This window comes from Kitasatospora sp. NPDC018619 (genome assembly GCF_044391605.1).
Lineage (GTDB): Bacteria > Actinomycetota > Actinomycetes > Streptomycetales > Streptomycetaceae > Kitasatospora.
Window position 1 is genome coordinate 1 of record NZ_JBISAI010000018.1, and the last position, 115,343, is coordinate 115,343.

Consider the following 115,343-nt stretch of genomic DNA (forward strand, 5'->3'; position numbering starts at 1 on the left):
CGGGCCCCGTACCGGCGCCCCGGCGCGGCTCCCGCCCGGGCTCGCCCCGCTGCTCGGGCCCCGGCACCGCCGCCGTACCGCCCGGCCGGACCGCGAGGACGGCCGCGACCAGCTCCCGCAGCAGCGCCTCGGCCCGGCGGGGCTGCGGCGCCGCCGACTGGTAGGAGAGCCCCGCGCAGGCCGAGAGCGCCGACCAGCAGAGCAACTCGGCATCCGCCTGCGTGAGTTCGGGCCTCTCCGCGCGCAGCACCGCGACCATCAGGGCCACGTCGGCGCGCAGCTCGCGGCGCAGCGCCGCCCGCCGCGCCGGTGGCAGCAGCCGGGCGTCGCGCTGCACCAGGGTGCCGAGCGGCCGGTGGCCGACCGCGACGGCGGCCAGCGCCGCACCGAGGTCGGCGGTGGTCCGGGCCGGGCGCAGCCCCTCGGCGAGCGCTTCCAGGCCCGCGCGGACGGCACGGTCGAGGAGTTCGGGCTTGCCGCGGAAGTGCCGGTAGAGCGCGGGTGCGGTGATGCCGACGCCGGCGGCAACCTCGGTCATCGAGACCTGGTGGTAGCCGCTGCGGTGGAAGCGCTCGGCGGCCACGGCCAGGATCTGGGCGCGCCGCCCCGGCGGCCGTCGGACCCCCACGGCGCACCTCCCCGGGACGGCGGCACCCCTGTCGGCGCCGATGCCGACGGAAGGCTAGCAAGGATTCACTTCACCCCTCGCCGAGCCCGCTCCCGGCAGCCGTTCAGCGCCCCGTCGACTCTGGACAGCCGAAGCTACCGCGGATTAACTTGTGGGGCCACCACCAGGCCCGTTCCGCTCCGGCCGGCAGCCCCGGCCGGTGCCGTCGAAGGGAGCGCCGCCGTGCGCCGCACCGTGTTCACCGAGGACCACGAGGCCTTCCGGGAGACCATCCGGGACTTCATCGCCAACGAGGTCGTCCCGGTCTACGAGAGCTGGGAGGCCGAGGGCCACCCGCCGCGCGACTTCTACCGGCAGCTCGGCGCGCTCGGCGTCTACGGCATCGAGGTGCCGGAGGAGTACGGCGGGGCGGGCGAGAGCGGGTTCAAGTACCAGGCGGTGGTCGCCGAGGAGACCGCCCGGGCGGGCGTCAGCTTCGGCTCCTCCGGCGTGCACACCGGGCTGGTGCTGCCGTACCTGCTGGAGTACGCCACCGAGGAGCAGAAGCGGCGCTGGCTGCCCGGCTTCGTCTCCGGCGACATCATGACCGCCATCGCGATGACCGAGCCGGGCGCGGGCTCCGACCTCGCGGGCATCACCACCACCGCGCGGCTCTCCGAGGACGGCACCCACTACGTCCTGAACGGCGCCAAGACCTTCATCACCGGCGGCGTGCTGGCCGACCTCGTCCTGGTGGTCTGCCGCACCTCCCCGTACGACCCGGAGAACCGCCGGGCCGGGCTGTCCATCCTCTGCGTGGACACCTCCTCCGAGGGCTACACCGTCGGCCGCAAGCTCCAGAAGATCGGCCTGCGCACCTCGGACACCGCCGAGCTGGCGTTCGACGACGTCCGGGTGCCGGTGGAGAACCTGCTGGGCGAGGAGGGCCGGGCCTTCTCCTACCTGACCCACAACCTCGTCCAGGAGCGGCTGGCGATCGCCGTCAGCGCGTACGCGGCGGCCGCCGCGGCGGTGCGGTTCGCGGTGCAGTACGTCAAGGACCGCAAGGTGTTCGGCAAGGCGGTGGCCGAGTTCCAGAACACCAAGTTCACCCTGGCCGACTGCGAGGCCCAGGTGATGGCCCAGCAGTCGATGGTGGACCGCGCGCTGGAGCTGTACCAGAACGGCGAGCTGACCGTCGCGGACGCGGCGGCGGCGAAGCTGTTCTGCACCGAGTCGGCCTCCACCGTGATCGACAAGTGCCTCCAGCTGCACGGCGGTTACGGCTACATCCTGGAGTACCCGATCGCCCGGCTCTACACCGACAACCGGGTGTTCCGGATCTACGGCGGCACCAGTGAGGTCATGCGCAGCATCATCGCCAAGTCGCTGGGGCTGTAGAGCCGTTCGGGCCTTCCGGGAGGGCCCGGCGCACGGGCCCGCCCGCAAGGCCCCGCCGTCCGGCTCAGTTGGGCGAGCCGTGCTCGCTGCGCCAGGCCTCCCAGCCCGCCGTGGACGCCACCCGCGCCTCGTGCAGGGCCCGTTGGGCGAGCGCGGTGGGCGGGGTCTCCAGGCCGCGCACCCAGCTGCGGCCCGCCGTGACCAGCGCCACGCAGACCATCGTCGCCCCGGCCGCACTGAGCACCGTGCCGATCGCGGTGAGCACCGCGCCGCCGGTCAGCACCGTGCGGTTGACCTGGAACCCGCTGAAGAGTCTCTGGTTGGTCGCCATGCCTCCACGATGCGGGCTGTCGGCGGGGGCTGCACCTCGGACTGCTCGCCTCGGGCGGCTTCCCGCCCGCACCCGGACGACGCCGGCCGCCTCCGGGTGCGGGGCGCCCGGGCGTCCGCGACCCTGGGCACACGGAGTGCGCCCGGAGCGAGGAGGAGGCGCGATGCCCGATCTCGAACAGCTCGCCGTGGAGCACGCCGCCCTGGCGGCCGAGAGCCCGCACGGACGCAGCGCCCACCTCGTCCTGCACGACGGGGTCCTGCGGCAGACCGTGATCGCGCTGACCGCGGGCACCGCGCTGGACGAGCACAACCCGCCCACCGCGGGCAGCGTCCAGGTGCTGCGCGGCCGGGTCTCGCTGACCATCGCCGGCCGGCGGCTGGAACTGGCGGCCGGCCGCCTGGAGCCCGTCCCGCAGGAACGGCACGGGCTGCTGGCGCACGTCGACTCGGTGGTGCTGCTGACCGCCGTCACCGCGTAGCGGCCGGCGGCCGCTACGCGCCGGCGGGCGGGGCGAACACGCTGTCGCTGACCAGCCGCAGGCCGCGCAGGAAGTCCTGCCCTCCGGGCGCGAGTTCGGGTGCGGCGAGCCACTGGGCGCAGTACCCGGCCAGCAGGGTCTGGTAGAAGCCGCCGAGCGCGACCTCCTCCTCGGTGTCCGGCACCTCGGGCACCCCCCGGAAGACGGCGGCGAGGCCGAGCCGGCCCTCCTTCTGCGCCGCCGCGAAGGCCTGTGCCAGCTCGGGGGCGTGCCCGGCCTGGGCGAGCGCCTCGAACTGGGCCGCCCAGAGCCCCCGGTGCTCGACGAAGACGTCCCGCAGGCCGTCCCAGACGGCCGCGAAGCGCACCTGCGGGTCGTCCGACACCCGGTTGGCGGCGGCCACCACCGCGCCCAGGGCCTCCCCCATCTCCCCGATCGCCTCGATCATCGCCGTGTTGAGCAGCGCGTCCTTCGAGCCGAAGTGGTAGCCGATCGCGGCCAGGCTGACACCGGAGGCGGTCGCGATGTCACGGGCCGTGGTGCGCCCGTAGCCCTTCTCGTACAGGCAGCGCTTGGCGCCGGCCATCAGGTCTTCGCGGTTTCCCATGCGCCGATCCTACGGAATCTCTGGACGATCGTCTTGTACATCCGTACTAGACAAGCGTCTGACACGTCCGTACCGTCTTCCCCATGACCGCACCCACCGGCCGCGCAGGCCGTCGCGAATGGATCGGCCTGGCCGTCCTCCTGCTGCCGACGCTCGTCCTCACCATGGACATGGGCGTGCTCTTCTTCGCCGTCCCCTACATCTCCACCACGCTGGCGCCGAGCGGCACCCAACAGCTGTGGATCATGGACATCTACTCGTTCCTGCTGGCCGGGCTGCTCATCACGATGGGCGCGCTGGGAGACCGGATCGGCCGCCGCCGGCTGCTGGTGGTCGGCGCGGCCGCCTTCGCGGGGGCCTCGCTGCTGGCCGCCTGGTCGCACGGCGCCGACCAGCTGATCGCGGCGCGCGCGGTGCTCGGCGCCGCCGGGGCCACCGTGATGCCCTCGACCCTCGCGCTGATCCGCACCATGTTCCACGACCCCCGGCAGCGGCAGATCGCGCTCGGTGCCTGGGGCGGCGTCCTCACCGCCGGGGCCACCCTCGGGCCGGTCGCCGGCGGCCTGCTGCTGGAGCACTTCTGGTGGGGCGCGGCCTTCCTGCCCGCCGTCCCGGTGATGGCCCTGGTGCTGCTGACCGCGCCCGTCCTGCTCCCCGAACACCGCTCCACCGGCCGCGCCGGCCGCTTCGACCTGCTCGGCGCCGCGCTCTCGCTGGCCGCGATCCTGCCGCTGGTCTACGGCGTCAAGACGCTCGCCGTCGAGGGCTGGAGCCCGCTGCCCGGGCTGGCCCTCGCCGCCGGGCTGCTGCTGGCCGACGCCTTCGTGCGGCGCCAGCGCACCGCCGCGGCCCCGCTGCTCGACCTCGGGCTGTTCCGGATCCGCGCCTTCAGCGGCGCGATCAGCGTCAACAGCGTCGCGATGTTCGCGATGATGGGCTTCGCCCTCTTCACCTCGCAGTACCTCCAGCTGGTCAAGGGCATGAGCCCGCTGACCGCCTCGCTCTGGTCGCTGGTGCCCAGCCTGGGCGTCGGCGCGGCGGTCGGGGCCAGCGCGGCGCTGGCCGGGAAGGTCCGCCCGGCGGTGCTGATGGGCGGCGGCTTCGTGGTCGGCGCGGCCGGCTTCGCGACGATGACCCAGGTCGGCCCGCACTCCCCGCCGGCGCTCATCCTGTCCGCGGCCGGCGTGCTGGCCGCCGGAACGGTCGGCACCATGACGATGACCGCCGAGATGGTCGTCTCCGCCGCCCCCGTCGAGCAGGCCGGCGCCGCCTCCGCCACCTCCGAGACCGCCGTCGAGCTCGGCAGCTCCCTCGGCATCGCCCTGCTCGGCGCGGCCGGCGCCGCGGTCTACCGCCACCGGCTGGACGGCGCCCTCCCGGGCGGCCTCGCCGACGAGGCCGCCCGGACCGCCCAGGACACCCTCGGCGGCGCGGTCGCCGTCGCCGCCCAACTGCCCGGCAGGGCCGGCGCGGACCTGCTGGAGACCGCCCGCACCGCCTTCACCGCCGGCCTGCACGTCGCGGCCGTGGTCGGGCTGCTCTTCGCCCTGGGCGCCGCGGCGCTGGCCTACCGGCTGATGCGCCACCTCCCGGCCACCGCCCCCGCCCCCGCTCCGGAGCCCGCCGCGGAGCCCGCCACCGCCTGACACCCCGGCCGGTCGACCCGGCCCGGCCCACGCGAGTCATCGGGAGCCCCCGTCCACCCGGGCGGGGGCTCCGGGCCGTCCGGGGCCGTGCCGGCCGGGCTCCACCCGGGGGTGGACGTCCGGCGGTCCACCCCCGGGTGCGTGCCCGGGCCGGCTGCCGGGAGGAGCGTGGAAGCACACCTCGGACCCGACCTCCGGGAGCCCCGCATGTCCCTCCCCGCCCTCCTCTCCCTCCTCGGCCTGCTCTGCTGGGCCGCCTACGAGCTGCTGCTGCGCCGGCGCGGGGACCGCGCCGTCGGCACCTGGCAGGCCGACCGCCGCGACCGCGGGTCGACCCGGCTGCTGCTCGGCTGCTACCTCCTGTCGGTACCGGCCGTGGTGCTGCTCGACCGCGCCGCCGTCGGCGAACTGCCCGACGGGGCTCGCTGGTTCGGGGTCGCCCTGGTGGCCGCCGGGCTGGCGCTGCGCGCCTGGGGCATGCGCACCCTGGGCCGCTTCTACACCCGCACGCTGCGCACCGTGGACGCCCAGTGCCTGGTGCGCACCGGCCCGTACCGGCTGATCCGGCACCCCGGCTACGCCGGCAGCCTGCTGGTCTGGGCCGGCTACGCGGCGGGCACCGGCAGCTGGGCAGCCGCCCTGGTGGTCGCGGCCCTGCTGCTCGCCGCGTACGGCTGGCGGATCGCCGCCGAGGAGCGGCTGCTGCTGGACGCCTTCGGGAGCGAGTACGCGCGCTACCGCCGGGTGTCGAAGCGCCTGGTGCCGTTCGTCTACTGATCGCACCGACGCGGTCGGCGGGTGTGAGCTTCCGCACCCGCGTCGGCCCGGACGGGCGCCGGAGCACTCGCGATCCGCTCGAGCGGCACCCGGTTTTTGGCCAGCGTTTCCCAACCGGTGTATCCGTTCGCCGTCAGGGCCAGGCATACTGGCCAGCACGGGCGCTAGCGCCCGCCATGACTCCAAACAAGAAGGGACCGGTGGCCAGGGATGCTGCGGAACGGTCTTGAGCCCTGGCACATTCTCGTGGTGCTGGCGGTCGTCATCCTGCTGTTCGGATCGAAGAAGCTGCCCGAGATGGCCCGTGGCCTGGGCAAGTCCATGCGCATCCTGAAGGCCGAGACCAAGGCCATGCGCGAGGACGACACCCCCGCGGACGCCGCCGGCACCGCGCAGAGCACCGCCGCTCCCCAGCAGAGCGCCGACCGCCCGGCCGTCACGCCGACCAACGTGACCAAGGGCACCGAGGCCAAGCGGCCCGAGACGACCGCCTGAGCCTCCTCCTCGTCCTGCGCAGAGCCCCCGGTGATCCCACCGGGGGCTCTGCGCCGTTCCGGGGCCGTCGAGCGGGCCGTTCCGGCGCCGCTCCCGGACGGCTCCGACCCCGGCGCTTCCCGACTGGCCGTCCGATCTGATCCGTTGTCTCCTGGTATGCACCCACGGAGGAACGGAGCCCGGCATGCCGACCGACGAGCCCGCCGGCGCTGCCGACGGCGTTCCCGGCGCCTCCGGCGACGAGCCGGCCGCGCCGCGGGCCCGGCTGGACGCCGTCGAGGCCCGGGAGGCGCGGCTCGCCGGGCGGCTGGCCGCCGGACCGGCACGGCGCCCGCCCCGGCACCGGGTGCGCTCCTCCTTCGCCGTCCTGCTGGTCGTGCTGGCCTGCGCGCTCACCCCGCTCGCCGCCCTCGCGCTCTGGGCGAGGTCCGAGATCAGCGACACCGACCGCTACCTCGCAACGGTCGCCCCGCTGGCCCGGGACCCCCGGGTCCAGGCGGCCGTCACCGACCGGGTGACCGACGAGATCGTGAAGAAGCTCCCGCTGGACTCGCTGCTCGACGGCGTCGCCCCGGAGGACCGGCCCGGGCTCGGCGCCCTGCTGGGCGGCATCGGCCAGGCCCTCGGCAACGGGCTGGACGACCTGATCCGCACCCAGGTCGAGCGGGTCGTGGACAGCGACGCCTTCGTGGCCCTGTGGACGGACGTCAACCGGGACGCGCACGCCGCCGTCGTGAAGATGGTGACCGGACAGGGCGGCGGCGCCGTCGAGGTGCGCGACGACACCGTGCTGCTCGACCTCGCCCCGGTGGTCGCCAGGGTGAAGGCCGACCTGGTCGAGCAGGGGATCCCGCTGGCCTCCCGGATCCCGGAGATCCACACCTCCTATCCGCTGGTGCGCTCCGACGCCCTGCCCACGGTCCGCACCGCCCTGCGGGCGCTGGACCTGGCCGGACTCCGGGTGCCGGTGCTGGCCGGTGCCTGCGCGCTCGGCGGGGTGCTGCTCGCCGCCCGGCGGCGCCGGGCGGTGGTGGCCACGGCCCTCGGCATGGCGGGCGGGGCACTGCTGCTGGGCATCGGGCTGAGCGTCTTCCGCGCCGTCTACCTGGACCGGCTCCCGGCCGACGTCGACCAGGCCGCCGCCCAGGCGGTGTACGACACCCTGGTGCGCTACCTGCGATCGGCCGTCCGGGTGGTGGTGACGCTCGGCCTGCTGGTGGCGCTCGGCGCCTGGGTCGTCGGCCCGGGACGGTGGGCCCGCACCGTCCGGGGCGGCTGGCGGGCCGGGCTGGGCGCGGTGCGCGCGGTGGCCGGACGGGCCGGGCTGCGGCTCGGGCCGGTCGGCCGGTTCGTCCACCGCCGCAAGGTGCCGCTGGGCTGGCTGGCGGTCGCGCTCGCCGCGCTGGCCTTCGTGCTCTGGAGCCGCCCGACGGTGCTGGTGACGCTCTGCCTCGCGCTCGGGCTGGTCGCCGTCCTCGCGGTACTGGAGCTGCTGGACGAACCGGGGCACCCGCGGCCGGCCGGGGCGACCAGGCTCCGCTGATCGCAGCGGGCGGACGGGAGCGGGGGGCGGCGAGGCTGAACGGCAGGTCCGGGAACCCGCCAGCGTCCGTCGACCCGAGGGCCTGCTGCCGGCTGCTGGGCGCGTCCGCGCTGCTGACGGCCGGGTGCTTCACGCTGCCGCCGGAGCGGCTCGGCGGGCGGCGGCCGGTGGTCAGCCGACTGCTGTTCGCAGCGGCGCTGGTCGGGCTGACCCGGCTGCGGCCGGCCAAGATCGTCGGCTTGCTGCGGGGAACGGCCAGGCGGCCGGTGGTCCGGCCGACCTTCCTGGTCCTCCCGGTGCCGACCGCCTTGGCCACGACGTACGGCGTGCTGGGCGCGCGTGGGTGGTGCTCCGGATCGGATACGGCGTCGTCTTCCTCGCGGCCGCCGCCGGGACGGCGCCCCGGGCGGCGCGGGGGACCGTGGAGCGCAGGCTCCGGGGGAACGGCTGAGCCCGGCGGGCCCGCGCCCGGCCGACAGCTGACGGGCCGTCACCCCTCCCGACGGGAGACGCCGACCGCACGCGGGCGGCGTGCGATCCGTCGGTGCGCGGCCTTGATCCGGGACCGTGCGGTACCCGTAGAGTGGCTCACGAAATTCTCATGTGTTCGGTCGATCGGACGGTGCGTTCCGCCACGGCCAGGGAGACGAAGAGTCTGGGAGGGCCCGTGGAAGGCCACGAGGTACGCAAGCTCGCCGAGCTCGAGGACCGGCACTGGTGGTACAAGGAGCGCCGGGCGCTGCTGGCGCGGGAGCTCGCCAAGTTCAGCAGGGCCGGCGTCGCGCTCGACATCGGAGCCGCGGGCGGCGGCAACACCCGGGTCCTGCGGGCGCACGGCTGGCAGCCGGTCGCCGTCGAGTACGGGGAGGAGGGCGCCCGGGTGGCCCGCGACCGCGGGCTCGCCGTGCTGCGGGCCGACGCCCGCCGGCTGCCCGTCGCCGACGGCGCCGTCGACCTGGTGGTCGCCTTCGACGTGCTGGAGCACATCGAGGAGGACGGCGAGGCGATGGCCGAGATCCACCGGGTGCTGCGCCCCGGCGGGGTGGCGCTCATCGCGGTGCCGAGCGACATGCGGCTCTGGTCGGCGCACGACGTCGCGGTCGGCCACGTCCGCCGCTACACCCGCGACACCCTGCGCGAGGTGATACTCGACAGCGGCTTCACCATGGAGACCCTGGACAGCTGGAACGTGCTGCTGCGCCCGGCCGCCGCCTGGCGCCGGAAGAAGAGCACCGGCAGCGACCTGGACGACGTGCCGCCGCTGCTCAACACGGCGCTCGGCGCGGTGATCGCCGCCGAGCGCTACCTGCCGGTCCAGGGCCTGCCCGGCGTCTCCCTGCTGACCCGGGCCCGCAAGCCCGTCACCGCGGCCAGGTAGCCGCGCCGATCGCCGCCGCGCCGACCGCCGCCACCGACGGCCCGGCCCGGGCGGCCCCGCACCCCGGACGGCCCCGCGTGCACACCCGCGCGCGGGGCCGTCGGCGTCCCACCGCCCGGAAGCCGGCACCGCGCGGCCCGACCCGGCACGACCCGGCACGGCATGCACAGCGTCGTCCACAGCCTGTGGACGGACAGCGCCGCACTCAGGAGCGGTCGGCGTCGATCACGCTGAAGCGGTTGCCCTCGACCTCGGCGAGCTGCTCCGCCGCGTCCGCCGCGGAGAGGTCCGGGTGGACGCGGGGCTCTCGCTGGACGGGGGACTCGCTGAGGCCGAGGGCGAGTTGCACACCGCCGCCCGGGCGGGGGCGAGGACCGTCCGGTCCTCCTCCACCAGCCCGCCGCGCGGGACGTAGCCGAGGGCGGCCGTCCGGAACGCCACGGCGCGGGACATGTCGCGGACACCGAGGAGGAGGGAACCGATCGTCAGCACCGGCCTGTCCCGGCAGCCCGTCAGTCGTCCTGGAGGTCCGCCGCGGTGTGCAGGGTGGCGTACAGCGCGGCGAGGCGGGCGTTCCAGTTGGCGTAGGTCGGGCCGTCGACGGCGTGCTTCCGGCCCATGTCCCTGACCACCTTCTGGGCGTCCTTGAGCTCCTGGGCGGCCCCGTCCGGGTTGTTCTCGTTGAGGCGCGCGGCGGTGGTGTCGAGGACCCTCAACAGGTCGGCCTGCTTGTCCCGCTCCTTGCCGACCTGGGCCTGGGCGACGGCCTGCCGGAAGGACTGGAGCTGCAGCGCGGCGGGCTGGTTGCGCGGGACGGCCTGGGTCGGGGCCGCGGTGGTCGGGAGCGCCGAGGGGGTACCGGGGGCCGCCGAGGCCGTCGGGCCCTTCGGGGCGGCCGTGGTCGCGGAGGCCTTCGGGACGGGCGGGGCCGCGGTGGCGGGGGTGGCGGAGGGCGCGGTGGCCGCGGCCGGCGCGGCGGCGGCGGCGTTGCCGGCCGGCTCGTCGAGGGCGGTGAGGGCCAGCGCGGCGGCACCGGCCAGGCCCGCCACGCCCAACGCCCCGATCACCAGCGGCTTCCGGCGGCCGGCGCGGGCCGGCGGAGCCGCGGGCCCGGCCGCCCGCGCCGGGGCGGGGATCGGCGCCATCACCGAGGTGGCGGCCGGCGGCCGGGGCGGCAGCACGGTGGTGTGCTGCTGGTCCGCCGCCGGGAACCGGGGCACCGGCGGCAGCAGCTGGGTGGCGGCCCCCGCGGCCCCGGCGGCGCCCGCGAGCAGCTCCGCGGTCGGGTCCCCGACCACCAGCCCCGGTACGGTGCGCAGGAGTTCGGCCCGGGCGGCGGTCGCGTCGGCGGGGCGGCTGGCCGGGTCCTTGGCCAGCAGCCGCAGCACTGCCGCGTCCAGCGCGGGCGGCAGGCCGGGGCGCCGGGCGGAGGGCGGCAGGGGCTGCTCGCTGACGTGCTTGAAGGCGATCGCCACCGGGGTCTCGGCGGTGAACGGGGTCGCGCCGGTGAGCATCTCGGTCAGGACGCAGCCGACCGCGTACAGGTCGGTGCGGCCGTCCAACGGCGAGGCGGTGGCCTGTTCGGGCGAGAGGTAGGCGGCCGTGCCGAGCACGCTCGCGGTCTGGGTGAGGTTGCCGGAGGAGCCGGCCCGGGCGATGCCGAAGTCGACGACCTTCACCCCGCCGTCGTCGGTGATCATGATGTTCCCGGGCTTGATGTCCCGGTGCACCAGCCCGGCCGCGTGGGCGACCGCCAGCGCCTCGCAGACCGCGGCCGCGATGCCCACGGCACGCTCCACCGGCAGGCCCGGCCGCTCCGCCAGCAGCGCGGCCAGCGAACGGCCGCTGACCAGCTCCATGACGATGAACGGGGTGCCCTGGTCCACCCCCGAGTCGAAGACCATGACGATCCTCGGGTGCGCCAGCATGGCCGCGTGCTGGGCCTCGCGGCTGAAGCGCTCGGCGAAGCGCGGGTCGTCGGCGAGGCCGCCGTTGAGGACCTTGACGGCCACCTGACGGGCCAGCACCCGGTCCACCCCGCGCCAGACGGTGGCCATCCCGCCGACGCCGAGCAACTCGACGAGTTCGTAACGCCCGTTCAGCGCCCGTCCGATCACCTGGAGCTCCCCTCACGTGCCCTGCCCGGGGTCCCGGGCCGCCTCGTGCACCTGTGCACGATAGCCGCACCTGCGAACGGGCCGTCCGGGGGCGGAGGGTGGCGGTCGGGGGACCGGGCAGCGGTCCCCCGGCCGCCGGCACGAGGGGTGCGGCCCGCCCTGACTGCGGGCGGGCGGGCCGCACGTTTCCGGGCCGGCCGGACCGGGCGGCGCGTCCGGGGTGCGCCTACCGGTCCGGCCGGGGCCGGGCCGGGCGGCCGGTGGGCACGGGGGAGCCGACCGGCCACCCGGGGTCTTCGGGTGGTACTGCCTCCTGCTGGTCCTGCGGTGGTGCTGTTCCGGGCGGGCGGCGAGCCCGGGGGGAGTCGCTCGCCGCCCACCCGGAGTTCCGGGGGCCTCGCGGCCTACTGTTCGTCCTGTCCGCTCCCGTTCCGCTCGGGCCTGGTCGGGCGGACGTCCTGGCCGGCGGGTACGGAGGGGACGGCCGGGACGGTCACGCCGGGCTTGCCCGGCCTGCTCCCGGCGCCGCCGGCGTCCTGACCGTTGCCACCGTTGCCGTGGCCGTTCCCACTGCCGCCGGTCCGGCCGCCGTCACCGCTCCCCCGGCCCGGCCCGCCGTTCGCCCCGCCGTTCGCCCCGGTGCCGGCGGCGGAGCCGGAGCGGCCCGGGTCCCGCGTCGGGGTGGGGGCGCCCTGGTGGTCGCCGTCCTGGTCCTCGACCGCGGCCCCGCAGTAGCCCGCCACCCGGTCCGCACCGCCGGCCGCCGCGACCAGCGGGCCGTACAGCGGGTCGGCGGCCAGGCCGCTCGGGCGGTCGCCCCTGGCCGTGCGGTCGGCGAAGCCGGCGCACAGGCCGAGCAGCGCGGGCGGGACGGCCGAGCGGCCGCCACGGCCGGTGGCGGAGGCGGTGCCGGGCGTCGCGGGGTCGGACGGGACGACCGCCTGCGGCCCGGCGGAGGCAGTGCCGGACGGACGGGCGGAGCCGGACGCCGCGGCACCGAACGGGGCCACGCCCGCGGACGGGCCGGCGGAGGAGGGGCCCGCCCCGAGGGCGGTCGCCGCGTCCCGGCCGGCGGGCCCGTGCTCCGGCACGGACGGGCCGCCGCCCAGCGCGGACGGCAGGTTGCCGGTGCCGGCGGCGACGGCGACCCCGCACAGCGCGGTGGTGCCCAGCACGACGGCCGTGGCCTTCGTGCTGAAGGCCCGGGCCAGCGCGGCGGTTGCCATCGATCGTCTCCGGACGGGGGTCGCTATCGGGTCGGGCGTACGAGCGGCCTCCCGGAACGCGGCCAGGGCCGCCTCCTCCCCGGCCAGTTCGCCGGCCGTCGCGGGAGCGGCGGCCGCGGCGAGCACCCGGGCGAGCTGCCCGGGACCGCCGTCCGGTCCGGTGAGCGAGGCGTCCTGTCCGGCCGACGGGCCGCCCACGGCACCACCGAGCAGCTGCTCGGCGGCATCACGGTCGATCCGACGGGATCGGTTGGTGCTCATCTCATGTCCTTCAGCGTCGCGGCCCGGCGTTCTGTCACACCCTGCGGAGAACTTTTTTCCGCAGGTTTCCCCGCCGGGTGCCCGGGGGCCTCCCCGGCGCCCGCTCCGGCCGCCCCCGCGGCGGTCCGGGCCGCCGGGATGCCGCCGCCGGGGGCGAGCGGCTCGACCAGTTTGGCCAGTCGCCGCAGCCCCCGGTGGGCGGCCATCCGGACGCTGCCGGCCCGCTTGCCGAGCACCCGGGCGGCGCTCTCCGCGTCCAGCTCCATGACCACCCGCAGCAGCACGGCCTCGGCCTGGTCGCGCGGCAACCGGGAGATCAGGGCCAGCGCGTCGGCGGTGCCGACCGTGGTCAGCGCCGCCCGCGCGGTGTCGTCCCCCGCCGCCAGCTCGACCAGCTGCTCGAAGGGCAGGTCGGTGACCGGCCGGCGGCGCCGCGCCCGCAGGTGGTCGAGGGCGCGGTGGCGGGCGATGGTGGCGGCCCAGCCGCGGAAGCCGTCCCCGTCGCCGGAGAAGCCGCGCAGGTCGCGGGCGATCTGCAGCCAGGCCTCGGAGGCGATGTCCTCGGCGTCCTGCGCGTCCTCCGGCCGGCCGCCGACCAGCACCCGCAGGTAGCGCAGCAGGCCCGGCTGGACCGTCCGGAACAGCAGCCGGAACGCCTCCTCGCTCCCCTCCTGCGCGGCCCGTACCGCCTCGGTCAGGTCGGGGGGAGCGGCGGCCGCCGGGCCCGGTGGCGGCTCGGCGGGTGGTACTGGGCCGGACCGGCCGACGGGGCCGTCGGTGCCCGCTCCGGGGCGCTCTGCACTCTGCACCCGCCACATGATGCGCCATTCGGGCGAACACGTCGGCTCCGGCCGAAGGACCGGCCCGGCCGGGGCCAAGGTCCCGGGGACTGCTGCCGTTCGCCCACGGCCCGGCCGGGCCCGCCCGGCCTACGTTGTCGGTAGGCGAAGCAGTCCGGGCCGACGACGCACCCGGGCGCCGGCCCGCCGACGCGCCCGGGACGCCACCGTGGCGCCGCCGCCTCCGAGGGCGCACGCACGACCCGTGCGGGCCCCGGTCGCACGCCCCCGGGACGAGCCGTCCCGCCGAAGCCGCCACCGCCGACGGGGACCGCCGCCGGAAGCGGTGCCGGACGCACGACCAGCAGGGAAAGACCGCGATGACGACCGCCCACGAGCCCCGCGGGCTCCACGCCCGGGGCCTGCGCGAGCACCTCGCCCCCGCGCTGCGCGCCCTGGGCCTCACCGGGTGGCGCCGGACCTTCAGCCTCCCGGACGGGACCCACTGGCTGCTGCTCGGCCTGGTCGAGCGCCCCGCCGGCGACCGGGTGCCCTTCACCTTCGACCTCAGCGTGGTCCGCCGCACCGACTGGTCCCTCGCACAGCTCCCCGGCCACCGGCCCGACCCGCGCGTCCGGTACGGCATCGAGGCCTGGCGGGCCCGGATCGGCGAGGTGCTGCCGGTCGGCGAGGACGTCTGGTGGGAGGTGCTGCCCGGGCCGCGCTGGCAGCTCCCGCTGGACGACGCCGTCGCCGCCGTGCGCCACTACGGCCTGCCCGAGCTGCGCCGCCGCGCCGCGGCGGACCGCGCCCCCACCGGGGAGGAGTACCTCCTGCCCGCCGAGCTGGCGGCCGTCAACGCCGCACTGCTGACCGCCGCGGTGGCCCGGGTGCAGCGCGCCGAACTGGCCGACAAGGCGCTGGTGCTGACCGGCGCCTGGACCCGGGGCGACGGCGTCGCCCGGACCGTCCTGGCGGGCGTCGCCGAGGGCTTCCTCTCCGCCGGGGACGAGCGCTTCCGCACCGTCCGCTGCCTGGACACCCTCGGCCGCGAACTGTGGGCGTTCCCCGCCGACGGGTAGCGCAGCCGCAGGCGGGAGGCGGTGTCACGGCGCGCACCATGACAACTGTCATGCGGAGGAGGCAACGGACGGCACTGCTCTGACGGCGGGTCGGACGGCGAGACTGGCGGCACGACGCGGGCAGCGGCCCGCGGCCACCAGCCGGGGAGGAACCCACCGTGAGCCAGACCCTCAGCGCCGCCGTCGCCCCCACCGCCGTCCCGGTCGCCGCCCCGGCGCAGGCCGCCCCCGCCGGCGCCGCCCACGCCAAGGCGCCCAACCCGCTGGTCTCCGGGCTCCGCCCGCTCGCCCTCGACGTGGCCGCGCCGCTGGCCGGCTACTACCTGCTGCACTCCGCCCTCGGCCTGAGCGAGTTCGCCGCCCTCGCCTGGAGCGGCGCCTTCCCGGCCGCCCGGACCGTCCTCGGCCTGCTGGGCGAGCGCAGGCTCAACCTGTGGGCCGCCCTGATGCTGGCCGTCAACCTGGCGGGCCTGGCGCTGACCTTCGTCACCGGCGACGCCCGGCTGATGATCGCCAAGGACGGCGGGCTGAGCGGCACCGTGGCGCTGGCGATCCTGGTCTCCGCGCTGGTCGGCCGGCCGGTGATGACCCCGATGCTGATGCCCTTCGTCACCAGGGGCCGGCGGGAGCGCGCCGCCGCCTGGCAGCGGCTGGTCGAGGGCCGGGCGGCCGGGTCGCGGGCCTTCCGCCGCCACGAGCGCGTGTTCGCGGGCATCTGGGGCGCCGCGCTGCTGACCGAGTGCGCGGCCCGGGTGGTCGGCGCCTTCACCCTGCCGGTGTCGACCATGGCCTGGCTGTCCACCGTCCTGCTGATCGGCGCGATCGTGGCCGGTTCGGTGCTCGGCCAGAGCGCGGTCGAGCCGATGGAGCGGCTGGTCCGGGCCGAGGCCGAGGCCCCGACCGCCGCCTGAGCACCCGGCCCACCCGCCTGAACGGCCGGTTCCCAGGGATCGAACAGCGAGGAACCATCCGGATCCCCCGGGAGTCGTTCATAACGAGGGGGTAACGGACCCCCGCCAGGAAACGGGGAGCCCATGAGCCGGACGACGCACGCGCCGCACCGCACCGAGGACCGCACGCTCGCCTGGGACGGCTGCCTGAACGTCCGCGACCTGGGCGGCCTGCCCACCGCCTCCGGCCGGCCCACCGCCCGCGGCGCGATCGTCCGGGCGGACAACCTGGACCGCCTCACCGCCGAGGGCTGGGAGGCCCTGCTCGACCACGGCGTGCGCACCGTCGTCGACCTGCGCGACGCCGGGGAGTACAAGCCGCTCCTCCCGCTCCCCGAGGACGTCGAGCTGGTCCGCGTCCCGCTGGACGAACTGGCCGGCCCCGCCTGGTGGCAGGCCCACGGGCGGCTGGACGGCACCCCGCTCGCGCTCCGCCCGTACCTGGAGCACTGCCCGCACGCCGCCGCCGCCCTGGTCCGCGCGATCGCCGGCGCGCGGCCCGGCGGCGTGGTCGTGCACTGCGGCGCCGGCCGCGACCGCACCGGCCTGGCCGCCCTGCTGCTGCTCGCCCTGGCCGGCGTCGACCGGGCCGCGATCGCCGAGGACTACCTGCTGAGCACCCCCCACATCCGGCCGCTGTACGGGATGCTCGGCCTGCCGGACCCGTACCGCCGGATCGACGCGGTGCTCGCCGAGGCCGGGACCACCGCGGAGGCCGCCCTGGCGGCCGTGCTCGACGGGTTCGACCCGACCGGCTACCTGCTCGCGGCCGGCGTCGAGCCCGAGCTGATCGCCGCCGTCCGGGAGCGGCTGCTGCCCGCCGCCTGACCCGGGCGCCCGCCCGCACCCGGAAGAGACCCGGAAGAAACCTGAAAACCATCGTCAACCGATGGTTGACGATCGCCGAATCGACAACCTACGGTTGACGCATGGAGAATCCCGTTGTTCCCAACACCACTCCGCTGCGCCTCGACGACCTGATCGCCGCGATCAAGAAGGTCCACACCGACGCGCTCGACCAGCTCTCCGACGCGGTGATCGCCGCCGACCACCTCGGAGACCTCGCCGACCACCTCATCGGCCACTTCGTCGACCAGGCCCGCCGCTCCGGCGCGTCCTGGACCGACATCGGCCGCAGCATGGGCGTCAGCAAGCAGGCCGCCCAGAAGCGCTTCGTCCCCAAGGACCCGGGCGCCCCCGACGACCTCGACCCCAGCCAGGGCTTCAGCCGGTTCACGCCCCGGGCCCGCAAGGTCGTGGTGGCCTCGCAGGAAGAGGCCCGCACGGCGGGCAACACCGAGATCACCACGGCGCACCTGCTGCTCGGCCTGCTCTCCGAGCCCGAGGGCATCGGCGCGAAGGCGCTCGCCGCCCAGGGCGTCACCCCGGAGGCCCTGCGGGCGGTGGCCACCGCCACCCTGCCCGCCCCCGCCGAGACGGTGCCCGCGCTGATCCCGTTCGACGCCGAGAGCAAGAAGGCGCTGGAACTGACCTTCCGGGAGGCGCTCAAGCTCGGGCACAACTACGTGGGCACCGAGCACCTCCTGCTCGCGCTGCTGGAACTGGAGAACGGCCGGGGCGTGCTGGCCGGCCTGAAGGTGGACCAGGCCGAGGCGCAGACCTTCGTCGCGGAGGCGATCGCCGCCCTCACCGCCGCCCGGGCCCGGGAGTCCGAGCAGCAGCAGTGAACCGGCGCCGCCCTGCCCCGGGCACGGCTCCCGCCCGGGGCAGGGCGCCCGCCCGGGCGGGGCCCCGGTGTGCCGGGGCCCGTGCGCTCAGAAGCCGGACACGCGGGTGGTGACGATCCGCACCCGGCCGTCGGCCGCCGCCTCCAGCGCCGCCCGCAGTCGGGCCGAACGGGCCGGGCCGAGCAGGTCCAGCGCCTCCTCGACCGGGGCCCAGCGGTAGTCGTCCAGCTCGTCGGCGGGGACGGTCACGGGGGTGCCGTCCGCGACGGTTCCGAGGTCGAACAGGAAGTGCTGGGCGGGATGGTCGAGTTCGGCCGAGGGGTGGGTCCAGGAGATGGCCAGCAGCTCCCCCGCCTCCAGGACCAGGCCGGTCTCCTCCGCCAACTCCCGTACGGCGCACTCGACCGGGCCCTCGCCGAGGTCGATGGTGCCGCCCGGGAACTGCCAGTGCTCGCGGTACCCGGCCTTCACGATCAGGATCCGGCCGGACTCGTCCCGCAGCAGACAGCCCGCCGCCGCGTAGATCCGGGGCAGCGAAGCCAGCCACTCCTCGCGGGACTTCAAGGGCTCAGCCGTCACGGTGCTCCTCCTCGGGCGGTCGGGTACGACGCCCCCCACTCTGCCACCCGACCGATGAGTCGCGGCCGCCGCGCCGGTCCTACCCGTATGGACACCGTGGAGACACCGGGCAGCCCCGTGCTGACCTGCGACCTGGGCGCCCTCACCGCCCCCGACCTGGCCGTCGTCGACGCGCTCGCCCGGCTGCGGCTGGCCTGCGCCCGGCGCGGGGTGGCCGTGCTGCTGCTGAACGCCGGCGGCCCGCTGCGCGAACTGCTGGCGTTCAGCGGCCTGTCGGCGCTGCTGCCCGGCGCGACCCGGCCCCCGGACCTCGCCCGGCTACCCGGCGACGGGCCGGTCGACGGACTCCCCCGGCCCGGCCGGGAGCCGGGGCGGCAGGCCGAAGAGCGGGAAGAGCACGTCGGTGTCCAGGAAGTTGGTGAAGCCGGTGATCCGCCCCTCTGACACCTCCAACACGACCAGCGCCCACGGCTCGTGCCCGCCCCCGGGGCCCGGCCGGTACTGGCCGAAGGCCCGGCCGCCGTTGGCCGCCACCGGGACCAGCCGGGAGCCGCGGCACCCGTGCCCGGGGCCCAGCATCCAGCTCCGGATCTCGCCCCGCCCGCGCAGCCACATCGCGAACGGCGGCATGTTGAGCGTGACGTCCTCGTGCAGCAGCTCGGCGAGGCCGTCCATGTCGTACGCCTCGAAGGCGCGGACGTAGCGGTCCAGCAGCGCCCGGTGCGCCTCGTCCAGCGCCGGGGCCGGACGGGCCGCCGAGGCGTCGGCGGCGAGCACCGCGCGGGCGCGCTGGAGCGCGCTGTTGACCGACGCCACCGTGACGCCGAGCAGCTCCGCCACCTCGGCGGCCTTCCAGCCGAGCACCTCGCGCAGGATCAGCACCGCCCGCTGCCGGGGCGCGAGGCGCTGGAGCGCGGCGACGAAGGCCAGCTTCACCGACTCGCGCTGGGCGGCCACCTCGGCCGGGTCCCCCGTCTCGGGCAGCACCCGGCCGTCCGGCGCCGGGCCGATCCACGTCACCTCGGGCAGCCGGGTGCCGTGCGCCTCGGCCACGGTGACCGGCCCGGCCAGGTCCATCGGCCGGGCCCGGCCGTTGCGGCCGTTCAGCGCGTCCACGCAGACGTTGGTGGCGATGCGGTACAGCCAGGAGCGCAGCGCGGCCCGCCCCTCGAAGCCGTGGTAGCCGCGCCAGGCCCGGACCATCGTCTCCTGCACCGCGTCCTCGGCCTCGAAGACCGAGCCGAGCATGCGGTAGCAGTAGCCCGTCAGCTCGGTGCGGTACCGCTCCAGCCGGACCTCGACCGGCTCCTGTGTGATCACGTCGGCCATGCTGCGCCCGCCCCCGTCGTCCTGCCGTGTGCCGCCCTGGTGAACGCGACGAACGTAGCGCACGGCACCGACAACCGCCCCCGGACCGCCGGGCGCCGCGCCTCAGTGGGCGGAGTGCTTCTCCGCGCCGCGGTGCCGGTGCCCCTTGAGCTCGACGTGCGTCGCCGGGGCCCCGTGCACCGTCGCGGCCGGCGCCTCCCGGCCGCCGTGCCGGAAGGCCCCGCCGGCACCGGACCCGGTGGCCGCCGGGGACGGCGCACCGGTGCCGCGCGTCGGCGCGAGCCGGACGGGCGGGCTCGCCATGCCGCGGCGCTCCAGCAGCTCCTGGGTGCCCTGACGGAGCCTGGCGGCACCGCCGGGCGTTCGCTCGGCCATCGTCGGCCTCCCTTCCCCGGCCTCCGACCGGACGGGCGCCGGCCGGAGGGACGGACCGCGGGACGGACCGGGGACGGCCTGTGGGGGCGTCCCCTCAGCCCATGACCTCGTGGACGAAGCACCAGCGCCAGTCCTCCCCCGGCTCGTACGAACGGATCACCGGGTGGGAGGAGTCGTGGAAGTGCGCGGTCGCGTGCCGCTGCGGGGAGAAGTCGCAGCAGCCGACGTGCCCGCAGTCCAGGCAGATCCGCAGGTGCACCCAGTCCCGACGGCCCTGCGCCAGGCAGTCGGCGCAGCCGTCGGCGGGCGGCCGGGGCTCGATGTCCCGAGGAGCCAGCGCGAGGTCTTCGCAGGCGCTCATGACTGCAAGGCTATGCCGCCCCCGCGCGCAGCGCCCGCTCAGCGGCGCGGGGCCGGGGTGCGTCCCGGCCCCGTCCGGAGGGCACTGCGCAATCCCCGCGCCGCGCCCGGGGGCGGCATGGGAGCATGCCATCCGTGGCGATCGTGACGGGGAGAACGAACGGCGGCACCGGCGGGGGCGACCCCGGGGAGGCGCCCGAGCAACGGGACCGCGACGCGGGGACGCGGGGCGACGAGCCCGACGGCGCCGGGGCGGCCCCCGCCCGGATACCCGGGCAGAGCGGCCCCGGCCGGTTCCGGGCCCGCCCGCTGCCCGCCACCGACCGGGTCCGGCAGCCCGTCGCCCTGATCCGGCTGCTCGGCGGCCTGTTCGCGGTCGCCCTCACCCTGCTGCTCGCCGACTACGCCCGGGCCACCACCGGCGGCATCGCCGCCGACGTCGCCGAGGCGGCCGCCCTGGTGCCCCGCCCGCTGGCGAGCCTGGCCGGCGGGCTCACCACCGCCGCCGTCCTGCTGCTCCCGGTCGGCCTCGCCGTGCGCCGGCTGCTCGGCCCCGACCGGCGGCGCGCCGTCCAACAGGTCTCCGACGGCCTGCTCGCCGCCGTCCTCGCGTACGGCGCCACCCTCGGCCTGGACCTGTGGGCCGACGGCCTCGCCCCGCTCTCGCTGCTCACCGCGCTGACCCAGCCGCTGCCCGGCGGCGGGCTGGGCCACACCGAGCCCGTCTACGGCTACCTCGCGCCGGCCCTCGCCTTCATGACCGCCTCCGGCAGCCGGGAGCGCCGCCTGCCCTGGAGCGTCCTCGCCCTCTCCGGCCTCGCCGGGCTGGCCGGCGGGTACGCCACCCCGACCGCGCTGCTGCTCGGGCTGCTGATCGGCTGGACCGGCGCCCACGGCACCCTGTACGCCGTCGGCACCCCCGACCCGTGCCCCCGGCCCGGCGAGGTGCTGCGCGCCCTGCGCGACAGCGGCCTGCGCCCGGTCGAGGCCCAGCCGGCCGGCCCCGACCGCTACCTGGTCCGGCAGGCCGACGGCCGCCCCGCCCTCGACGTCCAGCTCCTGGACCGGCAGGCCGTCACCGCGGCCGCCGTCCAGCGCGCCTGGCGCCGGCTGCGGCTGCGCACCGCCCCCGACCCGCGCGCGCTGCGCTCCCCCCGCACCGGGCTGGAGCACGAGGCCCTGGTCGCCTACGCGGCCCTGGCCGCCGGGGTCCGCACCCGCAGCATCGCCGCCACCGCCGGGATCGGCCAGGACACCGCCCTCATCGCGTACGAGCGGCTGGCCGGGCGCACCCTGGACGAGCTCGCCGACGAGGAGGTCACCGACGAGCTGCTCACCGACGCCTGGCGGCAGCTCGCCCTGCTCCAGCGCCGCGAGATCGCCCACCGCGCCCTCGTCCCCTCCTCCCTGCTGGTCGACGACGCGGGCGCGGTGCACCTGGTCGGCTTCGCCGACGGGGACATCGCCGCCACCGAGCTCGTCCTGCTCTGCGACCTCGCCCAGCTCCTCACCACCCTCGCGCTGCGCGCCGGGGCCGCCCGCTCCGTGCGCACCGCCACCGCCGTCCTCGGCCCGGACCGGGTCGGCGCCGCCCTGCCGCTGCTCCAGCCGATCGCCCTCACCCACACCACCCGGCGCGCCCTCAGGCAGCACGCGAAGGCCGCCGGCGCGGCCGCCCCCGCGCCGGAGCCGGCTCCGGACCCCGGGCCCGACGCCCCCGGCCCCGCCCCCGGCCCGCACGGGCTGCTCGACGAGATCCGCGCCGAGGTGCTGCGCACCCGCCCGCAGGTGGCGGGCCGGCCGGTGCGGCTGGAGCGGCTGCGGCCGCGGACCCTGCTGGTCGTGGGGGGCGGGGTGGTGGCCGGCTGGCTGCTGATCCCGCAGCTGTTCGCGGCGGAGGACAACCCGGTCGCCGCGCTGGCGGACGCCGACCCCTGGTGGCTGCTGTCGGCGCTGGCGGCGGCGGCCGCCAGCCACGTCGCGGCGGCGATGGGCTTCGTCGGCTTCGTGCCGGAGCGGCTGGACTTCCGCAACGCGGTACTGGCCCAGGTGGCCGGGTCCTTCGTGAAGCTGGTGTCGCCCGGCGGCGTCGGCGGGATCGCGCTGAACACCCGGCTGTTGCAGCGGGCCGGCATCCCGACCGCGCAGGCGCTGTCCAGCGTCGGCGTCGGGAACCTGATCGGGCTGGTGCTGCACCTGTTGCAGCTGGGCGCCTTCGTCTACCTGCTGGACTTCGTGCCGGGCAGCTCCGAGCTGGACGCGCTGCCCCTGGTGGCCGGCGGGCTGGCGGGCGCGGCGGTACTGCTCGGCGTGGTGTGGGCCGTCCCGGCGGCCCGGCGGTGGCTCGCGACCAGGCTGCGGCCGCTGACCGCCGAGGTGCTGCCGCGGCTGCTGGACCTGCTGCGCAGCCCGTCCCGGCTGGCGGTGGGGGTGGCCGGGCAGCTGCTGGTGTCGCTCTGCCTGATCGCCTGCCTGTACTGCTGCGTGCGGGCGATCGGCCGGGAGCCGTCCTTCGCCGCCATCGCCGTGGTGTTCCTGGTCGGCAACGCGGTGGGCAGCGCCGCGCCGACCCCGGGCGGGGCCGGCGCGGTGGACGGGATGCTGATCGGGCTGCTCCAGCAGACCGCGTCGATGGAGCAGGGCGGGGCGGTGGCCGCCGTCACGCTGTACCGCCTGCTGACGCTGATCCTGCCGGTGCTGCCGGGCTGGGCGGCGATGGCCTGGCTGCAACGCCGCCGGGCCCTGTAGCGCTGCCCCCGGCACCCCTACTCCCGGTACTCCTCCTCGTCGTGCCGGACCGGCCGGGTCTGTTCCACGACGTCCGCGACGTCGGTCGCCGGGTCCCCGCCGAGGGCCCGGCGTTCGGCCACCTCGTCGTAGGTGTCGCCCTCGGGGGCCTTCTCGTCCGGCTCGACGGTCTCGGTGGTCTCCTCGATGAGGTATTCCTCGTGCTGTTCCTGCGGCATGGCATCCGTCCTCGACTGTTCGGAGGCCTTCACGGGCCCGGCTGGCGTACTGGCAGTATCCGCCGCCCGGTGCCGGGACGCGACGTGCCGGGGGCGCCCCGGCGTGTCGCCCGGACGGCGGACGGCTCCCGCCAGAGGAGCGGATTGACCCGGGAAACAGACCGCTGAATGACCCAGGGGGATGGTGCATTCCGGTCCTAGGGTCGTAGCCATGACGACGAACGAGACCACCGCCGCCCCCGCCCGCCTCGACTACGCCCGCACCGCCCCCAAGGTGTTCCGCGCGATGATCGCCCTGGACGCCGCCGCCCGCGAGGGCCTCGACCCGGCCCTGGTCGAACTCGTCCAGATGCGCACCTCGCAGCTCAACGGCTGCGCGTACTGCCTGGACATGCACGCCAAGGACGCCCGCAAGGCCGGCGAGACCGACGAGCGGATCTACCTGCTGCCGGTCTGGCCGGAGGCCCCGGCCGGCGTGTACACCGAGCGCGAGCGGGCCGCCCTGGCCCTGGCCGAGGCGATCGCCCGGATCGACGGCGGCGTCCCGGACGCGGTGTACGCCCGGGCCGCCGCGCACTTCGCGGAGGCCGAGCTGGCGCAGCTGGTCTCGGTCTGCTTCACCATCAACGCCTGGAACCGCATCAACGTGGCCACCCGCAAGACCCCCGGCACCGCCTGACCGGCTCCGCCCCCGGGCGCCGTCCGCACCCCGCGGCCCGGCGCCCGCGGCCCGGACGGCGGCCGGAACGCCGTCCGGGCGGCCGGGGGTACGATCGGTGCCGTACGAAGGGCTAACCCACACCCACCCGGTGGCCCCGACGCCCACACGAACGACGGGGAAATCATGTCCGGCTCGCACTACTTCACCGGTGCACCCGAGGTCGCCAGCGACCGCCGGCCGATCACGGTCTCCCTGCCGGACCTCACCCTGGAACTGACCACCGACACCGGGGTCTTCTCCCGCAGCCGGCTCGACCCGTGCACCCGGATCCTGCTCGAACACGCCCCGCAGCCGCGGGTGCGCGGCCCGATCCTGGACATCGGCTGCGGCTACGGCCCGATCGCGCTGACCTGGGCGAGCCGCCGCAAGCGCCTCCCGGTGTGGGCGGTGGACGTCAACGAGCGCGCCCTGGAGCTGGTCCGGCTGAACGCCGAGGCCCTGGGGCTCGGCAACGTGCGGGCCGCCCTGCCCGACGACGTCCCGGAGGACGTCCGCTTCGCCACCATCTACTCCAACCCGCCGATCCGGATCGGCAAGGCCGCGCTGCGCCGCCTGCTCACGCACTGGCTCGACCGGCTGACCCCGGACGGCTCGGCGTTCCTGGTGGTGCAGAAGCACCTGGGCTCGGACTCGCTGCAGAAGTGGCTGAACGAGCAGGGCTACCCGACCTCCCGGGTCACGTCGGTCAACGGGGTGCGGATTCTGGAAGCGCGGCCCCGCCCCGAGACGGGCGAGGGCTCCGAGAGTGGACGAGGGACGACGACGTGAAGCAGCTGCGCGGGACCGAACTGAAGCGACTGCACCGCTCGTGGCGGCGCAGCAACGAGTTCCGGCTCGCGATCATCCTGGAGAACCTCCAGTCGCCGTTCAACGTCGGCTCGGTGGTCCGCACCGGGGCGGCGATGGGCGCGGAGAAGCTCTACCTGACCGGGGACACCCCGTCGGTGCGCTCCTCCGGCGCCCAGAAGGCCGCGATGGGCACCGACAAGTACCTGAAGGTGGAGCACTTCCCGACCGTCGCCGAGGCGGTCGCGGCCGCCAGGGCGGACGGCTTCAAGGTCGTCGGCCTGGAGCTGGCGGACGAGGCGGTGCCGATGTTCGCCGCCGAGCTGACCCCGGCGGTGGCCTTCGTGCTCGGCCACGAGGACCGCGGGATCACGCCCGAGGCGCTGGCCCTGTGCGACCAGGTGGTGTTCGTGCCGCAGCTGGGCCGGGTCGGCTCGCTGAACGTCTCGGCGGCCGCCACGGTGGCCTGCTACGAGGCGCGCCGGCAGGGCTACGCGATCAGCGGCACCCCGGACGGTGCGCTCGCGGGCGACCTCGGCGACGCGGGCGACCTCGGCGACGAGGACTGAGCCCCGGCGGCGCCCGCCCCCGGCACCGGCCCGTCGGGGGCCGGCTCAGCCGTGGCGGGCGCCCGAGTCCCAGACCCAGGCCGCGATGCCGACCCGGTTGTTGACCTTCAGCTTCCGCTGCACGTGGGTGATGTGGGTCTTCACCGTGCCGGCCGAGATGAACAGCGCCTCCGCGATGTCGGCGTTGGTCAGGCCGTCCGCGACCAGCCGCGCGACCTCCAGCTCACGCGGCGTCAGCTTCTCGGCCCTGGGCGCCTTCTTCTGCTTCGGGCCGGCCAGGCTGCGCAGCAGCCGGGTGGTGATCTGCGGGCTGATCAGCGAGTCGCCGTCGACCGCGGCGCGCACCGCCTCGATGAGCAGCGGCGCGCCGGAACGCTTCAGCAGGAAGCCGTACGCGCCCGCCTTCAGCGCCGAGTGGACGTACTCGTCGAGATCGAAGGTGGTGACGATGACGACCCGGACGCCCGGGCTCTCCTCGGCCAGCCGGCGGGTCAGTTCGAGCCCGTCCATGCGCGGCATCCGGATGTCGGCGAGCAGGACGTCCGGCCGCAGCGTCCGTGCGATCTCCAGCGCCTCGTCGCCGTCGCCCGCGACCGCGAGCACCTCCATGTCCGGTTGCAGGTCGAGGATGTGCCGAAAGCCTTCCCGCACGGTTGCCTGGTCGTCAGCGATCACGATGCGCGTCGTCATGGCCCGATCCTCGCACGGGGTAGCATCCGAGCACATGACAAATCAACTGGCCAGGATCGGACGCCCGGTCGGCGCGGCGTTACTCGCGACGGTCGCCGTCTCGACCGCGGTGTGGGTGGGTTCACCGGTTTCGACACTGATCCGGGGCTCGACGACGGTCGCGGTGCTGGCCGTCGCGGTCCTGTTGCTGTGGCAGCCCGGCACGCCGCGGGACCGCACCCTGGCGACCGTCCCGCTGGCGTGCGCGGTCTCGCTGTACGCGACCTTCCGCTACGAGGGCCCCGCCGACAACACCTCGGGGCTCTGGATCCTGGTCGAGTCGGTCGCCCTGCTGGTGACCGTGATGCCCGCCGTGCGCGGGCCCGCCCCGGCCGTCGCCGCCGTGCTGGGGCTGTTCCTGCTGGCGACCGTCACCCTGCTGCCGCTGCGGATCGCGCTGACCCTCGACCCGCCTGCCGGGCCGCGCGAGACCATCGGGCTCTGCGTGGTCTGGGGGCTGGCCGCGGTGGCCGCGGTGGGGGCCTCCTGCTACCTGCGCTCGCTGGACAGCCGCCGCAAGCTCGCCGTCGCGCAGGAGCGGCGCGCCCAACGGCTGCACGTCGCCCGGGACCTGCACGACTTCGCCGCGCACGACGTGACCGGGGTGATGGTGCTGGCGCAGGCGGCGCAGCTACTGGCGAAGGAGTCGCCGGAGAAGGCGCTGGCCCTGCTCCCGCAGATCGAGAGCGCCGGGATCCAGGCCCTGAAGTCGATGGACCGGACGATCCGGATCCTCAGCGAGCTGGAGGAGAACCGCCGACCGGGCCGGGACGGGCCCACCGCGCCGGCCGACGACCCCGAGGAGCGGGCGGCGGCCAGGCCCCACTCGCTGGACGAACTGCCCGCCCTGATGGACCGGTTCGAGCGCACCGGGATGATCCCGGCCCGGCTCGAACTCTCCCCCGGCGCCCTGGACGGCCTGCCGGAGCAGGTCGGCGCGGTCGGCTACCGGGTGGTGATGGAGGCGCTCACCAACGTCCGCCGGCACGCCCCCGCCTCGCCCAGGGTGACGGTCACCGCCGAGCGGGTGGCCGACGGCACGGCCCTGCGCCTCCTGGTCGACAACGAGCCGGTCCCGGCGGGCGCCCGGGCGCCCGCCCCGGCGGTCGAGCGCGAGGGCGGCGGGACCGGCATCCGGGAGCTGCGCCGACGGGTCGCCGGGCTGGGCGGTGAGCTGACCGCCGGGGCCGGTGCGAACGGCGGCTGGCGGATGGCCGTCGTGCTGCCGCTGGACGGCGCCCCGGCCTCCCGTGACGGCGGCACCGGCAGCGGCGTCGGCGGCGGCAGCGGCGAAAGCGACCCCGGCGGCGGCAGCAGGTCAGGTGCCGCCCACGCGCCGGAGCCCACCGCCTGAGCCGGCGCCGGTCCGGGGCAGGCTCCGGGGGCGCGGGCTCCGGCGCGTGGGCTCCGGGGCGTGCGGGCGGGCGCGCGGGCTCCTGGCCCGCTCACCCGTTCAGGCGATCAGTCCTTCTCGGGTTGACCACCCTCCTTCGCCTGATCGAGTGAGGGCAGCCGCAGCGAGCCCGCCGCCGCCCCGGCCAGCCCGAGCAGCGCCAGGCCGACGGCGCAGCCGAGCATCGCCTGGGTGCCGGTCAGCCACTGCGAGAGCAGACCGCCCAGCGCCGCGCCGCCGGCCTGTGCGCCGCCGTTGAACAGGTTGCTCGCCGAGCTCAGCCGACCGCGCATGCCGTCCGGGGTGAGCAGGATCTGCTGCGTGCCGACGACGGTGTACGCGGTCGGCGCGAGGAAGGCCATGGCGGCCAGGAACCCGCCCCAGACCAGCGCGTCGCCGGTGAAGGACATCAGCGGGACGAGCACCGCGAGCAGCCAGATGATCCCCACCACCGCCTGGTAGGGCGTGATCGAGCGGGAGATCCGCGGCGCCGCGAGCGCGCCGACCAGTCCGCCGACGCCGAACATCGCCGCCATCGTGCCGACCTTCCCCGGCGCGGCCCCGTTCTGCTCCGCGGCCACGATGACCACCAGGTAGAGCGCCTGGAACAGCAGGTTGAGGCCGAGCAGCAGCAGGGTGGTCGAGCGCAGGAACGGCTGGCGCACCAGGAAGGCGAACCCGGCCACGATGTCCCGCGGGATGGTCGAGAGCGGCGAGGGCCTGCGCTCCTGCTTCGGCAGCCGGACGAACAGCAGCGTCACGAAGGCCAGCAGGTGGGCGGCGGCGTCGGCGACGAACGGGACGGCCCGCCCGAGGCCGAACAGGAACCCGCCGCCCGAGGTGCCGGCCAGCTGCCCCAGGTGCATCCGCGCGGTGTTCACCGAGAGCGCCGTGGGCAGTTGCCCGCGGGTCACCACCAGCGGCAGCGAGGCCCGCTCGGCCGGGTCGAACAGGCTGGTGGCCGCCCCGGCCACGGCCGCGGTGAGCAGCAGCAGCCAGGTGGTGACGTGCCCGGTGGCGGCGGCGAGCGCGAGCAGGCCGAGCGCCACCGCCCGGACCAGCACGCAGGCCACCATGATCTTCTTGCGGTCCCAGCGGTCCACCAGCGCACCGGCCGGCAGCCCGACGACCACCTGGGCCACCGCGTTGACCGCGCTCACCGCGCCGGCCACCCCGGGCGAGCCGGTCGTGGCGAGGGCGAGCAGCGGGAAGGCGATGGTGGAGACGTTGAGGCCGGTCTCGGAGGCCGTGGTGCCGATCCACAGCAGGTGGTAGACCCGGTTGCGGCGCAGCGGCAGCTCGGGCTCCGGCTCGACCGCGACCGGGCGGTCCGCGGCGGGTGCCAGCTCGCTCATCCCCGCACCTCCCGGCACTCGGCGGCGATCGCGCGCAGCACGTCGGCGAACTCCGCGGCCAGCCGTTCCACCGTGCCGGGGAGGTGCACGGCCGGGGAGTAGTACCAGGTGAACTCCAACCGTCCGTCGCGGATCCCGCCGACGATCTCCAACACGTGCTCCATCCGGTCGTCCGGGCCGAGGTCCTGGCCGATCGCGCCGTGCACGGTGTGCACGAGGCCGCTGCCGGGCCCGCCGTCGCTGCGGTGCCGGCCGAGGAAGTTGAACACCACGTCCGGGTCCGGCCCGGTGAGCGGGGCGTCCGGGTGCAGGTGGCGCAGCGGGCCGTGGCCCAGTCCCTTGCCGGGGACGGCGCGCAGCTGCCGCCGCACGGTGCGGGTCAGGGCCCGCCAGTCGTCGCCCCCGGGGACGGTGAGGCGCACGGGGTGCACCGCGGTGAACCAGCCGACCGTCCGGGACAGGTCGACGCCGTCCAGCAGCCGGTCCCGGCCGTGGCCCTCCAGGTCGACGGTGACCTCGTCCTCGCCGGTCCAGCGGGCCAGCACCCGGGCGAGCGCGGCGAGCGCGATCTCCTCGACCCTGGTGCGGTAGACCGTCGGCGCGTGCTCGGCCAGCTGGGCCGAGTCCTCGGCGCCGAGCCGCACCCGCACCTCCCGGCCGCTGCCCACGGTGGCCACGCCGTCGAGGTCGCGGGGCACCGGCCGGGCGGCGCCGACCTCCTGCCAGTACGCGAGCTCGTGGTCCAGCGCGCCGGAGCGCACGTGCTCGACCAGGCGCGTGGACCACTCCTGGAAGGTGGTGCCGCGCGGGCCGAGGTCGACCGGCTGCCCGGCCGCCGCCCGGGCGTGGGCCGCGTCCAGGTCGTCCAGCAGGATGTTCCAGGAGACGGTGTCGACCACCAGGTGGTGGACCGTCAGGAACAGCCGGGCGCGGCGGCGCTCGCCGGAGTCGAAGAGGACGGCGGCGAGCAGCGGGCCGCGCTCCAGGTCGAACCCGGCCTGGGTGGCGCGGGCCTCGCGGTCCAGCAGGGCGTCCAGCTCGCCGTCCGGGGTGGCGGAGGCGTCCACCACCCGCAGCAGCGGCTCGCCGGGCCGGTAGGGCGGGTTCTCCTGGGCCCAGCCGTCGGCGGTGCGGGTGTAGCGCATCCGCAGCGCGTCGTGGTGCTCGACCAGGGCCTCCAGCGCGGCGGTGAGCGCCGTGCGGTCGGCCGGGGCGCCGAGCTCCAGCAGCACCGACTGGTTGAAGTGGTGCGGGTGGTCGTGGGTGTCGAAGAACCAGCGCTGCACCGGGGTCAGCGGGACGGGCCCGACGGCCGGCGGCCGCCCCCCGGCCGCGCCCTGGCCGATCTCGGTGGCGGCGGCGGCGAGTTCGGCCACCGTCTGGTGCAGGAAGACGTCCTGGGCGTCCAGCCGCAGCCCGGCCCGGCGGGCCCGGGCGACCACCTGGATGCTGAGGATGGAGTCGCCGCCGAGGTCGAAGAAGCTGTCCTCGACGCCGACCCGCTCGACGCCGAGCGTCTGCGCCCAGATCGCGGCGAGCAGTTCCTCCTTCCGGTCGCGCGGCGCCACCCGGGCCGCCTCGGCGGTGTCCGGTGCGGTCGGCGCCGGGAGCCGGCGCCGGTCCACCTTGCCGTTGGTGCCGACCGGGAGCTGGTCCAGCACCTGGACGGCGCCCGGCACCATGTAGCCGGGCAGGGCGCGGGCCACCGCCTCCCGCAGCGCCGCGGGCGAGAGCTCGGCGGCGCTCGACCGGGCGCCGGGGGCCACGTACGCGGCCAGCAGCTCGCGGCCGCCCTCCGGCTTGAGGACCACCACGGCGGCGTCCCCGACGCCGGGCTCGCGCAGCAGCACGGCCTCGATCTCGGCGGGCTCGACCCGGTGTCCGCGGACCTTGAACTGGTTGTCGGTGCGGCTGACGAACTCCAGCTCGCCGCCGGCCACCCGGCGGACCAGGTCACCGGTGCGGTACATCCGGCTCCCGGGGGCGCCGAAGGGGTTGGCGACGAACCGGCCGGCGGTCAGCGCGGGCTGCCCCGCGTAACCGCGGCCGAGCCCGGGGCCGTCGATGTAGAGCTCGCCGGGCACGCCGTCCGGCACCGGCCGCAGGTGGCGGTCGAGGATGTGCAGGCCGACGCCGTTGAGCTCGGTGCCGACCGGCACGGGGGCTCCCTCGCGCAGCTCGCCCGGGCTCCACAGGGTGGACACCAGGGTGGCCTCGCTCGGCCCGTACACGTTGAAGAACTCCCGGCCCTTCGACCAGGTGCGCACCAGGTCGGGCGGGCAGACGTCGCCGGCCGCGGCCACGGTGGGCAGCAGCCCGCGCAGCCGGTCGGCGTCCATCACCGCGAGCAGCGCCGGGGGCAGCACCGCGACGGTGGCGCCGTGCCGGATGATCTCCCCGGCCGGGTCCGGCGCGGGGCGCGGGGAGGTGAGGCAGAGCGTGCCGCCCGCGGTGAGGGTGCAGAACAGGTCGCACACCCCGCCGTCGAAGCTGGCCGGCGCGTACTGCAGCACCCGGCTGTCCGCGGTGATGTTCCAGGCCTCGCGCAGCACCCGGGCGGTCCGGGCGATCGCGCCGTGGCTGATCACCACGGCCTTGGGGCGGCCGGTGGAGCCGGAGGTGTGCACCACGTAGGCGACGTGGTCGGGCTCCACCCGGTGCGGGGAGCCCGGCTCGCCGGGCAGCGCGGCGCCGGCCGGGACCGGCCCGCCGGACGGGCCGTCCGGCCCGTCCAGCCGCAGGACCTCGAACGGCCCCTCGGGCAGCCGCTCGGCCAGGTGCCCCTGGGTGAGCAGCAGCGGGACGGCGGTGCCCGCGATCATCGCGCCGATCCGGTCGGCCGGGTACTGCGGGTCCAGCGGCACGTAGCCGCCGCCGGCCTTGAGGACCGCGAGCGCCGCCACCACCATCTCCACCCCGCGGTCGGCGAACACGCCGACCAGGGTGTCCGGGACGACCCCCCGGGCGACCAGGCGGCGGGCCAACCCGTCGGCCCGGGCGTTGAGTTCGGCGTACGTGACCTCGGTGCCGTCGTCCGCGACCACGGCCGGCGCGTGCGGGCGCTCGGCGGCCCGGCGGCGCACCAGCTCGTGGGCGGGCACGCCGCCCTCCTCGTCCGGGGCCCGGTGCCAGCGCCGGGGCTCCAGCACCCGCTCCCCGGCCGGGACGTACGGGAGTTCGCGCAGCCGGTCGCCCGGGCGCTCGGCGACGGCGCCGAGCAGCAGGACCAGGGCGTCCGCCATCCGCCGGGCGGTGCCGGCGTCGAACAGGCCGACGCTGTACTGGAGGGCGGCGTCCAGGCCGCGGTCGGTCTCCTGGAACTGGAAGGTGAGGTCGAACGCGGCGCCGCCGGTGGGCAGGCCGAACTCCTCCAGGCGGGCGCCGTCCAGGCGCACCGGGGCGCCCGGGGCGTCCTGGAGGACCACCATGGCCTGGAACAGCGGGGTGCGGCTCGGGTCGCGCTCCGGCCGCAGCGCCTCGACCAGCCGGTCGAAGGGCACGTCGGCGTGGGCGAAGGCACCGTTGACGGACTCCCGCACCCGGCCGAGGAAGCCGTCGAAGTCCTCCTCCCAGTCCACCTCGGAGCGCAGCACCAGGGTGTCCACGAAGAAGCCGACCAGCTGCTCCAGTTCGGGCCGGTCGCGACCGGCCGACACGGTTCCCACCGCGATGTCGTCCTGGCCCGACCAGTGCGCGAGCAGCAGCTGGGTCGCCGCGACCAGCGCGGTGAACAGCGTCGCGCCGCGGTCCTGGGCGATCCGCTTGAGCCGCTTGGCGGTCTCCGCGTCCACGGAGAACTCCAGCTGCGCCCCCTCGCGGCCGCGCACCGGCGGCCGGGGCCGGTCGGTGGGCAGCTCCAGCGGCTCCAGGCCGGCCAGCCGCTCCCGCCACCAGTCCAGCCGGGCGCTGCCCGTGGCCTCCCAGCGGGCGCGCTGCCAGGCCGCGAAGTCGGCGTACTGGACGGGGAGTTCCGGCAGGTCGGCGGTGCCGCCGTGGCGTCGGACGCGGTACAGCTCGGCGAGGTCGCGGAGCAGCACGCCGGCCGAGCGGCCGTCGGTGACGATGTGGTGCAGGACCAGGGTCAGCACGTGCTCGTCCTCGGCCAGCCGGACGAGGTGGGCCCGGAACAGCGGGCCGGTGCGCAGGTCGAACGGGGTGGCGCCGTCGGCGCCGACGGCCTCCCACAGCCGTTCCTCGCGCTGGTGCGCGGGGTGGCCGGACAGGTCGGTGCGGGCCAGGGCGAAGGGCCGCCCGGGCGGGGCGATCAGCTGCCGCCCCTCGCCGTCGACCTCGCCGAAGACGGTGCGCAGCGACTCGTGGCGGTCCACCAGGTCGGCCAGCGCCCCTTCGAGCGCGTCGGCGTCCAGCGGGCCGTGCACCCGCAGGCCGAGCGGGGAGTTGTACTCGGCGCCGGTGTCGCCGAACTGGCCGAGGAACCACAGCCGCTGCTGGCCGAAGGAGAGCGGCGGGGCGCTCTCCCGGCCGACCGGCACCGGCGCGTCGGCGGGCTCCTGGCGCTCGGCGTCGAGCAGGGCCGCCAGCGAGCGGACGGTCGGCGCCCCGAAGAGGGCGCGCGGGGAGATCCCGGAGTCGACGTGCTGCCGCAGCCGGGAGACCACCCGGATGCTCAGCAGCGAGTCGCCGCCCAGCTCGAAGAAGTTGTCCTCGGCGCCGATCCGCTCGACGCCCAGCACCTCCGCCCAGATCCCGGCCAGCAGGGTCTCGGTCGCCCCCTCGGGGGCCAGGTACTCGCCGCCGAGGCCGAGGTCCTCGGGCGGCTCGGGCAGCGCCCGGCGGTCGGTCTTGCCGTTGGGCAGCAGCGGCACGCGCTCCAGGGCGACGAAGGCCGAGGGCACCATCGCCTCGGTCAGGCCGGCGGCGAGGCGGGCCCGCAGCCCGGCCGGGTCGATCCCGGCGCCGGGCACGGCGGGCACCACGTACGCCACAAGCCGGTCCCGGCCGCGGTCGCGGCGGGCCACCACGACCGCCTCGGCGACGTCGTCCAGCGCGGTGAGCGCCGCCTCGACCTCGGCGAGCTCGATCCGGAAGCCGCGGATCTTGACCTGGTGGTCGGCCCGGCCGAGGAACTCCAGGACGCCGTCGGCCGTCCAGCGGGCCAGGTCGCCCGGCCGGTAGAGCCGGCCGCCCGGGGTGAACGGGTCGGGCAGGAAGTGCTCGGCGGTCAGCTCGGGGCGCCGCCAGTAGCCGGCGCTCACGCCGTCCCCGCCGATGTGGATGTGGCCGGGCACGCCGACCGGCACCGGCTCGCCCCGCTCGTCGAGGACGTACACCCGGGTGTTGGCGATCGGGCTGCCGACCGGCACGTAGGCGGCGAGGCGGGCCAGCCGCTCGGGGGTGGGCACGAACACCGTGGAGTCGACGGTGGCCTCGGTGGCCCCGTAGGCGTTGACCACCATGGTGTCCGGGTGGGCGTGCTCCAGCAGCTCGCGGCAGTCGTCGACCCGCCAGCCCTCCGAGCCGACCGACATCACCCGGAAGGCCGGCAGCCTCCCGCCGCGGCCCCGGACCTCCTCGACCAGCGCCTTGGCCAGCGAGGGGACCAGCTCGATCGCGGTGCCGCCGACCCGCTCGACCAGCGCGAGCAGCCGGGCCGGGTCGGTGACCAGGTCGGTCGGCACGACGAGCATCGAACCGCCGAAGAAGACCGAGCGGAGCAGGTCGGCCAGGAAGAGGTCCACCGAGAGGCTGGTGATGGAGACGAAGCGCAGCCGGTGCTCCGCCAGGCCGTACAGCTCGTCCCAGGCACCGGCGATGTACAGCAGGTTGCGGTGGGTGACCACCACGCCCTTGGGCCGACCGGTGGAGCCGGAGGTGTACACCACGTACACCGGGTCGTCGGGGCCGGCGGCGACCTCCGGCGGGGTGTCCGGGCCGCTCGCGGCGGCGGACTCGACGGTGACCAGGGCGCCGCCGTGGCCGGGCAGCCGGTCGGCGATCGCCGCGTGGCTGAGCACCACGGCCGGTTCGGCGTCCGCGAGCATGAACTCCAGCCGCTCGCGCGGGTAGGCCGGGTCCAGCGGCACGTAGGCGGCACCGGACCGCAGTACGGCGAGCACCGCGACCACCATGTCGCTGGAGCGCTCCAGGTGCAGGGCAACCCGCTCGCCCGGCCGGGCGCCGGCGGCGACCAGCCGGTGGGCGAGCCGGTTGGCCCGGCGGTCCAGCTCCCGGAAGGTCAGCGCGGCGCCGCCGTCCGCCGCCAGCACGGCCGGCTCGTCCGGGCGGGCGGCGACCTGGGCGTCGAACAGCTCCTGGACCAGCGTCTCGGTGCGGCGCGGGCGGTCGGTGGCGTTCCACTCGACGAGCAGGGTGTGCCGCTCCTGCTCGGTGAGCCAGGGCAGCGCGGCCGGCCCGCGGTGCGGGTCCGCGGCCACGCCCTCCAGCAGGGTGCGCAGCCGGCCGCCGATCCGCTCCACCGTGGCGGCGTCGAACAGTTCGGGGTCGTAGGTGAGTTCGATCCGCAGCGCGGTGTCGGCGTGGCTGCTGACGGTGAGCGGCACGGTGCTGCTGTCGGAGGCGCGCAGCACCCGGACGGCCACCTCGTCGCGGCCGGTGGCGCCCTCCGCGACCGGGTAGTTCTCGAAGACCACCACGCTGTCGAACAGCCTGTCACCGGAGGCCAGTTCGGCGCAGCGCCGGATGTCCGACAGGGCCAGGTAGTCGTGCGCGGTGCTCTCCGCCTGGGCCGCCTGGAGGGCGCGCAGCCAGGCCCCGAGGTCGTGGTCCGCCTCCGGCCCGGCCAGCCGGGCGCGGACCGGGACGGTGTTGACGAACATGCCGATGCCGGTCTCGATCCCCGGCACCTCGGGGGTGCGCCCGGAGACGACGGCGCCGAAGACCACGTCCGGCTCGCCTGCGTGCCGCGACAGCAGGATCGCCCAGGCGCCCTGCATCAGGGTGTTGAGGGTGATCCGGTTCTCCCGGCACCAGTCGGCCAGCACCCGGGTGACCGCCGGGTCCAGGGCGAGCCGGTACGAGCCGGTGGCCCGGGTGCGGTGGTCGGCGGCGGGCTGGCGGTCCACCGGCAGCGCGGTGGGCTCGGCGAAGCCGGCCAGCGCCCGCCGCCAGTGCGCCAGGGCGGCCTCGCGGTCCTGTCCGGCCAGCCACTCCAGGTACTCGCGGAACGGCGGGCGGCTGGCCGGCAGGGCGGCCCGCCCCTCCACCGCGGCGACGTAGTGCTCCAGCACCTCCTCGAAGAGCTGGGCGGTGCTCCAGCCGTCCAGCAGCAGGTGGCTGAACGTCCAGAGCTGGTGGACGGTCCGGTCGTCGACCCGGGCCAGGACGATCCGCATCAGCGGCCCGGCGGCCAGGTCGATGCCGCGCTCGCGCTCGGCCCGGCTGAGCTCCTTCAGGCGGCGCTCCTGGTCCGGGTCGCCGCGCCAGTCGAGCACCTCGACCGGCAGCTCCAGGTCCGAGCGGATCAGCTGCACCGGCTCGGGCACGCCCTCCCAGCGGACGGTGGCGCGCAGCACGTCGGTGCGCCGGAACACGGCGCGCCAGGCCTCGGCGAGCGCACCGGCGTCGGTCAGTCCCTCCAGCCGCAGGGCCAGCTGGTCGACGTAGGCGCCGCCGTCCGGGTCGGTCAGGGTGTGGAAGAGCATGCCGCCCTGCAGCGGGGTGAGCGGCAGGACGTCGTCCACCGCCCGGCCGTCGCCGACCAGCCGGTCGAGGGCCGCCTGGTCGAGCCGGGCCAGCGGGTGGTCGGACGGCGTGCGGCCGCCGGCGCCGGGCTCCGCGCAGTGCGCGATGACGGCCCGCAGGTGCGCCAGCAGCGACTCGCCGAGCCGCCGGACGGTCTGCGGCCGGTGCAGCGCCCGGGAGGTGAACCAGGACAGCGTGAGCACCCCGTCGGAGACGGCGCCGACCACCTCGATCTGCGCGCTCCGCTCGTGGTCGCCGTCCCACTGCGGCCCGCCGTCGCCCAGGTGGGCGCGGTAGAGGGAGCGGGCGGCGAACGCGCCGTCCAGCTGCCCGTGGTAGTTGAAGGTCACGGCCGGGGCGGGGGCCGGGGTGAAGCCCTCCCGGTGGGCGGCCAGCGCGCCGTGGCCGAAGCCCTTGGCGGGGACGGCCCGCAGCTGCTCCTTGACGGACTTCAGCCGGGCGGCGACGCCCTCGCCGGCCGCCACGGTCAGCGCGACGGGGTGGACGGCGGTGAACCAGCCGACCGTGCGGGAGAGGTCGGTGCCGGGCAGGACGTCCTCGCGCCCGTGCCCCTCCAGGCCGACCAGCACCCGCTCGCGGCCGGTCCACTCGGCGAGCGCGCCGGCCAGCGCGGTGAGCAGCACGTCGTCCACCCTGGTCCGGTAGACCGGCGGGACGTCGCGCAGCAGCGCCGCGGTCTCCTCGGCAGTGAGGGCGAAGTCGGTGCGCTCCAGCGTGGCCGCCGTGTTGGGCCCCTCGCCGTCCGCGGGCAGCTCGAAGGCCTCCTCGGCGATCCGCCGCCAGTACGGGAGTTCGGCGTCCAGGCCGCCCTCGCGGACGTACTCGGCGAGCCGGGCGGACCAGGCCGCGAACGGGGTGGTCGGGGCGCCGAGGTCGACCGGGCGGCCGGCCAGGGCCTGCTCGTAGCCGGTCGCGAGGTCGTCCAGCAGGATGCGCCAGGAGACGCCGTCCACCACCAGGTGGTGCGCCGTCAGCAGCAGCCGGGGAGCGGCCCCGGCGCCGTCGTCGAACAGCACGGCGCGCAGCACCTCGCCGTGCTCCGGGTCCAGCGCGCGGCGGGCCGCCGCCGCCTCCTCGCGCAGCGCGGCCGCGCGCTCGGGCTCGCCCAGGCCGGCGGTGTCCCGGCGGCTCAGCAGCGGGCCGTCCGGGCGCGCGGCGGCCTCCTGGAGCCAGCCGCCGTCCGTGCGGCGCAGCCGGGTGCGCAGCGCCGGGTGGTGGGCGACCAGGGCGTCCAGGGCCCGCTCCAGGGCCGCCCGGTCGGTGCCGGGGGCGAGCTCCAGCAGCAGCGACATGGTGAACAGCGGGACCTCGGCCGCGCCGGCCAGCAGCCGGTGCTGCATCGGCGCCAGCGGGGCCGGCCCCCGGTGCTCGGCCGGCCGGGCGGTGTCCGCCCCGGTGGTGACGCCGGGGGCGATCCGGGCGATGGTCTGCTTGACCAGGATGTCCCTGGACTGGAGCCGCAGGCCGGCGGCCCGGGCCCGGGAGACGGCCTGGATGCTGAGGATGGAGTCGCCGCCGAGGGCGAAGAAGTTGTCCTCGGTGCCGACCAGGTCGGTGCCGAGCAGCTCGGCCCAGATCCCGGCCAGGACGCGTTCGACCTCGGTGCGCGGCGGCACGTAGCCGGCCGCCGGCTCCGGCTCGACGGCGCTCTCCGGCAGGGCCCGGCGGTCGGTCTTGCCGCCGGCGGTGCGCGGCAGCGCGGCCAGGAAGGAGAAGGCGGCGGGAACGAGGTAGTCCGGTAGCAGGCCGTGCAGGTGGGCGCGGAGCGCGGCCGCGTCCGGCACCCCGGCGCTGGGCACCACGAAGGCGACGAGCCGCTGGACGCCGGCCCGGCCGGCCCGCGGCACCACGGCGCAGTCCTCCACCGCGGGGTGGGTGCGCAGCGCCGCCTCGATCTCGCCCGGCTCCACCCGGACGCCGTTGATCTTGACCTGGTCGTCGCCGCGGCCGGCGAACTCCAGCCGTCCGTCGGCGGTGCGCCGGACCAGGTCGCCGGTGCGGTACATCCGGGTGCCGGCGGGGCCGAACGGGTCGGCCACGAAGCGCTCGGCGGTCAGGGCCGCCCGGTGCAGGTAGCCGCGCCCGACCGGCAGGCCGGCCAGGTAGAGCTCGCCGCGCACGCCGGGCGGGACGGGCCGCAGGTGCGCGTCCAGCACGTAGGCCCGGGTGCCGCGCACCGGCAGGCCGAGCTCCGGCGCGCGGGCGGCGTCCACCCGGGCGGCGAGGGTGTCGACGGTGCACTCGGCCGGGCCGTAGAAGTTGTGGGCGGTCAGCCCCGGGGTGGCGGCCAGCTCACGCCACAGGGCCTCGCCGACCGCCTCGCCGCCGAGCACCAGCACCGCGGGCCGGTGCGGCGCGGCGGGGTCGAGCAGGCCGGCGTCGAGCACCGGGCGGGCGAAGGACGGCGTGAGCTGGAACAGGTCCACCCGCTCGCGCCGGGCGTAGGCCACCAGGTCGTCGGCGTTCAGCCGGGTCTCGCTGTCCACCAGGTGCAGGGTGTGGCCGTCGGCCACCGCCATCAGCGGGTTCCAGGAGGCGTCGAAGGTCGGCACCGTGGTCAGGGCGACCCTCAGCGGGCGGCCGAGCAGGGCCGCCGCGGGGCGGAACAGCTCGTCCCGCTGGCGGGCGAACAGGTTGGCCAGCGACCGGTGTTCGACCACCACGCCCTTGGGCCGGCCGGTGGAGCCGGAGGTGTGGATGACGTACGCGGCGTCGCCGGGGGCCGGGGCGGCGGCGGGCTCGTCCCGGTCGTCCAGCGCGGCGACGGCGGCGGCCACGGCGGGGTCGTCCAGCAGCAGCCGGGGCAGCTCGGCGGGCACCGCGCCGGCCAGCCCGGTGGTGCCGAGCACCAGCGCGGGGCGGATGCCGCGCAGCAGGTCGGCGATCCGCTCGGCGGGCTCCTCGGCGTTCATCGGCACGTACACCGCACCGGCCTTGAGCACCGCCCAGAGCGCGACCACGAACTCGGTCGAGCGCGGCAGCACCAGGGCCACCGGGCTCTCCGCGCCGATCCCGAGGGCCCGCAGCCGGCGCGCCAGGCGGTTGGCCCGGGCGTTGAGGCCGGCGAAGTCGAGCCGCTCGTCCCGGAACACCAGGGCGGGCGCGCCGGGGGTGGCGGCGGCCTGCCGCTCGAAGGCCCGGACCAGCGTGTCGGGCGCGTCGTCGGCGGCGGCCTCGGCGGCGGCGGCGGCCGAGGCGTCCCAGCCGCGGCGCAGCGCGGCCTCCTCCTCGGCGGAGACCAGCGGCAGCGCCCGCAGCGGGGTGTCCGGCCGCTCGGCGACGGCGTCCAGCAGGGCGAGCAGCCGCTCGCCGAGGGCCCGGACGGTCCCCTCGTCGAACAGCGCGGTGCTGTACGACAGGCCGAAGTCCAGCCCGCCGTCGCGCTCCTCGAACTCCAGCCCGAGGTCGACGGTGGCCTCCCAGCGCGGCAGCTCCAGCTGCTCGACGGCCACCCCGGGCAGCGCGAGCGGGGCGCCGAAGGCGTTCTGCAGCACCAGCATGGTCTGGAACACCGGGGTCCGGCTCGGGTCCCGGACCGGCTCCAGCAGCTCGACCAGCCTCTCGAACGGCACCCGGTCGTGCTCGAAGCCGTCCAGGACGCCGTCGCGCACCCGGGCGAGCAGCGCCGCGAAGGACTCCTCCTCGTCCACCGCGGTGCGCAGCGCGACGGTGTTGGCGTAGAAGCCGACGGCGCGCTCCAGTTCGGGGCGGCCGCGGCCGGTGGTGACGGTGCCGACGGTGACGTCCGGCTGCCCGGAGAGCCGGGCCAGCAGCAGCTGGTAGCCGGCCAGCAGCACCGGGAACAGCGTGGTGCCCTCGCGCCGGGCGAGGTCCTTGAGCCGGGCGGTCGAGGCCGCGGGCACGGCCAGCCGCAGCACGGCGCCGGCCGTGTCGCGCACCGCCGGGCGGGGGCGGTCGGTGGGCAGGTCGAGCGGCTCGGCGCCGCGCAGCCTGCTCTCCCAGTAGTCGAGCCCGGCCTTCACCTCGGGCCCGTCCAGCCACTCGCGCTGCCAGAGCGCGTAGTCGGCGTACTGGACCGCGACCGGCTCCGGGCGCGGCGTCCGGCCGGCCGCGAACTGCGCGTACGCCGAGCCGATCTCGTCGAACAGCACGCCCGAGGACCAGCCGTCCACGACGCTGTGGTGGGCGGTGACCAGCAGCACGTGCCGCTCCGGCGCGGACCGCAGCAGCAGGGCGCGCAGCAGCGGGCCGTCCGCGAGGTCGAAGGGCGTCGCCAGCTCGGCCCGCACGGCGGCCTCGACGGCGGCCTCGTCGGCGGGTCCGCCGGCCGAAGGCTCCGCGAAGCACAGCACCCCGGGCGCCGCCGGGTGGACGACCTGGCGCACCCGGTCGTCCACGACCCGGTAGCTGGTGCGCAGCACCTCATGCCGCTCCACCACCAGGTCGACCGCCCGGGCCAGCGCGTCGCGGTCGAGCGGCCCGGTCAGCCGCAGGCCGAAGGCGCTGGTGTACTCGCTGCCCTCGGGGTCGAGGCTGCTGAGGAACCACAGCCGCTGCTGGCCGGAGGAGAGCGGGACCTCCTCCGGGCGGGGCCCGGCGCCGATCGCGGCGTCCGCCGCACCGGCGGGCCCGGCGGGCGCGTCCGGGGCCGCGCCCTGGCCGGCCAGCCGCTTCAGCAGCTTCTCGCGCAGCTCGGGCGGCAGCGCCGACAGCCGGTCGGACGTGGGACCGTTCATGCTCATGCTCCTCATGCCTCGCTGCTCGTGCCGGTGTCCGCCAGTCCCTCGGCGGCCAGGAGGTCCGCCAGGACCTTGTCCTCGATGAGTGCCGCCAGCTCGGCGACCGTCCGCGTGGTCATGACCTCCCGCGGCGACAGGGAGACCCCGAAGGCCCTGCGGACGCTCGCCATCACGCCCAGGCTCCGGATGGAGTCCCCGCCGAGGGCGATGAAGTCGTCGTCCCGGCCGACCCGGGCCGCCCCCAGGACGTCCGCCCAGATGCCCGCCAGGGCCTGCTCGGTGGGGCTCAGCGGCTCCTGCGGCTGGGCCGCGGGCTCGGCGGGCCCCGCCGCGGGCCGGCCGAGCGCCGCCCGGTCGACCTTGCCGTTGGGCGTGAGCGGCAGTTCCGGGACGAAGGCGAAGGCCGCCGGGACCATGTGCTCGGGCAGCAGCCCGGCCAGGAAGCGGCGCAGTTCGGCCGCGTCCGGCGCGTCCGGGCCCCCGGTGGTCACCACGTGTCCGCCGAGCACCCCGTCCAGCACCGTGGCCGCGGCCGCGGCGACGCCCGGGTGGCGGGTCAACGCGCTCTCGACCTCGCCGAGTTCGATCCGGAAGCCGCGCACCTTCACCTGGTCGTCGACCCGGCCCAGGTACTCGATCACGCCGTCGGCGCGGCGCCGGGCCAGGTCGCCGGTGCGGTAGAGCCGCTCGCCGGGCGCCCCGAACGGGGCGGCGACGAACCGCTCGGCGGTCAGCGCCGGCCGGCCGCGGTAGCCGCGGGCCAGCCCGTCGCCCCCGAGGTACAGCTCGCCGGTGACGCCGTCGGGCACCGGGCGCAGCGTGCCGTCGAGCAGGTAGACCCGGGTGTTGCGGATCGGCCGGCCGATCGGGACGGCTCCCGGGGCGAGCGGCTGCCCGGGCTCGGCCCGGTGCACGATGCAGCCGACGGTCGCCTCGGTCGGGCCGTACTCGTTGACCACCGCGCTGCCGGGGTGGCGGGCCCGCCAGTCGGCGAGGGTCTCGCCGAGCAACTGCTCGCCGCCGACCACCAGGTCGGCCGAGCCGGCCGCCACGTCGGGCAGGCGCTCCAGCAGCGGGAGGTGGCTGGGCGTCGCCTTGACGAAGCCCACCGCGGTGCCGGCCCCGGCCAGCGCGGCGAGCGCGTCCGGCTCCAGCGGGCAGACCACCACCGTGCCGCCGAGGGTGAGCGGGGTCCACAGCGCCGTGACGGTGAGGTCGAAGGCGATCGAGGAGTGCAGCAGGGCCGAGGTGCCCAGGCCCGGGTACGCCTCGGCGGCGTGCGCCAGGTAGTGCGCCAGCGAGGCGTGCTCGACGACCACGCCCTTGGGGGTGCCGGTCGAACCGGAGGTGTAGAGCACGTACGCGGTGTCCGCCGGGGCGGGCCGCACGGCCTCGGTGCGGTCGTACGGGCCGGCCGTGGCCGCGAGGTCCACCACGTCGACGGGGCAGCCGGCCGGCACCTCGCCGGCCAGGGCGGCCGCCCCCTCGGCGTCCGCCAGCAGCCGCACCGGGCCGCACTCGGCGAGCAGGGCGCCGAGCCGCCGGGCCGGGTGCTGGAGGTCCAGCGGCACGTACGCGGCGCCGGCCTTCCAGACCGCGAGCAGCGCCACCACCAGCAGCACGGAGGGCCGCATGGCGACGGCCACCACGTCCTCGGTGCCGACCCCGGCGGCGCGCAGCCGGGCGGCCAGCGCGTCCGAGCGCTCCACCAGGCCGGCGTAGTCGAGGCGGCCGTCGGGGCCGGTCACCGCGGGCGCCGCGGGGGTGCGCCGGGCCTGGGCGGCGATCCGCTCCGGCACGGTGGTGCGGTCCACGGCGACCGCGGTGTCGTTGTGGTCGGTGAGCTGCCGCCGCAGTTCGTCCTCGGACAGCCAGGGCAGGTCCGCCAGCCTGGTCGGCGCGTCCCGCTCCGGCCGGGCCATGCCGTCCAGCAGCAGGCCGAGCCGGTCGGCGAAGGACCGCACCGTCCGCTCGTCGAACAGGCCGGGGTCGTAGGCGAACGAGAAGGTCAGCCGCTCGGTCGGGTAGACGCCCACCGACACCGGGTAGTTGGTGGTCTCGGCGTCGGCGCTGACGTCGCGCAGGGCGAGGCCGCCGACGGTGAGCGCCGCGTCGTCCACCGGGTAGTTCTCGAAGACCAGCACGCTGTCGAAGAGCCGGGCCGGGGCGGCGATCCCGCTGCCGGCCTGGATCGTGGTGAGCGGCAGGTGCTCGTGGGCGCGGGCCCGCACCTGCTCCTGCTGGAGCTCGCGCAGCCAGGGCCCGAGCTCGGCCCGCGGGTCCGCGAGGGTGCGCACCGGCAGGGTGCCGATGAACAGCCCGACCATCTCCGCCGCGCCGTCGAGATCGTTGGGGCGGCCGGAGACGGTCGCGCCGAAGCAGACGTCCTCCTGCCCGGAGAGCCGGGACAGCAGCAGCGCCCAGGCGCCCTGGACGACCGTGTTCACGGTGACCTGCCGCTCCCGCGCGGCCCGGTAGACCCGGGCGGACAGCTCGGCCGGCAGTTCCACCCGCAGCCGCGCGGAGGACCTGACCCGGTGCTCGGCGGACGGCCTGCGGTCGAAGGGCAGCGGGGTGGCGGCGGTCAGGCTCGCCAGCCGCTCGGTGAAGTACCGGCGGGCCTCGTCGGCGTCCTGGGCGAGCTGCCAGGCCACGTAGTCGCGGAACGGCGGCCGCTCGACGGCGGCGGACGGCCGGCCGGCGCGCAGCGCCGCGTACTCGGCGAACAGGTCGGAGAGCACCTGGTAGAGGCTCCAGCCGTCCAGCAGCACGTGGTGGAAGGTCCACAGCAGGTGGAGCGCGCCGCCGTCCAGCCGGGCCGCGGTGAGCCGGGTGAGCGGGCCCTCGGCCAGGTCCACGCCGAGCTCGCGGTCGGCGGCGAAGAGCCGCTCCAGCGCCTCGGCCCGGCCGGCCCCGTCCAGTCCGCGCCAGTCCAGCACGGTCAGCGGGGCGGGGACGGTGCGCAGCACCCGCTGGACGAACCCGCCGGCCCCGGTGTCGGCGACGGTGGTGCGCAGCACCGGGGTGCGGTCGACGGTGGCCTGCCAGGCCCGCTCCAGCAGGTCGACGCGGTCCACGCCGTCCAGCACGAAGGCGAACTGGGCGAAGTAGGCGTCCTGGCCGCCGGTCTCGGCGGCGGCCTCCAGCGAGTGGAAGAGCATGCCGGCCTGCATCGCGGTGAGCGGGTAGAGGTCCGCCACCGCGCGGCCGTCACCGGCCAGCCGGTCCACCGCGGCCTGGTCCAGCCGCAGCAGCGGGAAGTCCGACGGGGTCCGGCCGCCGGCGCCGGGCTCGCCCGCGTGGGCGGCCAGCGCGCGCAGCGCGTCGGCGGTGGCCTCGGCGAGGCGCCGTACGGTCTCCTCCCGGTGCACCTGGTCGGAGTACTGCCAGAGCAGCTCCAGGGCGCCGCCGTCGCCGAGGACGGCGATGACGTCGAGCAGGTGCGGGCGGACCGACTCCGGGGACTGCCGCAGCCACATCCGCGGCCGGGTGCCGGGGGCGAACGGGCCGCCCTCGGGCAGCTCCTCGAAGCGGCCGAGGTAGTTGAAGGCCACCTCGGGCGCGCGGTCGCGCTCGGCGCGGTGGGCGGCCGCGTCGCGCAGCGCGCCGTGGCCGAGGCCGTCGCCGGGGACGTCCCGCAGCCGCTGCTTGACGGACTTGAGCACGGCCGGCCAGCCGGCGGCCGGATCGGGCAGGGTCAGGGCGACGGGGTAGACGGCGGTGAACCAGCCGACGGTGCGGGACAGGTCGGTGCCGTCCCGCTCGGCCCGGCCGTGGCCCTCCAGGTCGACGAGCACCTCGGGCCGGCCGGTCCAGGCGGCCAGCGCGGTGCCGAGCGCGCTCAGCAGGACGTCGTCCGGGCCGCCCTGGTAGCGGGCCGGGAGCTCCCGGAGCACCGCGTCGGTCTCGGCGGCGGTCAGCCGGACGGTCAGGGTGCGGGTCGAGCCGGCGGTGTTGGCGCCGGCCAGGTCGCGCGGCAGCCGGGGCAGCGCCCGGTCCGCCACGCCCTCCCAGTACGCCCGCTCGGGCTCGAACTCGCCCGCCTCGGTGCGGGCCTGGAGGTCGAGCGCCCAGGCCCGGAACGAGGTGGTCTTGGCGCCGAGCCGCACCTGCGGGCCGGCCACGGCCTGCCGGTAGGCGTCGGCGAGGTCCTCCAGCAGGATGCGCCAGGAGACGCCGTCGACCACCAGGTGGTGGGCGGCCAGCACCAGCACGTCCGGTCGGCCGGGGCCGCGGCGCAGCAGGGTGGCGCCGAACAGCGGTCCCTCGGCGAGGTCGAACTCCTCGGCCTGTTCGGCGAGTTCGTCGATCCGGCGGTCCTGCTCGGCGGCCGGCCGGCCGGCCAGGTCCTCGACCTTCAGCAGCGGGCCGGCCGGGCCGGCCGCGTGGTGGGCGGCGGCGCCGGTGAAGCGCAGCCGCAGCGCGTCGTGCTGGGCGAGCAGCGCGCCCAGCGCCCGCTCCAGGGCCGGCTCGTCGACCCCGGCGGCCAGTTCGATCCGGACGGTCTGGTCGAAGTGCCCCGGCCGGGCCGGGTCGGTGCCCTGGAACCAGCGCATGACCGGGGTGAGCGGCAGCTCGCCCTCGACCTGCCCCTGCTCGGCGGCGGGCGCCTCGTCCCGGGCCCACGTCGCCACCGCGGCGAGCGCGGCGACGGTCTGGTGCCGCATCACGTCGCCGGAGCGCAGCGCGAGCCCCTCGGCCCGGGCCCGGGCGGCGACCCGCATGGTGAGGATGGAGTCCCCGCCCAGCTCGAAGAAGTTGTCCTCGACACCGACCCGCTCGACCCCGAGCAGCCGGGCCCAGGTCCGCGCGAGCAGCCGCTCCTTGTCGTCGCGCGGCGCCAGGAAGGCCCGCCCGGTGTCGGCCCCGGGCGCCGGCAGCGCGGCCCGGTCGAGCTTCCCGGCGGCGTTGCGCGGCAGCGCGGGCAGGGTGACGAAGGCGGACGGCACCATGTACGAGGGCAGTTGCTCGGCCAGGGCGGCGCGCACCGCGGCGGTGTCCGGGCGCCGCGCGGCGTCCCGGGGCACCAGGTAGCCGACCAGGCGCTTGGAGCCCGCGCCGTCCGGCAGGGCCAGGACGGCGGCGTCGGCCAGCTCCGGCTGCTTCAGCAGGGCGGCGACGACCTCGCCGGGCTCGATCCGGAAGCCGCGCACCTTGACCTGGTCGTCGGCCCGGCCGAGGAACTCCAGCACGCCCTCGGGCAGCATCCGGGCCAGGTCGCCGGTGCGGTAGAGCCGCTCGGCCGGGTCGAAGGCCGCCGGGCCGAACCGCTCGGCGGTCAGCTCGGGCCGGCCGAGGTAGCCGATCGCCAGGCCGTCGCCGGCCAGGTACAGCTCGCCGGGCACCCCGTCGGCGACCGGCAGGCCGTCCTCGTCCAGCAGGTGGACCCGGGTGTTGGCCATCGGGCGGCCGATCGGCACCGATGCCCGCGCCAGGTCCCGCTCGGTGATCCGGTGGGTGGTGGCGAAGACCATCGACTCCACCGGCCCGTAGCCGTTGACCAGGCGCAGGTCGGGGTGGCGGCGCAGCACCCGGCCGACGTGCTCGACCGAGACGGCCTCGCCGCCGGTGAGCACCTGGCGGAGCGTGCCGAAGATGCCCGGGTACTCCTCGACCATCACGTTGAACAGGCTGGAGGACAGCCACAGGGTGGTGACGCCGTGCCGCTCGACGAGCTCGGCGATCTCCTCCGGCTCGGGCGTGGGGGCCGGCTGGAGGATGCAGCGGGCGCCGTGCAGCAGCGCGCCGAACAGCTCCAGGGAGAACGCGTCCCAGGAGATCGGCGCCGACTGGAGGACCACCTCGTCCGGCCCGAACCGGGCGTACCCGGTGCCGACGAAGGTGCGCACGGTGGCGCGGTGGGGCGCCAGCACGCCCTTGGGCCGGCCGGTGGAGCCGGAGGTGAACATCACCGTCGCCGGGTCCTCGGCGCTGCCCGGGACGGCCGGGTCGGAGTCGTCCTCGGCCTCGGTGGCCGGGTCGGTGAGCGACAGCAGGACGGGGTCGCCCCCGGCGGGCCAGGCCGCCCGGACGGTCTCCTCGGCCTCGGCCGCGACGAGCGCGACCGGCGCGGCCAGGTCCTCGATCATCATCCGCAGCCGCTCGACCGGCAGGCCGGTGTCCAGCAGCGCGTAGGCGCCGCCGGCCTTGAGCACCGCCAGCAGCCCGACGACCATGGCGGGCGAGCGCCGGGCGCAGACCGGGACGAGCGTGCCGCGCCCGACCCCGGCGGCGACCAGCCGCCGGGCCAGCCGGTTGGCCCGGGCGTTGAGTTCGCCGTAGCGGACGGCTGTCTCCCCGTGCACCAGGGCCACGGACTCCGGGCGGAGCCGGGCGACGTACTCGAACAGCTCGTGGACCCGGGCCTCGCGCGGGTAGGTGGTCTCGGTGTCGTGCCAGTCGGCCCGGGCCCGCCGGGCCGCGGCGTCCTGCGGCCCGACCAGGGCGAGCCGCCCGGCGGGCGCGCCGGCGTCGGCGACGGCCGACCGCAGCAGCCCGAGCAGGTGGTCCGCCAGCCGGGCGACCGTGGCGGCGGTGAACAGGTCGGTGCTGTACTCGATGCCGCCGCCGAGCGTGTCGCCGTGGTTCCAGAACTCGAAGAGCAGGTCGAACCGCGAGGAGGAGCGCGGCAGTTCGGCCTCGGCCAGCCGGAGCCCGGCGGCCGTCGCCCCGGGGCGCAGCAGCGGCTCCTGGTAGGTGACGGCGGTCTGCACCAGCGGCATCCGGCCCGGCTCGCGGACCGGGCGCAGCGCCTCCACCAGCCGGTCGAACGGCACCTCGCCGTGCTCGACCGCGGCCAGTGTGGACTCCCGTACGGCCTCGACGAGTTCGCCGAAGGGCAGGGCCGGGTCCAGCTCGGTGCGCAGCGGCACCAGGTTGGCGAAGAAGCCCTGGGTGTCGTCGTCCACGCCGTCGCGGCGGCCGGCCGTGGCGATGCCGAGGGCGAAGTCGCGCTGGCCGCTGTGCCGGGCCAGCAGGACGTGCACGGCGGCGGTGAGGGTCATGAAGACGGAGGCCCGCCGGGCCCGGGACAGCGCGCGCAGTCCGGCGGCCAGCTCGGCCGGGACGTGGAAGCGGTGCAGGGCGCCGGCGCCGGTGCGGGCGGCCGAGCGCGGCCGGTCGGCGGGCAGGTCGAGCGGCGGCAGGTCGGCGAGCCGCTCGCGCCAGTACGCGATGTCGGCGTCCCAGGCGCCGGCCCGGGCCCGGTCGCGCTGGTCGGCGGCGTGGCGGGCGAACTGCGCGGGCGCCGGCGCCACCGGGCCGAGCGGCCCGCGCACGGCCCGGTCGTAGAGCTCGAAGAGCTCCCGGAGCAGGGCGCGGGTGGACCAGCCGTCGGTGACGATGTGGTGCTGGTCCAGCACCAGGACGTGCCGCCGCCCGGGCAGGTGGACCAGCAGGGCGCGCAGCAGCGGCCCGGCCTCCAGGTCGAACGGGCGGGCCGTCGCCTCGGCGAGCAGCCGCTCGCGCTCCTGCTCCGCCTTCGCGTCGGACAGCGCGGTGAGGTCGACCACGTCGAGCGCGGGCCGGCCGGGCGCGTGCACCACCTGCTCGCCGCCGTGCTCGCCGGCCCGGAAGGTGGTGCGGAGCACCTCGTGCCGGGCGATCACCGCGCCCAGCGCGGTGCGCAGCGCCTCGTCGTCCATCTCGCCGGTCAGCTCGATGCCCACGGCGGCGCCGTAGCCGGCCAGGGCCGGGGCGGCGTCGTGGAGGAACCAGAGGCTCTCCTGGGCGAAGGACATCGGCGCGGTGGCGCCCTCGCCACGGTGGTCGGCGGGGGCCGCCGGGGCGGCCCCGGCCGCGCCGGGGGTGTGCCCGGCCCGGCCGAGCAGGGCGGCCACGGCGCCCGCGGTGGGCGCGGCGAACAGCTCGCGCAGGCTCGGCGCGGTGCCGAACTCGGCCTTCAGCCGGGCCAGGACGCGGGCTCCCAGCAGCGAGTCGCCACCGAGGTCGAAGAAGTCGTCGGTGGTCCCGACGCCGGTGGTGCCGAGGGCCTCCTCCCAGATCCGGACCACGGCCTCCTCGACCGGGCCGTCGGCCGGCACGTGGGCGACCCCGCGGCCGGTCCAGTCCGGCGCGGGCAGCCTGGAGCGGTCCACCTTCCCGGAGGGGTTGAGCGGGAACCGCTCGACCGGGACGACCGCGGAGGGCAGCAGGTGCTCGGGCAGGGTGCGGCGCAGGTGGGCGGCGAGCTCGGCCCGGGTGGGCGCGGCCAGGCCCGGTACGGCGCGGACGTGGACGACGAGGCGGCGGTGGCCGCGCTCGTCCTCGGGCGCGCCGGCGGCCGCCTCGGCGACGGCCGGGTGGGTCAGCACGGCGGCCTCGACCTCGCCCAGCTCGACCCGGAAGCCGCGGATCTTGACCTGGTCGTCGGTCCGGCCGCGGTAGCGCAGCACGCCGTCCGCCGTCCACTCGGCGAGGTCGCCGGTGCGGTAGAGCCGGGCGCCGGCCGGGCCGTACGGGTCGGCGACGAAGCGCTCGGCGGTGAGGCCGGGGCGGCCCAGGTAGCCGAGCGCCAGTCCGTCGCCGGCCACGTACAGCTCGCCGACGGTGCCGGGGGCGACCGGCCGCAGCCGCTCGTCGAGGACGTGCACCCGGGTGCCGGTCACCGGGCGGCCGATGTCGGGGGCGGTGCCGTCCCCGGGGATCGGGTCGCTCATGGTGGCGCAGACGGTGGCCTCGGTCGGCCCGTAGCCGTTGACCATCAGCCGGCCGGGCGCCCAGCGGGCCGCGACCGCGGCGGAGCAGGCCTCGCCGGCCGTGACGACGGTGACGCCGTCCGGGACGCCGCCGTCCGCCAGGGTGGCGAGCACCGCCGGCGGCAGGGTGACGTGGGTGATGCGCTGTTCGACCAGCAGGTCGGTGAAGGCCGGCCCGGGCACCAGGCGCGCGGCGTCGGCCAGGACCAGCGTGCCGCCGGTGAGCAGCGCCATGGAGAGCTCGAACACCGAGGCGTCGAAGCTCGGGCTGGCGAACTGGAGCACCCGGGAGCCGGGGCCGGCCGCCAGCTTGGCGACGTGCTGGGCGGTGAGGGCGGCGAGGCCGTGGTGGGGCACGGCCACGCCCTTGGGGCGCCCGGTGGAGCCGGAGGTGTAGATGACGTACGCGGCGTCCAGCGGGTGCCCCGGCGCGGCCTTCCCGGCCGCGACCGGGTCGGTGTCCGGGCAGCCGGCCAGTGCCTCGGCGACGGCCGGGTCGGCGAGGTCCAACACGGGCGTCGGGCCGTCCGCGGTCCGGACGGACCCGGCGCCGTGGGTGAGCAGCAGCCGCGGCGCGGCGTCGGCGAGCACGTAGGCCACCCGCTCGGCCGGGTAGGCCGGGTCGACCGGCAGGTAGGCGGCGCCCGCCTTGGTGGTGGCGATGGCCGCGAGCACCAGGTGCGCGCCCCGGGCCATGCCGAGCGCCACGATGCTGCCGGGGCCGACGCCCCGGTCGATCAGGAGGTGCGCCAGCCGGTTGGTCCGGCGCTCCAGCTCGGCGTACGAGAGGACGCCGGCCCCGGACACCAGGGCGGGCTCCTGCGGGCCCCGCTCGACCTGCCGGCGCAGCAGCTCGGGCAGCGTCGCGGCGGCGGGCGCCGGCGGCCCCGCGTGCCACCCTGCCGCCTGAGCCGACGCCGGGTCGGTGCCAGTGGTGAGCCGTGCGTCCGAGGAAGCCGCCTCGTGCGACATGGTTGCGTCTCCTGCCCTTCGGTCTGCTCTGCCTGCTCTGCCTGCTCAGCCTGCTCAGCCGTCCGGCCGTCGGCCGTCCGGTCCGACACGGCTTCGGACTCCCGCCGGTCGCGGGAGTCCGGAACACGCTGTTACTGCCGTTCGCCGCCGCTCACCGGCGGACCGCCAGGCGTCCGCCGATCTGCAGGCGGTCGATCCGCCCGTCGGCCGCGTCCCGGTGGAAGCGGCCGGTGTAGCCGGTCCGCTCGGTCGTCAGCTCGACGACCGAGAAGGCCAGGTCGGTCCGGACGGCGAGCCGGGCGAACGGCCGGCCGCCCTGGTCGAGCCGCAGCCCGTCCGGGTCGTGCACGAGGCGGTACTCGGTGGCGCCGTTGCGGTAGGTCCCCGCGCAGTCGGCGAGGAGGTGGTCGGGGGCCGGCGGCGCGTCGCCGCGCAGCCGGGTGAAGGGGTGGCTGCCGACCTGGACGCCGGCCGCGTCCAGCTCGGCCAGCAGGTCGTCCCAGAGCGCGAGCCCGGTGCCCGCGTTGGTGGTCAGGGCGACGACCGTGCCGTCCTGCGGGTCGACCCGCAGGTGGCAGGAGGTGCCGTCGCCGGTGCCGTCGTGGCCGACCCAGGTGCGGCCGTCCGGGGCCAGGTAGTGGGCGATGCCGAGGCCCCAGGCGTCGGCCAGGCCGAACGCGTCGGTGTTCGGCTCGATCCGGCGCATCGCCTCGGTGACCCGGGCCGGCGGCAGCAGCGGCCCGCGGGGGCGCACCGGTCCGTCCGCGAGCAGGGTGCCGAACCGCAGCAGGTCGGCGGCCGAGAGCGCGAGCGCGCCGGCCGGCGCCTCCACCGCGGGCAGCAGCTGGGCCACCGGACGGGCGGTGCCGTACGCCGGCTGGGCGGCGTGCCCGGGGACGTGCCCGGCGGCGGCGCCCGGGCCGGTGACGAAGGCCGCGCGGATGCCGAGCGGACGCAGCAGGACCGTGGTGACGGCCTCCTCCCAGGGCATGCCGAGGGCCAGCTCGGCGACCCTCCCGGCCGCGACCAGCCCCACGTTGGAGTAGGAGAAGGCCGTTCCCGGCGGGCAGACCACCGCCCGCGCGGCCTCCCCGAGGTACTGGTCGCGGTCGGCCGGCGGCTGCTCGGCGGGGTGGCTGCCGGGCAGCCCGGCGGTGTGGGTGAGCAGCCGGCGCAGCGTCAGTTCGCTCCCGAGCTCCCCGGGCAGCCCCGCGAACTCGCGGAACTGTCCGTCGAGCGGGGCGTCCGGGTCCGCCTCGCCCTCGTCCGCCAGGGTCGTCAGCAGCGCGGCGGTGAACGGCTTGGTGAGCGAGCCGACCGGGAACCGGGACTCCGCGGTGACCGGCCGGCCGCTGCCGTGGAGCTCCTCGCCGACCGCCGTCACCGAGGTCACGCCCCGGTGCAGCAGGGCGAGTTGGGCTCCGGGGACGGCGTACCGGCGGACCAGCCGGTGCAGCAGCCGGCCGAGCCCTTCGGCGTCGGCCGGGTCGACGCTCCTGGTGGGGGGTGCCGAGGTGGTCGTCATGGTGTCCGGGTCACTCCAGCTCGAAGACGACGGAGGCGGCGGGCGACGCGATCCGCTGCTCGCCGGCCAGCTTCCAGCCGGTCTCCTCGAAGACGCCGTGCCACTCGTCCAGGGTGGGCAGGTACTGGCCCATCAGGTCGTGGGCGGACTCGAAGCCGAGGTTGAACAGCGGGATCTCGCGGTCCGGGTAGCCGACCGTGCGGGTGGTGTCGCCCAGCAGGAAGCGGCGCACGTTGGGGAACCGCTCGCGCAGGGTGCGCATCGACCTGACGGCGTTCTCGCGGGGCCAGAAGTCGTGGCCCATCATGAAGCAGGTGAGCAGCTCGACCTCCTCGAAGGCCGGGTGCGGGGCCAGGTCCCGGGCGTCCGCCTGGAGGGCGGTGATGCGGTCGGACAGACCGGCCCTGGCCACCTCGCGGGTGGTCATCTCGACGGCCGGCCGGCCGATGTCGAGGCCCAGGCCCCGGGTGCCCGGGTAGCGGTTGGCGATCTGGATGAGCCGCTCGCCGCTGCCGCAGCCGAGGTCGGCGGCGACCTTGAAGTCGAACGGCAGCCGGTCCATCGCGGCCCAGAACGCCGGGTCGAACGAGAACGTGGACAGCTCGCGGCAGGCGTAGCCGATGGCCGCGCCGTCGCGGTGGTAGAAGGAGCCGACCCGGTTCTCCTTGCGGAGCACCGAGGGCATTTCGGTGTAAAGGCCGGAGCAGCCGCGGCTGAGCCAGTGGAAGTACGAGCGGTAGGTGTTCACCTCCGCGAAGAGCGGGCCGGGGCTGACGGTGGTGCCGTCGCGGGTGACGACCCCGACCGAGGCCAGCGCCTGGAACATCCCGCGGGACGCGACCGGGTCCAGCCCGAGCTTTTCCGCCAGTTCCTCCGCGTCCAGAGCGGCGGCTCCGTCCAGCTCGTCGAGCGCGCCCACCTCCCAGGCGGCGGCAATAGCCCAGGACGCCACCGCCGAGTTGTAGATGTCGGCCGAGGTCAGTTGTGCTCCGGGTGCCGCCACTTCAGTGATCGACATGGATGCCTCCTGTTCGATTTCCGGCAGGTGCCCTCAGTTTCGAACGGGACCGACGGAAGGCTCCAGCTCCTTAAGCAGGGCACGATAACCGCAGGTCAGCGCGGTGCGAGGGATCACGGCAGGCATTCGGCGAAGCGAAATCAAAGGGTCCGTTTTTCGATTTAAGGCCTGGCTTAACGAGCTTGCCCGCGCGCCGGGACGCTTCCCAGCATGAGCGGTGCCACCCCCGCACCAGCTCAGGGAGACACGCATGGGCAACCCGTTCGAGAACGCCGACGGCACGTTCCGGGTACTGGTCAACCAGGCGAACCAGCACAGCCTCTGGCCGGATTTCCTCGACATTCCGGACGGCTGGTCGTCCACGTACGGCCCGGATTCCCGCGAGGAGTGCCTGACGTACATCGAGAACAACTGGACCGACCTCCGCCCCCGCTCCATCGCGTCCTGAGCGGAAATTCCCAGGGCGCACCGACGCGAATGAAAGGAAAGCGGTGTCCACGCTGCGGTTGCACGATGAAGAGCGCGACGAGATCGCGGTTCTCGCCGATGAATTCCTGGCGTCGCTGAACGGCGACCAGGACCCCTCGCGGATGTCCTCGGCGGCCGCCGTCGCCGCCCAGCGGCTGCCGGAGCGGCTGCGGACCTTCCTCGCCGCGACCCGCACCGGCGGGGAGGCCATCACGGTGGTCTCCAACCTGCCGGTCCGGGCCGACCTCGAACCCACCCCGCTCGGCTGGGAGCAGTCCGCCAAGCTCGGCGCGGGCTGGCACGAGGAGGGCGTGCTGGCCCTGGTCGGCGCCGGGCTCGCCGAGCCGTTCGGCTGGACCAGCCAGCAGGCCGGCCGGCTGGTCCACGACGTCTGCCCCACCCCCGAGGACGACAACTCGCTGACCAGCGCCAGCAGCACCCGGGCGCTCAACTTCCACACCGAGGACGTCTTCCACCCCTGCCGCAGCGACTACGTGGCCCTGCTGTGCCTGCGCAACCCCACCCGGGTGGGCACCACCTACGTCCGCGCCGAGGCGCTGGACCTCCCGCAGGACGTCCGCGAGGTGCTGTTCCAGGAGCGCTTCCAGTTCCTCCCCGACGACTCCCACGACCTCGGCTCGCTGCCCGACAGCGCGGGCGACGGCTCGCAGCTCGGCGCCGTGCTGTTCGGCCCCTCGGACCGCCCCTACCTGCGCTTCGACATCGACTTCATGCGCCCGCTGCCCGGCGACGAGCAGGCCGCCGCGGCCGTCGCGACCGTCCAGGCCGCGCTCGCCGAGCACGTGGAGCGGATCTCGCTCGCCCCGGGCGACCTGGTCTTCGTCGACAACTTCCGGGTCGTGCACGGCCGGGAGTCCTTCCAGTGCCGCTTCGACGGCACCGACCGCTGGCTCAAGCGGGTCAATCTCACCCGCGACGCCCGGCGAATCAGCGCCGTCACCGGAAAGCGGACCGTCCTGATCTGATATCGGTCCCGACGGCCCGCGACGGCCGCTTCCCGCCCCCGTTCCCCGCCCGCCCGGCACGGCCTTCACCGGCCCGTGCCGGGCGGGCTCTCTTTCCCCCGGGAATTCGTATAGTGAACCCGCGACCCGCATCCGTCCGTTCGCCCCGGCGGCCCCGGCCGAAAGGACGAGAGCCGCTCCTCGGCCGAAGGAACGAGGCGCCCCGCCGATCTCTCCCGAAAGGCGGATGTGGCCGCCCGGGCCGCGCCGGGAGCATGACGGGTATGAAGATGTCGACCGCCAAGCTGGCCTGGCTGGCCCCGATCTCCGCGCTGGCCATCGCACTCACCGGCTGCGGTGTGAGCGACGACCTGGACGCCCAACCGCGCAACGATTCCAAGGACTTCGGCTTCCAGGGCACGCACCTCACCGTGGACACCGACAAGGACGTGACCCTGGTGCCCGCCGACGGCACCGCCCTCAAGGCCGACCGCCGGCTCGCCGGCCAGGCGGCGAAGGACGGCAACGCCTCCTGGACGCTGGAGGGCGAGACCCTCAAGCTGACCGGCAAGTGCAGCGGGATCGTCCTCAACTGCAAGGCCCAGTACACCGTGCACGTCCCCAAGGGCGTCGCCGTGACCGTCCAGGGCAGCGGATCGGCCGGCATCACCGCCAAGGGCATCGACGGCAAGCTCGACGTGAAGACCGAGCAGGGCTCGGTGGACCTCGACGGCCTCACCGCGCCGCTCACCGTCCGCACCGACAAGGGCAAGGTCGACGCGAGCGGCCTCTCCAGCGCCACCGTGGAGGTCGCCAACGAGAACGGCAGCGTGAAGCTGGCCTTCGTGAAGGCCCCCGACAGGGTCAAGGCCGAGTCCGACACCGGCAGCATCACCGTGCGGGTCCCCGAGGACGGCACCCGCTACCACGTCGAGGCCAAGGCGGGCTCCTCCAACCCGCACGTGGAGGTCGGCGAGGACCCGAACTCCGCCCATGCCATCACCGTCGCCTCCAAGGTCGGTGTCGTCCGTGTCAACACGAAGGACTGAGCGATGGAACTCCAGATCACCGACCTGACCAAGGAGTACCGCGGCGGCAAGCGCGCGGTGGACTCCTTCTCGCTGACCCTGCGCCCCGGCGTGCTCGGCCTGCTCGGCTCCAACGGCGCCGGCAAGTCCAGCCTGATGCGGATCCTGGCCACCGTCACCAAGCCGACCTCCGGCCGGGTGCTCTGGAACGGCACCGACATCGCCGAGAACCCCGGCCCGCTGCGCCGCACCATCGGCTACCTGCCGCAGGACTTCGGCGTCTACCCCCAGCTGACCGCCCGCGAGTTCCTCTCCTACCTGGCCTCGGCCAAGGGACTGCAGGGCCGCTCCGCGAACGCCCGGATCACCGAGCTGCTCGACCTGGTCAACCTCTCCGGCGCCGCCAAGCAGCGGCTCGGCTCGATGTCCGGCGGCATGCGCCAGCGGGTCGGCATCGCCCAGGCGCTGCTCAACGACCCCCAGCTGCTGATCGTCGACGAGCCGACCGTCGGCCTCGACCCGGAGGAGCGGATGCGGTTCAGCAACCTGCTCACCGGCCTCGGCTCCGAGCGGATCGTGATCCTCTCCACCCACATCGTCTCCGACGTGGCCGCCACCGCCGACCGGATCGCCATCATGGGCAAGGGCCGGCTGATCCACCACGGCACCCCGGAGGAGCTGCTGCGGCTCGCCGAGGGCTCGATCTGGGAGCTCACCGTGGCCTCCGACCAGATCCCGGCCCTGCGCTCGCGGTTCGTCCTCGGCGGCACCACCCGCACCCCGCAGGGCGTCCGCGCCCGGGTGATCTCCGCGCAGGCGCCCGCCCAGCACGCCGAGCCGGTCCCGCCGCGGCTCGACGACGCCTACCTGCTGCTGACCTCCTCCCCGGCCCCGGCCGCCCCGCACGCGGTGGTGCGCTGATGGCCGGGACCGTCACGGCGCTCGCCATCGCCGACTTCCGCGAGCGCCGCCGCCGCCCCGCCTACCTGGTCGTCCTGCTCGGCACGCTCGCGCTCGGCCTGCTGGCCGCCCCGGTCGGCTCCTCGACCTGGCAGGTCTTCCAGATCAGCGGCTACCGGGGCCTGTACACCAGCGGCTACGTCGGCACCGTCACCGCGCTCGGCGGCGCCGTCTGGCTGGCGCTGGCCGGCTTCAACATCACCCGGGGCACCGTCCCCAAGGACGAGCGCAACGGCGTCGGCCAGATCCTCGCCGCCACCCCGATGAGCAAGCCCTCGTACCTGTTCGGCAAGTTCTGCAGCAACCTGCTGGTGCTCGGCTCGATGCTGCTCGCCCTCGCGGTGACGGCCTTCGGCGTGCAGCTGGTGAAGGGCGAGTCGTACCACGTCGACGTCGTGCGCCTGCTGCTGCCCTTCGTCCTGATCACACTGCCGCTGCTGGCCCTCGTCGCCGCCTGCGCGGTGCTCTTCGACACCGTGCCCGGGCTGCGCGGCGGCGTGGGCGCGCTGATCTGGTTCGTGGTCTGGCTGGTCGGCATCATGGCCTCGCAGGCCTCCGGCTCGTACGACCTGCTGAGCATGGAGCGGATCAGCGAGTCGATGCGCCAGGCGATCTCGGCGGCCGGGCACCCGGCCGACGCGGTGCGCTTCGGCGTGGGCCTCACCTCCGACGACAAGGCCCCGATCACCTTCGACTGGCCGGGCCTCGGCCTCGACAACCTGGGCGGCGGCCTGCTGGCCAACGCCGCGCTGCTGGTGGCCGGCGGGCTGGTGGCCGCGCTGCTGTCGGTGCTCTGGTTCCGCCGCTTCGACCCGTCCGCCGCGCTCGGCGGGGTCGGCGCACTGGTCCAGGGCGCCAAGGGCGCGACCGACCAGACCGGTGCCGAGCACGCCGACCACGCCGAGGAGCCGACCGCCGGCACCGGCGCCTCCTTCGGCCTCGACCCGTCCCTGATGACCCCGCCCCGGATGGGCTCGTCCTTCGTGCCCACCCTGGTCGGCGAGGTCCGCGTGCTGCTCCAGGGCATGCGCTGGTGGTGGCTGGGCACGCTCGCCCTGGCCGTGCTCGCCGCGGCCGTCCCGAGCGGCAACGTCCTGCACCCGGTGCTGCCGCTCACCGTGCTCTGGCCGGTGCTGATCTGGTCCCGGATGGGCAACCACGCCGGCGCCGGGAGCATCGACGCCCTGCTCGCCGCCTGCCCGGCGGCCGGCCGCCGGCTGCTGGCCGGGCTGGTCGCCGGGATCGCCGTGGCGCTGGCCGTCACCGCGGTGCCGATCGTCCGGCTGGTCATCGCCGGCGACACCGGCGCGGCGGTCGCCGCCCTGGTCGGCGCCCTGCTGGTGCCCGCCCTGGCGATGCTCTGCGGCATCGTCAGCCGCGGCCCCCGGCTGTTCCAGGCGCTCTACCCGCTGCTCTGGTACGCGATGTTCAACCGCATCCCCGAGGTGGACTTCCTCGGCGTGGCGCAGGGCAAGGGCCCGGGCACGGCCGCGGTGGCCGCCGCCGCGGTGCTGCTGGCCGCCCTGGCCCTCGGCGTGGACGCCGTGCGGCGCGCCAACCGCTGAACCACCGCCCCCTGGACGGGCCTGGCGCACACCCCCGACGCCAGGCCACCGAGCGGCGCCCGGCACCCCCGTCCGGGCGCCGCTCCGGCGGTCCTTCCGGCCCCGTCCCGGGCACCTGTCCCGACCGGCCGTCCGACCGTCCCACCGGCCCCTCCCGACCGACCGTCCGCCCCTCGACCCGAAAGGCCGGCCCGTGCGGCTCCCCAGCCTCCGAGACCTCCTCGCCCACCCGGCCCCGGACCAGGCGTCCGCGGCGACGCCCGTGTCCACCCTGCCGCGCGCGGCCCGGGCCGCCCTGGCGGTCGGGTTCGGCGTGCTGTGGCTGCTGGACCTGGCCATGAGTCTGGACACCGCCGGGCCGCTGCTGCCGCTCGCCGGGCTCGTCCCGGCCGCCCTGGTGCTGTTCGGCCCGCGCGGCCGGCCCGGGCTGCGCGCCGGGGCCGCCGCGCTCTGGTCGCTGCTCTGGTCCGCGGTGGGCTTCGTCCGCGGCGCCGGGCAGGACTCCCCCGGGCTGATGGAGCTGCTCGCACTGAGCCTCCTGCTGGTCACCACCGCCCGCAACGTCCGCGACCGCGCCGCCGCCCTCGGCACCTGCGCCGCGCTGGTGGCGGCCCTGCTGGGGCTGGCCGCCCGGGTCTCCCGCAGCACCTCCGGGGCGGTGCTGACCGTCGTGCTGCTGGCGGTCGTCGCCGGTGTCGCGATCGCCCTCGGCAGCTACCTGCGCTCGGCCGACACCCGCCGGCTGCGCGCCGTGGAACGGGTCCGCCGCGACGAGCTGATCGACCTCGCCAACGACCTCAACGACTTCGTCGCCCACCACGTCACCGGCATCATCGTGCTGGCCCAGGCCGGCCGGGCGGTCTGGCAGACCGCCCCGCAGGAGGTCGTCCCGATCTTCGACGACATCGAGCAGGCCGGCAGCGAGTCCCTGGAGTCGATGCGGCAGTTGGTCGCCATGCTGCGCGAGGGCACCGACCTGGCCGCCGCCTCGCCGCTGTCCGGGCAGGGCATCGCCCACATACCCGTCCTGGTGGACTCCTTCCGCCGCGGCGGCGCCAGCGTCGACCTCCAGCTGGACGAGGCCGCGCTGAGCGCCCGGCTCGCCCCCGAGATCGTCACCACCGCGCACCGGGTGATCACCGAGGGCCTGAGCAACGTGCGCCGGCACGCCCCGGACGCCGCCGGGATCACCGTACGGATCGCCCTCGGGCCGACCGTCCTGGAGGCCGCCGTGCTCAACGGGCCGCCCAGCGGCGGAACGGTCCGCAAGGCCCTGCGCGTCCCCCACCTCGGGCAGCAGGGCCTGGGCCTCCTGGGGCTGCGGGAGCGGGTGCGGGCCGTCGGAGGAACGCTCACCGGGCGCCCGGACGATACGGGAGGATGGGAGCTGACGGCCCTGCTCCCCGTGAGGGACACGGACCCCAGCGCTCGGAGGATGCCGGCATGACCATCAAGGTGCTCATCGCGGACGACCAGGACATGGTCCGCACCGGCTTCCGGCTGATCCTCGACAGCCAGCCCGACATCGAGGTCCTCGGCGAGGCCGCCGACGGCGCCACCTGCGTCGAACTCGCCCGCCGGCTGCGGCCCGACGTCTGCCTGGTCGACATCAGCATGCCCCGGCTGAACGGCCTCCAGGTCACCCGGCTGCTGGCCGGCCCCGGGGTGAGCGACCCGCTGCGGGTGGTCGTGGTCACCACCTTCGACCTGGACGAGTACGTGTACGGCGCGCTGCGCGGCGGCGCCCAGGGCTTCCTGCTCAAGGACAGCGGGTCGACCCTGCTGATCGAGGCGGTCCGGGCGGTCGCCGCCGGCGACGCGATGGTCTCCCCCGCCGTCACCGTCCGGCTGCTCAAGCGGCTGTCCGCCGCCGGGCCGGTGGCGGCCCCGGTCGCCGCGACCACGCTCTCCCCGGCGGTCCTGACCGACCGGGAGCTGGACGTGGCCCGGCTGGTCGCCCGCGGCCGCACCAACCAGGAGATCGGCGAGGCGCTGGCCATCTCCCTCTCCACCGTCAAGTCCCATCTGGCCAGCGTCCAGATGAAGCTGAAGGTCCGCAACCGGGTCGAGATCGCCGCCTGGGCCTGGGAGAGCGGCACCATGCAGCGGGGTGAGGACTAGCGCGCGCATCCGGACGGTCGGCACCGGCCCTTCACCACACCTCCTCCACCCCCGCCCCTCCTGTCACCGTGTGCGACCCCGTGGCGCGATCCTGCGGATCTCCCGAAAGGGGGATACCCCGCCGCGCGGGCGAACAGCGATGATTACCCCCAGTCGAATGGGGGAGCTTCGGCCGAACGTCAGCGTGGCCAAGCCCTCTTCGGGGGAAGGGGAACACGTTCGTGAGCCACATCGTCTTTTCCATGGAGGATCTCGTCCGCGTCCGGGTCGCCGGACCACCGACAGCCGAGGCCGAAGCGGCCTTCGCCTTGGACAACTGGTCGAAGAACTCGGGTGGTTACTTCCGAAGATGGCACCAGGCAGTCACCAACAGCGTACGGAGCCGGGAGGAGCTCCAGCGCCGTATACACCGCTTCGAGCTCTCCGGACGGACGATCTGGCACCTGCTCGGCGCCCCACCGCCGCAGGTGGACGATCCGTCCGAGCCGTTAGCGCGGATTCCGGCACGAACCGTCGGTGAGGACCCTTCCGCCGGACCGGACGCCCTGGTGCAGGAGTTCGGCACGATCGCCGTCCTCCCGTACTGGCAGGCCATCCACGCCCGGCTGGTCCGCGACACCGACGCCTACCGGCAGATCATGAGTGCCTCCGGCGTGGAGACGCTGCTCCAGGCCCTGCACCCGCGCGTCCACTGGCGGGCCCCGGTCCTGGAGGTCGAGGACGACCAGGACGAGACGATCGAGCTCAGGGGCCGCGGCCTGGTGATCACGCCGTCGCTCTTCCTGACCGCGCCCGCCGTGGTCCCGCCGCACGCCACCGTGGTCAAGGCCGAGCCGGCCCCGGCCCTGGTCTTCCCGGTCCGCCCGGACTCCCGCGGGGACGCCGTGCTCGGCGCCCGCGAGGCCGAGCGGCCGCTCGACTCCGCCCAGGGCGAGGCCCTCGCCAGCCTCGTCGGCAAGACCCGGGCCGCCCTGCTGGAGGCCCTGCTCAACGGCAGCACCAACGGCGAACTCGCCGACCGCGTCGGCGTGTCCAACGCCGCCGTCAGCCAGCACACCTCGGTCCTGCGGGCGGCCGGCCTGATCGCCACCCGCCGCACCCGCAACCTCGTCCTGCACACCGTGACGCCCCTGGGCCGTTCCCTGCTGAACGGCGGCACCCGGTTCCTGGCCAACCCGCCCGGCACGGCGCCGCACCACCGGGCCACGCCGCAGGGCCAGTCCGTCCTGGCCGGGCGTTAAGGCCCGGCCCCAGCCCTACCCACCGCCGGGGCCGCAGCCCCACCGCGGCCCCGGCCCCGCTGTTCGCCAGACGTTTTCGGGCCTCTCTTAATCACCTGTTCCCGGCGGCCGCCGCACGGCGAGGATGACGGCGTTCCCGATCCCCGCCACCACCGCACGAACGAGGTGAACCCGCCGTGACGAGATCGCGTACGGACCTTGAGGTGTCCTTCCTGGAAGACCACGGGACGGTGCAGCCCGTCGCCACCGTCCCCGCCGGTGCGGAGCGCGCCGCCTGGCTGACCGCCCACCGCACCGAACTGCGCCGCCTGGCCCTGCGCCACGGCTCGCTGCGGCTGACCGGAGCCGCCCTCGCCGCCACCGACGAGCTGGCCGAGGTGGCCGCCGTCCTCGGCGGCGGAGCCCTGGAGTACACCGAGCGCTCCACCCCGCGCTCGCGGGTCGCCGGCAGCGTCTACACCTCCACCGAGTACCCGGCCGACCAGCGCATCCCCCAGCACAACGAGAGCTCCTACTCCTCGCACTGGCCGGACCACCTCTTCTTCCTCGCCACCCGCACCCCGCGCACCGGCGGCCAGACCCCGGTCGCCGACAGCCGCACCGTCCTCGCCGAGCTGCCGGCCGAGCTGGTGGAGAAGTTCTCCGCCCTCGGCGTGCGCTACACCCGCGCCTACCACGACGGCATCGGCCTCTCCTGGCAGGAGGCCTTCCAGACCGAGGACCGCGGCCACATCGAGGCCTACTGCCGCGACAACGGCATCAGCTGGGAGTGGGACGGCGACCTGCTGCGCACCAGCCAGGTCCGCCCGGCGCTCACCCGGCACCCGGTGACCGGCGAGACCGTCTGGTTCAACCAGGCGCACCTCTTCCACATCGGCTCGCTGCCCGCGAGGACCACCGAGGCCCTCCTCGCCGTCTTCCCCGAGCAGGACCTGCCGCGCAACGCCTACTTCGGCGACGGCAGCCCGATCGACGCCGACACCCTGGCCGAGATCCACGCCGCCTTCGACCGCAGCACCCTCGCCCCCGACTGGGCGCAGGGCGACGTCATGGTCGTCGACAACATCCTCGCCAGCCACGGCCGCGCACCCTACGAGGGCGACCGCACCGTACTGGTCACCATGACCGCCGCCGACTGGACCGACTGGCCCACCCCCTGACATGACGACGGCAGCCGAAGTCTCCGCCTACGACAGGCTGTTGGACCTGCTGACGACGACACCCACCGCCTACCGGACGATCGACCACGAGCCGGAGGGCAACACCGCACTCGCCAGCGAACTGCGCGGCCACCCCCTGGAGCAGGCCGCCAAGTCCATCGTCGTCCGGGCCAAGCACCCCGCCGGCACCCGCTACGCCCTCGCCGTCGTCCCGGGCGACCGCCGCGTCGACCTCACCGCCGTCGGCCGCGCCCTCGACGCCACCCGCGCCGGCTTCGCCGACCGCCCCACCGCCGAACGCCTGAGCGGCTGCACCAGCGGCTCGATCATCCCGTTCTCGTTCCGCCCCGACCTCGAACTCCTCGTGGACCCCGCCCTGCTGGCCCACCCCCGGATCTACTTCAACGCCGCCCGCCTCGACCGCTCCGTCGAGCTGGCCACCCCCGCCTACCGCACCCTCGCCCGCCCCCGCGCCCTCCCCATCGCCACCTGACCCCGCCCCCACGCAAAGAAGCCCAGGCCGGACACCGTCCGACCTGGGCTTCCCTCTGAGCCGCCTGCGGGATTCGAACCCGCGACCTACGCATGACGAGCCTGCCCAGGCATCGTCCGGAACCAGGACCGAGAGCGCATCCACCGGCCAGCCCGTCCGCCATCCTGGTCCCGCCGGAACGGCCAGGCGCTTACGAAGTCGAGGCAGCCGACTGTGGTGCACACATCGTCGGGCGGCCGACCTGGCGCTGGGCTTGGGTGCAGCGCGCGTAGCCTATGGCCCAACCCTCTCGAACCGCCGTGGTTCACGTGGCCGCAGATAAGCCGGGTTGTGGGTCAGCTCTGGCCGTCGACCTGTTGAGTGTGAGGAAGACTAGGCGCAGGACTCATCTCCTCACCGCTCTGTGCGCGGGCCCAGAACTGGCCGTCGAGGGAGAACTTCGGTCGCGCGTCGTCGCCTGGGACGGGTACAACGCGGGTGGAGATCCACTCGCCCTTGATCGGTACCGGCAGTCCGAGCGCTCGGGCGACATGCGGGTGCGACCCTTGATGACCCAAGACGATGATGCCTTCCGGACGAAGAGCAATCCGCGCGTCACGGGCCCGCTTCGGCGCGTCGTCCTGCTGGCCGACGGTCAGCACGGTCTGGCGGCCGACAAGCCGGTCTTGCACCTCGCGAAACAGCTGGTTCACCCGCTGCTGGCCGGAGGTGCGCCGACGTGGCAGCGACGCGGTGAGGATTCGCTCGCGTGGTCCGGCATCCAGGTGGCGCAGCAGGTTTCCCGGCAGATCCGTCTGGAGGCCGCCCCAGAGCCAGTACACCTCGGACGCAGCGTTGTCGGCGAGCTTGCGCTTATTGTCCCGGTTGTACGCGCGGACGCGCTTGCCGTCGGCATCCAGCCCTCTCTTCCAGCGCAGGCGCTCATCGGTGATCCGCACTATGCCCGCAGCCCACCTGCTCTCGTCGTCGTCCATCCAGGTCACGAGTGCAACATGGTCGGCATGGCCGCTCCGCTCGCCGTGGTCAGCGCACCGGTACATCTCCATCGGGATCTCCCAGCCGCCGAGGTCCTTGGAGAACTTGCAGTCGATGTCGAAGCCGGCGATGGACCAGTCGAGGTCTATGCCGTTGGCGATGTCGAACTCCTTGGTCAGGTTCACCTCGACGGCGGTCCCGAGATACGTCTTCTCGGTCTTCGTCAGGTGCTGGTACGCCCAGCGCCCCGTCCGCTGACCGTCGAGCAGCTCATCGAGGGAGTCGCGCAGCGCCCACCGGAAGCGCTCACGCGCCTCCGGCTGGTTGTTGAACCACTCCACGAACGGGGTGAGGTCATCGGGGACCTGCTGCGTAAGGCCTTGCGGGATCCGCCACTCTCGCGGCACCTTGCCCATGTCTTCAGTCGGGGGATCCCAGGTGCGGAACGTCTCGCGGCGCGAGTACTTCGCCGCCAGCGCCCGCGAGTCCTGCTTGGCAGCGCGAACAGCATCCTGGGGGAACAGCAGGTCCTCTTGAATCGTCACGCACGGGAGTCTGACAGCAGGCACGGACAACCACTTAGAAACTGCTGCCCCAACCCGGCCTCTGCTCGGCTGGCCTGCACGTTTGCTTGAATGCCTCCGTCGGATCCGGCTGCCGTGACAGGCTGGGCTCCTGGGGAGAAGGCCCGTGAGCACGGTACTCGCTCTTTCGGGCGGCTCACTGGCTAGGGCTGAGGAAACACACGCCTGAGCCAGCTCCTGACGGCGTCAGCGGTGCTGTACCCGTGCTGCCGCAAGACGTCGGTGATGTCGCGGCCGCAGACGAGCGCTATGGGATGCCCGTCTTCTCGGACTTCCTTCTGGACCTGCGTGTGGAAGTACGACGTCGTGACGAAGACTCCGAAGTTGCGGTGCCTGAGCCGTGAGATCAGACGGGAGACGTCCCGGACGCCAACCGCCGTGGTGGGCGCATAGCACTTGGCTTCGAGGGCGAAGTCGATGGCGATGCGGTCGGCGAGGGGGCCCAGGATGTACTCGCCTACAGCGTCGCGCCCGCCGTCGCGACTGGGCCGCGTGATGTCGCACCGGCCTGTGGCAGGGGCGATCAGCCGCCAGATGGCGACCGCGCAGGCCTCGAAGCCGTGGGGATTGCCGCGGAAGTGGTCCCGGATGGCGCCGAGCATCGCTTCGTCGGCGGTGCCGTCCGGCAGTTGCTGCGACTTCGTGCGGATGCTGCTCGTGGCGGGGGAGGTCAATGGCGTGTAGGTGCGCGTCTCGACCCAGGCCCTCCAGGTCGGCGGGCAGTCCCCGGCGAGCGGGTCGCCTCCGCTCCTGAGGTGCTCGATCCATGACCGCGTGACCCGGGGGTGGTCCAGGACGGTGAAGCGGGCCCGGTAGTTCTGGAAGCGCTCGCCGCCCGTCGTCCGCCAGATCGCTGCCAGCTCGTCGTCCGGGCCGATGCCGGGGCCTCCCGGGACCAGCAACCCTCGGAATCGGACGTCCCGCCCGCCGGTCCCGGCCTTCTCGAACAGCAGGAACGGCGGGACCTCCCTCACCCGGTCCTCCGCCGTTCCGTGTGCAGCGGCGAACGCCTCCTTCAGCAGCAGGTTCCCCTTCTTGCTCGTGGCATGGAGCTCCTTGCCGGGGGTGCGGTTGTCGCCGTAGTAGGTGAAGGTCCCGGTCTGCAGATCGAGGAAGTCCGGCCAGTCTATGTGGGTGCCGGTCGTATAGAGGACAGTCAGCGTGACGTCCTTCCGAGCGGGCGACCCGTGGCTGCGGAACCCGCCCTGGTTGCCAACCCCCTCGATGAGCTTCGCGATCGGGTCCCCCGCATGCCCGCCGGGGCCGCCGGCGTAGACGGCGTCGACGACCAGGTCCGAGGTCTTGAGGTCCGCGAATGCGACCCGGGGCACAGCAGGAGCAGTCATATTTAAAGATCTATCACCTGCTTGTGGCGCAGCTCGAAGGGTTATCCACAGCCCCTCGCCGACGACAGCGCCGGAGGTAAGGTCACAAGGTCTGGCCTGCGCGATTCCTCTGCGTTGGGCCCAGGCCGGATCTGCACAGCCGGAGCCCGTCGGCCCCGCTGCCCTTACGACAGGAGGCCCGATGCCGGCGCCCGACACGCTCGACCTGTTCGCCGGTCCCGGCGGCTGGTCCGAGGGCCTGCGCCGTCACCATGCGATCACGGACGTCGGCATCGAATGGGACCCTGCCGCCTGCCGGACGCGGGCTGCCGCGGGGCACCTCACGGTCCGCGCCGACGTCGCACAGGTCGCTACCGAGCCGATGGCCGGCCGCATCCGCCGTCTCATCGCCTCCCCGCCCTGCCAGGCCTGGTCCCGCGCCGGAAAACAGCTCGGCCTGCAGGACCAGCCCATCGTGCACCAGGCCATCCAAGACCTCGCGCTCGGACGGGACACCCGCCCGACCCTGCTCGCCGCCTGCCAGGACCCCCGCTCCCTGCTCGCCGCCGAGCCCATGCGATACCTCCACGACCTGCGCCCCGAAGACGCCGTCATGGAGGAGGTACCCGACGCCCTGCCCCTGTTCCGCCAGTACGCCGAGATCCTGCGCAGCTGGGGCTACAGCACCTGGTCCGGCAACCTCAACGCAGCCGACTACGGCGTACCGCAGAGCCGCCGCCGCGCCATCCTCATCGCCTCCCGCACCCGCAACGTCCAGCCGCCCGCGCCGACACACTCCGAACATGGCGACGAAGCCAGCCTCTTCGGGCCTCCGCGGGCCCGCTGGGCCTCCATGGCTGAAGGCATCGGCTGGGGTGCCCAGGACCGGCCAGCCCCCACGGTCACCGCCGGCGGCGGCAAGACCGGCGGCGCCGAGCCATTCCCCACCCAGGCCCGCCGCACCCTGGCAGAGTCACTCGGCCGCGGAGCCTGGACGAAGCGCAGCGGGCTCCCCGACACAGCCCGTATCACCATCCGCGAGGCCGGGATGCTTCAGTCCTTCCCTTCCGACTACCCGTGGCAGGGCACCCAGACCAAGCAGTACGAGCAGGCAGGCAACGCCGTACCGCCACTCCTCGCCGCGCATGTGGCCGCAGCGGCGTTCGGCCTGCCACAGCCCTGACCGACGACGAAACGGCCGACCCGGCTCCGGCGGGCCATCGGGCTCGCCCTGCGACAGGGCGAGCCGCTCGGCAGACCGCACTGGCGGCGCGTCGATGTGGACACCCCCTGGTATCTCCAGTGACTGGCGTAGCGCCAGATCCGTGCCCGCCCAGAGCGACACGACGGCTGACAGGTCATTAGGCGCCCCGGAGCGAAGATGGGGAGCAGTCCTTCCGCCCGTGAAGCCGGATTTCACCGAGCCGCGCCAGGGATGGAAGCCCTGGTCGCCGGTCCGCGACGCGCGGGAGGAGTTCGACCTCGTGCTCTGTCGGCCCGACGGCCGGCCGATCGACCCGCACTGCGAACAGGAGGGACTCGGGGCCGCACGAAGGAAGCCGGCACGGTCCCGGATGCGCTGGACGTGGACCCCACGCCCCGGGAAGCGGCCCGGAGCATGGCCGACGCGTTCTGGCTCCAACCGGCGAAAAGTGAGGCCGCGACTGGGGGGATGGGCACCCGGGCGGCCCGGGCCCGGCGCCGCCGCCGCATGATGTAGATGGCAAAAGGCCCGGTCAGAGTACTGACCGGGCCTTCTGGCTTCTGAGCCGCCTGCGGGATTCGAACCCGCGACCTACGCATTACGAGTGCGTTGCTCTGGCCAACTGAGCTAAGGCGGCGCCGCTGCCGTGTGTGGCGGCAACGCGGGCCAGTCTACACAGGTTCGCGGGTGATCCGTACCCGGTGTCCGGGGGCGGGGGTCAGGCGGAGGAGACGGCGAGCTTGGCGGCGAAGCCGGCGAAGAGGACGGCGACGCCGCTGGTGAGGGTGGCGGAGAGGCGCTTGCGGCGGCGGAAGGCGGCGGCGAGGGTGGTGCCCGCGAAGATCAGGAGGGAGAGGTAGAGGAAGCTGAAGGTCTGGAGGATGCCGCCGAGGAGGGCGAAGGAGAGGGCCGGCTGCCCGTAGGAGGGGTCCACGAACTGGGTGAAGAACGAGAGCAGGAAGAGGATGGCCTTCGGGTTGAGGAGGCTGATCACCAGGGCGCGGCGGAAGGGGTTCTCGGTGGACTCGGGGGCCGGCTCGGCGGTGGCGTCGGCCGCGGTGCGGCGTTCGCGCCAGAGCTGGCGGGCGGCGCGGAGCATGCCGTAGCCGATCCAGAGCAGGTAGGCGGCGCCGCCGAGCTTGACCACCGCGAAGACGGCCGGGTTGGCCTTGAGCAGGGAGGCCGCGCCGAGCGAGGTGAGGCTGATCAGGGTGAGGTCGCCGATGAAGACGCCGGCCGCGGCCCGGTAGCCGGTGCGTATGCCCTTGCGGGCCGCGACGGACAGGACGTACAGGGAGTTGGGGCCGGGCAGCAGGACGATGACGAGGGCGCCGAGGACGTACGTCGCCAGGTCGTTGACTCCGAGCACGATGAGCTCCGGTGCAGGGGAGGGTGGCAGGGGGCGCTCATCGTAACGTCGCACCGGCAAGCGGTTGAAGTGGAAACCACCTGCCGGACTCGCGCGGTGCCGACCCGCCCTACCGCTCGCAGCGCTTGCCCTGCTCCGGCGCCTCCCCGGTCAGCAGGAAGCGGTTCACCGCGCCGTCCACGCAGGTGCTGTGCCGGCCGTACGCGGTGTGGCCGTCGCCGTCGAAGGTGAGCAGTCGGCCGGACTCCAGCTGGCCGGCCAGCGACTGCGCCCAGGCGTACGGGGTGGCCGGGTCGCGGGTGGTGCCGATCACGACGATCGGGGCGGCGCCGGCGGCCCGGACGGTGTGCGCCGTGCCGGTGGCCCGCACCGGCCAGTAGGTGCAGGTCAGCGCCATCCAGGCCATGTCGCGCCCGAAGTGCGGCGAGATCCGCTCGAACTCGGGCACCGCCCGTTGGACGTCCTCCGGACCGCCGAACGGGGCGGGCAGGTCCAGGCAGTTCACCGCGGTGTTGGCGAACATCAGGTTGGGGTACGAGCCGTCCGCCGCGCGTCCGTAGTAGTCGTCGGAGAGCTTCAGCAGACCGGTGCCGTCGCCGGCCTTGGCGTCGGCGAGCGCGGTGCGCAGCTCGGGCCAGAGGAAGTCGGCGTACATGGCCTGGATGACGCCGGTGGTCGCCTGGGACTCGGTGAGCCGGCGGCCTGCGGCGGCGGTGGGCAGCGGGGCGGTACGGACGGCCGCGAACAGGGCGGTGAGCTGCTCGCCGACCTGCTCGGCGGTGCGGCCGAGCGGGCACTCCTCGCGCGTGGCGCAGTCCTGGGCGAAGGCGGCCCACGCGGTCTCGAAACCGCCCGCCTGGGTGCGGTTGCCGGTGACGGAGTCCAGCGCCGGGTCCATCGCGCCGTCCAGCACCAGCCGGCCGACCCGGCTCGGGAACAACCCGGCGTAGGTGGCCCCGAGGAAGGTGCCGTAGGACTTGCCGACGTAGTTCAGCTTCCCGTCGCCGAGCAGCGCGCGCAGCACGTCCATGTCGCGGGCGCTCTCGACGGTGCTGAGGTGGCCGAGCACCGCCCCGGCCTGCTTGCGGCAGCCCTCGGCGAACTCCTTGTCCGCGGCCACCAGCGCCTCGATGCCCCGCTGGTCGCCGGGGGTCAGGTCGACGGCGGTGAAGGCGTCCATCCGGTCCCCGCTCAGGCAGCTGACGGGGTTGCTGCGGCCCACCCCGCGCGGGTCCAGGCCGACCAGGTCGTACCGGGCCCGCACACCGTGGTCGTACGTCCGGGCGGCGGCCTCCAGGTACTCGATCGCCGAGCCGCCGGGCCCGCCCGGGTTGAGCAGCAGGGACCCGAGCCGGGTGGCGGCGGAGCCGGAGGGACGCGCGGAGGGGGAGGCGGAAGGCGAGGAGGAGCCGGACGGTTCCGCCGCCGCGCGGGCGGCCGCCAGGGTCAGGTCGCCGTCCCCCGGGCGGTCGTAGTCCATCGGCACCCGGAACGTGGTGCACTCGAACCCGCCGTCGCAGGGCTGCCAGGCCAGGCGCTGGGCGTAGTACGGCGCGAGCGCGTCCGGGACGGCGGCGGGCAGCGGCTCCAGCGGGGTGGCGCCCGCCGCCGCGCCCCCCGGGGCCGAGGGCCGACCGGAGACCGCCGCGTCCGAGGAGGACGGGACCGGCGCCCCGGACGGACCGGAGCTGCAACCGCCCGCCAGCAGTCCCCCGACGGCCAGCGCCGCGGCCAGCGCCCGGACCCGCCGTACCCGGACCCGCCGTACCCGGGCCCCCGCCCCTGCCTCTGCCCCTGCCCCGCCCCGGCCTGCGCGTGCCCGCCCTGGTGCCCGACCGAAGGCCCTCATCCGCCACCTCTCCGCATTCGACCAGCGCGCAGGACACCGCGCGTGGAGCACCACGCGCGGACGTGCACGCGTGGAGGACCAGGGGAACAACCCGTGGAGCGCCCCGGCGGGAACGCCGCTGCCCGGCGCCCCCTCCGGGGTACCGGGCAGCGTAGCGCCACCGGGCGGGAGCTCAGGACGCCTTGGCCAGCGCCTCGGCCAGGAACTGCGCCGCCTGCCGGACCAGCCGCAGCCGCTCCCGTTCGGGGGTGTAGTCCTGCACGTTGTCCGAGATCCGCACGTCCGCCTTGGCCGCCGCTCCGGGTCCGGCCTTCAGCGCGGACTGGAGCTTGCGGGCCGCGTCCAGCCCGGCGGAGTCGGCTCTGGCGGCGGCCAGCAGCAGCTTGGGCGAGCTGCCGGCCGGGGCCTCGGCACCGGTCTGGGTGAGCGCGACGGCGTCGTAGCGGCCGGAGACCGCGGCGGCGGCGCCGTACAGGTCGGGCCGGGACAGCCCGGCGGCGGCCGCACAGGACGCGCCGCCCTCGACGCCGAGGGCGCCCCAGGAGGCCGGGCCGGGCGGCAGGGTGCGGAAGGAGGCCGCGATGGTGGTGCGCAGCGTCGCGTCGTCGGCGATGGCGGCCGGGGCGGCGGCGACGAGTTCGCAGGGGTGCGCGGTGCCGTTCGGCGCCTCGGGGGCGACCAGGATGAACGGGTGGGTCTTGCCGGTCTGGAGGGCCGAGCCGAGGCCCTCGAAGACGTCCGGGACCTCGGCGTCGGCGGTCTTCTGCGGTGCCGCGGCGTGCATCACGACGACCGGGAAGCGGGCGTTCGGCTCCTTGGCGTACTGCGGCGGGAGCCAGACCCGGACGTTGCGGGGGTGCCCGTCGGGGCCGAGCACGGCGGACTGGAGCAGTTCGCCGCCGCCGGGGTGGCCGACGCTGTCGAAGCGGCTGACCACGGCGGGCGCCGCGGCGGTGGGCGTGGCGGCTGCGGCATCCGGGGCCGCGGGGGCTGCGACCGCGTCCGCCGCCACCGGCGGCGCCGCCTGCTGCCGGGCCGCCGCCGCACCGGCCCCGACGCCCGCGCCCGCCGCCGCACCCGCACCCGCACCCGCACCCGCACCCGCCGCGTCCACGACCGGCTCCGCCCGGCCCGGTTCCTGGGAGCCCCGGCCGAGGCCGCCGAAGGCGCCGAGCGCGGTGAGCACCGTCAGCGCGGTGACGCACACCCCGCAGACCATCGCGCCGGCCGCCCGCAGCAGCATCGGCCAGCGGTCGCCGGCCAGCTCGTAGGTCTCGGCGGCGCGCAGGTCGCGCCAGCGGTGTCGGGCGCCCCGGGCCAGCCAGATCCCGCCGAGAGCGGCGGCCAGCAGGGGGATGACGAGGAGCGAACGGACCACGGGACGCACCGCCTCTGGAGGGGGCCGCGCCGAACCGGAAGCGGCGCGTGCGGGGGCGACCGCCCCGGGCACCGGGCGCAGTCGGCCCCCAGCGTGCACAACCGGCGGACGGCCACACGACGGTGTGCCCGGCGAGTGTCGCCCGTTCACTCGAAGGTGGGACGGCACACCGACTCCGGGAGGCCTACGGGTACCCCCGTCCGGAGGCCTGCCCTGGCCGGGGCTGCCCAACCCGGGGCGCGGGTGCTCAGCCCGCGCGCAGCGCCACCGTCATCGCCTCGACCGCGAGCAGCGGGTCCACGTTGCGGTCCAGCGCCCGGCGGCAGGCCAGCACCGCCTCGATCCGGCGCAGCGTGCCCTCCGCCGGCCCTGCCTGGGCCACCCGGTTCAGCGCCTGCCGCTGGTCCTCGTTGGCGAGCGTGCCGGTGGAGCCGAGCTGGATGGCGAGCACGTCCCGGTAGAAGCCGAGCAGGTCGAGCAGGGCGACGCCGAGGGTCTCCCGGCGGGTGCGGGTGGCCCGGCTCTTCTGCCGCTTCTCCAGCTCCTTGACCGCGCCGGCCATGCCGCGCGGCGCCTTGCTGCCCTCGGCGGCGCCGTAGGCGGCCTTGAGGTCGTCGGTCTCCTTGGCGTCCTGGGTCTCGGCGAGCGCCTCGGCATCGGCCTTGGCGGTGTCGACCAGGCGCTGGGCAGCAGCCAGGCACCCGCCGATGTCGCCGACCTCCAGGGGGATGCGCAGCACCTCCAGCCGGCGCGCCCGGGCCTGCTCGTCGACGGCCAGGCGGCGCGAGCGCTCGATGTCGCCCTGCCCGGCGAGCGCGGCGAGCCGGGCGGTCTGCGGGTCGACGCCGTCGCGGCGGACCAGCGTGTCGGCGACCGCCTCGGCCGCGGGCGTGCGCAGCACCAGCAGCCGGCAGCGCGAGCGGATGGTCGGCAGCACGTCCTGGACGGAGGGGGCGCAGAGCAGCCAGACCGTGCGCGGGGACGGCTCCTCCACGCCCTTGAGCAGCGCGTTGGCGGCGGCCTCGGTGAGCCGGTGGGCGGCGTCCACCAGGATCACCGACCAGCGGCCGCCGGTCGGGTAGCTGGAGGCACGCAGGACCAGGTCCCGCATGTCGCCGACGCCGATGGACAGGCCGTCGGTCCGGACGTACTTGACGTCGGCGTGGCTGCCGGCCAGCACGGTGTGGCAGCCGTCGCAGAACCCGCAGCCGGGTGTGCCGCCGAGCGCGAGGTCGGGGCTGGTGCACTGGAGGGCGGCCGCGAAGGAGCGCGCGGCGGTGACCTGCCCGGCCCCGGGCGGGCCGGTGAACAGCCAGGCGTGCGTCATCAGGGAGGCGTTCGCGCCGTCGGCCGGGGCGGCACCGCGACCGGCCTCGACCGCCGCCCCGGCCGCCCGGGCCGCGGCGGTCAGCTGCTCGACCACCCGCTCCTGGCCCACCAGGTCGTCCCAGACGGCCACTGCTGCTCCCAAGCTCCGTACGGCAGCGCCGAAGGCGCCTCTTCCCCGCCGTCGAGCATACGTCTCCGCTCCGACAGCCACTGCTCCGTCCGGGGTACGGGGGCGGGAGCCGAGACGACGGCGGGAGCGGCCGGGGCGAGCAGGTCAGCGGGGGCGGGCCGGGGCGGCCGACCGCCCCGGGAGCGAGGAAACGCGGCGGCGCGGAACCACGGAAACGCGGAAACGCGGCGGCGCCGTCGGGGTCCGGCCCCGACGGCGCCGCCGCGCACGTGTCCGGTCAGCCCCGGCGGCCCCAGCGACGCCCCTTGCCCTTGCCCTTGCCGTCGCCCCCGTCGTTCCCCCGGCTCCCGGGCCGCTCCGCGCCGGCCTGCGGATCGCCGTGACCGCTCGGCTCCGGGCCACCGCGCTCCCAGTGCGACCACTCGTCGTGCGAGCCGAGCAGGGTGTCGGTGAGGCTCGGCAGGTCGTCCAGGGGCGTCTCCTCGGCCCACTCCGGCCGCGCCCGCTCGGCGCCCGGCTCCGCACCGACCACCGGCAGCTCGCGAGTGCCGTCCACCGGCTCGCGGCCCGGCTCCTGCGCCGGCCGGCCACCCGGCCGACCGTCCGTACGGCCCTCGGTGGGGCCCCCGGCGCGGCCCGGCTCGATCCGCGGCAGCACCTCGGTCCGGTCGGCGTCCGCCGGGATCCTCGGCAGCACGGCCGTCTCGTCCACCGCCGGCACCACCGGCAGCTTGGCGGTCTCGTCGACCGCGCCGGCGGCCTTGCGCGCCTCGGCGGCCTCCGCCGCCCGGACGGCCGCCTGCCGGTCCCGCAGCGACAGCTCGCGCGTCGCCTCGTCCCCGAGCCCGGGGCTCGTCGGACGGTCCGGGACGTCCCGGACGGCCCGCAGCTCCGTGGTGGTCTCCGCAGCCGACTCGTCCGTGCCCGGAGCCGGATCCGAGCCCTCCTCCGCAGCCTGGCCCGGCCGCCCGCCGGCCCGGCCCTCCGCCGACTCGGCGGCGGCCGCCGCGGCCGCGAGCGCCGCCGCCTGCGCCAGCCGCGCCTCCTCCGCCCGCTGGAGCGCCTCCTCCGCCCGGCGGCGCTGCTCCTCGCGGGCGAGCTCGCGCTGCCGCTGGAGCTCGGCCTGGGCGGCCGCCTCATCCGCGATCCGCTTGCGCTCGGCGGCCTCCGCGGCCAGCCGCGCCTCCTCGGCGGCGCGGCGCTCGGCCTCCTGCGCCGCGCGGCGCTCCGCCTCCTCCTCGGCCCGGCGGCGCGCCTCCTCCTCGGCCTTGCGCCGGGCCTCGGCGGCGGCCCGCTCGGCCTCCTCCCTGGCCAGCCGCTCCTTCTCCGCCTGCTCGGCCCGCAGCTGCGCCAGCACCTCCTGGCGCTTGCGCTCGGCGGCCTCCTCCTCGGCCTTCTTGCGGGCCTCCTCGGCGGCGCGGCGCTCGGCCTCCTCCCTGGCCAGCCGCTCCTGCTCGGCGCGGGCGGCCTTCTCCTGCTCGGAGAGCGGCAGCTCGCGGTCGAGCCGGTGCCGGATGGCGGTGGTGACGAAGCCGGGGGCCTGACTGCCGTCCACGACCAGGTAGCGCGCCGGGTCGGCGGCGGCGAGGGCGAGGAAGCCGGCCCGGACCCGCTGGTGGAACTCGGTCGGCTCGGACTCCAGCCGGTCCAGCGCCTCGGTGAAGCGCTCGCGGGCCTTTGTCGGGTCGACGTCCAGGACGACGGTGAGGTCGGGCAGCAGCCCGCCGGTGGCCCAGCGGGAGATCCGGGCGACCTCGGTCGCGGCCAGGTCGCGCCCGGCGCCCTGGTAGGCGATCGAGGAGTCCATGTACCGGTCGGTGATCACGACCGCGCCGCGGGCGAGGGCCGGGCGGATGACGTTCTCGACGTGCTCGGCGCGGTCGGCGGCGTAGATCAGTGCCTCGGCGCGGTGCGACAGGCCGGTGTTGCCGACGTCCAGGACCAGGCCGCGCAGCCGCTGGCCGACCGGGCTGCCGCCGGGCTCGCGGGTGAGCACGACCTCGTGGCCCTTGCCGCGGATCCACTCGGCGAGCGCCTGGGCCTGGGTGGACTTGCCGGCGCCGTCGCCGCCCTCCAGGGCGATGAAGAAGCCGGTGCCCGCGCCCCGGTGCGGCACCGGGCCGCCCGGGCCGCGCACCGAGTCCACCAGGTCCCGGACGAACGGGACGGTGCCGCGCCGGTCGTCGGTGCGCAGCAGCACGACCGCGGCGAGCACCAGCGTGAGCAGCCCGGCGGTCGCGACGGCCAGGGCCGCGCCACCATGGATGAAGGTGAACGAGCCGGGCTCGACGGTGCCGTACTCGACGTCCCCGTAGCCGGCGGCGATCAGCGGGACGGCGACCAGCGCGGCGGCGACCACGGCCCGGAGCACGGCGAACAGGTGCTCGGTGACCTTCGGCAGCCGGACCTCCTCGACCTCCTGGGCGAGCAGGGTGCGCCCGGCCGAGACCACGATCCCGGCGGCCAGCGCGGCCAGCACGGTGAGCAGCAGGACCAGCACGAAGTCGAGCACCAGCCCGGCCAGGATCAGCGCGACGCCCTGGGTGAGCAGCGCCAGCGCGAGCAGCCGGCGGCGGGACAGCGAGGGCAGCGTGGCCCGGGTGAGCCGGGCGCCCAGGGCGGGCGCCCCGGCGGCGGCGAGCACCAGCAAGCCGTAGCCGATCGGCCCGGCGCGGTGCTCGGCGGCGGTCAGCAGCGCGAGCGCGGCGACGCCCGCCATCGCGGCGTAGCCGGCCGCGACGGCGAAGGTGAAGTACGGGGCGCTGCCGGTGCGGCCCTTGCTCAGCGCGGGGCCGGGCGCGGCGTCGGTCGGGGCGCGCAGGCCCTGGAGCGGGGAGACCGGGGCGACGGACACCGGGCCGCCGGGCAGCTGCTGGAGGTGGCCGCGGACCGCCGCGGCGGCGAACAGCCCGGCCGAGCCGAGCGCCGCGAAGGCGAGCTGGTGGGCGCGGAGCCAGTCCGAGCCGACGGCCGCGCCGATGTTGTTGAGCAGGGTGAGGGCCACCAGGCCGAGGGCGCCGAGCGGCACCGTGACCCAGCCGGTGAAGCGGTCGACGCTCCGGACGCTCTCCAGGTTGGCGGCGGCCGGGCGCTGCTCGGCGACCGGGGAGTGGGGGTTGGTCGGCGGCAGCAGGCCGGGGACGGCGGCGGCCCTGGCGGTCCCCCGGACCCGCTCGGCGGCACCGGTCACGAACACGGTGGCGAGCAGGACGTAGGCGGCGGCCCCGGAGGGCTCGGCGGCCGAGCCCAGCCAGACGCTCCACCAGGGCGCGAGGCCGACCAGCAGGGCGCAGAGCACGTCGGCGCCGAACATCGTCCAGCGCCGGTCCAGCCGGCCCGTGACCAGCCCGTGCACCGGGCCGAGCAGCGCGACCCCGACCAGGCCGGTGGCCAGCACCCGGACGGCGAGGACCGCGGCGAGGGCGGAGGCGAGGCTGCGCGGCGGGCTGCCGAACTGTCCGCCCTGGGCGGCGGCGATCACGGTGAGCGCGAGCAGCACCAGCAGACCGAGCCGGTCGGCGGTGCCGCCGATCAGCTGGGTGGTCCACAGGCGCCGGTAGGCACGTGTCCGCAGCAGGGCGCGGGCCCGGTCCGCCGGGCTCCCGGCGGGCGCGACCTCAGGCAGGTCGGACACCTGGGCTCTGGCGGCCGGGGCGGCGCTGGGGGTGGGCTGCTCCTCGCTCGTCATACGGTCAGCGTAGCGGGCTGGGCCTGGCCGGAATGAGGCGAACGGGGTTCCGGATCGCGCTCATCACCGGGTTGTGACGTACCCCGCACAGACCCTACGAAGCCCCGGCGGGTCCGGGGACTCCCGCCGGGCCCGCCCCCCTGGCCCCAGGGGGGCGGGCCCGGCCGCGGTGATCCGGGATCAGCCCTCGTCGGGGGCCGCGGCCTTGCTCGCGGCGGTCTTCTTGGCCGCCGTCTTCTTCGCCGCCGCCGTCTTGGTGGTGGTCTTCTTGGCGGCGGTCTTCGTGGCGGTCTTCTTCGCGGCCGCGGTCTTGGTCGCCGCCGTCTTGGTGGTGGTCTTCTTGGCCGCCGCCTTCTTCGCGGGGGCCTTCTTCGCGGCCTTCTTCACCGGTCCGCGCGCCCGCTTCTCGGCGAGCAGCTCGTACCCGCGCTCCGGCGTGATGGTCTCGACGTCGTCGTCCTTGCGCAGCGTGGCGTTGGTCTCGCCGTCGGTCACGTACGGGCCGAAGCGGCCGTCCTTGACCACCACCGGGCGCTCGCTGACGGGGTCGGTGCCCAGCTCCTTGAGCGGCGGCGCGGCGGCGGCCCGGCCGCGCTGCTTGGGCTGGGCGTAGATCGCCAGTGCCTCGTCGAGGGTGATCGTGAAGAGCTGGTCCTCGCTGGTGAGCGAGCGCGAGTCGGTACCGCGCTTCAGGTACGGGCCGTAGCGGCCGTTCTGCGCGGTGATCTCCGCGCCCTCGGGGTCGGTGCCGACCACCCGGGGCAGCGAGAGCAGCCGCAGCGCGTCGTCCAGCGTGACGGTGTCCAGCGACATCGTCTTGAACAGCGAGGCGGTGCGCGGCTTGACGGCGTTCTTGCCGGTCTTCGGCGTGCCCTCGGGCAGGATCTCGGTGACGTACGGGCCGTAGCGGCCGTCCTTGGCGACCAGCATGTTGCCGCTGACCGGGTCCTGGCCGAGCTCGAAGTCGCCGCTGGGCTTGGCCAGCAGCTCCTCGGCCAGCTCGACGGTGAGCTCGTCCGGCGGCAGCTCGTCGGGGATGTCGGCGCGCTGGCCGGGCTCGCCCTCGACGGCGGAGGCGCGCTCGACGTACGGGCCGTAGCGGCCGACCCGCAGGGTGATGTCGTCGCTGACCCGGAACGAGCTGATCTCCCGGGCGTCGATCGCGCCGAGGTCGGTGACCAGCTCCTTCAGGCCGCCCAGGTGGTCGCCGTCGCCGTTGCCGGCCTCGGCGGCGCCGCCCGCGGCGTGGCCCTCGCCCTCACCGAAGTAGAAGCGCTTCAGCCACGGCACGGACTGCGCCTCACCGGCGGCGATCCGGTCGAGGTCGTCCTCCATCTTGGCGGTGAAGTCGTAGTCGACCAGCCGGCCGAAGTGCTTCTCCAGCAGGTTGACCACGGCGAAGGAGAGGAAGGACGGGACGAGCGCCGTCCCCTTCTTGAAGACGTAGCGGCGCTGGATGATCGTGTCGATGATCGACGCGTAGGTGGAGGGGCGGCCGATCTCCCGGTCCTCCAGCTCCTTGACCAGCGAGGCCTCGGTGTAGCGGGCCGGCGGCTTGGTGGCGTGGCCCTCCGGGCTGATCCGCTCGGCGGCCAGCGGGTCGCCCTGGGCGACCTGCGGCAGCCGGCGCTCGCGGTCGTCGAGCTCGGCATTCGGGTCGTCGGCGCCCTCGACGTAGGCCTTGAGGAAGCCGTGGAAGGTGATGATCTTGCCGGAGGCGGAGAACTCGACGTCCCGGCCGTCCGCGGAGGTGCCGCCGACCCGCACGGTGACGGACTGGCCGACGGCGTCCTTCATCTGGGAGGCGACGGTGCGCATCCAGATCAGCTCGTACAGCTTGAAGTCGTCACCGGTCAGACCGGTCTCGGCGGGGGTGCGGAAGCGGTCGCCGGACGGGCGGACGGCCTCGTGCGCCTCCTGCGCGTTCTTGACCTTGCTCGCGTAGGTGCGCGGGGCGTCGGGCAGGTAGTCGGCGCCGTACAGCTGGGTGACCTGCGCCCGGGCCGCGGTGATCGCGGTGTCCGACAGCGTGGTGGAGTCGGTGCGCATATAGGTGATGAAGCCGTTCTCGTACAGCTTCTGGGCCACCTGCATGGTCCGCTTGGCGCCGAAGCCCAGCTTGCGGCTGGCCTCCTGCTGGAGCGTGGTGGTGCGGAACGGCGCGTACGGCGAGCGGCGGTAGGGCTTGGACTCGACGCTGCGGACGCCGAAGGCCGTCTGCTCCAGGGCGGCGGCCAGCTGACGGGCCGCCTGCTCGTCCAGGTGCAGGGTGTTCGCGCTGGCGGCCTTCAGCCGGCCGTCCTGGCCGAAGTCGCGCCCGCTGGCGATCCGCTTGCCGTCGACGGCGGCCAGCCGGGCGCCGAAGGTCTCCGGGTTGGCGGCGTCGACGGGGGTGCGGCCGGTGCCGAAGGTGCCGACCAGGTCCCAGTACGAGGCGGTGCGGAAGGCCATCCGCTCGCGCTCGCGCTCGACCACCAGGCGGGTGGCCACGGACTGCACGCGGCCCGCCGACAGCTTCGGCATGACCTTCTTCCACAGCACCGGCGAGACCTCGAAGCCGTACAGCCGGTCGAGGATGCGGCGGGTCTCCTGGGCGTCGACCAGGCGCTGGTTGAGCTCGCGCGGGTTGGCCACGGCCTCCTGGATCGCCGACTTGGTGATCTCGTGGAACACCATGCGGTGCACCGGCACCTTGGGCTTGAGCACCTGCTGGAGGTGCCACGCGATGGCCTCGCCCTCGCGGTCCTCATCGGTGGCGAGGAAGAGCTCGTCGGACTCCGCGAGCAGCGACTTCAACTTGCTGACCTGGGACTTCTTGTCCGCGTTGACGACGTAGATGGGCGCGAAGTCGTGGTCGACGTCCACCCCGAGGCGGCGCACCTCGCCGGTGTACTTGTCCGGCACCTCGGCCGCGGTGCTGGGGAGGTCGCGGATGTGCCCGACGCTCGCCTCGACGATGTAGCCGGGGCCCAGGTAGCCCTTGATCGTCTTCGCCTTGGCCGGCGACTCGACAATGACGAGTCGCTGTCCGTGCGCGGTCTCGCTGCTCGGGGACACCTTCGCTCTTCTCTCCCGGTCCATATGTGGCTGGTCGGCGCCGGCAGCACGGGCTGCGCTCCGCCCGACCCCTCCACCGTCCCGGGGCTGCCGCGACACGACACCCCCACCAGCGGAGTGTGACCGTACCCCGGCCACCCTTGTCAAACGGACGGATCCCGCTTTTTCACTTGCCGGGCTCACCGACGCCACTCGAACGGTAACCCGATGACGGAGGTTCGCGCCCCGTGGAGGGGGGCCTTCGGCAGGTTCCGGAGGATGGAATGACGGATTTCAGGATCTGTCAACGGAAAATCGACGAGTCGGCGTGGAGTGGTCCCCATCCGTCCGGAACGCGCCGGTCCGGGGCGGGCCGAGGGGTGTCCAGGGGTGCTGTAGGGGCGTGTTCCGGTGGCGGGAGCGGGACCGGGTCGGGGATGCGAAATCCGGGTGGGCGGGCTCAACCGCCGGCCGCGGCCAGGAGCCCGGCGCCCGCCGCCAGGCAGCCCGCGCCCAGGAGGCTCCACAGCAGGTCGGCGACGGCTGCCCGGCCGACCTCCCCGGCTGCCAGCACCACCCGGCTCGGGCACCGGGGGTCGTAACAGATCCGCACCGGGGCGCCGGGCGCGAAGCGGTCCGGGCGGCGCAGCGGGGTGTGCCCGCGCGGGCGGGCGATCACCAGCCCCGCTATCCCGCACGCGCCGGAGCCGCCGACCGAGGGCGGCACCGAGAAGGAGAGCAGCGGCGCGCTGTCCAGCTGGCCGTGCACGTCGTCCTCGGCCACCACGGTCGCCACTGCCGGCGCGCCCCGACGGCGCACCCGCAGGCGCAGGGCCACTTCGGCGGCGCACCAGAGCAGCAGCACGCCACCGAAGAGGGCGAGCACCGACCCGCCCACCATCGCCGTCGTCGTGTCCACCCCTGGCCCCCGGCTCCCCAGCTCTGTCCACAGCCTGTGGACAGAGCTTCACAGCGGGGAGCCAACGGGAGACAGCCGTCCGGCGGCGGCCGGACGAACCAGGGGGTACGGGCGGATGAACCGGGCGACCGGAGAACGGCGGCTGCCTCGGTGAAAGCTGACCTGGTGCCCTGGTGCCCTGGTGCCCTGTGGTGGCTTGGGACCGGACCGGCTGACCGGCTGACCGGCTGACCGGCGTCAGCGGACCGGGTCGATGAACCCCTGCTCGGTCAGCAGGCGCAGCGACTCCGGCACCCGGTCCCGCAGGACCACCCGGTCCTCGCCGAGCAGCTGCGCGATGGCGTCCACGATCTCGCCCGCCGACAGCGTCCCGTCGCAGACCCCGACGAAGCCGGCGCCCACGGTGTCCACCTTGGTGGCCCGCCGCATGCCGCGGTTGTGACGCAGGATCACGTGCTCCGGGTCCTCCGCACCCGGCACGCCGACCTGCTCCTGGACCACCTCGTCGGCCAGCACGTAGCGGGCCGAGAGCAGGCCCGCGTCGTCGTGCGAGCGGAGGAAGTCCTGCCGGTCGAACCAGGCCTCGATGTGCGGGCCGAGCGGCTGCTCCACCGGGTGCGGCCACTCCTCCACCCGGACGGTCGGACGCTCGGCGCCGCTCGCCCGCAGGGTGATCCAGCCCATGCCGACGCCCTCGACCCCGCCCGCCTCGAAGGCGTCCAGCCACTCGCCGTACCGGGCCTGGTAGTCACCGCCCGGGCCGCGGTGGTCGCCGCCGTCGCGCAGCCACAGCTCGGCGTACTGGGCCACGTCCTGGACCTCGCGCTGGACGATCCAGGCGTCCAGCCCGGTGCCCGCGACCCAGCCGGCCAGCCGCTCGTGCCAGTCCTCGCCCTTGACGTGCTGCCAGTTGGCGAGCAGCTGGCAGTAGCCGCCGGGCTCCAGGTGCTCGGCGGCCGAGCGGACCAGGCTGCGGCACAGCTCGTCGCCGGCCATGCCGCCGTCGCGGTAGGTGAACCGGCCGCCCGGGGAGATCACGAACGGCGGGTTGGAGACGATCAGGTCGAACTTCCGGTCCCCGACCGGCTCGAAGAGGCTCCCGGCGGCCACCTCGGTGTGCTCGAAGCCGGACAGCGCCAGGGTCAGCTCGGTGAAGCGCAGCGCGCGCGGGTTGAGGTCGGTGGCGGTGACCGTCCCGGCGTGCCGGGCGGCGTGCAGCGCCTGCACGCCGGAGCCCGAACCGAGGTCCAGCGCGGCCCGGACGGGGCGGCGCACGGTGATGTTGGCCAGCGTGGTCGACGCGCCGCCGACCCCCAGCACCAGGTCCTTGCGGGCCACCCCGTGCGCGGTCTCACCGGAGCCGATGCCGCCCGCGCCGCCCACCGCGCAGCCCAGGTCGGAGACCACCCAGGCGTCCGAACCGGGCAGCCCGGCCACCTCGTTGGCGTACGGGCGGACGTCGACGGTGGCCCGCACCAGATCGCCGTCGGGGCGCAGCCAGCCGTCCGCCAGGCAGTCCTCCACCGGCAGCGCCGCGGCGGCCGCCCGGTACGGGACCGGCTGCTGCAACAGGAACAGCCGCACCAGCGTCTCCAGCGGGCTGCCACCGCGAGTCGCCCGCAGCGCCGGGACCGCCTCACTGCGGGCCAGCGCCGCGTAGGCGGTGGGCCCGAGCAGGTCCAGGCATCCGTCGGCGGTGAACGAGGCGGCGAGCAGCGCCTCACGGAACTTGGCGAGGCGGGTCGGGTCGAGAACGGGGCTACTGATCACCCCGCCATTGTCCCCCGCCGCCCGCCCCTCGGCCGCCGCTGCGCCCCGCCCCGTCGAACCGAAGCCCGCACCACCCCGCACGCCCCCTGCCCTCCGCCGCGCGCCGCCCTGGCGGGGCCGGAGAGTCGGCCGACAGGGGGCGGGGCGGGGCGGGATCGCGGCGGATGGCTCTGGGGCGCGCCGGGGGCGGCGGCGGAGCGGGACGACGGCGGGACGGCGGGGCGGCCGGGCGGCGGGGCGGCGGTTTTGCTCGGCCCGCCCGGGTCAGCTCGCGCTGGGGGCGGGGCTCGCCGGGGTGGTGGCCGGAGCGGTAGCCGGAGCGGTGGTCGCACCGGCAGCGGCCGGGCTCGCGCCGTCGGTCGCGCCGGGCGCCGGGGTGGTGGCCGGGGCCGCCGGGGTGTCGGTGGCGCCGGGTGCCGGGGGCGTGCTCGCGCCGCCGGTGGCGCCTCCCGTGGCGCCGCCGGTGGGGGCGGTGGTCGGGGACGGCTTGCAGCTCTCCTGCTTGGCCATGGCCGCTCCGAGGTCGCCGTGCTGGAGCTTGCTCTGCGCCTGGGTGGAGAGCGAGGCCAGCTGCCGCAGCTGGTCGGCCACGCTGCGCAGCCCGTCGGCGAACTTCGACTGGTCGTCGTTGGGCAGCGCGTCCAGCTTCTTCTGGACCTCCACGTAGCCGTCGGCGGCCTTCTTCAGCTCGTCGACGGTGTCCTTCTGGAGGGTCGCACCGTCCTTCACCTTCGGCGCGCCGGCGGAGTCGATGGCCGCCGCTATGTCCTGGTTCGTCTTGGCCAGCCGCCCGATGTCGGTGGAGAGCCGCTTCTGGAGGTCGGCCGGGGCCTCGCCGGTCTTCACCTGGTCGGTGTCGGCGAGGGCGGCCTGCGCCTGGGCGATCGGGTCCTTCGCGGCGCCGCAGACGCTCGCCGCCCAGGACTCCAGCTGCTTGCTGTTGTCGTCGCCGCCGCAGCCGACAGCGCCGAACGCGAGCAGCACGCCGAGGGCGGGTACGGCCAGCAGTCGCTTGTTCACCGGGAGAGGCCTTTCGGTTTCGGTCGTCATCGGTCGTCGAACCTACACGGCCGAACTCCGTCCCCCGGTTCCCGGCTCCCCGCCCCTGGTCGCCCCCGTGCTCCGCCCCCTGGTCGCCCCCGTGCTCCGCCCCCTGGGCTGCCCTGGGGCTGCCCCCGCTGCGCGACCCGGCTCGTGGGCGGCTTCCCCCGCCGGATCGTCCACGGCAGGGCAGCCCGGCCCGCCCGCCCGGCCCCGTCGGCACGGATCAGCGCCGACGGCCGTCTGCACGCGAGGCGGCCCGGCGGGCGGCGAGAGGTGGCGGCGCAGGCCGAAAGGGGGGCCGGAGCACGGCCCCCGAACGGGCGGGGTCTTTGCGGCGGGCGGGGTCTGCGGCGGGCAGGTCTCAGACCGCGACGGAGGGGACCGAAACCGGCCAGCTCATCCGGATCAGGCCACCGTCCGTGCCGTTGGTGACTTCCAGGTCCTCGACCAGGCCGGTGATCACGGCGAGGCCCAGGGTGTCCTCGTCCGGCTCGCCGCCCTCGGCGTCGCCGGAGGCCGGGACGGCGGCGGGGCCGGCCTCGTCCTCGACCTCGATGAGGAAACGCTTCTCCTGGTCGGTCAGCGCGACCCGGACCGTGCCGCCGATGCCACCGCGCTGGTGCAGGCCGACCGCACGGGAGCACGCCTCACCGACCGCGAGCCGTACCTCGTCGAGCGCCGACTCGTCGACCCCGGCCCGTCTGGCGACGGCCGCGGCGACCAGCCGGGCCGTCCGGACGTGCTCGGGAAGCGCGCTGAAGCGAAGTTCGACGGTTGCCATCTCTCCCCCTCGGGGTGCTCCGACCGGGGCCGGAGGCCCGGCCCCTGCGGGCCGGCGGAACCGGCCCAGGGGCGCCCGGGAGCCGCGCCGGGCCACCACGGGCCCCGCACCCCCGGACGCGAGGAACGAGCGGGGCCGGCCGCGCGGGCCGGCCCGGCCGCGTCAGTCGGTCGCGCTGACCGCGTCGTCCACCGAGGTGTGGATCGGGAAGACCTTGGTCAGGCCGGTGATGCGGAAGATCTTCAGGATGCGCTCCTGGTTGCAGACGAGGCGCAGCGAGCCCTCGTGGGCGCGCACCCGCTTCAGACCGCCCACCAGCACACCGAGGCCGGTCGAGTCGAGGAAGTCAACGCCTTCCATGTCGACGACGAGGTGGTACTTGCCGTCGTTGACGAGCTCGACCAGCTGCTCCCGCAGCTTCGGGGCGGTGTACACATCGATCTCGCCGCCAACCTCGACGACCGTACGATCGCCGACTGAACGGGTCGACAGGGACAGGTCCACGGAACCTCCAGCACCTTGCCTTGCTACGTCATGTGCGATCCTCGGCCGGACGGCCGCCACCGCATGGTCGCGAGCCCGGGCGCGCCCAGCCATCGCGTGACAAGCCTCAGCGCTGCGACCCACGGCCATACGGCCGTCACGGCCACATTCAACCACCTGCGACCATGCCCGCACGATGGCTTACGACGATTCTCCGTCACGCCGGTGACACACTGGGTCCTCATGCCGCCCCGACACAGCCCGCCCGAGGCACTGCTCACGACCCTGGCCGCCGCCCGGGGGCGGTCCGACCGGCTCACCCATACGGAGCACCTTCCCGCCCGACCTGCGCGTTATTCACCCTGGCCCGACTCGATCCGCCCGGAGATCGTGGCCGCGGCGCGCGCCGTGGGCGTGGAACAGCCGTGGGCGCACCAGGCAGAAGCGATGAACCTGGCCAAAAGCGGCCAGACTGTGGTGATCGCCACAGGCACCGCCTCGGGCAAGTCGCTCGGCTACCTGGCACCGGTGCTGAGCGACCTGCTGGCCGGCACCGAGGCCCGCAACGGCCGCGGCGCCACCGCGCTCTACCTGGCACCGACCAAGGCGCTCGCCGCCGACCAGCGCCGCCGGGCCGCCGAACTCGCCCCGCCGAGGGTGCGTGCCGCCCTCTACGACGGCGACACCCCGCCGGAGGAGCGCGAGTGGGTCCGCCAGTACGCGTCCTACGTGCTCACCAACCCGGACATGCTGCACCGGGGCATCCTGCCCGGCCATGCCCGCTGGTCCTCCTTCCTCAAGGCACTGCGCTACGTGGTCGTCGACGAGTGCCACAGCTACCGGGGCGTGTTCGGCTCGCACGTCGCCCAGGTGCTGCGGCGGCTGCGCCGCCTCTGCGCCCGCTACGGTTCGTCACCCACCTTCCTGCTGGCCTCCGCCACCACCGCCGACCCGGCCGCGACCGCGCGGCGGCTGACCGGCCTGCCCGCCGAGGCCGTCACCGAGGACGCCTCGCCGCGCGGCCCGATGGTCTTCGGCCTCTGGGAGCCGCCGCTGACCGAGAACGTCGGCGAGCACGGCGCGCCCGTGCGCCGCACCGCGACCGCCGAGGCCGCCCACCTGCTGACCGACCTGGTCGAGCAGGGGACCCGCACCGTGGTCTTCGTACGCTCCCGGCGCGCCGCCGAGCTCGTCGCGCTCCAGACCCAGGACCAGCTGGACCGCCCGCTCGCCAGAAGGGTCGCCGCCTACCGCGGCGGCTACCTCGCCGACGAGCGCCGCGCGCTGGAACGCGACCTGCACACCGGCCGACTGCTGGGCCTCGCCTCCACCTCCGCTCTCGAACTCGGCGTCGACATCTCCGGCCTCGACGCCGTCCTGATGGCCGGCTACCCGGGCACCCGGGCCTCGCTCTGGCAGCAGGCGGGCCGGGCGGGCCGGGAGGCCCAGGGCGCCCTGGCCGTCCTGATCGCCCGGGACGACCCGCTGGACACCTACCTGGTGCACCACCCGGAGGCGCTGTTCGCGGCCCCCGTCGAGGCCACCGTGCTCGACCCCGACAACCCGCACGTGCTCGCCCCGCACCTGTGCGCGGCCGCCGCCGAACTCCCGCTCACCGACGCCGACCTGGAGCTGTTCGGGCCGTCCACCGGGCCACTGCTGCCGGTCCTGGAGCGGCGCGGCCTGCTGCGCCGGCGCAGCGACGGCTCCTGGTACTGGACCCGCCGCGAGCGCGCGGCCGACGCGGTGGACCTGCGCGGAAGCGGCGGCAGCCCGGTGCAGATCGTCGAGGCCGACACCGGCCGGCTGCTCGGCACGGTGGACGCCGCGGCCGCGCACACCACCGTCCACACCGGAGCCGTCCACCTGCACCAGGGCCGGACCTACCTGGTCCGGGAGCTCGACCTGGAGAACTCCGTCGCCCTGGTCGCGCCGGCCGACCCGCCGTACACCACGGCCGCCCGCGACATCACCTCCGTCTCCGTCCTGGACACCGACACCACCGCGGACTGGGGCGAGGGCCGGCTCTGCTTCGGCTCGGTGGAGGTGGTCAACCAGGTGGTCGGCTACCTCCGCAAGCGGATCTCCACCGGGGAGATCATGGGCGAGACCAAGCTCGACCTGCCGCCCCGCACGCTGCGCACCCGCGCGGTCTGGTGGACCGTCACCGAGGACCAGCTGCTCGACGCGGACATCCCTCCGGACCAGCTGCCCGGCGCCGCCCACGCCGCCGAACACGCCTCGATCGGCCTGCTACCGCTGTTCGCCACCTGCGACCGGTGGGACATCGGCGGCGTCTCCGTCCCGCTGCACCCGGACACCGGCCTGCCGACCGTCTTCGTCTACGACGGCCACCCGGGCGGGGCCGGGTTCGCCGAACGCGGCTTCCAGCGGGCCGTCCAGTGGCTGTCGGCCACCAGGACGGCGATCGCCTCCTGCGAGTGCGAGCGCGGCTGCCCGTCCTGCGTCCAGTCGCCCAAGTGCGGCAACGGGAACGACCCGCTGGACAAGGCCGCCGCCGTCCGGCTCCTGGACGTCCTGCTCGCCGGGGCGCCCGGGACCGCGCAGGCTTCGAACGCAGCCGTCGCGACGGAGGCCGCCGACCCGACGGGCGCAGGGCCGACGGGCGCAGGGCCGGCGGGCCCGGCAGACGCACCGGTGGCGAACGGGCCCTCGGACGGCCCGCCGCCGGGCCGTGGAGCGTCGGCCGGCTCATGAGCCCGCCCCCGCAGCGGCGCCCGGCGGGGCGCCGACCGGAGCCTCGCCGGGCGCGCGCTCCGGTCCGTCTCCGGGGCCATCGTTGGGCCCGCCTTCCGAGCCGCCTCCAGGCCCGCCTTCCGGGCCGGTGACCGGGGCCCGCACCAGGCCGGCGCGGGCCCTCGCCCGGGCCGGCCCGACCGACAGCCGGGGCGGGAGCCCGCGGACCGCCACCTCGGCCACCACCTCGACGGCGTCCGCCGGCCGGTCGACCGCGCAGGACACCAGCCCCGCGCCCTGGGCCGCGGCGATCACGGCGGCCCGGGCGCAGCCGCCGTCCGCGTCCAGCAGCAGCCGGTCCGCCGCGGCGAGGGCCGCGAGGTCGGCCGCCGCCTCGGCCCGGTGCCGGGCGGCCACCACCGAGCCGACGACGAGCGTTCCGGCGAACACCACCGTCCCCGGCACCACCAGCGCGAGCAGCCAGACCGTCGCCGAACCGGCGTCCGGCCCCCGGCCGCCCGCCGCGACCGCTCGGGCCGCCCGGGCGCGCGCCACCCGCCGAGCTCCGGCCCGCAACCCGCTCAGGACGGCCACGGGCCATCACCGCCCTCCGCTGCCGCCGGGGCGTCCTCCCGGGCCGCCACGGCCGCCGCGCCGAGCCGGACGGCGAGCAGCCCGCCGAGCCTGCCCGGGCCCGCACACGGCGCCTCGACGTCGACCCGGACCGTGTCGGCCGCCACGGTCACCCGGACCTGCGCGCCCGGTGGAGCCGCCGCGCGGGCGAGTTCGACGGCGTCCGCCTCCCCGCGCGCGGCCGCCCTGGCACCGACCCGGGCGGCGTCCACGCAGCGGATCTGCGCGGCTGCCGCGAGCACACCCCAGATCAGCATCACCGCGAGCAGGAGGAGCGCCGGCAGGGCCACCGCCGTCTCCGCCGTCACGAAACCCGCATCACCGCGCCGCCCGGGCCGCAGCGACCACGCCCGGCCACGGCCCGGCCCCGGGCCCCCGGCGGCACCCGCGTGCGGTGTGCCGCCGCGTCGTCCACCCGGCAAGACGCGGCCCGCTCGCGGGATTTCGGCGGACGGCCCTACGTCGCATGGAGCGCCCGGACCAGCATGTCGGTCAGCGCGCCCGTGATGGCCTCGCTGGTCACCACCTTGTACAGCCCGGCCGCGAGCGCGCACGCGCCCAGCGTCCCGACGGCGTACTCGGCCGTGGTCATCCCGGCGTCCGAGCGGCCCCGGCGCCGCGCCGCCCGGCGGACCAGGAGCGTCACCCGGCGTGCCCGGCAGGCCGCACGCCGGCTCCTTCGCCGCCAGAACTCCTCGGCCGACGGGCGGAGCGGACGCCCGGCGGCGGTTCCGATCGCGATCACTGCGGTCATGGATCTCTCCTGTCAATCGATGTCCGTTGATGTCCTTGACCACGACGCCCACTCACATCACCTGGGCGAAGCGGCTGGTGAGGCCGACGACCACCGGCACCACGCCGATCAGGACGAAGGCCGGGAGGAAGCAGAGCCCCAGCGGCGCGGTGGCGAGCACCGCGGCCCGGCGGACCCTCGCATGGGCCGCACGCGCGGCCGCCGTGCGCTGCCCCTGGGCCAGCCCGATCAGCGGGCCGGCGGCGGGGACGCCTCCGAGGCTGCTGCGCTCCAGGCAGCGGGCCAGCGGCGCCAGCGAGGGGTGCTGCTCCCCCAGGCGGTGCCAGCACAGCTCCGGCGGTGCGCCCAGGGCCAGTTCGGCCCCGATCGCCGCCAGACGGGGGCCCAGTGGCGCCCCCACGCTCCGCCCCACCGCCGACACCGCCTCCGAGGGCAGCGCCGCCGACGCGAGACAGGCGGCCAACAGCTCGGCTCCCAGTGGGAGTTGCCTGGTCAGCAGCTCCTCCTCGCGGGCAGCCCGGCGGTCGACCGGCGACCGCACCCGGGCCGACCACCGGTGGACACCCACCGCCAGCAGTGCCCCGACGAGCAGCCCGATGCCACCGCCGACCAGCGCCGCCGCCGCGAAGGCGGCGACGGCCGCCGTCACCACCCGCCGGTAACGCCCGGTTCCCGAGGCCGCCGCCTCGGTCCGCATCCGCCCGTCCCCGCGGCTCCGGGCCCGGGCGAGCACCCTTCTGTACCGGGCCAGGCGGCGTACCGCCGGCCACCCCGCGGCCACCGCACCCGCCGGAACGGCGCCGATCGTCCACACGAGGGCCCGCATCACCGCACCTCCACGCCCGCGCCGAGGGCCCGTACGCCCAGCCGCGCCGGCCCGCCACGCCGCTCGCCCGGCCGCCGGACGGGCGCCGCACCGCCGGCCGGGCCGCGCCCGCCCGGCCCCTCGGACGTGCCGAGCGCGCCGTGGGCCGCCGCCCGGACGATGCGTGCCGTCCAGAGCACGCCCAGCCCTTCCAGGACCGCCCCCGCCGCGAGGCAGCCAAGGCCGACCGGGGTGTGCAGCAGGACCTCCAGCGGATGCGCCCCCAGCGCCGCACCCAGGAGCAGCCCGACGCCCGGCAGGGCGGCGAGGACGGCGATCGTCGCGCGCGGCCCGGCCAGTTCCCCGGCGATCTCCTCCGCGAGCGCCTGCTCGGCGCGCAGCGCCTCCGCGACCCGGTCCAGCGCGTCGGCCGGCCCCGACCCGCAGCCCGCGGCCACCCCCCAGCAGGCCGCGACGGCCGCTGCGCCGCTGCCGCCCGGGAGCTCGGCCAGCAGGTGCAGCGCGGCGGGCACGTCCCCGCCGTAGCGGCCGGCCGCCAGCCGGGCCACCGGCTCCTCGCCGAGTCTGCGCAGCCCCTGGGGGTCGGCGGCGAGCCGCGCGGTGACCAGGTGCAGCGCCTGCTCCGGTGTCGCCCCGCCGCGCAACTCCCCGGCGAGGCCCGCGCAGAGCTCCACCACCGCCGCGGCCCGCTGCCGGCACTCCACCGCCAGGCGTCGCCGCAACCGCCACCCGCGCAGCGGCAGGACGGCCGCAGCGGCCGTGATCACCGGCACCGGCGAGGCGGTGGCCCACCCTGCGGCCAACCCCACCGGGAGGAGCAGCAGTTCTGGTGCCAGGAACTCCGGCAGTCGGCCCCGGGCCGACGCCGCGGCCTCCGGGCCCGGCCCCCGCACCGGCGGACCGCCGCCCGCCAGCACCAGCCGGGAGCGTCGGCTGCCCGGCGACCGCTCCTGCACCGCGCGCCACGCGGCGACGGCCACCAGGACCAGCACCAGTTCCCAGCAGGACACGACCTGACTCAGCGTCACGACACTCACCTCCGCTCTCCTCGCCTTTTCCGGCCCGTGCCGCCGAGCAGCACCAAGGCGCCCGTGGCACACCCGATCAGCAGCAGGGCGAAGGAGACCTCCACCACCCGCATTTCGGCACCGGCCACTGCGGCCACCGTCACCGCGATCACGGGCACCCCCGTCCGAGCCGCACCCCGCGCGCCGCCAGCAGCCCGACCAGCCGCTCCCAGCCCGTGCCGGGACGCAGACCGCCGGACGCCGGGAACGCCACCGCGGGGACCGTCACGGCCGATCCGTCACCGGCGCCCGCCAGGGTGTGGACCTCCGCCACCCGGCGCCGCCCCGTGCCCGGATCGCGGACCAGGTGCACCACCACGTCGAGCGCGGCCCGCAGCTGGCCGTGCAGTGCCGTCCGGTCGAGGCCCGCGAGCGCACCCAGGGCCTCCAGCCGGACCGGGACGTCCGCCGCCGTGTTGGCGTGGACCGTGCCGCAGCCGCCCTCGTGCCCGGTGTTCAGGGCGGCCAGCAGGTCCGACACCTCCGCGCCGCGGACCTCGCCGATCACCAGCCGGTCCGGGCGCATCCGCAGGGCCTGGCGGACGAGGTCCCGCAGGGTGAACTCGCCCAGCCCCTCCTGGTTGGGCGGCCGGCTCTGCAACCGGACCACGTGCGGGTGGGCCGGTTGCAGCTCGGCGGAGTCCTCGGCGACCACGATCCGCTCCTGCGGCCCGACCAGGCCGAGCAGCGCCGACAGGAGGGTCGTCTTCCCCGAGCCCGTCCCCCCGGACACGAGCAGCGACAGCCGGGCCCGCACGATGCCCGCGAGCAGCTCCGCACCCTCCGGTGGCAGCGACCCGCCCGCCACCAGCTCGTCCAGCGTGAAGGGCCTGGGCCGGCAGACCCGCAGCGAGATGTGGGTACAGCCGGCCGCGATCGGCGGCAGCACGGCATGCAGCCGGGTGCCGTCCGGAAGCCGGGCGTCCACCCAGGGGCGGGCGTCGTCCAGCCGCCGGCCGGCCGCGGTGGCCAGCCGGTGGGCCAGCCGGCGCACCGCCTCCGCGTCGGCGAAGCGGACTCCGGTGGTGCGCTGCAGGCCGCCGCCGCGGTCGACCCACACTTCGTCCGGACCGTTCACCAGGACGTCCGTGACGTCGGGCGCCGCCAGCAGGCCGTCCAGCGGGCCCGCACCCACCAGTTCGGCGCGCAGCGAGCGCACGGTGTCCAGGACCTCGTCCCCGCCGAGCGGCGGGCGGGCGGCCCGCAGCGCGGCCGCGACCGAGCCGGCCGTCGGGGCGGCCCCCGACTCGGCCAGCCGCAGCCGGACGGCGTCCACCAGGGCCGCCGCCCGCTGCTCGCGGGCCGTCCGGCCGTACGGGCAGGGCCCGTGCCCGGGCTGCGGGGGCCCGCCGGCCGGCGGCACGCTCCGCAGCGGCCGGTGCTCCCGCGCACCGCCGCCCGGACCGGCCACAGCGCCCCGGAGGACCGTTCTGCGCAGACGGACCATCAGTACACACCTCCCCCGACGGCCGGCACCGGCGGCAGCACCTCGTCCAGGAAGCTCGCACAGAAGCGCGCGAGCGGGCCGCCCTCCCGGCTTCCGGGCGGGACGCCCTTCACGACGTCCTGGGCCAGGCCCGGCTCCGGCTCCAGCTCCCCCGCCAGCGGCAGCCGCAGTCCGCGGACGACCTGCCGGGCCGGGAGCCCCCCGGCCCGCACCGGCCGCACCACGGCCCGGACGTCGCCGAGCCGCATCCGGGCCGCCGCCGCGACCCGGTCGGCGGCCGCCACCGCGCGCAGCTCCGCCGACACCACCAGGAGTGCCAGGTCGGACTGCTCCAGTGCCTGCCCGGCGGCCGCGTCGAGGTGGCGGGGCACGTCGACCACCACCAGCCCGCCGCGCCGTCTGGCGGCGGCCAGCACGCTGCGCATCGCCTCCGGCGGCACCGTCAGGGTGTCCCCGCGGTCCCAGGACAGGCAGGACAGCGCGGAGAGCCGTTTGAGCGCCGGCAGCGCCCGGGCCAGCTCGGCCCCGCTGACCCGCCCGCGGGAGCTCGCCAGATCGGGCCAGCGCAGCCCGCTGACCCGCTCGCCACCGAGCAGGACGTCCAGGCCCCCGCCCAGCGGATCGCCGTCCAGGAGCATCGTGCGCCGCCCCGCCCGCGCGGACGTGACCGCCAGCGCGCAGGCCAGGGTCGAGGCGCCGGCCCCGCCGGACCCGCCGAGCACCGCGACGGTGACCGCCGGGCAGCCGACGCCCTCGGCCGCGTCGGCGATCCGGTCGAGCAGCCAGGCCTCGGCATCGGGAAGGAAGAGCACGTGCTCGGCCCCGAGTTGGACGGCTCTAACCCACACCCCGGGGTCGTCGAGGTCCAGCCCGAGCAGCAGCACCCCGCCGCGCCGCCCCAGCCCGGAGCAGCGGACGGCCTGGTCGTCCCCGACCAGGACCAGCGAGGCCCCTTCCCAGAGGTCCCGCGTCGGCGGCGCGCCCCGGACCAGCCTCGGTTCGGTGCCCGCCGCGGCGCAGATGCGCAGCAGGTGCTCGGCCAAGCCCTCGTTCTCGGTGACGACGAGCGGCCCGGCGGCCGCGGGGCCCTCGGCGGTGATGTGGTCGGCGATCGGCGTCGACATGGTTGCTCCCCTCCGCGCCGAAGGCCACGGGAGTGGCCGACGGCGCACGTCGGACGGTTCCGGCGGACGGCCGCCGACAGGCCTCGAAGGGAGGAAGGGGTGAGGCCTGTCCGGCGACCGCCGCCGGTCATCACGGTGGGGGGAGATCCGGATTCCGTCATCCGGGTTCCGATTGCCTGTGGATAACTCGTGGCCTGTGGAGGAAATCGTTCACCCGGGCGGGGGGCTAATCGGCGAAGAATTGACGAAAGAGGGTCACCGAGATGAACCGGCGGCCTCCCGCCTGCCGTTCCACCGCTCTCCGCGGCCCCGCCCGCCGCCCGTCCGGACACCGCTTCCCGGGGGCCTGCGGCACCGATCGGAACCAGCCGTTCGACCGTTGGCGGGCATGAGCAAATGACGACACAGAGTGACGAAAGTCGATCGGCGGCCCGCGGTGGCGACACCCCCTGTAAGCCGCCGACACGAGGGCGGCAGCCGCGCCGCGAGAGGGGTTCAAGCCCTGAAAATGGCCCCGGACGTGCGACGACCCCCGCCGGGGGGGAGAGCGGGGGTCGTCTATCCACAGCCCGGCTCGGGGGGGAGGAGCCGGACCGGGTTAGCACGGTCGCGAACGATCCGTGACTTCCATGGTGTACCCGAGCGGCCAGAAACACAAACCCGCACGCCCGCGAGTACGCCGAATGGCGGGGTGTTTTGCGGCTCCCTCTATCCTCGGTTCCCGTGGACACCACCGAGAACGCCGACGATCGCGCCGACGGCTCCCAGGGCGACACCACCGGGCCCGCGGAGCTCCACCGGCCCGCCCGCCCCCGACCCGGCGGGCTGCGCACGGCGGCCTTCTTCGACCTCGACAAGACCATCATCGCCAAGTCGAGCGCGCTCGCCTTCAGCCGCCCCTTCTACCAGGGCGGACTGATCAACCGTCGGGCCGTGCTGCGCAGCGCGTACGCCCAGTTCGTCTTCCTGGTCGGCGGGGCGGACCACGACCAGATGGAGAAGATGCGCGCGTACCTCTCCGCGCTCACCCGGGGCTGGAACGTGCAGCAGGTCCGCGAGATCGTCGCCGAGACCCTGCACAACCTGATCGACCCGATCATCTACGACGAGGCCGCCTCACTGATCGAGCAGCACCACGCGGCGGGCCGGGACGTGGTGATCGTCAGCAGCTCCGGCTCCGAGGTGGTCGAGCCGATCGGCCGGCTGCTCGGCGCGGACCACGTGATCGCCACCCGGCTGAAGGTCGAGGACGGCTGCTACACCGGCGAGATCGAGTACTACGCGTACGCCGAGAACAAGGCCGCCGCGATCCGGGAGTTGGCCGCGACCGAGGGCTACGACCTGGCCTCGTCCTACGCCTACAGCGACTCCTCCACCGACCTTCCGCTGCTGGAGGCGGTCGGCCACCCGTCGGCGGTCAACCCGGACCGTGCGCTGCGGAAGGAGGCGCAGGCCCGGCAGTGGCCGGTGCTGGTCTTCGAGAAGCCGGTGGAACTGCGGCGCCGACTGCCCGAGTTCTCGGCCCCGAGCGGCTCGGTGCTCACCGCCGTGGCGCTCGGGACGGCCGCGGTGACCGCCGGGGTGATCTGGTACCTGGCCCGGCGGCGGCGTCCCGCCGCCTGAGGCCCTGACCCGGCAGCTTTGGACAAAACGGTCAATCGGGATCTACTTCTCGTTCCGGGTTCCCCTTTCCCCCGAAACGCGATACAAATGAAGCACGGCCCGCGAGACCCGGTCAGGACCCAAGAGGTCAAACCGACAACGCAGTTCAGGCCCACGGACCGCACGTACAGATATCCGGGCACCCACATGCAGCCGACCCGCTGTCGGGCCGCCGGACCAGACGAACGGGCAGGATCCCCGTCTGATCGGCACTTCCGGTGCATGCATGGTCACCCGGTATCTGCACCAGCGGCGGCACCCGGCAGGATCAGGTGCCGCCGCATCCACGTCTTCGCGCGCCCCCCGTGGGCGCCGCGCGCCGCTCCGGCCGCTCAGACCATCCCGCGCTGCATCGCCTCGCAGACCGCCGTGCTCTCCCTGACGCCGAGCCGCAGCGCCCGGCCGCAGTACGCGATCCAGGCCGCCATCCCCTCGGCGGTCCCCGCCAGGTAGCCGGCCAGCGCCCGGCGGTGAGCGGCGGTGCCGAGCTCCGCCAGGCCGACCTCGGCCGGGCAGATCGACTTCGGGTCGAGCCCCTCGGCGATCAGCACGATCCGCTGGGCGGCGCGCGCGATCACGCCGTTGTGGGCGGCGAAGGGGCGCAGTGCGAGCAGTTCGCCGTGCACCACCGAGGCCACCACCAGGGCCGGCGTACCCACGCCCTGGCCCTCCGCGCGCGCCACCAGCAGCCGGGAGAGCTGGTCGAGCCGGGCCGCGACCTCCTCCGCCCCCGGAGCGGGCGGCAGCACCGGCAGCGGCCCGTCGACGGCGTCGACCTCGACGCTCTCCACCGGCTCCAGCTCCAGCGGGAACAGCTCCTCGGCGGCCTCCCCGGGCCGCCGCGGGCGGCCGGCGGCCGGATCGCCGTCGCCGACCGCGAGCAGGTGCAGCCGGGCCAGCACCTGGAGCGGCGAGTGCCGCCAGATGCTGAGCAGCTGGCCGGCCTCGGCGGCGACCCGCAGGGCGGCGCCGACCGTCCGGGCCTCCGGGTCCGCGCCGAAGTCGCTGCGGCGGCGAACCTCCTCCAGCGGCCAGTCGGCCCCGGCCAGGGCCGCCGACGCGCGGGCGCCGCGCAGCGCGGACTCGGAGGTGACCTCGGCCGCGCGGCGGCGCATCACGCGGTGACCGTAGAGCCGGTCGACGGCCTTGCGCACCTCGGCCACCGCGTCGGGCACCCCGGGGAGCTGGGCCAGCGGGGCGAGGGGATCAGTTCCAGTGCTCACCTACCCGAGAGTAATGAACGGGCCGCCCCTCCCGGAACAGCAACCCCGCATCACCCGTTAGAGGCAATCCTCACGTCCGACCCCCGGTGCAACCCGAACCACGGCTAGCATGGCTGCTATCGGAGACGATAACTATTTCCAACTGGGGCCGCACGGCGCGGCTCCCGGGCGGGCGGCCCGCAGCGAGGGCCCTGAGCGAAAGCCGGAGTCCCCAGATGAAGATCGCCTTCGTCGGCAAGGGCGGCAGCGGGAAGACCACGCTGTCCGCGCTGTTCATCCGCCACCTGGCAGCCCTCGGCCGGCCGGTCGTCGCCGTGGACGCCGACATCAACCAGCACCTCGGCCCGGCCCTCGGACTGACGGACAATCAGGCCGCCGAACTGCCCTCGCTGGGCGGTCACCTGGCCGAGATCAAGGAGTACCTCCGCGGCAGCAACCCGCTCATCCGCTCCTCCGACGAGATGATCAAAACCACGCCGCCCGGCCGCGGCTCGCGACTGCTGCGGATCGTCGAGGAGAACCCCGTCTACGCCTCCTGCGCCCGCCCGATCGCGCTGGACGAGGGCTCGGTCCGGCTGCTGGCGACGGGCGCGTTCACCGAGGAGGACCTCGGGGTGGCCTGCTACCACTCCAAGGTCGGGGCAGTGGAGCTGCTGCTGAACCACCTGCTGGACGGCCCGGGCGAGTACCTGGTGACGGACATGACGGCCGGCTCGGACTCCTTCGCGTCCGGCCTGTTCACCCGCTTCGACCTCACCTTCCTGATCGCCGAGCCGACCCGCAAGGGCGTCTCCGTCTACCGCCAGTACAAGGAGTACGCCCGCGACTTCGGCGTGCGGCTGCGGGTCGTGGGGAACAAGGTGCAGGGCCCGGACGACCTGGCCTTCCTGCGCCGCGAGGTGGGCGACGACCTGCTCACCGCCTTCGGGCAGTCGGACTGGGTGCGCCGCCTGGAGCAGGGCGCCGAACCGCCGCTGAGGTCCCTGGAGCCGGCCAACCGGACCGTGCTGGAGGAGCTGCGGATCGAGGCCGACGCGGCGTACGGGCGGCGGGACGCGCGCCGCTACACCGAGCAGGCGGTGCTCTTCCACCGCCGCAACGCGGAGAGTTGGGCCAACGCCAAGGTCGGCATCGACCTCGCGTCCCAGGTGGACGAGGGCTTCGTCCTGGGCGAGTCCGCGCAGGACTGCGCGCGCACGGCCCCGGCGGGCGCCCACGCCTGACCGCACCGCCACCGGCACGGGCCGCGGGCGCCCCCCCCCCCGGGGGGCGCGCGCCGGGGCCCCCCCCCCGGGCCCCCCCCCCCCGGCGCCCCCCCCGCCCCCCCCCCCGCCCGCCCCGGGCCCCCCCCCCCGGGGGGGCCCCCCGCGGCCCGTTCGCCGCGCCCGGCGCCGACCGCAGCGGTCCAGCCTCGTCACCAGCAGATTCCCGGCCGTTCGACCACCACCCATTGGGGTGAACCAGGGGTTTTTCGCTTCCCTCCCGGAACCACGCTGTGCAAAGCTTTCATTACCCTCGGTTTACCGAGTCTTGATGGTTCGCCCCGGCGGCCCCGGTGAGACGTCCCGCACCTCGCCCGGAGCCCCGGCGGGCCCGATGGTCAACGCCGGCCGGTGTCGCCCGCACTCCCCCGCCGCGCCCACGCCATCCCGCCACACCGTCGCGCCCCACGACAGCCGATCCGCCCCGGAGCCCCACCCCGGACCCCACGCCGGACCTGACTGCGTTCGCTCCTCCGGACAGACGGGAAGACCATGACCCTCGACATCTCCAGCGCCCCCATCGCCTCCGACACCACCGACCACGCGCCGCCGGGCCCGGGCTCCCGCGCCAGGTGGGCCCAGGACCTCTCCGCCTCCCTCGTGGTCTTCCTGATCGCCGTGCCGTTCTCCCTCGGCATCGCGCTCGCCACCGGCGCCCCGCTCACCGCCGGCCTGGCCGCCGCGGCCGTGGGCGGGATCGTGGTCGGGCTGTTCGGCGGCACAGCGCTCCAGGTCAGCGGCCCCTCGGCCGGGCTGACGGTGATCACCGCCGGGTTGATCGCCCAGTACGGCTGGCGGGCCACCTGCGCCGTCACCGCCGCCGCCGGCCTGCTCCAACTCCTGCTCGGCGCCCGCCGGGTGGCCCGGACCGCACTCGCCGTCTCACCGGCGATCGTGCACGGCATGCTGGCCGGCGTCGGGATCACGATCGCCATCGCACAGCTGCACGTCGTCCTCGGCGGCTCGTCGCAGAACTCCGCGATCGCCGACGTCCTGGCCCTTCCCGGCCAGTTGGCCGGCCCGCACCCACCCGCCCTGCTGGTCGGCGCGGTGACGGTGGCCGTCCTGGTCGGCTGGCCCCGACTGGGCCGACTGCCGGGGCGCGCGGGCGAGTTCGGCGCCCGGCTGGCCAAGGTACCCGGCCCGCTGGCCGGTGTCGCGCTGGCCACCGGCCTCGCCTCCGTCCTGGGCCTGCGGCTCGCCCACATCGAGCTGCCGGCCTGGCGACCACAGGCCCTCCTGCCCGTGCTGCCGCACGGCCCGGTCCTCGGCCTGCTCACCGCCGTCCTCACCGTCACGGCCGTCGCGAGTGTGGAGTCGCTGCTGTCCGCCGTCGCGATCGACCGGATGTCCCGCCGCACCGGCGACCTCGACCGCGAACTGCGCGGCCAGGGCCTCGCCAATCTGCTGAGCGGGCTGGTCGGCGGGCTGCCGGTGGCCGGCGGCGCGGTGCGCAGCACCGCCAACGTGCGGGCCGGCGGCCAGACCAGGTGGGCCTCGGTGCTGCACGGCGTCTGGGTGCTGGCCGCCGCCCTGGTGCTGGCCGGCGGGCTGCGCCGGATCCCGCTGGCCGCGCTCGCCGCGCTGGTGCTGGTGGTCGGGCTGCAGATGGTGAGCTTCGCGCACATCCGCAAGGTGCACCGGCACCGCGAGTTCCCCGTCTACCTGATCACCGTGCTCGGCGTGGTGGCCGTCGGCGTGCTGTGGGGCGTCGCGATCGGCGCCGGCACCGCGATGCTGCTCGCCCTCTACCGGCTGACCCGTGCCCACGTGGACGTGGAGGCCAGCCCGGCGGGCTCGGTCACCGTCCGGACGCACGGCCCGCTCACCTTCACCACCGTGCCCCGGCTCAGCCGGGCACTGGCCGGCATCCCGGCCGGGTCCGAGGTCACCGTGGTCCACGACGGCTCCTTCCTGGACCACGCCGCGTACGAGACGCTGCACGCCTGGCGGGCCGAGCACCAGGCCGCGGGCGGCCGGGTCTCGCTGGTGACGCGCCGCCAGGACGACGAGGTGCTCGACCCGGACGGCACCGTGCGCGCGGGCAGCTCGCCGGGCCCGCACCGCTGCCGGGCCTGGACGCCCTGGGTCGGCCACCACTGCATCGAGCAGCAGGAGGACCCGCACGGGCGGCTGCTGGACGGCGTCCGGGTGTTCCAGCTGCACACCGCCCCGTTGGTCCGGCCGGAGCTCGCCCGGCTGGCGCGCGAGGGGCAGACGCCCTCCCAGCTCTTCCTGACCTGCGCGGACTCCCGGATGGTCACCAGCATGATCACCAACAGCGGCCCGGGGGACCTGTTCACCGTGCGCAACGTCGGCAACCTGGTGCCGGCGCCGCACGAGCCCGGAGCCGCGGACGACTCGGTGGCCGCCGCGGTGCAGTACGCGGTCGAGGTGCTGGAGGTGCGCTCGATCACGGTCTGCGGCCACTCCGGGTGCGGCGCGATGCAGGCCCTGCTGGACGGCGTTCACGAGCGCCCCGGGCCGCCCACCCCGCTGGCCCGCTGGCTGCGCAACGGCCGCGGCTCGCTGGACCGGCTGCGACGGGTCCCGGCGGAGTTCACCACCCGGCCCGCGGCGGACGTCGTGGAGCAGCTCTGCATCACCAACGTGGTCCAGCAGCTGGACCAGTTGATGGCGAACCCGGCGGTGGAGCGCCGGGTCGAGGAGGGCACCCTGCGGCTGGTCGGGATGTACTTCGACTTCGCGACGGCCCAGGCCTACGTCCTCGACCGGGCCGCCGGGACGTTCAGCCCGGTCGAGGCCCGCGCCGGGAAGATCCCGAACGGAATCGAACACCACGCCGAGGGCCCTCTCGACACCGGCTCCGATGTCGGCTCGAACGCGGCATCGGCCGAACGGGTGACGAAGGACGATCGGGTTCCGGCCGGAGGCGGTGAGGAGGGCCCCCGACTGGCCGCATGAGAGCCGGGCCCGTGCCCCCGCCGGGCGGGCCGGGGTACGGGCCCATCCCCCTCCGCCCGATCGCCCGGGCCGCCGCGGCGGAGCGTGCGCGGCACCCGTCGGCCGTCGGTCAAAGGTCTACACCAATTCACAGGAGCCTCTTGTCAACTGCCCCGTTCGCCTGGTGAGCTGTGCGCTGGGACACACGGGACAATCCCCACGCACGGGATCGCCCCCGATCATGACTCGATGAGGAGTGCGCGTTGAGCAACGAGAGCCTGGCCAACCTGCTCAAGGAGGAGCGGCGCTTCGCCCCGCCGGCAGAGCTCGCCGCAGCCGCCAACGTCACCGTGGCCGCGTACGCGCAGGCCTCCGAGGACCGTCTGGGCTTCTGGGCCGAGCAGGCCCGTCGCCTCACCTGGGCCGTCGAGCCGACCGAGACCCTCGACTGGTCCAACCCTCCCTTCGCCAGGTGGTTCGCCGACGGCAAGCTCAATGTCGCGTACAACTGCGTCGACCGGCACGTGGAGAACGGCCTGGGCGACCGGGTCGCCATCCACTTCGAGGGCGAGCCCGGCGACAGCCGTTCGATCACCTACGCCCAGCTCAAGGACGAGGTGTCGCAGGCCGCCAACGCGCTGCTGGAACTCGGCGTCCGCAAGGGCGACCGGGTCGCCGTCTACCTGCCGATGATCGCCGAGGCGGTCGTCGCGATGCTGGCCTGCGCCCGGATCGGCGCCACCCACTCGGTGGTCTTCGGCGGCTTCTCCTCCGACGCCGTCGCCTCCCGCATCCAGGACGCCCAGGCCAGGATCGTCATCACCGCCGACGGCGGCTACCGCCGCGGCAAGCCGTCCGCGCTCAAGCCGGCCATCGACGAGGCGCTCACCAGGGTCGAGGGCGTCGAGCACGTCCTGGTGGTCCGCCGCACCGAGCAGGACATCCCGTGGACCGAGGGCCGCGACGTCTGGTGGCACGAGATCACCGCGCGGCAGTCCACCGAGCACATCCCCGAGGCGCACGACGCCGAGCACCCGCTGTTCATCCTCTACACCTCGGGCACCACCGGTAAGCCCAAGGGCATCCTGCACACCTCGGGCGGCTACCTCACCCAGACCAGCTACACCCACCACGCGGTCTTCGACCTCAAGCCGGAGACCGACGTCTACTGGTGCACCGCCGACATCGGCTGGGTCACCGGCCACTCGTACATCGTCTACGGGCCGCTCTCCAACGGCGCCACCCAGGTCATCTACGAGGGCACCCCGGACACCCCGCACCAGGGCCGGTTCTGGGAGATCGTCCAGAAGTACGGCGTGACCATCCTCTACACCGCGCCGACCGCGATCCGGACCTTCATGAAGTGGGGCGACGACATCCCCGCGAAGTTCGACCTGTCCTCGCTGCGGGTGCTGGGCAGCGTCGGCGAGCCGATCAACCCCGAGGCCTGGATCTGGTACCGCGAGCACATCGGCGGCGGCACCTGCCCGATCGTGGACACCTGGTGGCAGACCGAGACCGGCGCCATCATGATCAGCCCGCTGCCGGGCGTCACCGAGACCAAGCCGGGCTCGGCCCAGCGCGCCCTGCCGGGCATCGCGGCCACCGTGGTGGACGACAACGCCGTCGAGGTGCCGAACGGCTCCGGTGGCTACCTGGTGGTCACCGAGCCGTGGCCGTCCATGCTCCGCACCATCTGGGGCGACGACCAGCGCTACGTCGACACCTACTGGTCGCGCTTCGAGGGCCGCTACTTCGCCGGTGACGGCGCCAAGAAGGACGAGGACGGGGACATCTGGCTGCTCGGCCGGGTGGACGACGTCATGCTCGTCTCGGGCCACAACATCTCCACCACCGAGGTCGAGTCGGCGCTGGTCGGCCACCCGTCCGTGGCGGAGTCCGCCGTGGTCGGCGCGACCGACGCCACCACCGGCCAGGCCATCGTCGCCTTCGTGATCCTGCGCGGCGGCGCCACCGAGAGCCCCGAGCTGGTCGAGGAGCTGCGGGCGCACGTCGGCCGCACGCTCGGCCCGATCGCCAAGCCGAAGCAGATCAAGGTGGTCGGCGAGCTGCCGAAGACCCGCTCCGGCAAGATCATGCGCCGACTGCTGCGCGACATCGCCGAGGGTCGCGAGGTGGGTGACACCACCACGCTGGCCGACAGCACCGTGATGAGCCAGATCCAGGCCCAGCTGCCGTCCTCGGACCAGGGCTGACCTCCTGCCCCAGCGGCTGTGCCCCGGGCGGTGTCACCGCCCGGGGCACAGCCGTGTTGTCACGTCCGGCACCACGCACCCCGGCTCGGCCCCACGCCCCCGCCCGGCATTCCGCGCCCCCGCCCGGCGCCCCACGCCCTCGCCCGGCGTCCCGCCATGGCAGCGCCACCGCCCCCCGCCCGGCGCCCCACGCGCCCGGCTCGGCGCCCCAGTCCCCCGCCCCGCGTCCCGCGCCCGGCACCCGTTCGACCGTCGGTCCGCTGCTCCTCCGGAGTGCAGAACCAACCAGTAGGGCTTAAGTCCTTTGGTAGGACAATCCGGATGTCACCCAAACGTCCCGCTAGACTATTAAGGACGCATCAAGATCCCTGGACGGGAGTCGCGGGCGTCACAGGGCGCGCCGGGAAGTCTGGTCGGCAACTGCACCACCCGTGCATCCGTTGCCGCTCCCAGCCCCAGGAGGTCCCGCGTGACCGACCAGCCGCCTGCCCACGAGCCGACGACCCGCCGCCGGCAGTTCCTCGGCCGGCTGTCACTGCCCGAGCGCACCTTCATCACCGACGCCCTGCGCACCGAGACGGTCGGCGGCATGCTGCTGCTGGGCGCCGCCGTGATCGCACTCATCTGGGCCAACGTCTGGCCGCAGGCCTACCAGAGCGTGCTCGACTACACCGTCGGCCCCTCCGCGCCGCTCCACCTCGACCTCTCCCTGGCCACCTGGGCCAAGGACGGCCTGCTGACGATCTTCTTCTTCGTCGCCGGGATCGAACTCAAACGCGAGTTCGTCGCGGGTGAGCTGCGCACGCCCAGTGCCGCGCTGCTGCCCGTGGTCGCCGCCGTCTGCGGAGTGGCGCTGCCCGCGATCCTCTTCGCCCTGGTGAACTCCGGCTCCGGCGGACACCCCGCGGGCTGGGCGATCCCGACCGCCACCGACATCGCCTTCGCGCTCGGCGTGCTGGCCGTGGTCGGCAGCCACCTGCCCTCCGCGCTGCGCGCCTTCCTGCTCACCCTGGCGGTGGTCGACGACCTGATCGCGATCCTGATCATCGCGATCTTCTACAGCCACGGCATCAAGTTCTGGGCGCTCGGCCTCGCCTTCGCCGGGCTGGTGCTGTTCTGGTTCCTGCACCGGCGCGGCGTCCACGGCTGGTACCTCTTCGTGCCGCTGGCCCTGGTGACCTGGGCGCTGATGCACGAGAGCGGCATCCACGCCACGGTGGCGGGCGTCGCGATGGGCCTGATGCTGCGCTGCCACCGGGAGGGCGACGAGCAGCACTCCCCCGGCGAGCACATCGAACACCTGGTCCGCCCGCTCTCGGCCGGCCTGGCCGTCCCGGTGTTCGCCCTGTTCTCGGCCGGCGTGGCCGTCTCCGGTCCGAAGCTGCGCGAGGTGTTCACCCAGGCCGCCCCGCTCGGCATCGTGATCGGCCTGCTGGTCGGCAAGGCGGTGGGCGTGCTGGGCGGCGCCTGGCTGACCGCCCGGTTCACCCGGGCGGAGCTGAACCCGCGGCTCAAGTGGGCCGACATGGTCGCGGTCTCGGTGCTGGCGGGCATAGGTTTCACCGTCTCGCTGCTGATCAGCGAACTGGCCTTCCCGGACGATGCCGCGCTCGCCGCCCGGACCAAGACGGCCGTCCTGGTGGGCTCGGTGCTCTCCGCGGTGGTCGCCACGGTCCTGCTGAAGCTGCGCAACCGGCACTACCGCTCGCTGTGCGAGGAGGAGGACCGGGACGTGGACGGGGACGGCATCCCGGACGTCTACCAGGAGGACGACCCGGCCTGGCGGGCACGGGTCGGCGGGTCGGCCCGCGCCACGGCGGACCCCGAGCACGGCCCCGGCCCCGACTCCGACCCCGGCTCCGACACCCGTGGCCGGCCCGGAGAGTCCGGCTGAGGCCCCGCGGGCGCCCCTTCGCCGGGCCCGGTGGAGGGGGCCGGCCCGCCCCCCGGCGCAGGGCGCCGTCCCGCCCGGCGCAGGGCGCCGGACCCGCCCCGCCGGAGAGGGCTGGTCGGGCCCGCCGGAGAGGGCCGACCGGGCCCCGACCGGACCGCCGCGAGCAGACCGGCTCCGCCCCCAAAAGCACCCCGGTCGCCGGGACACGTCCCTCCGGCGGGGCCCCGGAGTGGTGTCCGACTGACCGGTAGGGGCATGATTCTGAGCTGTCGACAACCCACTGACGCCTCCGGACCCCCACCGGCCCCCCGGAACCGCACACCCGCGGCGGCGTCACGCCGTACAGCCGCAGAGGAGAACCGCTGATGCCCGCAGGAGCCGCAGACCCGTCCAGCAACGGCCGGGCGCCCTACGAGGGCGAGCGTTCGGTGGGGCAGCTGTTCGCGGCGGCCACCGCCGACCTGTCCGCGCTGGTCCACGACGAGATCGCGCTCGCCAAGGCCGAGATCCGGGCGGACGTCAAGCGCGGCGTCTCGGGCGGCGTCTCGCTGATCGTCGCCGGTGTGGTGGCGCTGTTCTCCATCCCGATGCTGAGCGCGGCGGCGGCCTTCGGCATCCACGCGCTGGGCCTGTCGCTGGGCTGGTCGTTCCTGATCGTGGCGGGCGCCTACCTGCTGCTCGCGGTGCTGCTCGGGATGCTGGCCTGGCGTTCGTTCAAGAAGATCGAGAAGCCGGTGCGCACCATCGAGGGCGCCCAGAAGACCGCCGACGTGCTGAAGAACGCCCGGCCGCGCCCGGCCACCCAGGAGGAGATCGACCGCGCCTTCGGCCGCATCCCGTAACCGGACTCCCCCACGGCGGCCCCGCCGGCGGCGCGAGGCGGACCCGCCGGCGACCCGTGGCGGACCCGCCGGCGGCGGACGGCGGACCCGCCGACAACGAGTGCCGGGCACGTGTCCGACGCGCGGATGTGACACGCTCTCGGTATGCCGCTTGACCAGACGCCCGTGCCCGCGACGCCGTCCGCCGCCTCCGGCCCCGACTCCGCTGCGGGACTCACCTCCGCAGGCCCCGCCGGATCCGAGGCCGCCGGCCCCGCCGGAGCGCCGGGAGCCCCGGCGGAGGGCGGCGCCGACTGGAGCGTCCGGCAGCCCGGCCCGTGGACACACCGCGACCTCGCGGCCAACGGCGCCCGGTTCCACATCGCCGAGCTGGGCTCCGGCCCGCTGGTACTGCTGGTGCACGGCTGGCCCCAGTACTGGTGGGCCTGGCGCCACCAGCTGACCGCGCTCGCCGAGGCCGGTTACCGCGCGGTGGCGCTCGACCTGCGCGGCATCGGCGGCAGCGACCGCACCCCGCGCGGGTACGACCCGGGGAACCTCGCCCTGGACATCACCGGGGTGATCCGCTCCCTCGGCGAGCGCCGGGCACACCTGGTCGGGCACGCCTCCGGCGGCACCCTGGCCTGGGTGGCGGCGGTGATGCGACCGTCCGTCATCCAGAGCCTCACGGTGGTCTCCGCCGCGCACCCGCGGGACCTGCGCCGGGCGCTGCTGACCGACCGCCGGCAGTTCGCCGCCTTCGACCACGTCCTGGGCTTCCAGCGGCCGTGGATACCGGAGCGCCGCCTGGTGGCCGACGACGCCGCGCTGGTCGGCCGCTACCTGGCCGACTGGACCGGCCCGAACGGCCTGGACGAGGCCGCGGTGCACGCGTACCGGCAGGCGATCCAGATCCCCAGCACGGCGCACTGCTCGATCGAGCCGTACCGCTGGCTGCTGCGCTCGATGGCCCGGCCGGACGGCATCCAGTTCGCCCGCCGGATGAAGAAGCCGATCACCGCGCCGACGCTGCACGTCCAGGGCGCGGCGGACCCGGTGCTGCTGTCGCACACCGCGCTCGGCGGCGGCGAGTACGTGGCGGCGCCGTACCGCTGGCGGCTGCTGCCCGGGGTCGGGCACTTCCCGCACGAGGAGGCACCGGAGGAGTTCACCGCCGAGCTGCTGGACTGGGTCGGCCGCCACAAGGAGTGAGTCCGCGGCCGGACAGCGCCGCGGACCGTACGCACCGCAGCCGTACGGCGCCCCGGACCCGACCGTACGTACGGTCGGGCGGAAGGCTTCCGCGGACCCTCCGGCCTCAACTCCCTTATTTTTACGCTGATATGACAACCGCATAGGCCAATTTGGGCGAGACCCGGGCGGTTACCTCCACCGGCCCAGGGGCATCCCTACCGGTATGAGTTGGATGCCCGAAAGCGGCGGCGCCCCGCGCGGCCGACGTCACAACAGCCCCCAGCGTTCCGCCCACCGGCCCGACCGCGCGGACGACCTCGGCTTCGACGGCCCCGACGGCCGTCAGCGCACCGAGCGGCGGCAGCTCGGCATCCCCCGCATCCTCGGCCGGCGCGCCCGCTGGGTGGGCGCACGACTGCGGCGCGAGACCTGAGGCCCCGCGCCGCGTCCGTCGGCCGGTCTGCCGGTCTGCCGGTGCGCCGGTCTGCCGATGCGCCGGTCTGCCGATGCGCCGGACGCCCGGCGCACCCGTTCAGTTCACGATCGTCGGTGACAGCGCGGTGAACCAGAGCAGGACGAAGGTCGCCACCGACATGATCGGCACCAGCACCTTGGTCTCCACGCTGTTGCCGCTGCGTTTGATCAGCACGACCTCGTAGCGCTCCTTGTGCGGCCAGAGCAGCGGCGCGCCCTTCTTGGTCAGGCAGTCGCCGAGCAGGTGCGCCAGCGTGCCCAGGCCCACCGCGTACGGCAGCCAGCCCGGCGAGTTGGGCATCCAGGTGTTCATCCCGAAGGTGCCCAGCGCGGCCAGGCCGATGACGGTGATCCACGCCTCCGGGCCGTCCCCCGGCGGACAGAGCCGCAGGGCCCGGATCGCGAGCGCCAGCAGGAAGAAGGTCAGCCCGAGCGTGAAGTTGCGGCCCAGGTAGGTGACCCCGGCCCAGGTGCCGCCGCCCGTCAGCGCGACGAACAGCAGCGAGTGGGTGGCGTGCCGGTGGCCGCCGGAGACCCAGGCCACGAATCGGCAGAGCACCTTGGAGACCGGGCCGAGGAAGTTGGCGATCGAGCCGTCGTGGTGGTCGAGGTCCGGCAGCAGGGCCGCGCCCGCGCACAGCACCGTGCCCATCAGTATGTCCGCCGGCTGGAGGGTGGCGTGCAGCAGCAGCGGGGGCAGGAAGGGGGCCGAGGCCGCGTACAGCATCGCCCCGCTCACCGCGTGCGAATGACCCATCATCGGACTGCCACGACCTCCCGTCGGGCCCACGCCGGGACGGCGCCCGGTTGAGCCGAACGGGTGAGCGCGGCCGAGGCTACCAGGGCTGCCTGACGGTGCGACGGACATCGCACGGCGCGCCCACCCGGCTCCGGCCCGAGGCGCACCGGGCCGAGGCGCTCCGGCAAACGAGGCGCACCGGGCCGGGGCACCGGCCCCGCCCCCGGGCGGCCCCGCCCCCGGTCAGAGCGCGCAGCCCTGGGTGTCCACCCGGACGGTCGCCGCCCCGCCCTGCTCGGCGTCCTCGCGCACCTCGGCCGCGGTCAGCACGTACCCGGTGTCCGCGCTGTCCAGGGACTTGGCGAAGACCACCCCGTACACCTCGCCCTCCGGGGTGAGCAGCGGCCCGCCGCTGTTGCCCTGCCGGACCAGCGACCGCACCGAGTACACGTCGCGGACGACCTGGCCGCGGTGGTAGATGTCCGGGCCGTTGGCCTGGATCCGGCCCCGGATGCGGGCCGGCTGGACGTTGAAGGCGCCGTTCTCCGGGAAGCCGGCCACGATCGCGCTGTCGTTCGTCCTGGCCTCGCCCGCGAAGGCCAGCGCGGGCGCGTTCAGCTTGGGCACGTCCAGCACCGCGATGTCGCGCTGCCAGTCGTAGCGGACCACCGTCGCGTCGTACAGCTGGCCGACCCCGCCGATCTGCACGGTCGGCTCGTTGACCCCGCCCACCACGTGGGCGTTGGTCATCACCCGGTGCGGGGCGAAGACGAAACCGCTGCCCTCCAGGGTCTTGCCGCAGGAGGTCGCGGTGCCGACCACCTTGACCAGGCTCTGCCGGGCCCGCGCCACCGCCGCGCTGCCGGCCAGGGCCGGGTCGGGGGTGTCGACCTGGGTGATCGGCTCGTGCTCGAAGGGGTTGAAGACCTGCGGGAAGCCGTTGCGCGCGAGCACCTTGGAGAAGTCCGAGAACCAGTTCGGCGCGTCGCTGGGCAGCGCGTTCTGCACCCCGCCCAGGACCGCCGAGGAGCGGACCTGCTTGGAGACCGTCGGCAGCGACGCCCCGGCCAGCGCCGAGCCGATCAGCCAGGCCACCAGCAGCATCGAGACGACGTTCACGACCGCGCCGCCGCTCGCGTCCAGCACCCGGGCCGGGCGCCGCCCGATGTGCCCGCGCAGCTTCCAGCCGAAGTGCGCGGTGACCGCCTGTCCGATCGCGGCGAGGACGATCACCACCACCACGGCCACCACGGAGGCCGTGGTGCCGGGGCCGATGCGGTCGAGCAGCAGCAGCGGCAGCAACTCGACGGCGAGCAGGCCGCCGCCGAGGAAGCCGACCAGCGAGAGCACGCCGACCACGAAGCCCTGCCGGTAGCCCGACACGGCGAAGGCCACGGCCGCGGCGATCAGCAGCACATCCAGGACGTTCACTCGGACACCCTCCCACGGCCCGCGCGCCGGGCGCGCCGACGGCCGGTCACGAAGCGTCGGCGTCGCCGCCCGGCAGCACCCGGGAGTGTTCGAGGTCACCCTGGACCAGCGCGAGCGCCTCGTCCGACAGGTCGACGATCCGGGACGGGTCCCAGGGCAGCTCCAGGCCGCTGTGGTGCAGCACCCGGTCGATCACCCCGGCGGTGAAGCCCCAGACCAGCCGTCCGGCGACGGCGAAGGCCGGCCCCACGTGCCCGGACGGGTGGCGCAACCGCACCCGGTTCGCCGGGTCCGCCAGCTCCGCGATCGTGACCCGGAACACCGCGCCGGTCTCGGCCGCGTCCACCGGGCGCACCGGCGACTCCTCGCGCCACCAGCCGAGCACCGGGGTCACCACGAAGCTGCTCACCGGGATGTACAGCCGGGGCAGCTCCGCGAACACCTGCACCCCGGCCGGGTCCAGGCCGGTCTCCTCCCACGCCTCGCGCAGCGCCGCCGCGATCGGGCCCGGTCCGTTCGGATCGCCGTCCTCCGGGTCCAGCGCACCGCCCGGGAAGGACGGCTGCCCGGCGTGCGAGCGCAGCGAACGGGCCCGCTCGATCAGCAGCAGGTCCGGCCCCTGCGGCCCCTCGCCGAACAGCATCAGCACGGCCGCGGGCCGACCGCCCTCGGCCGGCGGCAGGAAGCGGCTCAGCTGCTCCGGCAGCACCCGCTCGGCCGCCTCGCGGACCGGCTCCAGCCAGTCCGGCAGCCCGTCCGGTTCGAGGCCCCGCACGACTCCCCCGGCCTCCGGCCCGGGGTGCCCCCACCGCCCGCTCACGCGTCCACCGCCAGGTCCGCGACCCGACCCCGGTGCGCGGCGGCGTCCGCCCGCGCGGCCGCCTCCCCGGGGAAGTCGGCCGGCGGCCGCAGCCGCTGCCCGGGGTGGCCGCCCATCTCGTACTTCAACAGCTTGCGCGCCTTCTCCGGGTCGGTCTCCCCCTCGCCGTACGAGGGGCAGAGCGGCGCGATCGGGCAGGCGCCGCAGGCGGGCTTCTGGGAGTGGCAGATCCGGCGGCCGTGGAAGACCACCCGGTGCGAGAGCATCGTCCACTCCGACTTCGGGAAGATCGCGGCGACGGCCGCCTCGACCTTCACCGGGTCGTCCTCGGTGGTCCAGCCGAACCGCCGGGCCAGCCGCCCGAAGTGGGTGTCCACGGTGATCCCGGGGACGCCGAAGGCGTTGCCGAGGACGACGTTGGCGGTCTTGCGGCCGACGCCGGGCAGCGTCACCAGGTCGGCCAGCCGGCCGGGGACCTCGCCGCCGAACTCGTCGCGCAGCGCTATCGACAGACCGATGAGCGACTTCGCCTTGTTCCGGAAGAAGCCGGTCGGGCGGATGACCTCCTCCAGCTCCTCCGGGTTCGCCGCCGCCATGTCCTCCGGCGTCGGGTACTTCGCGAACAGCGCCGGGGTGGTCTGGTTCACCCGCAGGTCGGTGGTCTGCGCCGACAGCACGGTGGCCACCAGCAGTTGGAAGGGGTTCTCGAAGTCCAGCTCCGGGTGCGCGTACGGGTACAGCTCCGCCAGCTCGCGGTTGATCCTCCGGGCCCGCCGCACCATCGCCAGGTGCGATTCCGGCTTCCTCGGCTTCACCGCCGCCGTCTTCGCCGCCGGCTTCTTCGCCGCGACCTTCCGGACCTTGCTCTCTGCCATGCACGAAGGCTACGCCGACCGGCAGGCCCCCCGCGGCCGATCAAGCACGGAAGGGGCCCCGGCGGGGGTGTGTTGTCTAATGAAGACTGCCTGTGACGGTTGCCCGACGGGGGGAGTTCGGATGATCAGGGTCATGTTGGCCGAGGACATGAGCATGGTGCGCGGCGCGCTGATGGCCCTCCTCGCGTACGAGGAGGACCTCGAGGTCGTCGCCGACGTGGAGCGCGGGGACCTGGTGGTGCCGACCGCCCTGCGGGTCCGCCCGGACGTCGCGGTGCTCGACATCGACCTGCCCGGGCTGGACGGGCTGCGGGCGGCGGCCGAGCTCCACGAGAAGCTCCCGGAGTGCGGCACGCTCGTCCTCACCGGACTGGTGCGACCGGCCTACCTGCGCGCCGCGTTCTCCGCCCGTGCGCTCGGTTTCCTCGGAAAGGACGCCCCGGCCCAGGAGTTGGCCGCGGCGATCAGGAAGGTCGCCGCCGGCGAGCGGGTCGTCGACCCGGAGCTGGCGCTGGCCGCCCTGGACACCCGGGAGAACCCGCTGACGCCCAGGGAGCTCGACACCCTGCGGCTGGCCGCCGAGGGGGACTCCGTCAGCGAGATCGCCGCCCGGCTGTTCATCTCCGCGGGCACCGCCCGCAACCACCTGGCCGCCGCGGTGGCCAAGACCGGCGGGCGCAGCCGGGTGGACGCGATCCGGATCGCCGAGGAGATGGGCTGGCTGTCGGTCGGGCCCCGCAACGGCTGACGCTGACTCCCCGGCAGCCGAGGAGGCGGTCGGCGCCGTCCAGTGGCGGCGCGCGGCCGGCGTCGTTCAGCGGGCGCCGGTGGGGCTCCGCCAGTGCCCGGTCAGGTCGCGGTAGAGACCGGACTTCGCCAGCAGTTCGCCGTGGCCGCCCACGACGGCGTCCGTTCCGTCCATCACGAGGACCCGGTCGGCCCGCAGCGCCGAACTCATCCGGTGGGCGATGACCAGCAGGGAGCCCGGGCGGTCGATGAACGCCTCCTCGGCCCTGGCCTCGGCGACCGGGTCCAGGTGGCAGGTGGCCTCGTCCAGGATGGCCAGGCCGGCCGGGGACAGGTAGGCACGGGCCAGCGCGATCTGCTGGCGCTCACCGGCCGAGAGCGCGGCCGGGACGACCTCCGCCCGGTAGCCGCCGAGCCGGTCGACCAGGCGTTCCAGGCCGACGGCGGCCACCGCCCGGTCCAGGTCGCCCGGCCCGGCGCCGGGGTCGAGGTACCCCAGGTTCTCGGCGAGCGTGCCGGTGAAGACATAGGCCTCCTGCGGGATCAGCACGCGGTGGCGGGCGAGTTCGGCGGGGTCGTCGGGCAGCGGGCGCCCACCGAGGCGCACCTCGCCGGCGGTGGGCCGGTGCAGCCCGGCGACCAGCCCGGCCAGCGTCGACTTCCCGATCCCGCTGGGGCCGACCACCACCAGGTGCTCCCCCGGGCCGATCACCAGGTCGAGGTCGCGCACCACCGGCTCGGCGCCGGGGCCGTAGGCGAAGGTGACCCTGCTCAGCTCGACGCCCGGCCCGGCGCCGCACGGGCCGGACGCACGCGGCGCGGGCCCGGACCGCTCGGCGGTGGCGGCCCCCCGGAGAGCGACCGGGCCCGGCGGGGTGCGCCCGACGGGCACCGCGCCCGACGGGGTGGACTCGGCCGTCACGGCGCCCGACGGGGTGGACTCCAGGATGCGCCGCAGCGTGACCGCCAGCCGCACGCCGCTGCCGCCCAGGCCCTGGACCAGGGTCTGGAGGGCGGGTTGGAGCCCCTGCATCAGGTAGGTGACGGAGCCGAGCAGCGCGCCGGACGTCACCCCGCGACCGGCCAGCCAGGAGGCCGCGGAGAGCAGCAGGACCAGCGGCAGCCAGCCGCCGACGGCCAGGACCAGGGTCCGGTTGGCGGTCAGCCGGGCGACCCGGCGCGCCGCCACGGCCTGCCGCTCGACCGCCGCCGAGAGCCGGTCCCCCGTCCACCGCTCCGCGCCGGCCGCCGTCACGTCGCGCAGCCCGCCGAGGACGGTGCCCGCCTCCGCGGCGAGGTTCTCGTCGGCGAGCAGCAGCTCCCGCTGGCCGTCCACCGTGCGGCGGAGCATCAGCGCCAGCAGGCCAGCCGCCGCCAGGAGCGGCGGCAGCACCACCGCCAGGACCAGCGGCTCCAGGAAGCACATCCCCAACAGCGCGCCGCCGACGCTGAAGACGAACCGGCGGACGACCATGGCGATCCCGGCGTACGCCTCCCGGACGATCTCCACCTGCTGGGTCAGCCGGGCGACGCCCGCGGTGTCGGGCCGGCCGGGCGACGCCTGCGCCGCCCGCAGCCCGCCGGCCACCACCCGCCCGACCAGGTCGTCCCGCAGCGGCTCCACCAGGGCCGCCAGCCGAGGGTAGACCTGGCGGGACGCCCACGCGCCCAGGAAGACGGCGAGGCCGAGCAGCGCCAGATGGAGCATGCCGACGGCCGGACGGCCGGCGCCGAAGCCGTCGTCGACGGAGCCTGCCACCAGCCGGCCGGCCGCGAACCCGGGCAGCGCCTCGACCGTCGACCAGAGCGCCAACTGGGCGACCACGCGCGGTCGGTGGCGCAGCGGAGCGAGCAGCTCGGCCCGGAGCGGGACCTTCGGGGCCGCCGGCCCGCGCCCGTCCACCAGCCCACGCCCGTTCACCCTCCCACCTCGACGGCGTCGGCGGCGCAGCCTCCGGGCACGGCCCCGGCCCCGGCCCCGGCCTCGGCTCCGACGGCGGCTTCGGCCTCGTCGGAGCGGAACACGGCCCGGTACTCGGGCAGTTGCCAGAGTTCGTCGTGCGTGCCGATCCGCCGGATGCCGCCACCGTCCAGCCAGGCCACCCGGTCGCACCGGGCGGCGGTGGAGGCCCGGTGGGCGACGATCAGACGGGTGCGGTCGGCCAGCTCGGTGGTGAGCGCGGTACCGACCCGGAACTCCGTCACGGTGTCCAGGCTGGAGGTCGCGTCGTCGAGCACCAGGACCCGGCCGCGGTGCGCGAACGCCCTTGCCAGACCGAGCCGTTGGGCCTCGCCGCCGGACATCGGCACGCTGCGCGGGTCGGTGCGGTAGCCCTCCGGCAGGCGTTCGACGAAGTCGGCGATGCAGGCCGCCGCGGCGGCCCGGGAGAGCCGCGCCCGGTCCGTCTCGGCCACGTCGCCGAGGGCGATGGCCTCGCCGAGCGTCCCGCCCAGCAGGGCCGGGCGCTCGAAGGCGTACCCGACGGCGCCGCGCAGCTCCTCGCGCGACAGCCCGGCCAGCGGCACCCCGTCCAGCAGGACGGCCCCGGACTGCGGGTCCGTCAGCCTTCCCGCCACCGATGCCAGGAGGGACTTCCCGCTGCCGGACCGGCCGACGATCGCGAGCGAGGTCCCGCCCGGCACCGTCAGGTCGACGCCGTCGAGCAGCGTCCGCCCGTCCACCCGTACGGTGACCGCGCGGAGTTCGAGGCGGCCCGGGCCGGAGGGGAGCGCGCCCGTCCCGTAGGCCATGGGGGGCTCGGCGAGCACCTCCTGGAGGCGCCTCGCGCCGGCCCTGGCCCGGGCGAGCCGGCCGAGGAGCATCGCGGTCATCCCGATGCCGGCCCCCAGGGCGGCGTACCGGGCGGCCGCCAGCATCCCGCCGGGGGTGACCCGGCCGGCGGCCAGTCCGAAGCCGGCCACCGAGAGGACGGCGACCTCCAACAGCGGCACCAGTAGGGCGCTGCGGGTCGCGACCGTGGTCTGCGCCCGCCAGAAGGCGTGGCCGAGCCCGCTCAGCTCCGGGAGCGGGCGCAGCACGCGTTCCGTCTCCCGCTCCGTGGTGCCCGCGGCGGCGATGGTCCGGATGCCGCCCAGGGCCTCGACGAAGCCGGCCGCGATGCGGCCCTGGACCTGCTGGTAGCGGGCGATCAGGCCCGACATGTCCCGGGCGTACGAGCGCAGGAGCAGGACGAGGACGGGCGTGCCGACCAGGAAGGTCAGGGCGAGCCAGGGGTCGATCAGCCAGAGGGCGACGACGCTGGTGAGGGCCGGCAGGACGGAGAGCGCCGCCCACACGGCGGTCTCCGCGGCGGCGCCCGCGTCGGCGGCGCCGCCGACCAGCCGGGCGGTGAGGTCGCCGGGGCCGAAGCGGGCGGTGGCCCGGCCGCCCAGGGTGAGCAGGTGGGCGAGCTGGGCCCGGCGCAGCCAGGCCGTGCCGGCGGCGGAACCGCGGCCCGCGGCGAGGTCGGAGAGCACCTCGCAGACGACGAACGCGACGATCACCGCGGTGCAGGTGGTGATCCGCCCGTCGCCCGTCCGACC

83 protein-coding genes and 1 tRNA gene (1 of these 84 running past the window's edge) are annotated in these 115,343 nt (G+C 75.6%); 37 read left to right on the forward strand and 47 right to left on the reverse strand.

The annotated features are described in order from the left end of the window. On the reverse strand, nt 1–628 hold a 628-nt coding region (locus ACH5AR_RS26030; protein ID WP_396303923.1), incomplete at its 3' end, for a TetR/AcrR family transcriptional regulator. A gap of 222 nt (nt 629–850) precedes the next feature. On the opposite strand from ACH5AR_RS26030, the gene ACH5AR_RS26035 reads away from it, so the two are divergent. Beyond that, entirely contained in the window at nt 851–2,008 is a 1,158-nt protein-coding gene (locus ACH5AR_RS26035; RefSeq protein ID WP_396303924.1) for an acyl-CoA dehydrogenase family protein, read from the forward strand. Nucleotides 2,009–2,072: 64 nt separating this feature from the next. On the opposite strand, the gene ACH5AR_RS26040 is transcribed toward ACH5AR_RS26035, so the two are convergent. After that, nucleotides 2,073–2,339, reverse strand: a complete 267-nt coding sequence (locus ACH5AR_RS26040; RefSeq protein ID WP_396303925.1) for a hypothetical protein — start codon at nt 2,337–2,339, stop codon at nt 2,073–2,075. 163 nt (nt 2,340–2,502) lie between these two features. Here ACH5AR_RS26040 and ACH5AR_RS26045 point away from each other — a divergent pair, with 163 nt between their 5' ends. Continuing rightward, nucleotides 2,503–2,820 (forward strand): cupin, encoded by a 318-nt coding sequence (locus tag ACH5AR_RS26045; protein WP_396303926.1) that lies wholly within the window; start codon nt 2,503–2,505, stop codon nt 2,818–2,820. Between the two features lie 13 nt (nt 2,821–2,833). On the opposite strand, the gene ACH5AR_RS26050 is transcribed toward ACH5AR_RS26045, so the two are convergent. Beyond that, a complete protein-coding gene (locus tag ACH5AR_RS26050; RefSeq protein ID WP_396303927.1) occupies nt 2,834–3,427 on the reverse strand; it encodes a TetR/AcrR family transcriptional regulator in 594 nt (197 codons plus the stop codon). An 83-nt stretch (nt 3,428–3,510) separates the two neighbouring features. Between ACH5AR_RS26050 and ACH5AR_RS26055 the strand changes: the two genes are divergently transcribed. The 5 genes from ACH5AR_RS26055 (at nt 3,511) to ACH5AR_RS26075 (ending at nt 9,266) form a co-directional block, all read left to right on the forward strand. Then, nucleotides 3,511–5,073 carry an MFS transporter gene (locus ACH5AR_RS26055; RefSeq protein WP_396303928.1) on the forward strand — a complete coding sequence of 521 codons (1,563 nt, stop codon included), beginning with the start codon at nt 3,511–3,513 and terminating at the stop codon, nt 5,071–5,073. 207 nt (nt 5,074–5,280) lie between these two features. After that, a complete protein-coding gene (locus tag ACH5AR_RS26060; protein WP_396303929.1) occupies nt 5,281–5,850 on the forward strand; it encodes a methyltransferase family protein in 570 nt (189 codons plus the stop codon). Nucleotides 5,851–6,060: 210 nt separating this feature from the next. After that, on the forward strand, nt 6,061–6,345 hold the full coding sequence (gene tatA / locus ACH5AR_RS26065; RefSeq protein WP_396303930.1) for a Sec-independent protein translocase subunit TatA: 285 nt from the start codon (nt 6,061–6,063) through the stop codon (nt 6,343–6,345). 184 nt (nt 6,346–6,529) lie between these two features. Next, complete coding sequence (locus ACH5AR_RS26070) at nt 6,530–7,888, forward strand: hypothetical protein (protein ID WP_396303931.1); 1,359 nt, start codon at nt 6,530–6,532, stop codon at nt 7,886–7,888. Nucleotides 7,889–8,555: 667 nt separating this feature from the next. Continuing rightward, nucleotides 8,556–9,266, forward strand: coding sequence for a class I SAM-dependent methyltransferase (locus tag ACH5AR_RS26075; RefSeq protein WP_396303932.1), 711 nt, complete (start codon nt 8,556–8,558; stop codon nt 9,264–9,266). Nucleotides 9,267–9,471: 205 nt separating this feature from the next. Here ACH5AR_RS26075 and ACH5AR_RS26080 read toward each other — a convergent pair whose 3' ends face one another. From ACH5AR_RS26080 to ACH5AR_RS26095, 4 genes are all read right to left on the reverse strand, one after another. Beyond that, entirely contained in the window at nt 9,472–9,615 is a 144-nt protein-coding gene (locus ACH5AR_RS26080; RefSeq protein WP_396303933.1) for a hypothetical protein, read from the reverse strand. A 163-nt stretch (nt 9,616–9,778) separates the two neighbouring features. Next, on the reverse strand, nt 9,779–11,383 hold the full coding sequence (locus ACH5AR_RS26085) for a protein kinase (RefSeq protein WP_396303934.1): 1,605 nt from the start codon (nt 11,381–11,383) through the stop codon (nt 9,779–9,781). A 404-nt stretch (nt 11,384–11,787) separates the two neighbouring features. Further along, on the reverse strand, nt 11,788–12,870 hold the full coding sequence (locus tag ACH5AR_RS26090) for a hypothetical protein (protein ID WP_396303935.1): 1,083 nt from the start codon (nt 12,868–12,870) through the stop codon (nt 11,788–11,790). Continuing rightward, a complete protein-coding gene (locus ACH5AR_RS26095; RefSeq protein ID WP_396303936.1) occupies nt 12,867–13,688 on the reverse strand; it encodes an RNA polymerase sigma factor in 822 nt (273 codons plus the stop codon). Before ACH5AR_RS26095 ends, ACH5AR_RS26090 begins: the two co-directional genes overlap by 4 nt. A 341-nt stretch (nt 13,689–14,029) precedes the next feature. Between ACH5AR_RS26095 and ACH5AR_RS26100 the strand changes: the two genes are divergently transcribed. From ACH5AR_RS26100 to ACH5AR_RS26115, 4 genes are all read left to right on the forward strand, one after another. Next, on the forward strand, nt 14,030–14,731 hold the full coding sequence (locus tag ACH5AR_RS26100) for a hypothetical protein (protein ID WP_396303937.1): 702 nt from the start codon (nt 14,030–14,032) through the stop codon (nt 14,729–14,731). A gap of 158 nt (nt 14,732–14,889) precedes the next feature. Continuing rightward, nucleotides 14,890–15,642 carry a VC0807 family protein gene (locus tag ACH5AR_RS26105; protein ID WP_396303938.1) on the forward strand — a complete coding sequence of 251 codons (753 nt, stop codon included), beginning with the start codon at nt 14,890–14,892 and terminating at the stop codon, nt 15,640–15,642. A gap of 123 nt (nt 15,643–15,765) precedes the next feature. After that, complete coding sequence (locus tag ACH5AR_RS26110; protein ID WP_396303939.1) at nt 15,766–16,509, forward strand: tyrosine-protein phosphatase; 744 nt, start codon at nt 15,766–15,768, stop codon at nt 16,507–16,509. Nucleotides 16,510–16,610: 101 nt separating this feature from the next. Then, a complete protein-coding gene (locus ACH5AR_RS26115) occupies nt 16,611–17,369 on the forward strand; it encodes a Clp protease N-terminal domain-containing protein (RefSeq protein ID WP_396303940.1) in 759 nt (252 codons plus the stop codon). 87 nt (nt 17,370–17,456) lie between these two features. Here ACH5AR_RS26115 and ACH5AR_RS26120 read toward each other — a convergent pair whose 3' ends face one another. The 4 genes from ACH5AR_RS26120 to ACH5AR_RS26135 all read right to left on the reverse strand — a co-directional run bounded on the left by ACH5AR_RS26120 (nt 17,457) and on the right by ACH5AR_RS26135 (nt 20,013). Beyond that, nucleotides 17,457–17,948, reverse strand: a complete 492-nt coding sequence (locus ACH5AR_RS26120; RefSeq protein ID WP_396303941.1) for an NUDIX domain-containing protein — start codon at nt 17,946–17,948, stop codon at nt 17,457–17,459. 318 nt (nt 17,949–18,266) lie between these two features. Further along, complete coding sequence (locus ACH5AR_RS26125) at nt 18,267–19,277, reverse strand: sigma-70 family RNA polymerase sigma factor (protein WP_396303942.1); 1,011 nt, start codon at nt 19,275–19,277, stop codon at nt 18,267–18,269. Between the two features lie 102 nt (nt 19,278–19,379). Continuing rightward, a complete protein-coding gene (locus tag ACH5AR_RS26130) occupies nt 19,380–19,652 on the reverse strand; it encodes a hypothetical protein (protein WP_396303943.1) in 273 nt (90 codons plus the stop codon). Between the two features lie 94 nt (nt 19,653–19,746). Beyond that, a complete protein-coding gene (locus ACH5AR_RS26135; protein ID WP_396303944.1) occupies nt 19,747–20,013 on the reverse strand; it encodes a UBP-type zinc finger domain-containing protein in 267 nt (88 codons plus the stop codon). Nucleotides 20,014–20,147: 134 nt separating this feature from the next. Here ACH5AR_RS26135 and ACH5AR_RS26140 point away from each other — a divergent pair, with 134 nt between their 5' ends. Continuing rightward, on the forward strand, nt 20,148–22,760 hold the full coding sequence (locus ACH5AR_RS26140) for a YbhN family protein (RefSeq protein WP_396303945.1): 2,613 nt from the start codon (nt 20,148–20,150) through the stop codon (nt 22,758–22,760). Between the two features lie 17 nt (nt 22,761–22,777). On the opposite strand, the gene ACH5AR_RS26145 is transcribed toward ACH5AR_RS26140, so the two are convergent. Continuing rightward, on the reverse strand, nt 22,778–22,978 hold the full coding sequence (locus tag ACH5AR_RS26145) for a hypothetical protein (protein WP_396303946.1): 201 nt from the start codon (nt 22,976–22,978) through the stop codon (nt 22,778–22,780). Between the two features lie 211 nt (nt 22,979–23,189). Here ACH5AR_RS26145 and ACH5AR_RS26150 point away from each other — a divergent pair, with 211 nt between their 5' ends. The 3 genes from ACH5AR_RS26150 to ACH5AR_RS26160 all read left to right on the forward strand — a co-directional run bounded on the left by ACH5AR_RS26150 (nt 23,190) and on the right by ACH5AR_RS26160 (nt 25,054). Further along, nucleotides 23,190–23,657 (forward strand): carboxymuconolactone decarboxylase family protein, encoded by a 468-nt coding sequence (locus tag ACH5AR_RS26150; protein ID WP_396303947.1) that lies wholly within the window; start codon nt 23,190–23,192, stop codon nt 23,655–23,657. A gap of 165 nt (nt 23,658–23,822) precedes the next feature. Further along, nucleotides 23,823–24,467 (forward strand): class I SAM-dependent methyltransferase, encoded by a 645-nt coding sequence (locus tag ACH5AR_RS26155; RefSeq protein ID WP_396303948.1) that lies wholly within the window; start codon nt 23,823–23,825, stop codon nt 24,465–24,467. Then, on the forward strand, nt 24,464–25,054 hold the full coding sequence (locus ACH5AR_RS26160; RefSeq protein ID WP_396303949.1) for a TrmH family RNA methyltransferase: 591 nt from the start codon (nt 24,464–24,466) through the stop codon (nt 25,052–25,054). Before ACH5AR_RS26155 ends, ACH5AR_RS26160 begins: the two co-directional genes overlap by 4 nt. 45 nt (nt 25,055–25,099) lie before the next feature. Here ACH5AR_RS26160 and ACH5AR_RS26165 read toward each other — a convergent pair whose 3' ends face one another. Further along, entirely contained in the window at nt 25,100–25,744 is a 645-nt protein-coding gene (locus tag ACH5AR_RS26165) for a response regulator (RefSeq protein WP_396303950.1), read from the reverse strand. A 34-nt stretch (nt 25,745–25,778) separates the two neighbouring features. On the opposite strand from ACH5AR_RS26165, the gene ACH5AR_RS26170 reads away from it, so the two are divergent. After that, a complete protein-coding gene (locus tag ACH5AR_RS26170; protein ID WP_396303951.1) occupies nt 25,779–27,137 on the forward strand; it encodes a sensor histidine kinase in 1,359 nt (452 codons plus the stop codon). Between the two features lie 107 nt (nt 27,138–27,244). Here ACH5AR_RS26170 and ACH5AR_RS26175 read toward each other — a convergent pair whose 3' ends face one another. The 5 genes from ACH5AR_RS26175 to ACH5AR_RS26195 form a co-directional block, all read right to left on the reverse strand. Further along, a complete protein-coding gene (locus tag ACH5AR_RS26175) occupies nt 27,245–28,531 on the reverse strand; it encodes an MFS transporter (protein ID WP_396303952.1) in 1,287 nt (428 codons plus the stop codon). Next, on the reverse strand, nt 28,528–40,911 hold the full coding sequence (locus ACH5AR_RS26180) for an amino acid adenylation domain-containing protein (RefSeq protein WP_396303953.1): 12,384 nt from the start codon (nt 40,909–40,911) through the stop codon (nt 28,528–28,530). Before ACH5AR_RS26180 ends, ACH5AR_RS26175 begins: the two co-directional genes overlap by 4 nt. Nucleotides 40,912–40,922: 11 nt before the next feature. After that, nucleotides 40,923–50,582 carry an amino acid adenylation domain-containing protein gene (locus tag ACH5AR_RS26185; protein WP_396303954.1) on the reverse strand — a complete coding sequence of 3,220 codons (9,660 nt, stop codon included), beginning with the start codon at nt 50,580–50,582 and terminating at the stop codon, nt 40,923–40,925. Nucleotides 50,583–50,733: 151 nt separating this feature from the next. Next, nucleotides 50,734–52,107: a serine hydrolase domain-containing protein gene (locus ACH5AR_RS26190; protein WP_396303955.1), complete on the reverse strand. Its 1,374-nt coding sequence runs from the start codon at nt 52,105–52,107 to the stop codon at nt 50,734–50,736. 10 nt (nt 52,108–52,117) lie between these two features. Beyond that, complete coding sequence (locus tag ACH5AR_RS26195) at nt 52,118–53,125, reverse strand: SAM-dependent methyltransferase (RefSeq protein ID WP_396303956.1); 1,008 nt, start codon at nt 53,123–53,125, stop codon at nt 52,118–52,120. A 250-nt stretch (nt 53,126–53,375) separates the two neighbouring features. Between ACH5AR_RS26195 and ACH5AR_RS26200 the strand changes: the two genes are divergently transcribed. From ACH5AR_RS26200 to ACH5AR_RS26245, 10 genes are all read left to right on the forward strand, one after another. After that, the gene (locus tag ACH5AR_RS26200; RefSeq protein WP_396303957.1) at nt 53,376–53,573 is read left to right on the forward strand and encodes an MbtH family protein; all 198 of its coding nucleotides are present in this window, start codon (nt 53,376–53,378) and stop codon (nt 53,571–53,573) included. Between the two features lie 43 nt (nt 53,574–53,616). Further along, the gene (locus ACH5AR_RS26205) at nt 53,617–54,579 is read left to right on the forward strand and encodes a TauD/TfdA family dioxygenase (protein ID WP_396303958.1); all 963 of its coding nucleotides are present in this window, start codon (nt 53,617–53,619) and stop codon (nt 54,577–54,579) included. Between the two features lie 263 nt (nt 54,580–54,842). Continuing rightward, complete coding sequence (locus tag ACH5AR_RS26210; protein WP_396303959.1) at nt 54,843–55,607, forward strand: DUF4097 family beta strand repeat-containing protein; 765 nt, start codon at nt 54,843–54,845, stop codon at nt 55,605–55,607. 3 nt (nt 55,608–55,610) lie between these two features. Continuing rightward, nucleotides 55,611–56,507, forward strand: a complete 897-nt coding sequence (locus tag ACH5AR_RS26215; RefSeq protein ID WP_396303960.1) for an ABC transporter ATP-binding protein — start codon at nt 55,611–55,613, stop codon at nt 56,505–56,507. Continuing rightward, a complete protein-coding gene (locus ACH5AR_RS26220; protein WP_396303961.1) occupies nt 56,507–58,111 on the forward strand; it encodes an ABC transporter permease in 1,605 nt (534 codons plus the stop codon). Before ACH5AR_RS26215 ends, ACH5AR_RS26220 begins: the two co-directional genes overlap by 1 nt. 193 nt (nt 58,112–58,304) lie before the next feature. Continuing rightward, complete coding sequence (locus ACH5AR_RS26225) at nt 58,305–59,558, forward strand: sensor histidine kinase (protein WP_396303962.1); 1,254 nt, start codon at nt 58,305–58,307, stop codon at nt 59,556–59,558. Then, the gene (locus ACH5AR_RS26230) at nt 59,555–60,232 is read left to right on the forward strand and encodes a response regulator (protein ID WP_396303963.1); all 678 of its coding nucleotides are present in this window, start codon (nt 59,555–59,557) and stop codon (nt 60,230–60,232) included. The genes ACH5AR_RS26225 and ACH5AR_RS26230 overlap by 4 nt, the downstream gene beginning before the upstream one ends. 242 nt (nt 60,233–60,474) lie before the next feature. After that, a complete protein-coding gene (locus ACH5AR_RS26235; RefSeq protein WP_396303964.1) occupies nt 60,475–61,473 on the forward strand; it encodes an ArsR/SmtB family transcription factor in 999 nt (332 codons plus the stop codon). A gap of 176 nt (nt 61,474–61,649) precedes the next feature. Next, complete coding sequence (locus ACH5AR_RS26240; RefSeq protein ID WP_396303965.1) at nt 61,650–62,633, forward strand: TauD/TfdA family dioxygenase; 984 nt, start codon at nt 61,650–61,652, stop codon at nt 62,631–62,633. 1 nt (nt 62,634) lies between these two features. Further along, the gene (locus ACH5AR_RS26245) at nt 62,635–63,126 is read left to right on the forward strand and encodes a YbaK/EbsC family protein (protein WP_396303966.1); all 492 of its coding nucleotides are present in this window, start codon (nt 62,635–62,637) and stop codon (nt 63,124–63,126) included. A gap of 335 nt (nt 63,127–63,461) precedes the next feature. Here ACH5AR_RS26245 and ACH5AR_RS26250 read toward each other — a convergent pair whose 3' ends face one another. After that, nucleotides 63,462–64,646 carry a NaeI family type II restriction endonuclease gene (locus tag ACH5AR_RS26250; protein ID WP_396303967.1) on the reverse strand — a complete coding sequence of 395 codons (1,185 nt, stop codon included), beginning with the start codon at nt 64,644–64,646 and terminating at the stop codon, nt 63,462–63,464. A 182-nt stretch (nt 64,647–64,828) separates the two neighbouring features. Then, nucleotides 64,829–66,031, reverse strand: coding sequence for a restriction endonuclease (locus ACH5AR_RS26255; protein ID WP_396303968.1), 1,203 nt, complete (start codon nt 66,029–66,031; stop codon nt 64,829–64,831). A gap of 181 nt (nt 66,032–66,212) precedes the next feature. On the opposite strand from ACH5AR_RS26255, the gene ACH5AR_RS26260 reads away from it, so the two are divergent. Continuing rightward, on the forward strand, nt 66,213–67,193 hold the full coding sequence (locus tag ACH5AR_RS26260; RefSeq protein WP_396303969.1) for a DNA cytosine methyltransferase: 981 nt from the start codon (nt 66,213–66,215) through the stop codon (nt 67,191–67,193). 584 nt (nt 67,194–67,777) lie between these two features. Here the strand turns inward: ACH5AR_RS26260 and ACH5AR_RS26265 are convergent. From ACH5AR_RS26265 to bldG, 12 genes are all read right to left on the reverse strand, one after another. Next, a tRNA-Thr gene (locus tag ACH5AR_RS26265) sits at nt 67,778–67,851 on the reverse strand. Between the two features lie 81 nt (nt 67,852–67,932). Then, the gene (leuE, locus tag ACH5AR_RS26270; protein ID WP_396303970.1) at nt 67,933–68,583 is read right to left on the reverse strand and encodes a leucine efflux protein LeuE; all 651 of its coding nucleotides are present in this window, start codon (nt 68,581–68,583) and stop codon (nt 67,933–67,935) included. A gap of 109 nt (nt 68,584–68,692) precedes the next feature. Continuing rightward, the gene (locus ACH5AR_RS26275) at nt 68,693–70,432 is read right to left on the reverse strand and encodes an alpha/beta hydrolase (RefSeq protein WP_396303971.1); all 1,740 of its coding nucleotides are present in this window, start codon (nt 70,430–70,432) and stop codon (nt 68,693–68,695) included. Between the two features lie 172 nt (nt 70,433–70,604). After that, nucleotides 70,605–71,810: a hypothetical protein gene (locus tag ACH5AR_RS26280; protein WP_396303972.1), complete on the reverse strand. Its 1,206-nt coding sequence runs from the start codon at nt 71,808–71,810 to the stop codon at nt 70,605–70,607. A gap of 247 nt (nt 71,811–72,057) precedes the next feature. Next, nucleotides 72,058–73,269, reverse strand: a complete 1,212-nt coding sequence (locus tag ACH5AR_RS26285; RefSeq protein ID WP_396304012.1) for a DNA polymerase III subunit delta' — start codon at nt 73,267–73,269, stop codon at nt 72,058–72,060. Between the two features lie 277 nt (nt 73,270–73,546). Next, on the reverse strand, nt 73,547–76,957 hold the full coding sequence (tmk, locus tag ACH5AR_RS26290; protein ID WP_396303973.1) for a dTMP kinase: 3,411 nt from the start codon (nt 76,955–76,957) through the stop codon (nt 73,547–73,549). Between the two features lie 180 nt (nt 76,958–77,137). After that, complete coding sequence (topA, locus tag ACH5AR_RS26295; protein WP_396303974.1) at nt 77,138–80,014, reverse strand: type I DNA topoisomerase; 2,877 nt, start codon at nt 80,012–80,014, stop codon at nt 77,138–77,140. 439 nt (nt 80,015–80,453) lie between these two features. Beyond that, on the reverse strand, nt 80,454–80,912 hold the full coding sequence (locus ACH5AR_RS26300; RefSeq protein ID WP_396303975.1) for a DUF3592 domain-containing protein: 459 nt from the start codon (nt 80,910–80,912) through the stop codon (nt 80,454–80,456). Between the two features lie 237 nt (nt 80,913–81,149). Next, nucleotides 81,150–82,682 carry a methyltransferase gene (locus ACH5AR_RS26305; protein ID WP_396303976.1) on the reverse strand — a complete coding sequence of 511 codons (1,533 nt, stop codon included), beginning with the start codon at nt 82,680–82,682 and terminating at the stop codon, nt 81,150–81,152. Nucleotides 82,683–82,946: 264 nt separating this feature from the next. Then, nucleotides 82,947–83,702 (reverse strand): hypothetical protein, encoded by a 756-nt coding sequence (locus ACH5AR_RS26310; protein WP_396303977.1) that lies wholly within the window; start codon nt 83,700–83,702, stop codon nt 82,947–82,949. A gap of 385 nt (nt 83,703–84,087) precedes the next feature. After that, nucleotides 84,088–84,507 (reverse strand): ATP-binding protein, encoded by a 420-nt coding sequence (locus tag ACH5AR_RS26315; protein ID WP_396303978.1) that lies wholly within the window; start codon nt 84,505–84,507, stop codon nt 84,088–84,090. A 162-nt stretch (nt 84,508–84,669) separates the two neighbouring features. Further along, a complete protein-coding gene (bldG, locus tag ACH5AR_RS26320; protein ID WP_030240921.1) occupies nt 84,670–85,011 on the reverse strand; it encodes an anti-sigma factor antagonist BldG in 342 nt (113 codons plus the stop codon). Nucleotides 85,012–85,233: 222 nt separating this feature from the next. Here bldG and ACH5AR_RS26325 point away from each other — a divergent pair, with 222 nt between their 5' ends. After that, complete coding sequence (locus tag ACH5AR_RS26325) at nt 85,234–87,708, forward strand: DEAD/DEAH box helicase (RefSeq protein ID WP_396303979.1); 2,475 nt, start codon at nt 85,234–85,236, stop codon at nt 87,706–87,708. Here ACH5AR_RS26325 and ACH5AR_RS26330 read toward each other — a convergent pair. The 8 genes from ACH5AR_RS26330 to ssd form a co-directional block, all read right to left on the reverse strand. Continuing rightward, entirely contained in the window at nt 87,703–88,281 is a 579-nt protein-coding gene (locus ACH5AR_RS26330) for an Rv3654c family TadE-like protein (RefSeq protein ID WP_396303980.1), read from the reverse strand. The two genes, ACH5AR_RS26325 and ACH5AR_RS26330, sit on opposite strands and share 6 nt — an antisense overlap. Further along, nucleotides 88,269–88,628, reverse strand: coding sequence for a TadE family type IV pilus minor pilin (locus tag ACH5AR_RS26335; protein ID WP_396303981.1), 360 nt, complete (start codon nt 88,626–88,628; stop codon nt 88,269–88,271). Before ACH5AR_RS26335 ends, ACH5AR_RS26330 begins: the two co-directional genes overlap by 13 nt. Before the next feature lie 149 nt (nt 88,629–88,777). Further along, a complete protein-coding gene (locus tag ACH5AR_RS26340) occupies nt 88,778–89,074 on the reverse strand; it encodes a DUF4244 domain-containing protein (protein WP_396303982.1) in 297 nt (98 codons plus the stop codon). Nucleotides 89,075–89,126: 52 nt separating this feature from the next. Continuing rightward, nucleotides 89,127–89,771 (reverse strand): type II secretion system F family protein, encoded by a 645-nt coding sequence (locus tag ACH5AR_RS26345; RefSeq protein WP_396303983.1) that lies wholly within the window; start codon nt 89,769–89,771, stop codon nt 89,127–89,129. Between the two features lie 128 nt (nt 89,772–89,899). After that, complete coding sequence (locus tag ACH5AR_RS26350) at nt 89,900–90,928, reverse strand: type II secretion system F family protein (RefSeq protein WP_396303984.1); 1,029 nt, start codon at nt 90,926–90,928, stop codon at nt 89,900–89,902. A 5-nt stretch (nt 90,929–90,933) separates the two neighbouring features. Then, nucleotides 90,934–91,080, reverse strand: a complete 147-nt coding sequence (locus ACH5AR_RS26355) for a hypothetical protein (RefSeq protein ID WP_396303985.1) — start codon at nt 91,078–91,080, stop codon at nt 90,934–90,936. Further along, on the reverse strand, nt 91,077–92,414 hold the full coding sequence (locus ACH5AR_RS26360; protein ID WP_396303986.1) for a TadA family conjugal transfer-associated ATPase: 1,338 nt from the start codon (nt 92,412–92,414) through the stop codon (nt 91,077–91,079). Before ACH5AR_RS26360 ends, ACH5AR_RS26355 begins: the two co-directional genes overlap by 4 nt. Continuing rightward, nucleotides 92,414–93,538: a septum site-determining protein Ssd gene (gene ssd, locus ACH5AR_RS26365; protein ID WP_396303987.1), complete on the reverse strand. Its 1,125-nt coding sequence runs from the start codon at nt 93,536–93,538 to the stop codon at nt 92,414–92,416. Before ssd ends, ACH5AR_RS26360 begins: the two co-directional genes overlap by 1 nt. 825 nt (nt 93,539–94,363) lie before the next feature. Here ssd and ACH5AR_RS26370 point away from each other — a divergent pair. Then, nucleotides 94,364–95,161: an HAD family hydrolase gene (locus tag ACH5AR_RS26370; protein ID WP_396304013.1), complete on the forward strand. Its 798-nt coding sequence runs from the start codon at nt 94,364–94,366 to the stop codon at nt 95,159–95,161. A 371-nt stretch (nt 95,162–95,532) separates the two neighbouring features. Here ACH5AR_RS26370 and ACH5AR_RS26375 read toward each other — a convergent pair whose 3' ends face one another. Continuing rightward, a complete protein-coding gene (locus ACH5AR_RS26375) occupies nt 95,533–96,423 on the reverse strand; it encodes an oxidoreductase (protein ID WP_396303988.1) in 891 nt (296 codons plus the stop codon). A 215-nt stretch (nt 96,424–96,638) separates the two neighbouring features. Here ACH5AR_RS26375 and ACH5AR_RS26380 point away from each other — a divergent pair, with 215 nt between their 5' ends. The 7 genes from ACH5AR_RS26380 to ACH5AR_RS26410 all read left to right on the forward strand — a co-directional run bounded on the left by ACH5AR_RS26380 (nt 96,639) and on the right by ACH5AR_RS26410 (nt 107,147). After that, on the forward strand, nt 96,639–97,646 hold the full coding sequence (locus tag ACH5AR_RS26380) for an ATP-binding protein (RefSeq protein WP_396303989.1): 1,008 nt from the start codon (nt 96,639–96,641) through the stop codon (nt 97,644–97,646). A gap of 531 nt (nt 97,647–98,177) precedes the next feature. After that, nucleotides 98,178–100,610: a SulP family inorganic anion transporter gene (locus ACH5AR_RS26385; protein WP_396303990.1), complete on the forward strand. Its 2,433-nt coding sequence runs from the start codon at nt 98,178–98,180 to the stop codon at nt 100,608–100,610. Nucleotides 100,611–100,852: 242 nt separating this feature from the next. Then, nucleotides 100,853–102,805 carry an acetate--CoA ligase gene (acs, locus tag ACH5AR_RS26390; RefSeq protein ID WP_396303991.1) on the forward strand — a complete coding sequence of 651 codons (1,953 nt, stop codon included), beginning with the start codon at nt 100,853–100,855 and terminating at the stop codon, nt 102,803–102,805. Between the two features lie 469 nt (nt 102,806–103,274). Further along, nucleotides 103,275–104,699, forward strand: coding sequence for a Na+/H+ antiporter NhaA (gene nhaA, locus ACH5AR_RS26395; RefSeq protein ID WP_396303992.1), 1,425 nt, complete (start codon nt 103,275–103,277; stop codon nt 104,697–104,699). Between the two features lie 365 nt (nt 104,700–105,064). Then, nucleotides 105,065–105,541, forward strand: a complete 477-nt coding sequence (locus tag ACH5AR_RS26400; RefSeq protein WP_380458037.1) for a phage holin family protein — start codon at nt 105,065–105,067, stop codon at nt 105,539–105,541. Nucleotides 105,542–105,685: 144 nt separating this feature from the next. Then, nucleotides 105,686–106,732: an alpha/beta fold hydrolase gene (locus tag ACH5AR_RS26405; RefSeq protein WP_396303993.1), complete on the forward strand. Its 1,047-nt coding sequence runs from the start codon at nt 105,686–105,688 to the stop codon at nt 106,730–106,732. 205 nt (nt 106,733–106,937) lie between these two features. Beyond that, entirely contained in the window at nt 106,938–107,147 is a 210-nt protein-coding gene (locus ACH5AR_RS26410; RefSeq protein WP_159028462.1) for a hypothetical protein, read from the forward strand. Nucleotides 107,148–107,246: 99 nt separating this feature from the next. Here ACH5AR_RS26410 and ACH5AR_RS26415 read toward each other — a convergent pair whose 3' ends face one another. The 4 genes from ACH5AR_RS26415 to nth all read right to left on the reverse strand — a co-directional run bounded on the left by ACH5AR_RS26415 (nt 107,247) and on the right by nth (nt 111,053). Next, nucleotides 107,247–107,945: a metal-dependent hydrolase gene (locus ACH5AR_RS26415; RefSeq protein WP_396303994.1), complete on the reverse strand. Its 699-nt coding sequence runs from the start codon at nt 107,943–107,945 to the stop codon at nt 107,247–107,249. 225 nt (nt 107,946–108,170) lie between these two features. Then, nucleotides 108,171–109,358 carry a MarP family serine protease gene (locus ACH5AR_RS26420; protein WP_396303995.1) on the reverse strand — a complete coding sequence of 396 codons (1,188 nt, stop codon included), beginning with the start codon at nt 109,356–109,358 and terminating at the stop codon, nt 108,171–108,173. Between the two features lie 46 nt (nt 109,359–109,404). Next, nucleotides 109,405–110,133 (reverse strand): NUDIX hydrolase, encoded by a 729-nt coding sequence (locus ACH5AR_RS26425; protein WP_396303996.1) that lies wholly within the window; start codon nt 110,131–110,133, stop codon nt 109,405–109,407. 41 nt (nt 110,134–110,174) lie between these two features. Then, nucleotides 110,175–111,053 carry an endonuclease III gene (nth, locus tag ACH5AR_RS26430; protein WP_396303997.1) on the reverse strand — a complete coding sequence of 293 codons (879 nt, stop codon included), beginning with the start codon at nt 111,051–111,053 and terminating at the stop codon, nt 110,175–110,177. A gap of 121 nt (nt 111,054–111,174) precedes the next feature. Here nth and ACH5AR_RS26435 point away from each other — a divergent pair, with 121 nt between their 5' ends. Continuing rightward, a complete protein-coding gene (locus ACH5AR_RS26435) occupies nt 111,175–111,801 on the forward strand; it encodes a DNA-binding response regulator (protein ID WP_396303998.1) in 627 nt (208 codons plus the stop codon). 66 nt (nt 111,802–111,867) lie between these two features. Here ACH5AR_RS26435 and ACH5AR_RS26440 read toward each other — a convergent pair whose 3' ends face one another. Together ACH5AR_RS26440 and ACH5AR_RS26445 are read right to left on the reverse strand one after the other, a co-directional pair. Next, a complete protein-coding gene (locus ACH5AR_RS26440) occupies nt 111,868–113,721 on the reverse strand; it encodes an ATP-binding cassette domain-containing protein (protein WP_396303999.1) in 1,854 nt (617 codons plus the stop codon). Then, nucleotides 113,718–115,343, reverse strand: the 3' portion of a protein-coding gene (locus ACH5AR_RS26445; RefSeq protein WP_396304000.1) for an ABC transporter ATP-binding protein. The gene runs 174 nt beyond the window's last position; only the last 1,626 of its 1,800 coding nucleotides appear in the window; its start codon lies off the right edge, out of view — the gene reads right to left on this strand; its stop codon occupies nt 113,718–113,720. Before ACH5AR_RS26445 ends, ACH5AR_RS26440 begins: the two co-directional genes overlap by 4 nt.

Coding starts and splice junctions, on each gene's coding strand:
- ACH5AR_RS26115 (WP_396303940.1), top strand. CDS start 16,611: ATGGAGAATCCCGTTGTTCCCAACACCACTCCGCTGCGCCTCGACGAC.
- ACH5AR_RS26400 (WP_380458037.1), top strand. CDS start 105,065: ATGCCCGCAGGAGCCGCAGACCCGTCCAGCAACGGCCGGGCGCCCTAC.
- ACH5AR_RS26045 (WP_396303926.1), top strand. CDS start 2,503: ATGCCCGATCTCGAACAGCTCGCCGTGGAGCACGCCGCCCTGGCGGCC.
- ACH5AR_RS26215 (WP_396303960.1), top strand. CDS start 55,611: ATGGAACTCCAGATCACCGACCTGACCAAGGAGTACCGCGGCGGCAAG.
- ACH5AR_RS26235 (WP_396303964.1), top strand. CDS start 60,475: ATGGAGGATCTCGTCCGCGTCCGGGTCGCCGGACCACCGACAGCCGAG.
- ACH5AR_RS26165 (WP_396303950.1), bottom strand. CDS start 25,744: ATGACGACGCGCATCGTGATCGCTGACGACCAGGCAACCGTGCGGGAA.
- ACH5AR_RS26195 (WP_396303956.1), bottom strand. CDS start 53,125: ATGTCGATCACTGAAGTGGCGGCACCCGGAGCACAACTGACCTCGGCC.
- ACH5AR_RS26180 (WP_396303953.1), bottom strand. CDS start 40,911: ATGAACGGTCCCACGTCCGACCGGCTGTCGGCGCTGCCGCCCGAGCTG.
- ACH5AR_RS26415 (WP_396303994.1), bottom strand. CDS start 107,945: ATGGGTCATTCGCACGCGGTGAGCGGGGCGATGCTGTACGCGGCCTCG.
- ACH5AR_RS26245 (WP_396303966.1), top strand. CDS start 62,635: ATGACGACGGCAGCCGAAGTCTCCGCCTACGACAGGCTGTTGGACCTG.
- ACH5AR_RS26190 (WP_396303955.1), bottom strand. CDS start 52,107: ATGACGACCACCTCGGCACCCCCCACCAGGAGCGTCGACCCGGCCGAC.
- ACH5AR_RS26410 (WP_159028462.1), top strand. CDS start 106,938: ATGAGTTGGATGCCCGAAAGCGGCGGCGCCCCGCGCGGCCGACGTCAC.
- ACH5AR_RS26345 (WP_396303983.1), bottom strand. CDS start 89,771: ATGCGGACCGAGGCGGCGGCCTCGGGAACCGGGCGTTACCGGCGGGTG.
- ACH5AR_RS26325 (WP_396303979.1), top strand. CDS start 85,234: ATGCCGCCCCGACACAGCCCGCCCGAGGCACTGCTCACGACCCTGGCC.
- ACH5AR_RS26255 (WP_396303968.1), bottom strand. CDS start 66,031: ATGACTGCTCCTGCTGTGCCCCGGGTCGCATTCGCGGACCTCAAGACC.
- ACH5AR_RS26155 (WP_396303948.1), top strand. CDS start 23,823: ATGTCCGGCTCGCACTACTTCACCGGTGCACCCGAGGTCGCCAGCGAC.
- ACH5AR_RS26200 (WP_396303957.1), top strand. CDS start 53,376: ATGGGCAACCCGTTCGAGAACGCCGACGGCACGTTCCGGGTACTGGTC.
- ACH5AR_RS26040 (WP_396303925.1), bottom strand. CDS start 2,339: ATGGCGACCAACCAGAGACTCTTCAGCGGGTTCCAGGTCAACCGCACG.
- ACH5AR_RS26435 (WP_396303998.1), top strand. CDS start 111,175: ATGATCAGGGTCATGTTGGCCGAGGACATGAGCATGGTGCGCGGCGCG.
- ACH5AR_RS26060 (WP_396303929.1), top strand. CDS start 5,281: ATGTCCCTCCCCGCCCTCCTCTCCCTCCTCGGCCTGCTCTGCTGGGCC.
- ACH5AR_RS26220 (WP_396303961.1), top strand. CDS start 56,507: ATGGCCGGGACCGTCACGGCGCTCGCCATCGCCGACTTCCGCGAGCGC.
- ACH5AR_RS26150 (WP_396303947.1), top strand. CDS start 23,190: ATGACGACGAACGAGACCACCGCCGCCCCCGCCCGCCTCGACTACGCC.
- ACH5AR_RS26340 (WP_396303982.1), bottom strand. CDS start 89,074: ATGACCGCAGTGATCGCGATCGGAACCGCCGCCGGGCGTCCGCTCCGC.
- ACH5AR_RS26185 (WP_396303954.1), bottom strand. CDS start 50,582: ATGTCGCACGAGGCGGCTTCCTCGGACGCACGGCTCACCACTGGCACC.
- ACH5AR_RS26360 (WP_396303986.1), bottom strand. CDS start 92,414: ATGGTCCGTCTGCGCAGAACGGTCCTCCGGGGCGCTGTGGCCGGTCCG.
- tmk (WP_396303973.1), bottom strand. CDS start 76,957: ATGACGAGCGAGGAGCAGCCCACCCCCAGCGCCGCCCCGGCCGCCAGA.
- ACH5AR_RS26125 (WP_396303942.1), bottom strand. CDS start 19,277: ATGGCCGACGTGATCACACAGGAGCCGGTCGAGGTCCGGCTGGAGCGG.
- ACH5AR_RS26110 (WP_396303939.1), top strand. CDS start 15,766: ATGAGCCGGACGACGCACGCGCCGCACCGCACCGAGGACCGCACGCTC.
- ACH5AR_RS26090 (WP_396303935.1), bottom strand. CDS start 12,870: ATGAGCACCAACCGATCCCGTCGGATCGACCGTGATGCCGCCGAGCAG.
- ACH5AR_RS26050 (WP_396303927.1), bottom strand. CDS start 3,427: ATGGGAAACCGCGAAGACCTGATGGCCGGCGCCAAGCGCTGCCTGTAC.
- ACH5AR_RS26405 (WP_396303993.1), top strand. CDS start 105,686: ATGCCGCTTGACCAGACGCCCGTGCCCGCGACGCCGTCCGCCGCCTCC.
- ACH5AR_RS26095 (WP_396303936.1), bottom strand. CDS start 13,688: ATGTGGCGGGTGCAGAGTGCAGAGCGCCCCGGAGCGGGCACCGACGGC.
- tatA (WP_396303930.1), top strand. CDS start 6,061: ATGCTGCGGAACGGTCTTGAGCCCTGGCACATTCTCGTGGTGCTGGCG.
- ACH5AR_RS26260 (WP_396303969.1), top strand. CDS start 66,213: ATGCCGGCGCCCGACACGCTCGACCTGTTCGCCGGTCCCGGCGGCTGG.
- ssd (WP_396303987.1), bottom strand. CDS start 93,538: ATGTCGACGCCGATCGCCGACCACATCACCGCCGAGGGCCCCGCGGCC.
- ACH5AR_RS26130 (WP_396303943.1), bottom strand. CDS start 19,652: ATGGCCGAGCGAACGCCCGGCGGTGCCGCCAGGCTCCGTCAGGGCACC.
- ACH5AR_RS26070 (WP_396303931.1), top strand. CDS start 6,530: ATGCCGACCGACGAGCCCGCCGGCGCTGCCGACGGCGTTCCCGGCGCC.
- ACH5AR_RS26175 (WP_396303952.1), bottom strand. CDS start 28,531: ATGAGCGAGCTGGCACCCGCCGCGGACCGCCCGGTCGCGGTCGAGCCG.
- ACH5AR_RS26385 (WP_396303990.1), top strand. CDS start 98,178: ATGACCCTCGACATCTCCAGCGCCCCCATCGCCTCCGACACCACCGAC.
- ACH5AR_RS26315 (WP_396303978.1), bottom strand. CDS start 84,507: ATGGCAACCGTCGAACTTCGCTTCAGCGCGCTTCCCGAGCACGTCCGG.
- ACH5AR_RS26055 (WP_396303928.1), top strand. CDS start 3,511: ATGACCGCACCCACCGGCCGCGCAGGCCGTCGCGAATGGATCGGCCTG.
- nth (WP_396303997.1), bottom strand. CDS start 111,053: ATGGCAGAGAGCAAGGTCCGGAAGGTCGCGGCGAAGAAGCCGGCGGCG.
- ACH5AR_RS26145 (WP_396303946.1), bottom strand. CDS start 22,978: ATGCCGCAGGAACAGCACGAGGAATACCTCATCGAGGAGACCACCGAG.
- ACH5AR_RS26170 (WP_396303951.1), top strand. CDS start 25,779: ATGACAAATCAACTGGCCAGGATCGGACGCCCGGTCGGCGCGGCGTTA.
- ACH5AR_RS26210 (WP_396303959.1), top strand. CDS start 54,843: ATGAAGATGTCGACCGCCAAGCTGGCCTGGCTGGCCCCGATCTCCGCG.
- ACH5AR_RS26230 (WP_396303963.1), top strand. CDS start 59,555: ATGACCATCAAGGTGCTCATCGCGGACGACCAGGACATGGTCCGCACC.
- ACH5AR_RS26135 (WP_396303944.1), bottom strand. CDS start 20,013: ATGAGCGCCTGCGAAGACCTCGCGCTGGCTCCTCGGGACATCGAGCCC.
- ACH5AR_RS26275 (WP_396303971.1), bottom strand. CDS start 70,432: ATGAGGGCCTTCGGTCGGGCACCAGGGCGGGCACGCGCAGGCCGGGGC.
- ACH5AR_RS26380 (WP_396303989.1), top strand. CDS start 96,639: ATGAAGATCGCCTTCGTCGGCAAGGGCGGCAGCGGGAAGACCACGCTG.
- ACH5AR_RS26100 (WP_396303937.1), top strand. CDS start 14,030: ATGACGACCGCCCACGAGCCCCGCGGGCTCCACGCCCGGGGCCTGCGC.